The following is a 115,343-nucleotide window of genomic DNA, read 5'->3' as shown; positions in this document are numbered from 1 at the left end:
ACAGACCTGTATTACATGTGGCGTGCAGCTGGCTGTACAGGATTCGGCGAATGCGGATGAGTCGGCAGCTTTCCGCTGCGCGACCAGTTCGTCCACATCCGCAGCAGTTTCTCCACCGGCCCATAGCTATATTTGCGCAAATATAGGGGACTAAATACGAACTGCAGGGCATAAACGAGCACCGCTATCAGCGTGCCCCATGCAACTCCAAGCTGTCCGAACAACCCCAACCCATATCCGTAATAAATAGTCGTGCAAATCACGCTTTGCAGCAAATAGTTGGTCAGCGACAGCTTGCCGACCGCGACAAATCCGTTCATCCACTTGGCTGACTGCCATTTGAGATATAACCATGCAAAAGCAAAAATATAACCAATCGACAGGATCGGGCCGCCGAACAGCAACGAGAAGGTCTCCCAGTCCAGCGCCGGCATGATGAACATCATCAATTTGCTAATCAGACCAATCGGCAGGAAGATCAGCATACCCTTGAGGTAAAAAGCAGACTTGCTCTGTGGATCATCGAACATTCTTGTTTTGGCCATATACATTCCCAGCCAGAATAATGGAATATACAGCATGGACGTCATACCCATCAGTAGAAAAATCAGGATAAAAACGAGCGGGAACTCGATACCGGGCATCGTCATATTGCGCTGTACGAGAATATCGGTGTAGCTGCCTGTGCTATACACATGCAGTGTCTCCAGATGATAACTGCGCTCTGCTGCAGTGATTGCCGTATCAACAGGCACCAGCAGACCCAGTCCGCCAAACAGCAGCATCATGCCGAATCCGATGCTTGTCCATATCATCAGTGTCCGCGGCTGACAGCGGATAAATAGAAGCAGTACAAATCCATATAGTCCATAGTAGGTAAGAATATCGCCTTCCCAGATAAAAAATCCATGCAGCATGCCGATCACCATTAGCAGCAGGAAACGGCGGCTCAAGTAAGGATAAGGGGAGAGCTGCCTGCTTTCCAGACTTTCCTTCATCTTGATAATGCCAAAGCCGAACAGGAAAGCAAATATCGGCATAAAGCTGCCGACCACAAGCACTTCCAGTAGTCCGTTTACTACATGATCTGTCGTGGAGAAACCAGGCTCTTTGAGATCGAATGCTCCCCAGGAACCATACTGAAAAATCAGCATATTGGCGAGAATAATACCGAGCAGCGAAAATCCGCGCATGGCATCGATCATTTTCAATCTTCGAGGGGGTATGTACATCATCGTCCTCCTTGTATTCTATAGTGGGGTAACTCTGCAGCTTGGTCGCCTGATGATCAAAGGTTCTGCTGCGGCTTGCTCTTGATCGGCGACTTTCCTTTCATAGTAGAGACGGATAATGAGAAGGGTTAAAGTACATATACGCGGCGTTCTGCCAGATGTTGCATATTATGGATGTTTTCAAGATTTTGATCCGGTAAAAGAAGCATGGATAAATCGCGGAACAGGTTGTAATCAAGTGCTTTTATTGATAGCATTTACGTATTGGGCCCTTCTGTACGGCATGCCGGAATGATGCAGGCTTATTACATGTGAAGAGGGTATGAGAATGAACTGGATCAAATCCAATTTTAGAAAGTCTGATTTTATTGCATGGTACGTTATTATGGCGATCCTGCTGGTGATTCTGGAGTTTCGGAACAACCCTGATTCGGTTGGTGTGCTGAGTGTAGTGATTACGCTGGTCACTGCCATTATTCCGGCAGCTATTTTCAGTTTTTGCTTCCGTATGATCACCGGCTGGATTGTTAATCTTAATAAATAAAGGAGTCTATGTCCTATGATTAGTCACGCTATCGCCAGAAGAGTCCGCGAATTGGAGCAATATGCGCCTATGCTGACTTCGCCTGTAGATCTGGATGAATTCTGGGAGCAGACGCTGCAGCAGTTCCGTGCCAAACCGCTTTCCGCTTCTATGGAAGAATGTCCGACCCCGATGAAGGCTGTACGCTCCTACCGGGTCACCTACGAAGGCTTTGATGATACGCCGCTGTCCGGCTGGTATATTCGTCCGGCAGATGCAGACGAGAAAGCTTTGCCCTGTATCGTTATTTTCCACGGTTATGCGGGCAGCAAAGGCTATCCGGAAGATTATACCCAGTGGGTGTCCATGGGCTACGCCGTATTCGCGATGGATGTACGTGGACAGGGCGGCGAGACCGGCAGCCGTATGCCATCCGAGTTCGGTATGAGCTCCGGCTGGATGTCGCAGGGCATATTGGACAAGAATACCTTCTACTATCGTGCGATTACGGTGGATGCACTCAAAGCGATCGAATGGGCAGCTGCCCAGCCGGGCGTAGACGCGAGCCGGATTGCTACCTACGGAGGCAGCCAGGGCGGCGGACTCGTGCTGATCACCTCGGCACTGAGTGAGATTCCTGCAATAGCGGTAGCGAATATTCCGAATATGTGCCATATGGACTTTGGTATTCTCAATTCGGAGAGTTCGCTCAAGGAAGCTGCCCAGTTCATCAGCCGCTATCCCGAACATTTCAATCAGGTACTGAAGACGCTGAGCTATTTTGACATGATTAATCTGGCCGACCGGATCAAGATCCCGATTCTCGTCTCCTGTGGACTAAAGGATGTCGTCTGTCTGCCGGAAACGATTTTCGCTGCCTATAACCGGATTCATTCGGAAAAGGACATCGCAGTGTACCCGTTCGACGGCCATTACGTCAGCCCGCATCACAACCGCCGTACGATGGAATTTATCCAGCAGCATTTTGGCTGAGCTTGTGCTATTACGATGGAACATAGAACAGATTTCTCTACAAGCGGTATGCGCTCAGCATACTGCTTTTTTTATTGAAATTGGATATGTACTATGGATCTGATGTGGTAGCTTGCTGGGGTTAGCTGATTGTGCAATGGAGCTGGAGGATAGTGGTGTCTCTCGAAGGTAGCCGCGGAGCAAAGAGATTCTGCCACTCCCTCCGGTTAAGAATGAAGATCCTGAACAACCGCTTGCAGCGGTCGATCTCCATTCTTAAATGTCGGTCGTTGGCAGAATTCTCTTTGCTCCGCTCTGTGCATGGAGTTCCGCTGGCACTTGAACTGCTGACAATAAGCTACAGAATAGTATTGTGCAAAATAACGTAGCCCGGTTCATAATAGCGAAGTCCAGTCCAGTCCAGTCCAGTCCAGTCCAGTCCAGTCCAGTCCAACTCAACTCAGAATAACCTTTGACAGCAAAGAAGTAGATCATACGTATGGCTAAAAAAATGAAGCAACCATCACAGAACGGAGCAAAGAAAATAAGGGCAAAGGACGACTTTGGAGCCTGGGAATCTACATTCTCTCCTATTCCGTAGATTCCTGGGCTCCACCCGAGGACGTGCCCTTATTTCTTTGCGGAGTGGTTGCTGCCCATCCATCTTAGTCACATCCAGCCCAGAGGTATCTAACTGCTACCATGCCAGCTCTAGTCAACCTATTGAGCCATACCTAGCAAAATAACAATCAAAACAAAGCGACAATAAAGAACAAAAAAGATCAAAAAAGGTCAAAACAGCAGAAAACAAAAAATAATTTTACCTAAACGACGCTAAACGGCAATAATCACCTCAAATCAATGCTAATCCGTTTTGAAGATTGGCGTAGCTCAAGCTATAATAAAGTCGTAAGGTCAGTGAAGGTCAAAAGACCTGTTCGCTGATCTACTTCTTCACACGAACAGTGAAGACTTATCAACATTACAATTTAAATGAATAATCACGGAGGAGGATGCTTTATGTTTGATTTGGTTCCTTTTGGTAAACGTCACGAAGAGTCCTGGGGTCAACTGATGAAGTCCTTCAATGATGTGTTTAATGATGACTTTTTTGCACCACTCAAATCGTCGACCCTGTCGTTCAAAACCGATATTCGCGAGACTGAAAATGCTTATCTGGTCGAAGCTGAGCTGCCTGGTTTTACCAAGGAAAATATCGATATCGACTATGCGGCTCCTTATCTGACCATCAAAGCAGTGCATCACGAAGAAAGCACTGCCGAGGATGAAAGCAAAGGTCAGGTTGTACGCAAAGAACGCCGTCATGGCGAATATGTAAGACGCTTTTATGTGGAAGATATTGATGCGGATCATATTCAGGCTTCGCTCAAGGATGGCCTGCTGAAGCTGGATATTCCAAAACGCCAGCGTCCGGAAGGTCGCCGGATCGAGATTCAGTCGGGTGAATAATATCTGTGCATCGCCTGGACAAACCGGATAGACACTGTTTAACCTACTGGTAAATTGGATTAAAAATAGGTAGAATAACAATGATATGTTAACCGATCGACGTACCAAAAATAGATAATGTACAACCTTTGCCGATCCTAAAGGTGCATTGTAGTCCCTGACCGCTATAATGCACCTTTTCTATATTTATAGAGAAAGGAGGGAGAATCCATGCCCCGGGATTATTATCAAAAGCTGGAAGTGGAACCTGGTGCCTCCAAACAGGATATCCGAAAGTCGTATCAGCGGCTGGCCAAAAAGTGGCATCCGGACGTTAACAAAGCACCCGAGGCGGAAGCCCGGTTCAAGGAAATTGCCGAAGCCTATGAAGTGCTCGGAGATGAGAACCGGCGGCAAAAATATGATGATCAGCTCAAATATGAATCAGCGCGCCAGGCTTATCAGTCCAATACGGGCAATACAGGCAGTACGAGTGCCAAATCCGGTCATACATCCCGAGCAGAAGACCGTAAAACAGCTGGCAGTACCAGCTACGAATATCGTACAGGCGGCGGATTGGATGAAGACTTTTTTGATATGTTTTTTGGCGATCGGATGAAAGATTATGATTTTTTCTCTAATACAGCCGGTAATGCCAGTTTCAGCAATAATAACGGGAATGGCGGTATTCCCCTGCGGACGACCCGTGCCAAGCTGGATATTACGCTGGAACAGGCTTATCGCGGCGACCATGTGCCGATCCGTCTGGGAGACAAGCGCATACAGATCAAGATCCCGGAGCGTATCCCGCAGGGCAGCACGATCCGTATTCGCGGCACCGGCAGCAATGGCATCGATGCCGACGAGGAGCTGCTGATCACTCTGCGGATTCTCCCTCATTCGGTCTATGCACTCGATGGCAGCAATCTGCAGGGTGTGCTGGAAGTGGCTCCATGGGAAGTGGTGCTCGGTACGGATGCCCATGTACTGCTGCCCGACCAGTCCAGAGTCCGGGTCAAAGTACCCTCCGGTATTCAATCCGGGCGGATTCTTCGTATTCTCGGTCGTGGTCTGCAGCGAGATGACGGCAGCTATGGTGATGTGCTGCTGGATGTGGAGATTATAGTCCCATCCGATCTCGGCGAGCAGGAACGTGAGCTGTATCGCCAGCTGGCTTCGTCAAGCCGTTATCAAGCGCAGATGAGACGACGCAAATCATAGCTCTCTTTACTTTATAGTTATATACAGCAGTAGGGTCGGTACAGTCCATGTCCGGCTCTGCTTGAAGTTGACAGGATACTATTGTAGAGCTGAAATGGACGTTCTGTGTGCGGGATTTATCTGGAGATACATCGTATGTAGGAAGATAGATAGTAGGAAATTTATTATAGCCAAATATAGATTAATCAGGAGGGAAACGTTTTGGATTACAATCGATTAACACATAAATTACAGGAGGCTGTCGCTACGGCCCAGTCGCTTGCGACATCGATGGGGCATCAGGAGATTGCACCTGTGCATCTGCTCAAGGCACTGCTGGAGCAGCAGGAAGGTCTGCTGCCGCGCCTGTTGCACAAAATGAATCTGCCGGTAGCTGTGATCAGCCAGCAAAATGATGAACTGCTGCGTCGCAGATCCAGTGTCAGCGGTTCGGCAGCTGTCAGCCGTTACGCATCGGCAGGACTGCTGCAGGTACTGAATCAGGCCGAGCAGGAAGCGGCGGAGATGAAGGATGAATTCGTCGCTGTCGAGCATGCGGTACTCGCCCTTATTTCCGTTAATGATCCCGGCAACCGGGAAGTACGCGATCTGTTGCACCGTCACGGACTGAATCGGCAAGCTGTACTGGCCGTATTGTCCGAGATTCGCGGTCATCAGCGGGTGACCAGTCAGGACCCGGAAGCCACCTATGAAGTACTGGAAAAGTACGGCCGCGATCTGGTCGCGGAAGTGCGCTCCGGCAAAGTCGATCCCGTGATCGGACGGGATGACGAGATTCGCCGGGTCATCCGTATTTTATCCCGCAAAACCAAAAACAATCCGGTGCTGATCGGCGAACCGGGTGTCGGCAAAACAGCGATCGTCGAAGGACTCGCCCATCGGATCGTACGCAAGGATGTGCCGGAAGGGCTCAAGGATAAAATAATCTTCTCGCTCGATATGAGCGCACTGGTCGCCGGTGCCAAGTATCGCGGTGAATTCGAAGAACGTCTGCAGGCTGTACTGCGCGAGGTCAGACAGAGCAATGGACAGATTATCCTGTTTATCGATGAGCTGCACACGATCGTCGGCGCCGGCAAAACAGAAGGTTCGATGGACGCAGGCAATATGCTCAAGCCGATGCTGGCACGGGGAGAACTGCACTGTATCGGAGCGACCACATTGGATGAATACCGCAATTATATCGAGAAAGATCCGGCTTTGGAGCGCCGTTTCCAGCAGGTACTGGTGAGCGAGCCGAATGTGGAAGATACGATTGCGATTCTGCGCGGGCTCAAGGAACGTTTTGAAGTGCATCACGGGGTGAAGATTCACGATAACGCTATTGTCGCTGCCGGAGTGCTGTCCGACCGTTATATCTCGGATCGTTTTTTGCCGGACAAGGCGATTGATCTGATCGACGAAGCCTGCGCCATGATCCGTACCGAGATTGACTCCATGCCAAGCGAACTGGACGAAGTTACCCGCCGGATCATGAAAATGGAGATTGAAGAAGCCGCACTCAAAAGGGAAACCGACGAGCTGAGCCAAAATCGTCTGGGTATCCTGCAACGCGAACTGGCTGATCTCAAGGAAAAGCAGCTGGAGATGCGAACCCGCTGGGAGCAGGAAAAAGAAGTCATCGAGCATGTAAATACACTCAAAAAGCAGCTGGAGCAGGCGCGTCTCGATCTGGAGCAGGCCCAGGAAGAATATGATCTCAACAAGTCTGCCGAACTGAGCTATGGCATTATTCCGGGACTGGAACGCGAACTGAAAGCTGCGGAAGAAGCAGCTCATCAGGATCAGGAAGGACGTCTGCTGCGGGAAGCAGTAACCGACGAAGAAATTGCCGATATCGTCTCCCGCTGGACCGGCGTACCGGTCAGCCGTCTGGTCGAAGGTGAACGTGAAAAGCTGCTCCGTCTGGAAGAAGTGCTGCATGAACGTGTGGTAGGTCAGGATGAAGCGGTGCAGCTGGTCGCAGATGCCGTGATCCGTTCACGGGCAGGAATCAAGGACCCCAATCGTCCGATTGGTTCCTTCCTGTTCCTCGGTCCGACCGGTGTCGGCAAGACCGAGCTGGCCAAGGCGATTGCCTCGTCCCTGTTTGACCGGGAAGAGAATATGATCCGCATTGATATGTCCGAGTATATGGAAAAGCACAGCGTGTCCCGTCTGGTCGGCGCTCCACCGGGATATGTGGGCTACGAGGAGGGTGGTCAGCTGACCGAAGCGGTACGCCGCCAGCCCTATTCGGTCATTTTGCTGGATGAAGTAGAAAAGGCTCATCCGGATGTATTTAACCTACTCCTTCAGCTGCTGGATGATGGACGTCTCACTGATTCGCAGGGCCGGATGGTCGATTTTAAAAATACGATCGTTATTATGACCTCCAATATCGGCTCGGTTCATTTGCTAAACGGAATGGAGCAAGAAGGACAGATCAGCGAAGCGGTGCGTTCTACCGTAATGCGAGAATTGAATCTGCATTTCCGTCCGGAGTTCCTGAATCGGGTAGATGATATTGTGATATTCAAACCGCTCCGCCGTACAGAAATTCGCCAGATCGTGTTCAAGCTGGCAGATCATCTGCGTACCCGTCTGGCGGATCGGCAGATCGGACTGGAACTCACGGATGCAGCTGCACAGCTAATCGCAGATGAAGGATACGATCCGGCCTATGGCGCCCGCCCGCTGAAACGTTTTATCCAGCGTGCTCTGGAGACCAGGGTCGCCCGTGCACTGATTGCAGGTGAAGCGGCTCCAGGTTCGGTCGTGCAGGTAGACGCGGATCATGGAGAACTGACTGTAGTTATTGGTGAGGCAGCTGCAGCGACTGCTCTCGAAAAGCCGCTGGCTGCTCATGAAGCGCAGGCATTCTGATTTGCGTATCATCAAAGCAATTGGACGTTGGCGATTTTATAGATAATACGATGCCAGCTGATCTAGAACTCATCTTATAAATAAACATGATAAAAAGGACTGCCAGTAAAGGCAGTCCTTTTTCATTTTCATATTCTCATATTCTCATTTTCACTAGCTGGATTTTATATCTGCCGCCTCTGTAATACCATACTGCGGAAACCTTTTCCGTACAGATCATCTGCATTGTCATATGACAGAAACATGTCCAAATCCATCTCAGCATCGATCTGCAGTTCCATCCCGCATTATAGAATCTGCTGATCTGCCATCTCTGCGGTGAACAGCTCTTTGGCGGTTCGTACAAACAGCTGCACGGCCAGAGAGGCATTACCCAACGAAGGTACAGCAATACCTATCTGGCGCGTGATCTGGGGAGATACTTCTCTGACTGTTAATTCATGCGGGAACATCGACAGAGCCAGCTCGGATACGATACCGATGCCGAGTCCCTGCCGGACCATATTGACCAGCGTACTGATATTATGAGTAGTGAAATTGATGCGCAAATGGCTTTTCTCACGCTGAAAAGCTTCCATGATAGCAACTTCATGCCCGCCTTTGCACAGGATCATATCCTGACCATCCAGATGACGAATCGAAATTGTCTCCTGGGCATGCAGTGGATGGCCATCCGGCAGCAGCACAATCATCTGGTCAGAATAGAGTGGGATAGTATCGACCAGCGGATCGGGCAGCAGAATCAGCCCGGCTTCGATCTGGCGGCTGTGTACCCATTCCCTCACTTCATTGGTTGAACCTTCCTGCAGATCGAAGACCAGATTGGGATAATTCTGACGGATCTGATGAATGATTGGGGGCAGGAAATAGGCGGATGCCGAAGGAAAAGCGCCAATCGTGATCGTGCCGATATCCAGCCCTTTTTCGGCAGCAACCTGCTGCTGTACTTTTTGCATACTTTGCAGAATCGAGCGGAATTCCAGCAGCACCCGCTGACCGACTTCTGTGAGTAGAACTCCTTTTTTGCGATCCCGGAGCAGCAGCTGCACATCCAGTTCATTCTCGATACTGGCAATCGCATGGCTGACTGCGGGCTGTGTCATATGCAATTCCTGGGCGGCTTGTGTAAAGTTAAGCGTCTCGGCAACACGAACAAAAACCATTATCTGCGTAATTGTCATAACAATAAAGTTATCTCCTTTATTCGAAAGATTCATTTTATTTATCATACCAAACGTTATAAGCTAAAAATATAAATATATGAATTTTAACATATGGATAGGGGAGAACGGAGATGAATGAATACTCATCAGGTGGTGGAACAGGCAGTCACTCGTCCGATTCAGGACATGCGCAGCCACTGCACAAAATGATGGTATCCGGCAGCAGTATATTGGTCGGTGCCTATAAGACAGGTAAATCGGGAGGGATAACACCGCGCAAAACATTGCTGCTGCTGTTATTTCTGGTCATGGTATGGGGAATCAACTGGCCGCTGACCAAGCTGGCATTACCGGACGTACCGCCGGTATTATTTTCGGGACTGCGTACGTTGATCGGAGGAGCACTGCTGCTGTTTATCGCTATGCGTCACCGGGAGAAGCTGCAGTGGAAGCGGAACTGGCCGGTGTATACGGTGCTGGCGATCTTTAATATTATTGGTTATTATGGACTGCAGACTGTAGGCATCGGTTATCTGCCGGCAGGATTGTTCTCTACGATTGTATTTCTGCAGCCGGTGCTGCTGAGTTTGTTTGCCTGGCTGTGGCTGGGAGAGAGCATGTCTGTGCTCAAAGTGGTCGGGCTGTTGTTCGGATTTGCCGGTGTGGCTGTGATCAGCTCCGGAGGACTGGAAGGCAATCTGTCGCCGCTGGGGATAGGACTGGCTGTAGCCTCTGCACTATGCTGGGCGATCGGTACGATTTATATGAAAAAGAAAAGTGCCCAGCTGGACTCGCTCTGGACAGTCACTGTACAACTGCTGATCGGCGGAGTGGTGCTGAGTGCGATTGGTTCGGGAACCGAGAGCTGGGGCGATATTCACTGGACGCCTTCGTTTATTGGGATTCTGCTGTTTATCTCCGTATTTGTGATCGCTGCCGGCTGGCTGGTTTATTTTAAATTAATGGACAGCGGCGAAGCCAGTACAGTAGGCTCGTATACATTTGCGATTCCGGTGATAGCGAATATTTTCAGCGTGATTTTATTGGGAGAATCGGTAACCCTGCCGCTGCTGATTGGACTGGTCATGATCGCGGTCGGAATCGGTCTCGTGAATCGCAAACGAACCATTGTCGTACCGGTTAAGCAGGCTTGTGATAACCGTTCCTGATCCAAGTCTGCATAGGAACGCAAATCATATCCAGACGATGTTATTAGGAGTTATACGCTGCAACATAGTACAAACAGAAAATCGATGATTCTATCTTTATACCCAAAGAGCTGATTTTGCATATATGCAAGATCAGCTCTTTTTATAGTTTGTAGTGTATCCTTATATAATAGTCAATGTATTAATCTATACATGATACAAATCGTCTATCCCATATCCACCTATGGAATTTGAATAAGAGTCAGACCATAAACAAGGAGTGTTTCCTGATGATAAGTTCCATATACGACCCAAGTTACTGTATATGATGAGCAGAGCGACAAGATTCTATCGATCAACAAGTATAAATTAAACGGAACCCTGTTAACGATTCCTTATCATGGTAGAAAAGTAGTGTTCAAACTGACTTCTGCTTAGATCATAAAAGGATCATCCTGATAAGCGCCCCGTAGAAAAAGGAAGCCAACAGGGATAGAAGGCAAAGGGTTCCGTTATGGATTTAAAAAGCATCGGCTGCTTTTTAAGCTGTCATTTATGCTTTTTTAAGCTGAATTTATACTTTATCCTTTATAGTAAGAAGGATTTTGCATAGATAGGCATATGCAGTACGATGATGGAGCGATCAGCGGATCGCTCTGTGTATGATCACGTAGGAGGGAATGATAGGATGCTTCAGGTCCAACAAGTCAGCAAGTATTTTGATCAGCGGCGCAGTGTGGACGGGATCGATTTTGAAATGCAGCGCGGGGAGATTGTCGGATTCCTCGGACCCAATGGTGCCGGGAAAACAACGACGATGCGGATGATTACCGGGTATTTGAAGCCTACATCCGGACAGATCTGGATCGATGGTCTGCCGATGCATGAACCGTCCCGCAAGGCCAGAACCAAAATTGGTTATTTACCGGAGACACCGCCTCTCTATCCGGATATGACGGTGAACTCTTATTTGCGCTTTGTCGCTGATCTGCGGGATGTACCGGTCAGACAGCAGAAGCTGCGTATTAGTGAGATGATCGACCGGCTCGGTCTGCAGGGAAGAGAGCGGCAGATTATACGTTCCCTGTCTAAAGGATACAAGCAGCGTCTTGGACTCGCCCAGGCGATTATTCACCAGCCGGATCTGCTAATCCTCGATGAGCCGACATCAGGTCTCGACCCGAACCAGATTCTGGAGATACGGCAGCTAATCCGTGAGCTGGGCGAACAGCATACGGTACTACTTAGCACGCATATTTTGCCGGAAGTGAGTACTCTCTGCAATCGGGTGCTTATTATTAATGACGGCCGGATCGTAATGGATGGCAATGCCCATCAGCTGGATCAATCGCTGAACGAGAAATTCCAGGTTCTGCTGGAAGTAAAGACCCGCCCGGACAAGCTGCACCGGCTGCTGGATAACTGGCAGGGTGTAACTGCAGAATACCTGAGCAGCAGTGAGGAAATGCAGCAGATCCAGTCGATTCAGCTGCGTTTGCAGGGAGCGGATGATACGGATTTCCGCGAGCGGTTATCCTTATTGCTGGCAGATGCGCGTATTCCGATTCTGGAGCTACGCAAAGAACGTCTCAGTCTGGAGGATGTATTCGTCAAACTGACCACGGATAACGATCCGGCTGGAGTTACAGATCCAGTCCAGCCTGTAGATGCAGCCCATTCGGCGGTTGTAACCCAGCCAGATACAATTGATGACCCTACTGCTGCAGAATCGGTATCAGCGCAGTCCACGACTCCAGCGGATACTGACAATAAACAAAAGGCAGAAGATAAAAAATCGTCTACCCTGCATCAAAAGGAGGATAACACCAGATGAGACGAATGTGGGCGATTTGCTCCAAGGAGCTGCAGTCGTACTTTTTCAGTCCTACCTCCTATTTTGCGATAGCAGTCTATGTATTGTTATCCAGTATTATGTTTTATGTCAGCTTTGTAGTATACCAGCCCAGTATTGTGGATTACCGGCTGATTCTGGGCGATACGCTGTTTATGCTGCTCGTGGTAATTCCGCTGCTGACGATGCGGCTGATGTCCGAAGAGCTGCGACAGGGAACCGATGAACTGCTGCTGACCTCGCCGGTCACCGCGACCGAGATTGTGCTCGGCAAGTATCTCGCTTCACTGGGACTGCTCATTGTGCTCGTACTGTGCAATCTGATCTATCCATTGGTAATGTCCTTTTTCGGACCGATGAATATGCCGTTATTGTGGTTATCGGTACTGGGAGTATTTCTGATGGGCGCAGCAATGATGGCGGTGGGATTGTTTGCCTCCTGTCTGTCCCAGCACCAGATGGTATCCGCAGTGATCGGATTTGTACTGTTGCTCGTACTGTGGCTGATGGATTCGTTCCTGTCAGGGGCACCGTCTTCCGGGCTGCAGCAGTGGCTGGCTCCATTTTCCCTATCCGGCCGGATTGTGAATCTGGTCAAAGGAGTGCTGCATGGACCGGATATTCTGTACTATATCACCCTGGCAGCCCTATTCCTTATCCTCAGCATTCAGGTTGTTGAGCGGAAGCGGTGGAGGTAATGAAAATGAGAAACTGGATATATCGCACCAATGCTATTGTTATTTCAGTTGCGGCTATTGGTATTTTTATCGTACTGACCCTATTCCTGAATTCACTGGGTACGTTCCAGGTGGATCTGACCAAGGATCGGCAGAATACGCTGTCCGATCAGACGATGACCACGCTGCACAATATCAAAGACCCGGTGGAAGCCATGGTATTTACCAATCCTGGTGATGCGCAGGTATATACGCGCCAGGTTACCGATCTATTAAATGAATATCACAAAATAAACAGCAAGCTCGAAGTGAAGGAATACGGACTGCTGCAAAATCCGGAGCTGGCCCGCCAGTATGGAGTAACCGGCAGCGCCGTAGTATTCAAGCACGGTGAGCAAACCAAGCTGATCCCGGTAGAAAGTATGTTTGACTTTGGTACAGCCGATGGATCGACCGAGCAGGAAGCGGCTGGTGCTTCGTATACATTCAGCGGCGAGCAGAAGCTTACTTCCGGGCTGCTGGCATTGACATCGTCCAAAACGTACAAAGCCTATCTGCTCAATGGACATAATGAATTCAATACGAGCACGCTCAGTGTACTGGCCGGTGAACTTGGCAGTGAGAATATTACTGTCTCCGAGCTGTCACTGGCGCAGCAGGGGGCTGTACCCAAAGATGCAAGTGTGCTGATGATTGTCGCACCGCAGACAGACCTGAGCGATGCAGAGACCAAGGTGATCCGTCAGTATCTGGATGGTGGAGGCAAGCTGTTCCTGTCGCTCGGCTTTAACGAAAAGGCCAAAACCAGCTGGACCAATCTGGATTCGCTGATGAGTACCTACGGCATTACCGATACTCATGCAGTAGCCGTGGAACCCAAAGATACATCCCTGTATGATCCGCTGACGATTGTACCGGAATATGGTAATCATGAGATAACGAACAAGCTGGCAGCCAGCGATCTGTATACGATCATGTCCCTGTCGATTGCGCTCAAGCAGGAGGGCAAGGCAGGCTGGACCGTCACGCCGCTGCTCACTTCATCATCCAACAGCTATGGCGAGACCGATCTGTCTGGACTGCTGGAATCCCGCACCGAGCGCAGCAGCAATGATCTGTCCGGCCCATTTGATCTTGGTTATGCGGTCAGCAGTGCCAAAGGCGAGCCCAAAGCGGTTATTCTCGGCGGTTCTACCTTTATGATGGATCAATCGATCAGCCAGCAGGGGAATCTGGACTTTGTGCTGAACAGTGTGAATAATCTGGTCGGCAACGAAAGTCAGGTTACGATTCGCCCGCAAGTGGAGGAAAAGTATAAAGAGGTATACCTCACCATGTCGCAGGCACGAACGATCTTTACAGTAACTGTGATCGTCCTGCCGCTGTTGTTGGTGGCGATTGGTGTGTTCCTCTGGTGGAGACGCCGCAGAGGATAAAGGAGGGAAACGAATGATTCGCAAATTGATGCCTTCTATCGTCCTGTTGCTGATTCTGGCAGCTGCTGCAGGGTACGCGTATTCCCAGAACTTTTTCCAAAAAGAAGATACTCCGGCGGCAGATCCCCGATTGCTAACGATGAATGTATCGGATATTGATCGTATCGATATTCAGCCAGTCTCTGCCGGCAATGCTGCTGCTGCGACGAATACATCAGCTTCATCAGCCGATCCGTCCTCGGTACAGCTATATAAAAAAGGACAGACCTGGAGCATGACGGCACCGGCAGCCTATCCGGTCAATCCGTATACGATACAGGACTGGCTGAAGGCTCTCCAATCGGCAACGATACATGGTACGGTCGAAGAGCAGCCAGCAGACACGTCCAAATATGGCATTCATGGGAATACTCCTGTTTTTGCCGTGCAGGGCAGCGGTGGAGACAAGCTGACTCTCGCTATCGGTAGCGAGCTGCCGACCAAAGGGTATTATTATGCACAACTGAATGGCAGCTCTGTTATCCAGCTGTCCCAGCAGACGGTAACGGATCTGCAGGCCGATGCGTTTCAATTTATCGATACAACGCCAATCGGTTGGGATGATAATCAGTTGACACAGCTAAAATGGAACAGCACCCAGCCGGAAGCAAGCTGGACACTGGACCATACGCCCAATATCGCAGATCCGGCACAGGATACATGGACGCTGAACGGCAAGTCGATTGCAGGTGATCAGGGTACAGGTATTACAGACGCCGTCAAAAATATGCCGACCGATCAGCTGCCTGTACCGGCAGCCCAGGTAAAGTCGTACGACAAAGTGCTGACACTCCGCGTCTCCCTGACCACCGATGGCAAAGCGACAACCCAGCACTATGAAGGTTGGCAGAACCCCAAAAACAAAGGTTACATCTGGCTCACCGATCCGCAGAATCAATGGGCATACAGAGTGTCTATGGATAATCTGACTACAGCTGCCCAGTCTGCAAAAAGGGATGCAGCTAAAAGCAACACCTCTTCATAAAGCACCGGATGTGCTGTAGACCGATTGGTGCATATCCCAGATGTATCTAGCGTCTGTAAAGGTAAACTATTTTGAAATAGGCAAAAAGCTCCGCTTATCCTGTCTGAAACAGGGATAAGCGGAGCTTTTTTATGAAGAAAAAGAAAGGAACGGATGACAAAAGCCTATAGGTACTGCCAGGATATCCACTGAACATCCATTCTCAAAAACAGGCATATTCGGCAGCCAAGAGTTCATGTTGGGATCGCTTATTTTAAAGACCGTTTCTTCCCGGTTACTATTAATATCGATATCTATTTTCGGATTTTCGATTAACGCACAAATGTATTTTTTACTCTGCGGGAACGCAGGAAGTATGCTGCCCAACCTGCCAATACCAGCAGATGAATAATTGTGCTGATAATGCTCGCGTTAAGCTGGGACGGGGACATAAAGTAGGTCGCCAGAATAGCAATAGCATCCAGTATACAGAATCCCAGCACCAGCTTGGGTAGGCTATGTTTTCGTCTGTAGAACCATATCAGGATCACAATAAGATAGATCGCTGCGATAGCGGTATAGACCAGCGTGAACATCAGCAGACTTTGATACGTTTCGCCGGGAACCTGCATCGTCTGCGTTAACTGGTCATATACATCGGATTTGGCATAGGATACCGCGATCAGGAGAATTGCGCCAACTGACGCGATCACGGAAGCGAACAGATAATAGTACATACAGATCTGGAACAGCACCAGCCAGCCGCCGATTCCAGTCAGCGGCGGAGGTCCGAAATATCCGCCGTTCATTCCGCCAGCAGGTCCTCCCATTGGCGGGTAAGGGGGCTGTACAGGTGGTTGCACCGGCTCCTGTGGAGGACCCGGAGGTTGATAGTTGCTCATTTACATATTCCTTTCTCGTTGGCTTATTTTGAGGATAGTTGAAGCTTTTTTGGTAGCATGATAACTCTAGTGTACAATATCAGACTATTCGAAGATTGGGAAGATATGTAATTGCTCCTTGCGATAAGTAGATAGCAAGGAGCATATCATTATAATAATGATATTAACGATTTTGGTTCCTGCATTTGTCTTGCCTGATTTATATATAATACTTTTGATGTTTTGAGAAAAGAAATGCGGTTACTGACCTTTGAATTCACGGCCTTTAATAAAGATATGCTGCAAATTCATTTGTTCGTCCAGCATCAGGATATCGGCGCGCTTGCCGGCTTCGAGGCTGCCTGTCTGATCATAGATTCCCAGCTGGCGTGCCGGGTTGCCACTCGCGGCTTCGGAAGCGCGCAGGACAGACAATCCAGCCTGCTCGATCAGGAAACGAAATCCTTCGATCATGGTCAGACGGCTGCCGGCGAGGGTGCCGCTGTCTTCCGGCAGGGTAGCGACGCCGTTGATGACTTTGACCGGCTGGTCGCCGAGCATATAGTCGCCATCGCCCAGACCGGCTGCCGACATGGCATCGGTGATCAGAATCAGATTATGATTCTGCTTGAGCTGCGCAAGCAAGGCAACCGCTGCCGGATGTACATGAATACCATCCGCAATAATCTCGGCGTGAATCGCCGGTGTGCCCATTACTGCCCCGGCAACGCCCGGTTTGCGATGATGCAGCGGGGTCATAGCGTTAAACGTATGCACCGCATGATTCAGACCGGCATCGACTGCATCCATAATCTGTTCATACGTCGCATCGGTATGACCGGCAGCAGCGGTAATCTGATGTTCCCGCAGCCAGCGGATCAGTTCCAATGCACCTTCCCGTTCGGGTGCCAGTGTGAGCTGCTTGATCAGACCGGGATAAGCGGCATGCCACTGTTCCAGCCACTCTACATTAGGCAATACGATATGTCCGGGATTCTGAGCGCCCGGCCACTTCGGACTAATAAAAGGTCCTTCCAGATGAACGCCTTCTACCTGAGCGCCAGGCATTTGGTTAGCCTGCACATAGGCATGCACCTGCTCCAGTACCCGGTCGATATCGTCATGCGGAGCAGTCATGGTCGTAGCGAGAATCGCTGTCGTTCCCTGACTGGCATGAAAATTTGTGATCGTATCCAGTACTTCGGGATTCGAATCCATAAAGTCCTGCCCCATTCCGCCATGGACATGGATATCGATAAATCCCGGTATCACCAGACCACCAGCCGCATCGTAGGTAATCACATCCGGTGTGGAAGTACCCGAATCCTTTTCTATATGATCTGTCTGTTGTGCAGTTCCATCAACCGAAGAGGGAAAAGCCGGCGCTTCCGCCGCTGTTCCGGCATAACGGATCAGGCCATTTTCCACCTGCACCACACCGTTATCGATAATCTGCGTGGGTGTAACGATCCGGCCATTAACAATCTGGTACGTCGCTGATGTTGAACCTGATGTAGGCATAGACATTATCCGAACAACCTCCCGGCTTCTCCATCCATCAGCACCGTCACATTCGGATGCAGCTGCAGCAGGGAAGCTGGGCACAGCGTCGTAATCGGACCGGTCAGCGCACGATGGATAATCTCGGCTTTGTCTGCGCCGCGTACCATCAGCAGAATCTGGCGTGATTTCATAATGGTACCTACGCCCATCGTGATCGCCTGTGCAGGTACTTCATCTACCGACTGGAAATAACGCGCATTCGCTTCGCGCGTCTCTGGCAGCAGGTCGACTACATGGGTACCCGGCATCAGCTGGTCTGCCGGTTCATTAAATCCAATATGACCGTTATGCCCGATGCCCAGTACCTGCAGGTCAATCACCGATTCGGACAGCATGGCATCGTAGCGGCTGCATTCCTGATCCGGATTAGCGGCCTGTCCATTGGGTACATGCGTATTATTCATATCGATATCAATATGATCGAATAGATGCTTGTTCATGAATGCACGATAAGAAGCCGGATGATCTGCAGGCAGTCCTACATATTCATCGAGGTTGAATGTTTTTACTTTGGAGAAGCTGATGACGCCCTGATTGAAAATGTTGATCAGTTCTTTGTACAGGTCGACAGGCGTACCACCGGTAGCGAGTCCAAGCACCGCACGCGGGGAAGTCTGCACGAGACTGGATACGATATATGCTGCAACTTTACCGAAATCTTCTTGCTTGCTTACTTTGACGAGATTAACCATGGATCATAAGCCTCCTGAGTCTTTGCGGTAGCGCCGCACATTTTTATAAGACAGCTCCAGCTTGTTGACAGAGTCATTAAACTGGGCACTAATCATACCGGTAAACAGAATATCGATAATATGAAGCTGGGCAATCCGGGAAGCCATATCGCCACGCCGAACACCTTTTTCCAGCGAAGAAGCGAACAGGGAGATATCTGCCATTGCAGCCAGTGGGTTGGAGCTGTACTGGGTGAGTGACAGGACGGTAGCGCCGTTCTCGCGGGCGCAGGTCAGTGCATCGATCGTCTCCCGCGTCTCGCCGGAATACGAGATCGCCAGCGCCACATCTTCGGAAGACAGGGTGGAGGCGGAAGTGATCTGCATATGAGAGTCCGCAAAGGCGGTACAGTTTTTGCCGATCCGGATCAGCTTCTGGTAAAAGTCCTGCGCCACAATGGAAGAAGTGGCGATGCCGTACAGATCGATTCGCCGCGCCCGGGTCAGATAGCCGATTGCCTGTTCCAGCTTGGGCAGATTCAGCAGCCGTGTCGTATCGTTGATCGAGGTAACATGATTGGATTCAATCGCCTTGACGATCTCGGCCAGCGGATTGCCGGCGATAATATCCTGATACGAGCTGGGTACCGACTGCTGGGCGAGTTCACCGGCCAGCTTCATTTTAAAATCGGGAAAGCCTTCGAAATTGAATGTTTTGCAAAAGCGTGTTACTGTCGCCGGACTGATGCCGCACTGATTCGCCAGCTGGGTGATGCCCAGCCGGATAACAGAGGAAGGCTGCTGCAAAATATAATGCGCGAGCCGCCGTTCCTGTGGAGACAATTTGTCCAGTCCTTGCTCCAGCACATGCAAAATGGGAGACATACGGATTCCTCCTTTCCTGATCTAAAAGCGTATCTATTTAACCGGTAAAGGTTAAAAGAATGTAAAAGCACGTATAGAAGTTTGTGAAAATTATTTTTATATTATAGATAAATATAAGAAAATAATTTTCTTTGAGTCCATCATAGCCGAGTAGCATAGGGAATGCAATACATTTTAGGCAAAAGAATAAGGGGATTTGCCTGCTTCTCGCGAAGCTCTGCTATCTATTAAAAAAGTGTCTGAAAAACGCTTTATCGTACTACACAAAAAGCCATTTTGCTGACCGGTATAACGATCAACAGAATGGCTTTTGGGTATCTGATGTTGTTGTTGAACTGCGTATTCTACATGAATACTGTTAATGAACCAGTTAAGCTTCGATCCGATTGCTTTTTTGGCAGATAGACATCAGGCAGCGGATTGACGATATTTGCGATACTCCGGCAGAATCAGTTTCCACAGCATAAAGAGCAGAACGATCATCTGCGGGATAAAGGTTTCCCACGTCGGATACATGCCGATCCATCCTGCCGAAGGCAATCCGGCAGCATTATGCGCCGGGAATTGTCCGGCTACCTGCAGGGAATGAATACTTTCCCCGAGGAAACGGAAGACCAGATAATAGATCAGCACCGTGGCGGTCAGGAAGAACGGACGCACCGGTAGCTTCACACTGAAGCGGATAATTAGCACCGCAACGATAATCAGAATCACCAGTGCCAGCCCGATCCCGAGCAGCAGCTGGGACAGCTCGATTGCCGGAGCCATACCGATATAGAAAATGGCAGTCTCGGCGCCTTCACGCAGAATAGCCAGTCCGGACACAGCTGCCAGTGACCACAGGCTGCCACGTTGAAGTGCGCCGCTGACCTGACTGGCAATATAGCTGTTCCAGTTTTGCAGATTGGCTTTCTGGTGCAGCCAGTTGCCGACGCTGAGCATCAGCACAACAGCAATCAGTCCGGTAATGCCCTCGATCATCTCGCGGGTACTGCCGCTCGTCGCCATCTGGGCAAAAGCATACACGAAGATGGCTGCCATCACACCGCTGAGAATCAGACCGGACAATGCACCCGACCAGATCCAGCGGCCCGCCTGGCGGCTGCCGCTGCGCTTGGCATAAGCGAGCAGGGCAGCGAGTACGAGGATCGCTTCCAGACCTTCACGCAGCAGGATGATCGCTGCATCCCAAGCGGTATAAGACGTTTTGGAAGTAATCGGTGTCAGTTCGCCCAGCATCGTCGTTAATACGTTGTTGGCTTTGTCCCAGGCAGGCGGACTGGATACCAGATAGCCCTGTACTTCGGACATTTCATTCTCGATCGATGTATAAGTGGTGGAGGAAGAAATCTGTACTTCCCCTTCTACCAGCGGCCACATCGTAATAAATTGTTGCATCCGGTCTGTAGCGGTTGCTGCATCCTGCTGACCAACCGCTGTCTGCACCTGTTGGAGCAGAGCGACCGCATCGGTCAAGCGTACACTGCCGCTGGCAGGAGCGGTGTCGGCGACTTGCCCGGACAGATAGTGATTCAGCAGATCAATCAGCGCCTGCGTCTCGTTCTGAGCCTGTTCCTCTCGCGGCGGATCAGCTTGCAGGGAGACGCGGATCATGCTCATCTTGGTCTCCAGCTGGCTGTAGACTGTAAAATTATCCGTACGAATCGCACTTTCCACATCCGGCCATGCATCGACAATCTGCTTGTAGCTGGTCTGGGCGGCTGTCCAGTCCTGCTGCTTGATATGCCCGATCGTCTGATCGGCGAGCGGCAGGATAATACGAACCGCCTGTGCGCCTTTGGCAGAAGGCCCTTTGCCCGAAGCGGAATCGGCAGTACCGGCATTCCCCACTTCTGCATAGCTGTTCACGGCACGGGCAAGCGTACCGAGTGCAGAGACGGATGCATCAGGATCGGATTTGGCATTTTGCAGGGCTTGCTGGGCAGCCTGGAGAGCGGTGTTCACTTCAGCGGCCTGCTGAGGCGCTGCCGATGTATCCAGCGATGCCCAGCCTGCAGCGAATGTATCCAGTTCCTGTGAAGCATCGGCCCATTTTTGCTGACCGGCATCGACGAGGGCACTGCCAACAACCGGCAGCAGACTATCTGCAGTAGGCGCTTCTTCGGCTGCCGCTACATGCATAACCGGTGCAGCAGTCAGCCAGTTATAGACAAATGGCTGCGAAGCGGCCGGGCTGAGTCCGATCGCGAGCACGAGCAGACCGGTACAGCTGATAAGACGGATAAACCAGGCGGTATTGCGCATAACCGAATTCCTCATTTCCTCGTAAAAATAAAAACTTCTTCTATTACTTTCTATTGCTATTGAATGTACATGTATCTGGGTGGATACGGATTTGCAGACGTATAGATATAACAATGTCTTCGTCCACTCCTGTGAGCGAATGAACGAAGACATAGTTCCATAACACAGCCTTTTATACAGTCGCATACGTTGGCATGGGGCTGGTGGTTGATTTACAGCAGGGTATCGCCGATATATCCGCCCTGGCGAACGCCGGGGAAGCAGGCAAAAGTAGCACTGCCGATATGCTGAATATATTCGTTCAGCGCATCAATCTGGGCGAGCCGCTGCTGCATGGGAATAAACTGCTTCTCTAGACTACGCTGATAGCTGATAAAAAAGAGTCCCGCATCCAGCTGTCCGGTCGTATTATCCATACCGCTCGAATAAGAGTAAGGACGGCGCAGAATCTGCATTTTGCCGTCTCCGCGTGCTACACGCATATGGGAGTTCATCGGAATCACCGGCTTGCCGGAAGCGTCCTTGGCTTCCATATCGCCGCGGTCAAATTCATGCTGCGAGCCGAGCGGCGCACCGCTAACCCGGTAGCGGCCGAATGTATTCTCCTGATCGGACAGGCTGGAGCGATCCCAGACTTCGATCCGCATCCGGATACGTCGAACCGCCATATAGGAGCCGCCAGTCATCCAGCCTGCTCCGTCTTCCGGCTGTACCCAGACCACTTCGTTCATCATGGCCGCATCCTGCACACTCGGATTGGCGGTTCCATCCTTGAAGCCCATCAGATTGCGCGGTGTCGCTTTGTTGGGATCGGACTCGGTTGAGCGCTGGAAGCCTTCCTGGCTCCACCGCAACACCGCCGAACCTCTGGCAATCCGGATCAGGTTGCGCATTCCGTGAAAAGCAACCTGCATATCATCCGCGCAGATCTGCACTCCCAGATCGCCGCCGCACCATTCCGGCATCAGATTATCCCCGTTAAAAGGAGGCAGGTCGCCGAAGCCCGCAGGCTTTTTGCCCGCCAGACCAAAACGATGGTCAAACAGGCTCGGACCGGCGCCAAATGTAATCGTAATCCGCGAAGGCGTGAGTCCTGCCGCTTCGCCTGTATCCGCAGGCGGCAGATTCAGGTTCTCATTTTGTCCGTCCAGCAGCTCGCCAGCCATCAGGGAAGCGGAAGCCCGCGTCCATGCCTGTAGCAGACTTTTCAGTCCGGCTGCATCGCTCACGGTCAGATCAAAGGAAGCAAAACACATAAAATTCTGACTTGGCGTCGTAATCCCGGATTGATGCTGTCCATAAAAGTCGTACCGGTTCGCATCCGGTATGCCGGTCGTTACATTATCGGGGCTGCCCGGCTTGTCGGAAGCCGGCTGCTTGGTCGCACCGGTCGCTGCCATAATGCCAAAAGCACCGGAGCCGCCTAGCAGCAGCCCTACACCGGAAGCGCCAGCAAGCCGCAGCATATCGCGGCGGCTCACAGGCTTGCGGAACAGGGAAGCAGACTCCTGTCCGGCATCAGTTGTTGGATTCAGTTGTTGTTCATCGTTTTTCTTCTTACTCATGTCTTACACTCCCAGGATTGTTCCCATTTGGGATAATGGTTCAGCCAGTGCATCCAGGTTCTGGCTCAGTGTACGTACGTCTTCTTTGCTTAATTTATCGTAAGTTACATAGCCACCGTCTTTGGTTGCAAACGGAGCCAGCTCCTTGTTCAGCGCTTCGAATTTCTCGCCGATCTGTTTCTCCAAAGCAGGGTCTTTGGCTGTCAGATTTGGCTTCAGGATCTCGTAGATCTTCTGTGCACCCTCTACATTGGCTACAAAGTCATACAGATCGGTGTGGGAATAACGTTCTTCTTCACCAGTTACTTTGGAAGAAGAGACTTCGTTCAGCAGTTCTACCGCTCCGGTAACGAGCAGTCCTGCATCAATATCGACCGTCTCGACTTTGGCGCGCAGCAGCTTGGCATCCTGCAGCAGGCGATCTGCATATTCGCTCATGCCGTCGGTTGTTTTCTTTTCCCACAGGCCTTGTTCGATTTTATGGAATCCACGCCAGTCTTTGTCGTCCACGTCTCCCTGGCGGGCATCAATATCCGGGTCCAGATTGCCCAGTGCTTCGGCAATCGGTTCGATACGCTCATAATGCATACGTGCCGGAGCGTACAGCTTTTTCGCTTCATCCATTTTGCCGGCTTTTACCGCTTCCGTAAATTTCTCGGTCTCGGTTACAAAAGCATCAATCTCACTGATTGCATAGGTGCGATATTGCTCGGTAGCATCTTTGAAATCAGCTGCAGAAGCAGCAGGTGCCGCAGCATTGGTCTCGGTAGCCGCCGCTGTAGTTGGGCTTGTCTGTGTATTGTTTGCTGCTGGTTGAGCTTCTTCCTTGTTGCCGCAGGCTGCGAACAGTACAGAGGATAACAGCAGAACCGCAGGCAGGGTATAACGTGCTTTCATAAATTCAAACACTCCTCAATAATGATAATCGTTCTCAATAATGTATATATCATAGTGTGGAAACCCCGTAACGTCAATATTTTTTATGTAAAACAAGACAGAACCTATGATGACCCTGGTATTCATTACCTGTTTGTTTCTATTCACATAATAAGCATAGCTGTAAAAAGCAATTCGCAGTCGGCTATCCATATTCGAATATGCACCTATCCAGCCAGTCTACAAAAAAAACAGCAGACTTTTAATTCTTTCGAATATTACCGATTTACAGCGGTATTCGGACGTTATGTCTTTGCATCATTACATATTTAACAACAGGAAACAGCTTGCTTTTCATCGAATCTGTTTATATTCCATATATCAGTAGGATTCCATCATTCATAATGATCCAACAAGCTGACGAATAGAAAGCGAATCAGAGGAGGAAGCAATTATGACGATCAAAGCTGTAATATTCGATTTGGACGGCGTTATCGTATCAACGGACCAGTACCACTATCAGGCTTGGAAAAAGATGAGCGACGAAGAAGGTATCAAGTTCAATGAGACGATCAACAATCGTCTGCGCGGTGTGAGCCGGATGGAGAGCCTGGAGATTATTCTGGAAAAGGCAGAACGCACCTACACCCCGGAAGAAAAAATCGCGCTGGCTGAACGTAAAAACACATACTACAGAGAATCCCTATCCGAAGTAAAACCGGATGATATGCTGCCGGGAGCCAAGCATACGATTGATGAACTGAAAAAACGCGGTGTCAAAATCGCTATTGGCTCCTCCAGCAAAAATACACCTACGATCCTCAAGCAGATCGGTTTGGCCGATGCATTTGATGCAGTAGCGGACGGCAATGATATTACCCACAGCAAGCCCGATCCGGAGGTATTCCTGCTCGCTGCCGAACGTCTCGGTGTACCGCCGGAAGAATGTCTCGTTGTCGAAGATGCAGAAGCAGGTGTACAGGCAGCGATTGCCGGCGGCATGAATGTAGCAGCTGTCGGTGATGCAGGACTGCACTCCCAGGATGCCGATTACCGTCTGGAACGCGTAGACGAGATTCTGGATCTGATTTAAATGGTAGATCATATAGGAAAGAACAGACAAAAGCATGTGTGAATACTGATCAGGAATACCAAACAGAAACAACACACAGAAACAACACACAGAAACAACACACAGAAACAAAAACCAGACTGTCATCACCGGCAGTCTGGTTTTTGTGATAGGATCGCTGATTATTATTTTCAAGGTTAGGCATTCTTTTTCGATAGATGTAACGGATGATTTTCACATCTGTCTTTTTCGGCCGACTATCTTCTGTGAGCTATACATAGCGGGGGACGCCGATATGCCATAATTCGTCCAGCGTCTGCAAAGGATAAAGATCTTGGCCAACCAGCAGCTTCTCTCTGGCAGGGTCTATCCAGCGGTTCTGCTCTACCGAGAGTAACAAACGGCGAATAAGCTCGTAGCCGGTATTGTATCCAACCAATTCGTACGTATGTAACAGCTCGGGATGATTCCTGATAATATCGGATAAAACAATCTCGTTGCCCATAATGCCTTGATCACCAGCTACCGGATCAATACGGACCAGATTATATATTTGCTCGGCTTCGTCAATATCGGAGCGCTGGAACCACTGCTCTCTGTCCGGGCTTATAAATAGCTCCGGAATAGCGATTTCCTGCCTGTAGCCCGTAGAAACAGGCATTTTGTGTACAGCACATTTTTTGAAAAAATCCTTTAATACCATGCAGACACCCAGTGGAGCAGCCTGCCGGATATCTACAGCATCGCTGAAATCTGCTGATGCACTACGGATATTGAAAAAAGCGGCATATGGCTTGGTCAGCAGCTGTGCCAGAATATACAATTCTCCGGTAAGCTGGACGGAATAGACATCATTTTCTTTCCATACAAAACGTTTTAACATGGCAGACTCCTTTGGTCGGGATCGGCAATCCGGTAATGTAAGCAGGCATCGTATTGGGGTCTATTTTACAGCGTCAGCTACGGGTCAGTCCATGTTTTCCCTTACGTACAAACATGTTATGATAAGGCTAATCTTGATTTCATTTTGGGATAAAGGATGCGCCCGGATGGCATCCTGCTAAATATGGAGCGTGACTATGCGTGGCATCAGACAGCATACACGCCAAAACGGAGGTTTACGGATGGACTATACACAACGTTTTGATCATCCCCCGGAGCGGATCAATACCAACTCGGCCAAATGGGATCAGCTGCAGAAATTATTCGGTACAGAGGATGTACTGCCGCTGTGGGTAGCAGATATGGACTTTGCCGCACCGGAATCGGTACAGCACGCGCTCAAGAAAAGTGCCGAGCACGGAGTTGTTGGTTATTCTTTCCAATCGGAAGCGTATTACCATGCACTCCAGGAGTGGATGAAAAACAGACATGGCTGGGAGATTGAAAAGGATTGGGTCGTATTCACACCGGGTGTAGTAACCGCGCTGAACTTTGCGGTACAGACTTTTACCGAGCACGGTGATCAGGTAGTCATCCAGACACCGGTATATCCTCCATTTTACAGCGTAGTGACCGGTCATGGACGTGAAGTAGTCGAGAATCCGCTTCAACAGCAGGAGAACGGCGACTATGCGATGGATCTGGAACAGCTGGAGCAGGCACTGAGCGGTGAGCGGGTCAAGCTGCTGATTCTCTGCAGTCCGCATAATCCGATTGGGCGTGTATGGAGCCGGGAAGAGCTGGAGCGCGTAGATGCGCTGTGCGAGAAATACAATGTGATTGTAGTATCGGATGAAATCCATGGCGATCTCGTTTTTGAACCGAATCAGCATATTCCATATGCGATGCTGTCCGAGCAGGCCAAAAACCGCAGTATTATCTGTACCGCGCCGAGCAAGACATTTAATATTGCCGGATTGAATACATCCAACGTGATTATTCCGAACCCGGAGCTGCGTGATGCATTTGCATTGAAGATCAACAACTTTGGCGTGGGACATATCAGCCAGTTTGGTGCGGCAGCGACAGAGGCTGCCTATACGGAAGGCCAGGAATGGCTGGAGCAGTGTATGCAGTATATACGCGCCAATATGGAGTATGTACAGCAGTATATTACCGAGCATCTGCCGGAAGTATCGGTGAATATGCCGGAAGCGACCTACCTGATGTGGATGGATTTCCGCAAGCTCGGCATGGAGCAGGCGGATCTGGTATCCTTCCTGCTGCACAAGGCGCGGATCGCGCTGAATGACGGACGTGCTTTTGGTACAGCCGGTGAAGGGTATATGCGTCTCAATGTGGCCTGTTCCCGTCGTCTGCTGGAAGAAGCCATGGAACGTCTTCGTGGCGCGCTGGAACAGTGGCGTACAGAAGGCAGTCCAAAGGCTGCTGAACAGGTGTCCAGCGAAACCAATGCCTGAATTCGGTTTCTGATCTGAACAATTTGACACATTCAGAACCTCCATGGCGCAGACTGCGTTATGGAGGTTTTATATTGCCTATTTTTGATAAAAGTGCTTTGTACAGAATTTTATATATATAGAAGAACTGCATTTTGATATTACAGATAGGTATGGTGAAAATAATATAGTTATACCGCATATGAAGCTGCTTGGTCAGATAATTTATAAATAGCGGTCACATCACTGCCATATTCAATAATGTTTATATCCTGTTCACGATCCAAAGCGTGTCAAAAGCGTAAAAGACAGGTAGTTATATGAAGTAGGGCGATTTACCCGATGCAGTCTAATTTGATGAAAAGAGGCTGATAATTATGCGCTATACGAATGGGAACTATGAAGCTTTTGTACGCAGCAGAAAGCCGGAAGGTGTAGACAGCAAATCTGCCTATATTATAGGTGGAGGATTGGCGGGACTGGCAGCGGCAGCTTTTTTAATTCGCGATGGGTATATGAAAGGGGAACATGTACATATTCTGGAGGAATTGGCCGTTTCAGGCGGATCGCTGGATGGTACGTTAATGCCGCATGATGGATTTGTAACTAGAGGCGGACGCGAAATGGAAGCCCATTTTGAATGTTTGTGGGATTTGTTTCGCTCGATTCCTTCGCTGGAAGAGGAGAATGCTTCGGTACTGGATGAATTCTATTGGCTGAATTATGATGATCCTAATTTCTCGAACTGCCGAATTATCCATCAGCGTGGCGAAAGAACACCGGATGATGGCCAATTTACCTTATCCAAAACTGCACAAAAAGAACTGATCTCCCTGTTCATGACATCTGAAGACCAGCTGGAAAACAAACGGATCGAAGATGTATTTGGAGAAGATTTTTTCGCTTCTAACTTCTGGCTGTATTGGTGCTCGATGTTTGCTTTTGAGAAATGGCATTCAGCTATCGAGATGCGCAGATATGTGATGCGCTTTGTTCACCATATTGAAGGACTACCGGATTTTACGGCGCTCAAATTTACCAGATACAATCAATATGAATCCCTGATCAAGCCACTGCTATCGTATTTGCATAATCATAATGTGGATTTTCAATATAATACCCAGGTGAATAACGTGATAGTAGATATTGCTGGGGAGACCAAAACTGCTCGTAAGCTGCTGCTAACCCGCAGTGGCCAGGCCGAAGAAGTGGCACTGAGCGAGAATGATCTGGTTTTTGTAACCAATGGGTCGATTACGGAAAGCTCTACACAGGGCAATCATCATACGCCTGCACCGATAACACGCGATCTTGGCGGCAGCTGGAACCTATGGAAAAATATATCCAAACAATCCCCGGAATTCGGCAATCCTGCTGTATTTTGTGAAAATCTGCCGGACGAAAGCTGGTATGTATCAGCAACAATCACCTGGGAAAATGAAGATATCGCCCCTTATCTGGAACAGATTACGAAGCGTAAGCTGCACACCGGCAAAATAGTCAGCGGTGGTATCGTGACGATCAAAGACTCCAACTGGTTGATGAGCTTTGCGACTCATCGGCAGCCGCATTTCAAGGAGCAGCAGGATCATCAGACGATTACCTGGGTGTATGGACTACTATCCAACATTCCGGGCAATTACGTACAGAAGCCGATCGAGAATTGTACCGGCGAGGAAATTGTACAGGAGCTGCTGTATCATTTGGGTGTTCCGGAAGAAGATATTCCGCGTATTGCCGGTCAGTCATGTCATAGTGTACCGGTCTATATGCCATTTATCACGTCCTACTTTATGCTGCGTAAAGCAGACGACCGTCCTCTGGTTGTTCCGAATGGTTCGCAAAACCTTGCCTTTATCGGTAATTTTGCAGAGACTGAGCGAGATACGGTATTTACAACCGAATATTCGGTTCGTACAGCAATGGAGGCAGTGTATCAGCTGCTGAAGGTGGAGAGAGGTGTACCTGAAGTATTTGCTTCTGCCTATGATCTGAGAACACTGGCCAAAGCCGTCTATTATTTGGCTGATCAGACTCCGCTGGCAGAAATGGAACTGCCGTTTATTGAACGCAAAATGATGGAAGGTCTAGTTCACAAAACGAAAAACACGTATGTCAGTGATGTGTTGAAGGATGCCCATCTTATCTAACCGATAGGGAATTCACCGCATACACTCGTGATACTTATACACAAATAAAAACACCTCATGATTACATGATCATGAGGTGTTTTGTTATAGCTATCGGAATCTTTCTTATACCTGATTCAGGAACTCGACGATCGTCAGCATGCCTTTATCAAAGTTCTCCAGATTGAAATGCTCGTTCGGTGCATGCAGATTTTCATCCGGCAGACCGAAGCCCATCAGTACAACAGTTGGTGCGATTACGCGGGAGAATTCTTCCACGATCGGGATTGAACCGCCATCTTTGGTGAACAGGGCACGTGTACCGTATACAGCAGCATACGCGTCAGCCGCTTTTTGCAGCAGTTCGCCGGATGGATCAATGTTGAAGGCGCGTGCTTTCTCGCCTGGTGTAATCGTCAGCTTGGCACCATTTGGCTTCACAGCTTCCAGGTGAGTGATGATTTTGTCCAGTACATCCTGCGGATTCTGGTCAGCGACCAGGCGGCAGGTGATTTTGGCATGGGCTTCTTTAGGAATAACGGTCTTGGTGCCTTCACCCTGGAAGCCACCGTATACGCCGTTCAGCTCCAGTGTTGGACGCGCACCTACACGCTCGACAAAGGAATAGCCTTCTTCGCCATGCAGCGCTTCAAGACCCAGGTCGCTCTGCAGCTGCTGCTCGTTGAAGTCCTGCTTCACGAACTCGGCACGCATCTCTTCGGATAGTGGCAGTACATCATCGTAGAATCCATCTACGAGCACTTTGCCATCACGGTCGTGCAGCGTAGCGAGCAGTTCCACCATCGCATGCAGCGCATTGGGAACACCACCGCCAAAGGAACCGGAATGCAGATCGGTATTAGCTGTGTTAATCGCGATTTCCAGCGAGCACAGTCCGCGCAGACCTGTACTGATCGCCGGCTTGCCGCGCTCGAGCAGGGAAGTGTCGGAGATCAGAACGGCATCGGCTGCCAGTGCTTCGCTGTTGGCTTCCAGGAAGCCCGGCAGATTAGCACTGGAGATTTCCTCTTCGCCTTCGATACAGAATTTGATATTAACCGGTAGGGAGCCTTCCTGCTTGAGGATTGCTTCTACGGCTTTGATATGCAGGAATACCTGGCCCTTGTCATCGGTAGCGCCGCGAGCGAACAACTTGTCGCCGCGAATCGTTGGCTCAAATGGAGGCGTCTCCCACAGGTTCAGTGGATCTACCGGTTGCACATCATAGTGTCCATATACGAGAACAGTCGGTTTGCCCGGTGCATGCAGATGATCTGCTGTTACGATCGGATGACCGGCGGTTTCGTTAACTTTTACATTTTCCAGACCGGCACGGGTCAGGGTAGCTGCCAGCCACTCGGCAGCACGCAGCATATCCGGTTTGTGCTCGGACAGGGCGGAGATACTCGGAATAGACAACCACTCTTTTAGTTCAGCCAAATGCTGTTCGCGATTTTCCTGAAAATATGTAGCATAACTCATAAATGAATCGTCCTCCTCGAATGTAGTGTATCGTGTTCATGAACATCCTTACGAATGGATGGAATAAAACGCGTTATGCCTCTTATTGTACTACTTTTGGAGGCGGCAATAAAACTGCAAGTTTATCGAAAGGCAGATTCGGTAAAAAGAACGCTTTTCCCGGCATTATGATGCAATGGCGGGAAAGCGTTCTTTGACCGTATGAGAAGGAATACAGGATCGTTGATCGTTCGAGTGAATACAGCAGGCGCTCTAGCAAAGGATTTGACCGCTCACTTCGGTTAAACCTGGAGATCTTCCTTTTCTCCTTCTATAAAAAGATCTTCAGGCTTAACCGGAGTACATTCCCTTATTCCTTTCTGGAGTGGTTGAGGCACCCATCCACCATTCTGTCCATCTCTTTCCAGTACCCTCTCTACACTCAGATGGGAATGAACAACAGGATCTATAGCAAAAATGAACCAAAAAGACATGGATTGGTTAAATGTAATAATGGAGTTCGTATCGGGGAACAACGGAGTGTTATTTTAATTTTAAATTGCTCTTATCCATAAAGGTTAGCTATTGACAAATAAGTTGCACGAGTGCAAAATATGTTCAGAAGCATATGTATAAATTGCAACCGTACATCTGGCAAGACCAACATAGAGAACCTGCTGAAATCATTCAGGAATCAAGCCGTACCAGGCGTAAGAGAAGTGAGGGAGAGAAAATATGGATACGAATACTGAAATAGAACAGCCTGCAGCCAAACGGAGCTGGCTGCGCAGCAGCTCTTCTATCAGTTTGGAAGAAGTCAATAATACGGTCAGTATCCCGCAAAATGCCGGATTCTGGCGCAAGTTTTTTGCTTTTGCCGGACCGGGTGCGCTGGTCGCAGTCGGTTATATGGACCCGGGGAACTGGGCGACGTCGATCGCTGGCGGTTCGCGGTTCGGATACACACTGCTGTCGGTCGTGCTGCTGTCCAGTCTGGTCGCGATGCTGCTCCAGACGCTGGCTGCCAAGCTAGGGATAGTCACCGGCAAGGATCTGGCACAGGCAACTCGTGACGCGACTGGCAAAAAGATGGCCGTCTTTCTCTGGATTCTGACGGAATTGGCGATTATCGCAACCGATCTGGCCGAGGTGATCGGCTCGGCGATCGCGCTGAATCTGCTGTTCGGTATTCCGCTGCTATGGGGTATTGTTATCACAACGCTGGATGTCCTGCTGCTTCTGCTGCTGCAGAAAAAGGGCTTTCGCATTATCGAGTCGATCGTTATCGTACTGATCGCTACAATCTTCGTTGTATTTATTTTTGAAATGATTGCTGCCCGTCCAGATGTGGCAGCGATCTTCGGCGGATATGTGCCGAAGCTGGAGGTTGTCACCAATTCGGGTATGCTGTTTGTGGCTCTGGGTATTCTCGGTGCCACCGTCATGCCGCATAATCTGTATCTGCATTCTTCTATTATTCAGTCCCGCCAGTACAAGCGGGATGAGGCAGGCCGCCGTGAGGCTGTGCGCTTTGCTCGGTGGGATTCGGTATTCTCGCTGACAATTGCTTTTATTATCAACTCGGCGATTCTGATTCTGGGAGCGGCTGCTTTTTATGGGCATGGTCTGCAGGTATCGGAGATAGAAGGCGCCTACGAGCTGCTCAGTCCGACACTGGGTGTAGGAATCGCCAGTACGCTGTTCGCTGTCGCTTTGCTGGCATCGGGTCAGAATTCGACCATTACGGGTACACTGGCTGGTCAGATTGTTATGGAGGGATTCGTGCAGCTGCGTATTTCACCAGTGCTGCGCCGGATTATTACACGCCTGCTGGCTGTGATCCCTGCCTTTGTGGTGACCTGGTTGTACGGTTCCAGTGGCACCGGAGATTTGCTGCTGTGGAGTCAGGTCGTACTGAGCCTGCAGCTGCCATTTGCTGTAATTCCGCTGGTCAAGTTCACCAGCGACCGTAACAAGATGGGTTCATTTGCCAATGGTGCCGTAGTCAAAAGTATTGCCTGGGTAGCAACAGGACTGATCGTAGTGCTGAATGTGTTCCTGCTTGGCTACATTATAATAACCGGCCATGCATTCGGCTAAGTCTATAGAGCAGCTGAATGCGGTCTATGCTCAATACCAAACCGCAACTCCAAAATGATCAACCCAAAAAGCTGTATTCCCTGCAAAACAGAGGAATACAGCTTTTTTGGTTATATATGTTTCCGGATGAGTGCGGTATATGGCAGTATCGTAATTCAGCTCATTAGGTTCGTTTTACTTTAAATGCCGATCTGCATTCGCTGCAACTTTCAGCGCCAGTTGCGTCAGTGTTTGCATTTCTTCCTGCGTCAGGCATTCGGTCGTCGCTTCTTCCACGCTGCGCCAGACATCGGTGACTTGCTCCTGCAGTGCACGTCCAGCGTCGGTTAGCGATACGAGCGTAACGCGACCGTCTTCTTTGGAGCGAGAGCGGCTGACGAGGCCAGCTTCTTCCAGGCGCTTGACGGACTTGGCGACAGTGGAGTGGTCTAGCCGGAGCGCGCGTCCCAGACTGTTCTGGGATTGGGCGTCTTGATCCCAGAGCTGGAACAGTAAAATTTCCTGACCCGGGAACAAGCCGATTTCGCGCAGCAGCTGTGATGCCAATGCACGATGCGAACGGCCGAGCGCAAAAACAGCAAAGCTAACGGGAAACTGTGCGCTGGCACTGAATTCACGGCTGGGATCAGACCCGGCAGAAGCATCCGGCTCAGTATTTTTTAGAACAGGGTCTGGATCAGCTGCAGAAACTGTTTTGGACGGATCGGAAGCTGCAGAATGCGCCGAATGGCTCGACTGATTGCGTCCGATCGATCCGGATAATGGGAATGGCTCGTGGTTCATTGAATCTCTCCTTCGTTTCGGCACAAAAGTGCGCAAAAGGGAAGCAGGGAGCTTCCCTTTTTTTGCTTATGTTTTTTACTTACAGGGTATACGGTCCTGCTGCTTCTATCATACCGTCTATTCCCGCCTCATTCCAGACTGTTTGCAACAAGAGGCATGTATGGAAATTTACATCTGTGGATCCAGCAGAATCCGTCCTCTTCCTCGGCGGCTTTCGCTGAACCGTTGTGCTTCTGAAGCCTCAGTCAGTGGATAAAGGCGACCCGTTTCGATCTTCAGCGTGCCGTCTGCAATCAGATCAACAATCTGCAGCAGGTCGTCACGGGTAGGAAAAGCAGTGTTGAACTTCGCTGTTACATCGTGAGCAGCAGCCTGCTGTTCGTCAGGGTCGCCGACGAGGGAGACGAGAATCCCGCCTTTTCGCAGTACACCCCATGAACGTTGCTCCGTATCGCCGCCGACCGTATCAACGACAAGATCGACATCCTGAACGAGCTGCCCAAAGTCTTCGCTGCGATAATTGATGATCCGGTCAGCACCGAGAGATTTCACAAATTCAATATTATCTTCCGAAGCAGTCGCAATTACAGTAGCACCTTTCCATTTGGCGAGCTGAACGGCGACCTGACCAACACCGCCTGCAGCGGCATGGACCAGCACGGTTTGTCCGCTTTGCAGATTGCCTTCCGTAAACAATGCTTTCCAAGCCGAGTCTGCACCGGCTTTGATAGCTGCTGCCTGTTCTAGAGGGATCGAATCAGGTAGCTTAACCAGCGACTCTGCTGGAGTGGTCGCATATTGTGCATATGAATCGCGTATATCGCCGAATACCCGGTCACCACGTTGCAGGCCACTTACACTGTCGCCGACCGATTCGATAATTCCCGAAGCATAGAATCCAGGTATATAGGGAAAAGAGACAGGGAAAACTTCTTCCAACCAGCCATTGCGGATTTTCCAATCAAGCGGGATAACAGCAGCGTAGGCAATCCGTACGAGCACTTCGCCTTCTTGCGGATGTGGCTTGGCGACAGAGCGAAGATCGAGAACAGCGGCATCTCCGTATTGCGGGACAAAAACAGCTTGCATGCTAGATGAGTTCATAATAGTAGTCTCCTTTTTTTGGATGAAATGTTGCCGGCAACATAAATATAAACGATATATGTGTGGTTGGCAACATATATTTTCAAAAAAATATTCGATGTGGAAATAAATCTATCAATGGCTATTCATGGATCATCCAAAACGAAGTCATTCTTTGCTGCAGTATTCCCGGGTGACTACAGCTTTCCTATGTCCCTTCATAAATATCCTGAAAGTCGAGCCGTTCTCTGCAAAAAGCTTCCTACAATCAGCAAAACCATTAGATTTTTAGCGAATTAATGCTCTACATTAAGGAGTGGTTTCTAGCTTTTTTACGTCACGTCTATAGATAATAATCCAAGGGTAGGAATAGGAATACGCAGCAGGCCTAGGATTTTTTGCGGAATATAGCTGTTTATGGTAACCCAAATTCCCAATACTGGCGAATAAATAGGTATAGATCCTGGACTGTACGTCCAAAAAGTCTCTTTTTACTGGTAAATTTGTATTAAATTTGATTAAATTAGGGTTTTCGGATTTATTCAATTCTCTCTGGTTAAAAATATAGTAATTACGCAATCCCGGCTGTACCGGAAAATAGTAGGATGTGCATGATCAATTACTATTAAGTATTAAGAACCATTTCCTATTGTAGGATTAGTGGTACTTGAGGCATACTTAGGACAACAACAAAAACGCAAAACGTTAAATAAATTGTCGGAAAAACGCGAATCGAAGGAAAATGCTATAAATAATTTGCAGAATTTACCGATAAACTAATTAACAAGCACAAAGACGCAATGAACGAATCGATACATCCACAACTAACCAAAACCAATGATGAACATAAACTAAGGGGGACTAACCTATGAATTACAATCAACTGACTGACGTGAAAATTATGGAGAAAGCAAAGCCGGTATCCGGAGGTTGGTTCCGTTTCGTAGAAAGCACAGAAACAGCAAAAGGTACCAATGAAGCAGAACAATGGGCAGCAATCTACCACATGGAAAATGACAAATACATCGTTACTAATGATTTCTTCAATGTAGGTCTGAATGATCACGCCGGTAAAGTAAACATTGTTGGCTACGGTGATAGCCTGGACAGCATCATGTTCGTCATCTGGGAACACCAAACAGAACAAGGTAAAGACTACACTATCCTTGATCAAATCCGTGAAATCAAAAACGAAGAGATCGAAAAAGCAAGCCAAAAAATGTGGAACTGGGAAGAAAAAGCAGCAGATACCACTTACTTCAAACACGAAATGTTCAATCCTTGGGAAGAAAGCTATTGAGCAATGGTAGTACGATTACGAGAAAAACCCTTCTGACATTCACCTGATGATTGCATACACAGGTGAGACAGAAGGGTTTTCGTGCATTTAGGGACTTACATAACTGCTTTTGCCGGTCACTATCTATCTAGTAGCGGCTAGCTGGTACGGTTGCAATTTCTAGTGTGCTCTATACAACTATGCTAAGATGAGGATATCTTAGCAGGACATGCTTCTGCATATTTATCCGGATGGAGGCTTGTACCATAATGAAATTACCTGAAATTACCCGGGGAGAACATGAGATCATCCAGGTGAAAATAGCGATGTCCTATCCGCTGCGCTGGGTGAACAGCTATCTGATCGGAGGCAGCAGCGGCTGGAGTATTGTAGATCCGGGTCCGCGTTCGGCGGATAACGAGCAGGCCTGGCAGCATGTACTGGATACACTGGGTATCCCGCTCCCAACCATCCGATCGATTGTACTGACTCATCATCATCCGGATCACTACGGATTATCAGGCTGGTTCCAGCAGCAGTGCGGAATGCCTGTCTGGATCTCCGAACGTGCGCTGGCAGAGGCGAATCGTTCCTGGTCTCGGGGCAATACAGCCGCGTCCGATCTGGTACATCTATTTGCCAGTCACGGAATGCCCGAAGAAATCACCTCCCGGTTGCCCGCTCATCTGGACAGCTTTGTGCCGCAGGTTGTACCGCAGCCAGAAGTGACATTTATCCAGCCGGGACAGATGCTGGAGATCGGTGACCGTCTATGGGAGACGATCGAGACATCCGGTCATGCAGCTGGACATATTTCTTTTTACCAGCCGGAGCAGCGTCTGATGCTGTGCGGAGATGCAGTGCTGCCGCAGATTTCGCCCAATATCAGCCTGGTACCGGGCAGCGATCCATCACCGCTGGAATCATATCTGACCGGACTGCGTCAGCTTGGCCAGTATGAGGTGGATCTGGCTTATCCGGGTCACCGTCGCCCGTTCACTCATTTCCGTGACCGGACAGAGAAGTTGCTGCTGCATCATGAGGAGAGACTGCAGGCGATGGAAGATCGTATCCGTGATCAGCCGCGCACCGGTTATGAGGTATGCAGCGGTCTGTTCAACAATGAGCTAACCCTGCACCAGCTACGGTTCGCCATGTCGGAGACACTGGCTCATCTGGTAGAGCTGGAGCGTCTGGGACGTGCCGTGCGACAGGAGCAGGGTGGAATAATTAGCTTTTCCGCGAAATAGATAAGCTGAATGGTATGGATAGACAAAGCCGATGCTGCACGGTCGGATTACTTAATTACAGCTTATGATACCGTAGTCGTCTGTAATGATAAAGATTGCTGGATTACTGAATTATTGGCTTACAGAACAAAATAATGAATACAACGAAAAGGGCTTCCTGCTTATGAGGAAGCCCTTTTTGGCAATTATAGCTATAATAGAACCGTATTATGGCTATGCGCCTTAAATAGATTTGTATTACGGCGTCTTGGCCGGATAGCGGAATATCGTTCGATTGATCAGTTCCGCTACTGCAATATCCACTACAATCGCCCCGTATACGCCGCAAATATAACTCAGTCTGTATTCCATCCCGAAGAGATGTTGTCCGATTAGGCTAATCCCGTGAATAAACATATTCGTAAAACAAAATACATAGCTGCGCACCATCCAGCGGCGGTGCCGAAGCCAGTTGCCGCGCTTAATTTGCACCAGCGCAGTGATCGTAATCCACAGCCAGGCGATATTAACCAGATTGAACGGAATACTCGTTATTTTGCCGCCTGTCGCATAAGGAGCAAGATACCCGGACGTCAGATCAACCACCAGCACAGCCAGAATATAAAGATAGCCATTGGTCCGGTGCCAGCGGCGGTAGCGGCGCAGTAGATAAGAGGAGAAATTCAGTGCTCCGCTCAGCATGGCAAGACAGGCAGCAATCACATGAATGTACATTATATTCAGCCAGAGCGGAATATGGAGCGGGCGGTTCGGCTCCGTTTTGTGAACCAGAAAGTCTGATGCTCCGGGATCGAGAAACAGATTCAGATACAGTGTATACATCGTATAAATCAAAGCAAAAGCAAGCAGCAGCATATACAGTAGCCGCCGGATCGATATGTTCATCAGCAACCTCGTAGGATCAGTATTTATTGCAAGGCGTTTTAGACACCATCAGTCAGTTTGGACAATGCCCGCCGGGCGTGGCTCAGAAATTGCTCGCTCTGCTCCCGGAGCTGCGGGGATTCTTCGTGATCCAGCTGAATCTCGGTATGACGAATCGTATGCTGGAGACTGTGCAGCATGGCATCGCGCTCGGCATCGTCGAGCAGGGCTTTGAGCTTGTCCGCTACATGAGGCTCATAGGGACGCTGATTGTACTCGGCAGCAGTCATTTTACGGATATCGAGATAATTGTTTTTGACCTCTATGACTACCGTATCCACTTTGCGGGACAGCTTTTCCGTCTCGACAATGACCATTTTGTTGACATGATCGGGATAGACATTAACGATCTTTTGCCTGATATTCAGCAGACCGCTGATTTTACTAAAAGGAATCTTGTGTATCCGGTGAACTTCGTCCGACATGCAGGCCACTCCTATCGTTAAGGTGAATTGGGATCAGTCAGGATATGATGTGTTAGGCATGATTCTCTTGTTAATTACCCGCCGGGAGCCTTTCCTTCTCAGCAGTCTGTGAACGCATCAGCAGGGAGGGGACGACCCGGATATAGATCAGCTCCGCGATCAGTTCGATCATCGTCTGGGTTACGATTACAGCGGCAGCAGTAAGCGCCCATGAGGGAGGCAGCGCAAGGGCCAACGGCAGCACAACCAGCGAATTGCGTGTGCTGGAGCTGAAGATCAGCGCCCGGCCTGCACCAAGATCCAGCCGGAAGATTCGCGCGACCAGACTTGCTATCACAGGCATTAAAAGTGCAAATAGTACATAGATCGGCAGTACGCCGATGACAATCTCCATATCCTCATATACCCGGTGAATCTGTGAAGCGGTAATTACCAATAGTACCAGCCCCATCATGGGAACGGGCAGCCAGGCGGTCAGCTGCTGCCATCGACTGCCGGTGGGCCGCCGCTTCGCCCACAGCTGGGTAATGATCGCCAGCAGCAGCGGAATCAGGATCAGCATAATAAATGTAGAAATAAAAGGCCCGGCCTGCATGATCTTCGCCGCCGATGTACCGACAAAAAGGCGAAGGTAGAATGGCAGCAGAATCAGCTGTACAATAAGGAGCAGTGGTGTCGCTGCCAGCATCAGCTGTTCATTGCCGCGTCCCAGTCCGGTAAATACGATCACATAGTCAATGCAGGGAGTCAGCAGCACGAGGCAGATTCCGATCAGGACCGGTGTTGGCTGCGGGAACAGCAGGATCAATAGCCCTACAACCAGGGGCACGATTACAAAATTAACAAGCAGCAGGGCAGTCATGAATATTGCATTGCCCATGCTTTTTCTGATATGTATAAAAGGGATCTGTACAAACATGCTGTATAACAATATCGCCAGCAAAGGAGACAGGAGTATGTCCAGTGTCGCTCCGCCTGCAGGCGCAAAAGTACCGATAAAGATACCGAGTACAAGCAGCAGTAGATAAATCCAGATTTGTTGACGTTCGAGAGCTTCTCTTGTCATCAAGCGCAGGGGCTCCTTTTGTTTTTGTTCGATTATATCATACAACGTTTTGTCGCCCAGGCAGGATTTAACTGGAATTAATTGCTTTTTCATCATATCTTAAGCTATCTCTTTTACAATAAACACACTATTACAGCCCAGGCTACGAAAGGGGCACACACCATGAACAATGCAGACAGCACGGCAATAGATCTGATTGTACAGGGATTACGCTTATTCGCTTATTTGTCATTGCTGATTGCGGCAATGATCGGTATATTTGGCAGCATGTCGATGCTGTCTGACAACAAACGTTCAAGATGGTATCGCTGGCGTTCTGCACTTGTTTACACCGGTCTTGCTGTAACGGTGGTGCAGGGAGTGACCAGCCTGCTCAATATTGGAATGCGCCAGGGATGGTCAGCAGCTTTTATCCCGTTCACTACATATGGTGGACGGCTGAGTAACGGTTTTGCCCTGATCGCATTATATATTACGCTGGCGTATATTATTCCTACGCTGATTGTCCGCAAGCGCCATGGACAGCAGCTGCCTTCCCGTTTTCTGTCGGTGCTGCTGTTTCCGGTACTGGAACTGCTGCTGCTATCGGGTATGCTGATCCGTAATTATACGGGACTGTTGCCGATGCGTCTGATTTATGTGTTTACTGCGGTGTGTCTGATCTGGCTGCTCGTACTCAAATGGATTGCCAGCGAAGGCAAAGAACGCAAAGAGCGTGAGGAGCAGCGTTATCGCTGGCGCAGCCCGGATATCAAGCTCACCCATCGTGCAGCGGAGGAACCGAAGCATGAGGAAGATCCGCCGCCGCTGCCACGCTAGCCGTCGGCAAGAACGTGTTTACCATGATCATAAATAAAGCCAAAACAAAAACACCTGCTGCTATAGCATGATGATAGCAGCAGGTGTTTTTTTTGCTGAGTATAAGGTTATTTTGTTTTTCCACTGTACTGTACAGCAAACTTCATTCGGTTTTCTCTACCCATACCGTTAGTCAGTCTCAATGTTCGTTGGCTTCATCATCTTCGGGTAATTCTACCTGGGCGGTATCGACAAGATGCTGCTCATCATCCATCTGTCGTCCGTGAGCAATCCGGCTGCTGGCTGCGGCTGCAATCGCACCGACAATATCGTCAAAGAACGTATGGATGGGGCCCAGACTCTTGTCGTTCAACCGTCCCAGTACACCGGGCTTCAGTTTGTCGATATAACCATAGTTGGTGAACCCGATACTGCCATATACATTTACAATCGCAAAGGCCAGAATCTCATCGACTCCGTACAATCCTTCGTCATTCTCGATCATCTCCTGCAGCGGCGAGATCAGCTGCCCTTTTTCTGCGAGAATATCCAGCTGTACTCCTGTCAGCAGCGCATTTTGTACTTCGCGCTTCATTAGTACCTTGTTGACACTCTGCTCGCACTCTTCAATCGTCAGATCCGGATAATAGCTCTGCTGGAGAAAAAGGACCAGCTCCGCAATTTCGCGTATGCTGACTCCGCGCTTGGTCAGCCATTCCCGGGTCGCCTGCTCTACGTTCAGACTGTGCAGACTATAAGGCATTTTGCCGGATTCTTTATTTTCCATGATGGATAGACACCTCTCTCTATATGACTGTAATCGGCTGCATAAACAAACCGTGCATGATCCGCCGATCCGGGCGCAGGAGACGGTCAGTATGCAGCCGTATATATTTTGTATATTAACCTGCGCATACCTGCTGTTAACCAGAAGGCAGGGAAGCGTATTGGCAGGTGATTTGAAAAGTCTGTTTTGGAGCGATTCCGGTCAATTCACGGTTAAGGGTGCTTTTAGGAGAGAGGTTTGTTAGAATAAGGATGCGAAATAAGAAGCAGGAGGCAGACAACCATGAGAATCAATGGACGGCAGCAAAATGAATTGCGCCCTTTGAAAATAACACCCAATGTCAATAAATACGCGGAAGGTTCCGTGTATATCGAAGTAGGAGATACCAAAGTACTGTGCACAGCTTCGGTCGAAGAACGTGTTCCTCATTTTATGAAAGGACAGGGTAGAGGCTGGGTTACCGCCGAGTACTCGATGCTGCCACGCGCAACCCAGACACGCAACCAGCGTGAAGCCGCCAAAGGCAAGCTGGGCGGACGCACTATGGAAATCCAGCGTCTGATCGGACGCGCACTGCGCTCGATCGTAGACTTGCAGGCACTTGGTGAGCGTACCATTACCGTAGACTGTGACGTGATCCAGGCAGATGGCGGTACACGCACTACGTCTATCACCGGATCATTTGTAGCACTGGCAATGGCAATGGACAAACTGGCAGTACAGCACAAGCTGGCACGTTTCCCGATTACCGATTATCTGGCTTCGGTCAGCGTAGGTATCGTAGGCGACCGTGCAGTACTGGATCTGAACTATGAAGAAGATTCCAAAGCCAAAGTCGATATGAACGTCGTTATGACGGGTACCGGTGAATTTGTAGAGCTGCAGGGAACCGGCGAAGATCGTCCATTTACCCGCAAAGAGCTGGATCAGATGCTGGAGCTGGGTGAACAGGGTATTCAGCAGATGATTGAGCTGCAAAAAGAAGTCCTCGGACCGATCGCGCTCAAAATCACGAGCGGACAGGCAGGCGCACAGGTATGAAAAAGGTGAGCGGCAATACCGTTATTGTTGCGACCCGAAATAAAGGCAAAGTGCTCGAATTTACGCATGCCCTGGCTCCGTATGGACTGGAAGTGCGCAGTATGTATGATTATCCGGATCTGCCGGAAGTTGTAGAAGACGGCACAACGTTTGCCGAGAATGCGTTCAAAAAAGCGAAAACGGTCGCTGATGCACTGGGTGTACCGGTACTCGCAGACGATTCCGGTCTTTGTGTCGATCGTCTTGACGGCGCGCCGGGTGTATATTCGGCCCGTTATGCCGGGGAACAGGCAACCGATGCCGACAATAACGCCAAGCTGCTGGATGCGCTGGAGCAGCTGCAGCTGGGTGAAGATACCGAACAGCCGCTGCTTAGTACGGCACGTTTTGTATGCAGCCTGGTATTGTATGATCCGGCAACCGGTGAAAAGCTGACCGCCGAAGGAACCGTGGAAGGCTGGATTACTTCCGAACCGTCAGGCAATAAGGGATTCGGCTATGATCCGCTGTTCTATGTTCCTTCCGAGAACAAGACCATGGCTGATCTGACCATCGAGCAGAAGCAGAGTATCAGCCACCGCGGTGCTGCACTGCGCAGTCTGGTTGCCCAGCTGGAACAATAAATTTATCGATTCTGTCAGTATTGTGTTCGATATGTGCAAGACTCTTGTTTTATTCAGTTATTCAGGCAAATATTCAACTGAAAGCTGTACAGCCCCTGGGGGTTGTGCAGCTTTTTTTGCATGGATTGCTTAAAAGTATACGAGCTGCAGATAGTAGCAGGGCATGTCGGTTAGAAGAGACAGCATACCTATCAGGCAACAGGATAGGGCAGTGAAATAACCGGCTTGATCATGAACAAAATAAATCAACCCAAGCGAGCTGAAGCCTTTGATTTATAGATGTTTACTCATGTAAAATAGTCGTTAGTAGTGCATTACTGGTCTGTCAGTATATGAAACGGAGGAATACATAATGGAAATCAAATTGAGTGTGGATTTTGATGCTTATGAAGATGGCGTCAAACTGGCTCCCCTGATTGAAGAACTGGCACAGGATGCCGAGAAAAGCCAGGCTCTGACCAGTCTGATCATCGGCGACTGGGGCGCTGCCTATGAAGAGTCGGCGCAGGAATTTCTGCCGACGCTGATTGCAGCAAGCAGTCATTTCCCCAATTTGCGCAAACTGTTTATCGGTGATATGAGCTACGAAGAGTGCGAAGTATCCTGGATCAACCAGACCAATCTGGGTCCACTGCTGGCGGCCTATCCGCAGCTGGAATCTTTTATCATCAAAGGCAGTACAGATCTTGCGCTGGAACCGCTGGAACATGCGCGTTTGCAGGAACTGACGATTATCTGTGGCGGATTGCCATCGACAGTGCTGCAATCGATCCTGAAAGCCAAGCTGCCGGAACTGCGCAAGCTGGAACTGTATCTGGGCGTGGACAATTACGGGTTTGATGGGGATCTGGAGCGGGATATTCTGCCTTTCCTGTACGAGAATCCATTTCTCAAACTGACCTCTCTCGGACTCAAGGACAGTGAGCTGCAGGACGAGATTGCGATCGCCGCAGCTAATGCACCGGTACTGCAGCAGCTGGAAGAACTGGATCTGTCCGAAGGCACATTAACGGACAAAGGCGGAGAAGCGCTGCTAAATAGCGAAGCGGTGCGGAGTTTGAAGCATCTTAATCTGAATTATCATTATATGTCGGATAGCCTGGTGCTCAAATGGCGCAGCAGCGGAGTGAATGTTACACTCGACGATCAGCAGGATCTGGATGATGAGTGGCGTTATCCGTCACTGACGGAGTAATGCGTTCTTATACGATTCTGTTTGGTAATCCCGGCAATAAACGAACGACCGGCTGGCAGCAGGCTCTGCAGTATCATGGACAGCCTGCTGCGATGGAGGTTCCCTATATCCGGTTGCTGCAGGCGATTCGTGCAGGCGATCGCCTGATTGATCTATTGGAAAGTCTGATTCGGAGGCAGGATAACAGGCGTCTTATCCAGGCAGGAGCCTCTTTTCCATCCATGAATAAACATAGTGTCGCAGGGAACGAAAAAGCAGCTGAATCGGGACATCCTGTCTCTTTGGAGGATAACGAATGGTCTAATCACAGGATGCACATGGATAATATTGCAGAAAAGCAGGTGTTAACAGCGAATCTGCGATCCGGTCCGCTCACCCTGCGTCTGGATGCACCGGGTGAGAATATAGCAGTAGAGCGTGGATTGATTGCCCTGGGAGCCGACGATGCCGAAGGCTGGACCAATGATGATCTGCTGCCTCTACCTGATCATACACAGGGAAGTTCGATAGCAGCCGCCCTTGCCAGACGGCTGGAACCATATCATGGACGTGTGCTGTATCCGGCCCAGTGGTTCCGTGGCTGGTGCCGATTACTGTCCTGGCTGCGCGCGGAAGTGCAGCGTGACCTGCCCTGTGGCAGATGGATGAATGATCCGGTGGAAGCCGCTCTTATGTTCGACAAACGTCGCTGCTCCAATTGGCTGGATCAGGCAGGGGTAAATGTACCGAATGCACTGGCTCCCTCTGTTGAAGAAATACCGAGCAGCTATGATTCGCTGCGACAGCTGATGGAGCAGCAGAAAATACACCGCGTATTTGTCAAACTGTTCTGCGGTTCCGGTGCTTCGGGTGTGATTGCCTACCAGTATCATCCCCGTACAGGAGCAGAGATTGCTTCGACTACAGTAGGGATCGAGCAGTGGAACGGAGAGACGATCATTTACAATTCCGGCAGACTTCGGCGGTATACCGATCACGGGACGATCCGCCGAATTATAGACTGGGTAGGACAGGAAGGCATGCATGTGGAGCGCTGGATCAGCAAAGACATGCTGGATGGCAAAGCTTACGATATACGCCAGCTCGTCTGCGGCGGACAGGCTGGTCACGCGGTAGTACGGCTCAGCCGGACACCGATAACGAATCTGCATCTGCGCAATGAACGGATGCTGCTGGAGCAAACCGGTCTGTCCGCAGCGATCAGGGAAAATATCCAGGCTACGGCACTGGCTGGTCTTGCTGCATTTCCGGGTTCTTTTTGTGCGGGTATGGATGTGCTTGTGCCTGCCGGCGGAGGTATGCCGCTGATCGCGGATGTGAATCCGTTTGGTGATTTGCTTTATTATGTACAGCATCAGGAGATGGGCGCCTATGAATGGGAGCTCGCCCGCTGGCTGGAAAGGAAATAATAAAACATGATCAATATGAACGAAGTGGTAGGCAGCCATGATATTGTGATGATTACGCTGGATACGCTGCGCTACGATGCTGCCAAACTGGAAGAAGAGAACTGTCCGAATCTATGCCGATCAGGTTCCTGGGAAAAGCGCCATACGCCGGGCAGCTTTACGTATGCGGCGCATCATGCTTTTTTTGGCGGCTTCCTGCCGACACCTGCCAATACGGACAAGGCTTCTCATGTACGTCTGTTCCACGGCAAAAACAGCGGACTGCGCACAAATCCGAATACATGGCTGTTTGACGCGCCGGATATCGTGTCCGGACTCGCCGGGGAAGGCTACCGGACGATCTGTATCGGTGGCGTGATCTTTTTTACTAAAAAAAATAAATTATCCAAAGTGCTGCCCGGTTATTTCCAGGAAAGCTACTGGCGGATGAATTTTGGTGTGACCAATCCGCGTTCGACTGAAAATCAGGTAAACCACGCGCTTAAACTGCTGGATGGCGCGGACGAGCAGCAAAAATTGTTTTTGTTTATGAATGTGTCTGCGATCCATGGACCCAATCATTATTTTATTCCTGGTACCCACTATGATTCGGTAGACAGCCAGCGGGCTGCTCTGCGTTATGTGGATGGCGAGCTAGGACGACTGTTCGAAGCGCTGCGCAAACGGCAGCGTCCGGTCTTCTGTCTGGTCTTCTCCGATCATGGCACCGCCTATGGCGAAGATGGATATGAAGGTCACCGGCTCGCGCATGAAGTAGTATGGAATGTGCCCTATCGTGAATTTTTCCTGTAACAGGCACAGCAGTGAGTCAGAATGTACAAAAAGGAGTGTTACACCATGAACCAGGAGCCTATGCAATTACCGCTCCATGCCCTAACCCCTCTGGAATGGACACCTGAACTGCAGGAATGGAACCGCCAGATTACCGAAGCCCCTTATCGCTCGTATCTGTATTCCTACCCGCACAAGACGGCATATCGTGAACTGGACCCTCCTTATCCTCTTCAGCAATTATGGTCAAAAGAACAGCTGGACAGCTATTTTCTGTATATGCATATTCCGTTCTGCGCGGCGCGCTGCGGATTCTGCAATCTGTTTACATTGCCGGACAAGCGGGCAGATGTACATAAAGAGTATGTGGATGCACTGGAACGCCAGGCCAAGCAATGGGCGCCGATCTTGTCGGCACGGCCGTTTTCCCGCTTTGCTATCGGTGGCGGTACACCGACGCTGCTGGCACCGGAGCAGCTGGAGCGGCTGTTTGATATCGCCGAGCATATTATGGGATTGAATCCGGCGCAGGTGTCGATTTCGGTAGAGACATCACCGGATACGGTAACCCCGGAACGGCTGGATATTCTGAAGCGCCGTGGAACCGACCGGGTGAGCATGGGTATTCAGAGCTTTATCGAAGCCGAGAGTGCGGCTATTTATCGCCCACAAAAGCCGGCTCTGGTACGCCAGGCGCTGGATATGCTGACCGAATATAATTTTCCGCTGCTAAACGTGGATCTGATTTATGGATTGCCCGGTCAGACTGTAGAGTCCTGGCTGTATTCAGTAGAGCAGGCATTATCCTATAAGCCGGGAGAGATTTTTATTTATCCGCTGTATGTCCGGGAAAATACGATCCTCAAGCCGGGCCAGACCGGTCTGGAACAGGATATCCGGCTGCAGCTGTATCGGGCTGCAGTAGATCGACTCGAAGCGGCAGGCTACACCCAATATTCGATGCGTCGATTCGCCAGGGATTTTCATTCATCCAAAGAACTGCTGCCTTACAGCTGTCAGGAAGAAGGCATGGCCGGATTGGGCTGCGGAGCACGATCCTATACCCAGGATGTGCATTATGCTTCACGCTATGGAGTGAGTACAGCGGCGACTCGCAGTATTATTGCCGATTATGTGGCTGCAGAGCGTTATGACACGGCTGATTACGGATTTGTACTGAATGAACAGGAGCGCAAGCGTCGTTTTGTTCTCAAAGCTATTTTGCATCGCGAAGGCCTGGAGCTGTCTGCTTACCGTCAGCGATTTGGTACGTCGCCGCTGGACGATCTGCCGGAGCTGCGCAATCTAATCTGGACCGGACTCGCCGAAATTGAAGGCTCTGCCTTTTCGGTAGAGGGAAATGATGCAGCGAGTACGTATGCAGCTGGCGATCTGGCCGGAGTACTGCGATTGACCCGTGAAGGACTGGCTTATTCGGACAGCATCGGAGACTGGCTGATCTCGCCGGAGGTCTATGGATTAATGGAAAGTTATGTTGGCCGATAAAGCTTCTGGCAAAGTGGGCAGTTTGTTGAAACGATTCTGTCATAGGTGAACCGATCCAGCTTTCGGAACTGTGTATAGATAAGGAGGAAAGATATGGAGCAGTATACTTCGGCTATGCCTCATGGAAGTGAAATTAGCCGCACAGCCGAGCAGCATAGAGAGCAGCTGATTGTAGAACAGCATGGGCAAAACTCAAATGCACAACAGCAGGAGCTGTCATTTTCCCTCTATTACCGGGGAAGTCTGTCTTCGTGCAATTATGCCTGTCCATACTGCCCATTCAGCAAGACGGTAGACAGCCGGGAGACGCTGCAGAGGGATCGTGAGCAGCTGGAACGCTTTGTGCAGTGGGTTCACGAGCAGGAAAGGGAACAGCATCGACTGTCCATCTTTTTCAATCCGTACGGAGAAGGACTGGTACACGGTTGGTACCGCCGGGCGATGGTAGAGCTGTCGCATCTGCCGCATGTGGACAAAGTGGCGATCCAGACCAATCTGTCGGTCAAACTGGACTGGACGGCTGAACTGAACCGTGACAAAGCGGCTTTTTGGGCGACATATCATCCGGGACAGACAAGCGAGGATTTTTTTGTGCGTCAAGGAATGCAGCTGCATGAGCAGGGCCTTGCTTTCAGTGCAGGAGTTGTCGGTCTGCGCGAAGCCTTTCCGGCGATCCGTTCGCTGCGGGCGCGTCTGCCGGAGGATGTATATGTATGGATCAATGCGTTCAAAGACCGCCCGGCGTATTATCGTCCGGAAGAAGTAGCCGAGCTGCAGCAGATTGATCCATATTTTGAATATAATCTGCGCGATTATGACAGCCTGGGACAATCCTGTCTGGCCGGGCAGAATGTTTTTTATATACAGGGCAATGGTATGGTAAAGCGCTGCTATCAGGACAAGCGGGTGATCGGCAATATCTACCGGCGCAGTCTAAGGGATATTGCTGTCGTGCGTCCCTGCGCAATGAAGCAGTGCGGCTGCTATATCGGCTACATTCATATGCCGGATCAGCCGTTCGCGAAACTTTATGGTAAACGTATATTGGAGCGGATTCCGGCTGGCTATGTATAATGCTTCAGCCTACAAGACCAGACAGAGCCTGGTCGAGCAGGATTAGCCTTCTGATTCAAAGTAATCATATTCTTTATAGTGTGCAAAGGCACTTCTTGCGATACGCAGCTGTTCAGGTTTATCCCTGGCATCGCTGCTGGCAGGAAGTGCCTTTTTATTTACATATCCTGATTTACTTAGGAAAAAAAGTATGATAGCTTAGTGATAATGATTATCATTTTCAGGTTATTATAAAATCGGTGTCGCTTACAATAATGTGCGACTGTCCTGCATAATGAATCGTCCCCATGAAGAAAGGAGAGTTCAACACATGACCAAGACTACAGTACACAGCACCCGCTCCCGTTCTCTGCAAGGAGGTACATCCAAAAGGACGCTGACAGAAATCCGTTCCTTTATGGAGCAGCATTATAACGAGCCAATCTCGATCCAGCAGCTCGCCGATATGGCGAATCTCAGTCCCAAGTACTTCGTCGATCTGTTCAAAAAAACATTCCAGCAAAGTGCGATGGACTATCTAACTGATATACGTATCGCTCATGCCAAGCGTTGTCTGACCGAGACCGGTAAAAGGCTGAGGGATATCGCGATCAGTATAGGTTACAGTGACGAATTTTATTTCAGCCGCAAATTCAAAAAGGAAGTCGGTGTGTCACCGTCCGAATATGCCAAAAATACACGTAAAGTCGTAGCAGCCTGCTGCGCGCCGATTACCGGCTATCTGCTGGCTCTACATATTATTCCGGCTGCCGCTCCGCTCGATCCCAAATGGACAGCCTACTACTATAATGCGTATCGCAGTGGTATCCGTACTCCGCTCAAGCTTTGCGATCCGTATACCTCGCTATCTTTTGAAGCTAATGTAGAGCGATTGATCCGTACAAGGCCCGATATGATCATCGGTACAGACCGGATGGATCCGGCAGATCAGCAAAGGCTGCAGGCTATTGCTCCATCCCTGTTCGTAGCTGCCGGTGAAATGAACTGGCAGGAGCAGCTGCGTATAATCGGCAGCTTTGTTGGTCGGGAAGAACAGGCGGAGAGCTGGATTAGCCGCTATCAACAGCGGGTACAGCTGGCGCGTGAACGAATTCATCCGGCTGTAGGCAGTGACCGTCTGCTTGTGCTGCGCATTTATGGAGAGCAGATGTACAGATACAGCAACCGAGGACTGGATGAAGTGCTTTACGAGGATCTTCAGCTCCGTCCGGCTTGTCCAGAGACTGGCCATCGGCATCTGCCGGTAACCCTGCGCGAACTGGAAGAGATGAATCCGGAGCGGATTCTGGTTACTGTCTGTCCGGAATCCGGCTCACGGGCCAGCTGGCTGGCACTGCAGTATTCCGAAGGCTGGAAACGACTGCATGCAGTACGCAATCTGCAGGTATCCTCTATCTCTTCCGATCCATGGTGCGAATATTCGGCGCTGGCGATCATGCGGATGCTGGATGAAGCGGAACTGCTATTTACCGGAAATTGTCCAAACTCCCTGCAGGATACTGTCCATGGTCACTGGCAGGTAAAGTAACTATACTTTTTTAAATGAGAACTATTATCAGAGGAGTGGATATCCATTATGAATAGGCACCATCAAGCCGCCCATCCAAAATCAAATCGCCGGCAGCGTCTTTATTCCATGGCAATACTTGTTCTGATCGGTTGCATCCTGCTGATGGCAGGATGCGGATCGCCAGCAGCCCATTCCGGATCAGCAGCAGGATCAGAGAAAGAAGCCGCCGCTCAGGCACCACCCGCTTCAGCCGGTGAACAGACCGTTACAGACGAGCAGGGACATCAGCTTACGATTCCGGCTGCGCCCCAGCGCGTATTTGCACCATATCTGGAAGATTCCCTACTGACACTGGGCGTAACGCCTGTTGCCCAATGGTCGGCTGGTCAGGAAGGGCAACCCTATCTCGCCGATCAGCTCAAAGATGTGCCGAAGCTGGACTTTTCCTCCGGTCTACCGTCACCTGAAGTGGTTATGAACTACAAGCCGGATCTGATCATTTTACATACCTCTCATTATGCAGAAAAAGGCGTCTACGAGAGTTATTCCAAAATTGCACCGGTGTATGTGTTCAATAATGCTTCCGGCAATCCGGAAAAATCTCTGCAGACTATCGCTGGTTTGCTCGGCAAGCAAGAGCAAGCCAAGCAGGCGATCCAGCAGTATGAAGCCAAGCTGGCCGCTGCCAAAGCCCAATTGAAGTCCGTAACCGATGCCGGACGCAAAGCGGCCATTATCCGCTTTGCTCCGCGTGGTGTTACCTTGATGAGTCCGGATTATTTTAGCGGCTATGTGGTATACAAGCAGCTGGGACTTGGTGAGCCGGCATTGGTACAGCAAGACAGCAAGGCGATGATTGCAACCGAATCGCTGGCAGATATCGATGCGGATTACATTTTCACGGTAGATGTATCCAGCCAGGGTACGAACAGTATACAGGAAATGACATCCAGTGAAGTATGGAAGTCCATGCCGGCTGTCCAAGCAGGTCATGTGTATAAAGCGGATGCTTCTTACTGGCTGGGCAGTGGATTGATTGCATTCGGCAAAGTGGTGGACGATGTGGTAGCAGCGATTGGTCAGTAAGCTGGAATGTATTGTAGTCATCTACAATAATACGATTTGCTTATAACCGAAGGTGTTGGATTTCGGCTGATTTATAACAATCAACTGCTTATAATATGGAAAAATATGTAAATAAACTCCCGTGGTATTATCCTGTTTTACGATTATCAGTAAGTCATTCAATCCCCTACGGATCTATACAGACTCTGGTCAAATCCAAGTGTTGTAAGAGCTGAAGGGGATTTTTCTATGCCCATTATTCTTATCCAAATCTGGATATATGACAAAGAAATTCTGGATTTGGTCCATGGCGATCATGGAGGGGTTCGATATAATTGGTAATGATAATCAGTATCAATTAATAAACAAGAAAGAAGGAACGGTATGACCCTCGACAATATGGAACAGCCGATTACCGAAGCTGTCAGTCAAAGGATTGAAGTTCCACAATCCAGACAGTGGCAGATGAAATCGGCAGTCGGTGATTGTATATATCAAATTATGGTCTATACGCCCACCGGTGCTCCACCAGCGGCAGGCTACCCGGTCATTTATCTACTGGATGGCAATTCGGTATTCGCTACAGTAGTGGATGCAATGCGGATGCAGACACGCCGACCGGATAAAACAGGCGTCATACCGGCTGTTATCGTCGGTATCGGATACGAGACGAGTGAGCCTTTTTCGGCCAGTCGCTATTACGATTATACGCCCCGTGCAACGAGTGAATACCGGCAGCGTCCAGATGGTACGCCTATTCCCGAGCAGGGAGGAGCCGATCAGTTTCTGACATTTCTGGAACAGGAGCTGAAGCCGGCTATCGAAGCCGAGCTGCCGATCAACCGTCGTCGGCAGGCAGTATTCGGGCATTCGCTTGGCGGGCTGTTTGTTCTGCATACGCTGTTTACCCAGCCGGAGGCTTTTCAATATTATATCGCTGGCAGTCCGTCGATTCATTGGAATCATCAGCTGCTGGATGAAGAGGAGCAGCGTTTTGTTGCCCATTGTCAAAGCGGCAAAGTGACAGCCGAACATCTCGCGCTGCTGATCGGGATGGGCGAGCTGGAGCGAACACATACGGCTCGCAATAACGAACGCTCCGAACAGCTTATCGAGCGGCTGTCCGTACTGAAAACGATCGGTATGCAAATGGAGTATCGCGAGTACAGGGACGAGAATCATCTGTCGGTCGTACCGATCCTGATTAGCCGTGCGCTGCGATTTGCCCTGCATCCGTAGATATAAAGCTTTATATAGCCCATCGATAACGGCATAGACTTTGGATCATAAACAATACATCAAGAAATAATCATACCAATACTATTTATGAACCGGCGAATGCTAGTTCATCATCATACAGTCAAGGAGCATAACAATGACATTTACAGGAATAGAAGGCAAAGTGGCACTTGTCACCGGCGCCGCCCAAGGGATTGGAGAAGCGGTCGTACGCTCTCTGCTCCAGCATGGCGCTATCGTGGCAGCTGCCGACCGCAATGCCGCGGGTGTACAGGCACTTGCGGATGAATACGGAGATGCGCAGCGAATCCGAGCGTATGCACTGGATGTAAGTAACCGCGAAGAGGCAGAACATGTTGTACAGGCTGCCGAACAGCAGCTGGGGCCTATCGATATTCTCGTCAATGTCGCCGGTATCCTGCGGATGGGAACAGTAGAATCCCTGAGCGATGAAGACTGGCAGGCGACATTTGCTGTTAACACTTCCGGTGTATTTCATATGTGCCGGGCGGTGATCGGCTCCATGGCAGCGAGGGAATCCGGCTGTATTATTACGGTCAGCTCCAATGCTGCTGGTGTGCCGCGTACCCGAATGTCAGCTTATGCAGCTTCCAAGGCGGCAGCTACCATGTTCACCAAATGTCTGGGATTGGAATATGCGAGAAAGCATATCCGCTGCAATGTAGTAGCTCCTGGCTCAACCGATACGGAGATGCAGCGGATGATGTGGACTCAGGGCAGTAATATCGATACGGTCATCCAGGGCTCGCCGGATACTTTTCGACTGGGTATTCCGCTTGGCAAAATCGCCGTTGCACAGGATGCAGCGAATGCGGTCCTGTTTCTGGCTTCTGATCAGGCAGGGCATATTACAATGCAGGAATTATATGTAGATGGCGGAGCGACAATGGGTGTGTAGCCCAATACGATATATCTTCTGGCATCAGACATCATTTCAGGAATAGAACGCGTGACTTGGCAACAGCATAGCCCATATCCATACAACCTATACAGCAAGAAGGAAAGGATGAACATCATGGTTACTACCAAGCAAGACACAACAGTCCCGGCTCATCAGCTGCTGGAACAATATACGGATCAGCATTGCTTTTTCTGGTCTTCTCCCTGGCATACATTGCTGGCAGAGGGAAGTTATCTTTGTTTGCCCGAGGTGGAGCAGGAGGAGCTGTCGTCCCTTTCCCATCGCGTGACTGCATTGCTACAGCAGGCTTATGATTCGGGACAGGCGCAGCCGGTGCTGGTAGGAGCGATTCCGTTTGATCCGGAGCTGTCTCCCGCCCGTCTGGTTATTCCGCAGCAGGTACAGTGGGCTGCTCCACGAACTGTCGGAGAATGGACCGGTTCTGTGCGCTCCATACTGTCTGATTATGAACTTCAGGAAGTACCGGCTGCAGAACTGTACAAGCAGGGCGTAGAGGAGGCGCTGGTTCATCTGCGTCAGGGAGATCTGGAGAAAGTCGTTTTGTCCAGATCCCTGGAGTTAACGAGTAGCGCCCCTATTCCTGTCGCTGCACTGCTGCATAATCTGGCTGCAGCGAATACACATGGGTATACCTTTGCTGTTCATATACCGCTGGAGCATGAACGACAGCTTGACTCCAATGATAGAGCTGAGGAATATCCGGTCTGGATCGGAGCAAGTCCTGAACTGCTGATTCGCAAGGAAGGAAGACGCTTCACGGCCAATCCACTAGCAGGGTCGGCCGCGCGAAGTGCAGACCCGCAGGAAGATCGCCGCCGTGCGGAAGCTTTGCTCGTCTCGGCCAAGGATCGTCATGAGCATGCCGTGGTTATCGACGCGGTTGTCGCTGCGCTGCGCCCTTATTGCGGCCAGCTGGAAGTACCGAATCAACCGTCTCTCGTACAGACAGAGACCATGTGGCATTTATCGACCGAAATCTCCGGGGTCCTGGATGATCCGTCGATTACTTCACTGGAACTGGCTGCGGCTTTGCATCCGACGCCGGCAATTTGCGGTACACCGACTGAAGCAGCGCGTGATCTGATTCGTCAGGTAGAGCCTTTTGACCGGGGAATGTTTACCGGCATGGTAGGTTGGTGCAACAAGGATGGAGATGGAGAATGGGCAGTAACGATCCGCTGCGCCGAAGTCTGTGGCCCGCGATTGCGTCTGTATGCCGGAGCTGGCATAGTCGCAGCTTCTACCGCTGAAGCGGAACTGGCCGAGACCAGTGCCAAGCTGCGCACTATGCTACGCGCGATGCGTATCGATGAAGCTTCTGCACAACCGGCAGGGAGGGAGCGGGAATGATATTACCCGGATTTACCCCTTGGCCTGAAAAGGTGGCCCAATATTATCGCGAGACCGGCTGCTGGAGTGGCGAGACCTTTGGTCAGCTGCTGCGCAGGCAGGCCCAATCGTATGGAGAACAAGTTGTGCTGGTCAGCGGAGAGCAGCGTATCACCTACGCACAGCTCGATCAGCGAGTAGATCGTCTTGCTACCGGATTGAACCGGCTGGGGATTGCTGCCGGGGACCGGGTTATTGTACAGCTGCCGAATATACCGGCATTTTTTGAAGTGATTTTTGCGCTGTTTCGTATAGGGGCGTTGCCTGTTTTTTCACTACCGCTGCATCGGCGTCAGGAAGTGATTTATTTTGCCAATTATAGCGAAGCGAAAGCTTATATTATTCCCGATATCGAGGCAGGCTATGATTATCGTACACTGGCGGCTGAAGTGAAAGCTGAAGCACCGGGATTACGGCATATTATTGTAGCGGGTGAGCCGGGAGAATATATGGCTCTGGAGGATCTGTACGAGGATTTGGTAGAGCTTCCGCAGGAACCGGTGGCGAGCGATGTGGCCTTTTTGCAGCTGTCCGGCGGCAGTACAGGACTATCCAAGCTGATTCCTCGTACCCATGATGATTATATGTATAGTCTGCGAGCCAGCGTGGAAGTATGCCAGCTGGATGAGCACAGTGTATATCTGGCGGTTCTGCCGGTAGCCCATAATTATCCGCTTAGTTCTCCCGGTGTGCTCGGGACGATCTATGCGGGCGGACAGATCGTTCTGGCACGAAGCGGCAGCCCGGATGAAGCTTTTGCCCTGATCGACAAGGAAAAGGTCACTATTACAGCGCTTGTTCCTCCGTTAGCACTGGTATGGCTGGAAGCAGCGGTATCGCGGAATGTACATCTGGACTCGCTGCAGGTACTGCAGGTCGGCGGAGCCAAACTGGGTGCCGAAGCGGCTCGTCGGGTGAAGCCGGTACTGGGCTGCCAGCTGCAGCAGGTATTCGGGATGGCCGAAGGTCTGGTGAACTATACACGTCTGGATGATCCCGAAGAGATCATTGTCGAGACACAGGGCAAGCCAATGTCAGTGTATGACGAGATCCGTATCGTTGATGAGGAAGACAATGAGGTAGAGCCGGGTACAGCCGGTCATCTGCTGGCACGGGGACCTTATACCATCCGCGGCTACTACAAGGCTGACGAGCATAATGCCCGTTCCTTTACCTCTGATGGCTTTTATCGTACAGGCGATCTGGCGCGGCTGAATCCAGCCGGTTATCTGATTGTCGAAGGTCGTGCCAAAGATCAGATCAACCGCGGCGGAGACAAGGTGGCTGCCGAAGAAGTAGAGAATCATCTGCTTGCCCATCCGGCTGTGTTTGATGCCGCGCTCGTCTCTATGCCGGATATGTATTTGGGTGAGCGCTCCTGTGCCTTTATTATTGTAAGATCCGATAGGACAGAGAATGGAGCAGCTGCTGCACCTTCTGCAATGGAACTCAAAACATTTTTGCGTGAGCGTGGACTCGCTGCCTACAAAATTCCGGATCGTATTGAATTTGTAGATCATTTTCCCCAGACCGGTGTCGGCAAAGTCAGTAAAAAAGCGCTGCGTGAGCGTATTGCACAGCAGTCAGCTGTTCGATAAGCTACATCTGCGACGAAGCGATTAGAGCAGGGACGATGTAGCAGGATTGGCTTCTTCCTTTATCCCTTATCCATAACGGTCAATAACCAACCGATCGACCATCCAACTACCTATAGATCAATCTGACATGAAAGAGAGTGATAGATAATGGCTCTTCCGAAAATAGAATCTTATCCAATGCCTGGTGAAGCAGAATTTCCTGTAAACAAAGTAAACTGGACTGCCGATCCGCAGCGAGCAGTGCTGCTGATTCATGATATGCAAAACTATTTTGTAAATGCTTTTGCGGCTCGTGATCAATCGCCGATATCTGAACTGCTGGAACATACCCGTCAACTACGCGACTATTGCCACGAGCAGAGCATTCCTGTCGTATACTCCGCTCAGCCTGGCGGACAGACACCAGAGCAGCGCGGGCTGCAGCTGGACTTCTGGGGCAACGGTATCGACGGCGGACCGGATCAAAAGCGGATTGTACCCGAGCTGGAACCGGATGAGCAGGATATTCTGATGACCAAATGGCGCTACAGCGCTTTTCAGAAAACGGATCTGGCGGAGATGATGAGCCGTCAGGGACGGGATCAGCTGATGATCTGCGGAATCTACGCCCATATCGGCTGCCTGATGACTTCATGCGAAGCCTTTATGCAGGATATCCAGGCATTTCTGATTGGTGATGCAGTAGCGGATTTCTCGCAGCAAAAGCACCGGATGGCGCTGGAATATGCAGCAGAACGCTGCGCAGTTACGATAACGACAGACTGTCTGCTAAAGCAGCTGGGAGCCACTGAAGCTGTAGATGGCGTTCGAGTAGGTATGCAGACGGAATCTGCTCAGCCTCTGACAGAGGTAACGCATTCCGGGGACAATACGATGGGCACAGATTATTCTGCACCCTCATCAGGTGCATCGGAAGCTGCTGCTGTGTCGGAACAACCGGAATACACTGTGCAGCTGAACCGGATTCGTACTCAGGTTGCTGCCATGCTGGGTGAACAGCCAGAGCATATTACGGATACTGATGATCTGGTACAGCAGTGGGGGCTTGATTCCATACGCATTATGACATTGTCCGAACAATGGCGCAGAGAAGGCAGCGAAGTCAGCTTTATGGAGCTGGCGGAGCAGCCTGTACTATCGGTATGGGCCAGACTGCTGTATTCACGCAGCGAGCAGGTACTGCCTAATGGAGACTACTTGTGAAATTGATAAAAGGAGGCCATACCGTGATAACCGAAACTGTACGTACAGAGCAGCGCTGGCCTCTCTCTTCCGCGCAATCCGGGATCTGGTTCGCCCAGCAGCTGGACCCGGCCAATCCCATTTTCAATACCGGCGAGTATATAGAGATTCGCGGCTCGATAGATCCTAACTTATTCGAGCAGGCTATACAGCAGATGGTCACCGAAGCAGAGACACTGCATATGCGATTTGGCGAAGACCGGGAAGGAGTCTGGCAAATTTCCGGTCCGGTGCCGCAGCAGATTCTGCAGCGGGTAGATGTACGGACTGAGGCTAATCCTCACCAGACAGCACTGAATTGGATGAAAGCTGATATGAACCGGCCGGTAAATCTGACACAAGATCCACTATTTACCCAGGCACTGCTTCATGTAGATCATAATCATTTTTACTGGTATCAGCGTATTCATCATCTGGTGATAGATGGATATGGATTCTCTCTGCTGGCAGGCTGTGCGGCGCAACTGTATACCGCTCTGGCTGCGGGCAGGGTTCCGGGTGAATCTTCTTTTGGTCGTCTGCAGGATGTTTTGGAGGAGGACAGGGCTTACCAGCAGTCGAAACAGCGGATCAAGGATCAGAAATTCTGGCAGCAGCGCTGGCAGGATCGTCTGGATGTGGTCAGCCTGGGGAGCCGGGCACAGCGTACATCATCGTCTTTCCTGCGTTCGTCTGCCGTATGGACACCGGAACAAATGGAATCGCTGCAGCATTATGCCGATCGTCTGAATTGTAGCTGGCCCGATGTCATCATGGCTATGGTTGCTGCCTATACAAGCCGTATGACCGGGACTGCCGATGTTGTACTCGGTATGCCGGTAATGTGCCGTCTGGGTACATCCTCTCTGCGTGTGCCAGGAATGGTCATGAATCTGCTGCCACTGCGCTGTTATGCCGAGCCACAAATGAGTATACAGGAACTGACCCGGCAGATCAGCAAAGAAAGCCAGCAGATTCGCCGTCATCAGCATTATCGTCATCAGGATCTGCGCCGGGATCTTCAGCTGCTGGGTGAAAATGATCGTCTATTCGGACCGATGGTCAATATCAAGCCATTTGCCGATACATTGAACTTTGGAGGTTATCCGGGGATTGTTCACAATCTGGGGACTGGGCCGGTCGATGATTTGTCGATTCATCTGTATCGTCGTATCGATGGAGGGCTCACACTGGATCTGGATGCCAATCCGGCGATCTACAGCCCATTGGAACTGGATACCCACAGGCAGCGAATGATGCATATGCTGAATGGAATCCTACAGTCAGAATCGGAGCAGTCGATTGCGCGGCTGAATTTGTTGCTGCCTGAGGAGGAGACGCTGATACGTGAACAGTGGAATAAGCCTTCTAGCCAGAAATCTTCCCTGCCGGTAGCTGTTCAATTTGAGCAGCAGGCAGCACGCACACCCCACCAGATTGCAGTCCGCTGCGAAGAAGAGAGTATCACTTATCAGGAGATGAATCGACTGGCGAACCAGCTGGCCAGGCTGTTGATGCAATACGGTGCCTGTCCTGATCGGATTATAGCAGTGGCTTTGCCGAGAAAGGTGGCTATGGTTGCCGGTATTCTGGCTGTACACAAAACAGGAGCAGCCTACGTACCGCTGGATGCCGATTATCCTGCCGATCGTCTGAGCTATATGCTGGAGGATGCCAATCCGGTCTGCCTGTTGACTACCACAGAATTAAGATCGCGTATTCCTGCCCATTCCGGACTGCCGGTTATTGTGTTGGATGATCCAGCATTGAGAGTACAGTGGTCGGCGTTATCCAGTGATAATATACAGCCGCAAGAATATGCAGAACCTTGTTCTCCGCTGCATCCGGCTTATATTTTGTATACATCCGGCTCCACAGGCAGACCCAAAGGTGTAGCAGTTACCCGCGGCGGCTTGGAGAATCTGCTGACCGGTATGCAGGAGCGATTCCGGCTGGACAGTCATGACCGGCTGCTGGCAGTAACGACGATTGCTTTTGATATTTCCGTACTGGAAATATATCTACCGATTACGACGGGGGCGATCATGGATATTGCACGCCGGGAGACGATTCTGAATCCGGAAGCATTGCTGCGGCGCATCCATGAGCAGGATATTACGATCATGCAGGCTACACCTACACTGTGGCAGTCGATCGTATCAACAAACCCGCCGCGCGATTCTCTGCGTGGACTGCGCATTATTACCGGCGGAGAGGCATTGCCACTGCGTCTGAAGCTTGCTCTGCAGCAGCTGGGCTGTGAAGTTCATAATCAGTATGGGCCGACAGAGACGACGATTTATTCTACGGCTGCGCAGCTGGATGATTCGGATATACATAAGCCGCTGATCGGTGGTCCGGTTCGGGGAACACAACTGTATATTCTGGATGCCTCTCTGCAGCTGGTACCACCGGGAACCGCCGGAGAATTATATATTGCCGGCGATGGGCTGGCACGTGGCTATCTGGGCCGACCGGATCTGACAGCAGAACGATTCGTAGCCAATCCATATGGCGCACCGGGCAGCCGTATGTATCGCACAGGCGATCTGGCAAAATGGACGCGAAGTGGTGAAGTGGATTATCTTGGTCGCGCCGATCACCAGATCAAGATTCGCGGATTCCGCATGGAACTGGGCGAGATTGAACATGTACTGTCCAGTTATCCCGGTATTGACCAGGTAACTGTAATGGTCCGGGAAGACCAGCCCGGTATGCAGCAGCTGGTCGCTTACGCAGTTATGGATAAAACAGCTGACTCGCTGAATATAGAGCAGCTGCGTGATGATATCGCCGAGGAACTGCCGGAATATATGGTACCTGCCTTTTTTGTGCAGCTGGCGGAGATGCCGCTGACGCCCAATAAAAAGATAGACCGCCGTGCACTGCCTGCTCCGGCTATGGAGCTGACTAGTACTGTGCGTGAACCACGGACACCGCAGGAGGAGCTGTTATGTACTTTGTTTGCCGAGATTTTGCAGCTGCCTCATGCAGGCATTGACAGCGACTTTTTCCGGCTGGGTGGACATTCCCTGCTGGCAGGCCGCCTAATGATCCGTATTCGTGAAGTGTTTGGTGTAGATATGAATATCTCCAGCCTGTTCCAATCACCTACTGTTGCAGGGCTGGCTCGGCAGCTCGACTCGGCGCACGCCGCAAGACCGGCTATGTGCGCCGAGTCGAGACCGGATCGTCTGCCGCTGTCTTTTGCCCAGCAGCGACTTTGGTTCCAATACTGTCTGGATGGACCGAATCCAACATATAATATCCCGCTGGTCGCTCATCTGGAAGGGACACTTGATATAGAAGCGCTGAATAAAGCTGTACAGGATGTAGTTCGGCGGCATGAGACTCTGCGTACTATTTTTCCGCAGACAGATGGTACTTCGTATCAGCAGATTCTGGAAGATCCGCCCGCCAGTACCTTGTTGACGGTACAGGATGTTCTGCCCGGACAGCTGCCGGAATATTTATCGGAGGCTGTACGTTATAGCTTCCGGCTATCGGAGGAGCCTTCGCTGCGTGTTCAGCTTTTCCGTACCGGAGAGGATCGGTATACACTGCTACTGCTGCTTCATCATATCGCTGGAGACGGCTGGTCGCTGCATCCGCTTGCCCGTGATTTATCTGCTGCCTATACGGCTCGCTGTCAGCAGCAGGAACCTGCCTGGAAGCCGCTGTCTGTGCAGTATGCGGATTATGCCGTCTGGCAAAGTCGTTTGCTGGGTAGCGAGCAGGAGCCTGACAGTCTGCTGCATCAGCAGCTGGATTACTGGACCCGTACCCTGCGTCATTTGCCGGAGCAGCTGGAGATTCCGATGGATTATGCCAGACCTTCCGTATCCAGCTACAAAGGAGACAGCGTAGCCTTTCAATTGACAGCAGAGCTGCATCAAGAACTGCTGCAGTTGGCACGTATGCACGGAACGAGTCTGTTTATGGTATTGCAGGCGGCTCTGGCAGCCATGCTCACCCGTCTGGGTGCGGGAACAGATATACCGATCGGCAGCCCGATAGCCGGTCGCAATGATGATGCCGTCGGAAATCTGGTCGGCATGTTTATCAACACATTGGTGCTGCGAACAGATACTTCAGGCAATCCGAGCTTTGCCGAACTGCTGACACGGGTACGAGAGCGCAATCTGGAAGCCTATGAGCATCAGGATATGCCGTTTGAACGACTGGTAGAAGTATTGAACCCGGTTCGCTCGCGGTCCAGACATCCACTGTTCCAGATCATGCTGGTGCTGCAAAATACACCGGATATTCATCTGGAGCTGCCAGGATTGCAGGCACAAATGGAAATTCGCGGAGCCGGTACTTCCAAATTTGATATGACGTTTGAACTGACGGAACGTTACGGAATGGACGGTCGTGCGCTAGGGATAGATGCGATTATTGAATACAGCTGTGATTTGTTCCGCCGTGATACAGCCGAGCGGATGGCGCAGCGTTTCCGGAAAGTACTGGCTTCTGCCGTTCAGACGCCAGATTGCCCGGTAGGGCAACTGGATATTTTGCTGGATGAAGAGCGGTATGATCAAGTACATCCGTCTCTGTCTACATCCACGTCTGCTGCAGATCAATCGTCTCCTGCCATAGATCTGATGGGTCTGTTCGAACAGCAGTGCAGCCGCTATCCGCAAAACACAGCTGTCAGCTATGGAGAGGAACGCTGGACTTATACGGAACTGAATGCGCGTGCCGATCAGCTGGCACAGCTGTTGGTGAAGCATGGAGCCGGTCCGGAGCAGTTTGTCGCTCTGGCTTTGCCGCGTTCGGTCGAACTGGTCGTTGGTATTCTGGCTGTTCTCAAATCCGGTGCTGCCTATCTGCCGCTTGATCCGGCTTATCCGGCAGAGCGTCTGGCCTATATGCTGGAAGATGCTAATCCCGGCATTATCGTAACGAATGAGAATACATGCGACAAGCTTGCGCTGTCCGGTTCGCAGATCTGTATCCTACTTGATCAGGTAGATACTGTGGCACTTTTATCTGCACAGGATGTATCGCAGCATAGCCATATCAGGATCAGGTCTGATGCAGCGATGGATGCAGACCGGTCAGCCTATATGATCTATACATCGGGTTCAACCGGACGGCCCAAAGGCGTCGTTATTCCCCATCGGAATGTTATTCGGCTGTTCACAGCTACCGAAGACTGGTATGAATTCGGTCCGGAAGATACATGGACATTATTCCACTCCTATGCCTTTGATTTTTCAGTATGGGAACTGTGGGGAGCATTGCTGTATGGAGGTCATCTGGTTATCGTTCCTCATGACATTAGCCGCTCACCGGATCGGTTTTTACAGCTGTTGGTAGAAGAACAGGTGACTGTATTGAACCAGCCCCCTCTGCTTTTTACCAGTTAATGCAGGCAGATCGTGAAAAGGAAGCGCTGGGCAGGCAGCTTGCGCTTCGATATGTCATTTTCGGTGGTGAAGCGCTGGAGCTTGGACGGCTGTCGGACTGGTATGAGCGTCATGATGAAGATGCGCCGCGTCTGATCAATATGTACGGGATTACGGAGACGACGGTTCATGTCAGTTATAACGAGCTTAACCGCGAGTCGGCCGCAGCAGGAGGCAGCAGTCTGATCGGTGTACCTATTCCGGATCTGCATGTCTATGTACTGGATGAATACCTGCAACATACGCCGGCAGGAGTCGCAGGTGAAATGTATGTGGCAGGTGCCGGACTGGCACGCGGTTATTGGCAGCGTCCTGAACTGACAGCCGAGCGATTTGTCGCTGATCCATTCGGAGCGGCAGGCAGCCGGATGTACCGTACCGGTGATCTGGCTCGCCGTCTGGCTGATGGTTCACTGGATTATCTGGGTCGCGCTGATCAGCAGGTGAAAATTCGCGGGTTCCGCATTGAGCTGGGCGAGATTGAAGCTGCTCTGTCGCATCACCCGGATATTGCTCAGGTAGCTGTTATTGTGAGAGAAGATCAGCCGGGAGACCAGCGTCTGACCGCCTATATCGTTCCTGCAACTGCAGCGGAACCGGAGGTCGCCCAGTGGCGACAGCATGCAGCTGTATTTTTACCGGACTATATGGTTCCGGCAGCGTTCATCGTGCTCGCAGAGCTGCCGTTAACACCCAATGGCAAGCTGGATCGCAGGGCGCTTCCGGCGCCGGACACTTCGGCATCTGCTAGCGGTCAAGGGCCGCGTAATCCACAGGAAGAGATGCTGTGCAGTTTGTTTGCCGAGGTACTGGGACTGGAACGTGTCGGTATTGAAGACAGCTTTTTCGAGCTGGGTGGTCATTCACTGCTGGCCGTGCGGCTAATGAGCCGGATCAAGGAGGCCATGGGCTACGAACCGGGAATCGGTATTTTGTTCGAGGCACCTACGGTATCCCAGCTGGCTGCACGCCTGGATAAGGACACAGGAACCAATGCGCTGCAGGTACTACTGCCGCTTCGTCCCAATGGCAGCAAAGCGCCGCTATTCTGTATCCATCCGGCTGGCGGTCTGAGCTGGTGCTATGCAGGTCTGATGAAACATCTGGAGCCGGAGCGTCCGATTTATGGACTGCAGGCAAGAGGGATTGGCGAGACCGAGAATCTGCCAGCCAGCCTGGAAGAGATGACAGCAGACTATATTCAGCATCTTCGCATAGTACAGCCACATGGGCCTTATCATCTGCTCGGCTGGTCTCTGGGAGGCAATGTAGCGCAGGCAATGGCGGTACAGCTGCAGCGAGAAGGGCAGGAGGTAGCGCTGCTTGCTGTACTGGATGCGTACCCAAGTCATTATTTGCCAATCCGTGAAGAACAGGATGAAGAAGAGGCACTGACAGCGCTGCTCGCTCTGGGTGGTTATGATCCAGACAGCATAGGGGATGGTCCGCTGGATATGGCGCGAGCGATGGAGATTCTACGCAGTGATACCAGTGCGCTTGCGAGTCTGGATGAAGAGACAATCATGAAGCTGCGTACGACCTATGAGAATTCGGTAAGGCTGCTCAGCCAGTATGTACCGGAACTATTTGAAGGACGTATGCTGTTTTTCCGATCGACGATTATTCCGGACTGGTTTGATCCGATAGAACCGGAAATGTGGGAGCCTTATGTGGCTCATGGTCTGGAGCGGCACGATATTGCCTGTCGTCACAAGGATTTGTGCCAACCCGGTCCACTGGAAATAATCAGCGAGGTGCTGTCCGGTCGTCTGGATCGATCACACCAACAGACCATAGTACTGAATAGAGGGAGGGAACAGAATGAATAATCCATTTGAGCAGATCGATGGGCAGTATATTGTACTAATCAATGAAGAACACCAGTATTCGCTCTGGCCGGCAGCCATGGATATACCGGCAGGTTGGTCGGTCTCCTTGTCGGTTGCAGATCGGCAGACCTGCATGGATTATATTGCCGAGAACTGGCAGGATTTGAGACCGCGCAGTATCCGTCAGCAGACGGCTGTTCGTTAATATGCCAATGTCAGAGCCGATATACTACACCTCATATAGGTCGATATACTAGGCTTTTATATAGTATGTAGGGATTTTTCAGGGTATATCGAGCAAGTATATAAATGACTAATTTATGATCTACTTTTGCAAGTGTATAGTTGACGGTCTAATCAACTTTTATAAAATATGATAAAATTTAATTCCAGTAATGTCCAAGTCATAGTCATGTCGAAATAACAGAAACAGGCTAATCCCGGTCGTTTTCCCGACTTGGGATTAGCCTGTTTCTGTATGGGCAGCTGATAAGTACATATAATCTTCCTTATTATACGGTTGAAGAATGGATAGGAGCATGAATCTGCATATATTCTGCATCAAACAGCTGATCATGCATCATATCAATCACATTCCAGCGATGCTGATCGACGATAATATAACCGTTGTACAATTTTTTGATATAGACATGCTGTTTGGCCTGCAGGACGCAGCGGGCATTGGCATCACTGCCGACTATACCTGCGATAATACGTTCTTCCGCTTCCAGGCGGGAGCCGCGGCATACCGACTGCTCTTTGATAAAAGCAATACTGCCGGCAGAGTAGAGGTTGCTCTGCAGTACGCCTTCACGGGTGACAATAATATCTCCGTTGGATTTGATCTCGCTGGATTGGCAGCGGGAAAGCTCAATATTGACCTGAATCTCCTGCATACTGGATACGCTGGCGTACAGACGATCCAGATAGCCGCGCATGCTCCGAATACTCTGTTCGTCCACCTTTTCCAGAATACTGGCAGAGCTCATCAGATCGGCTAGCATTAGCTTGAGCTGTTCAGTATCCTTGGTCTGGATATATTGGATACTGGAAAAGACCTGCAGCAGCTCTCTGCCCAATTCGGGAATAGTGCGGAATTTGCGCTCGATCAGCAGCATGACCATCTGGCTGTACCGGATCGGCTGATTACGAGTACGCAGCTCGTCAGCGAGTACCTGAGCAGCCATATCGAGCTGGCGCATTTCATGACTGAGCTGTTTGGAAGCTGCGTACATCCGGTTGAACATCACGCCAAAATACCCCGAATAGACCCGACCGCCGATAACTGTACCCTGAATAGAAATACTGCCTGTTGCTGTAATTGTGGAATTGTATACATTGCCGTGAATATACACATTTCCGAGTGATTCAATAATCATATGGTCGGTGACATTGCCATGCACGATCACGTCTCCGGCAAATACAATATTGCCTGTACGCAGATCGACGTCTCCATTCACCACAAAAGCACTGGAGATATCCACCTGCCGCCGATTACCGCGTCCCGTCATCCGCGGACGTCCCGGACGAAGCGCTACAATTTCGCCTGCTGCATTCATTTCGGTAAATTCTCCAGGAGTCACTTCCAGATCATGCGCCGGTCTTGGGGAGAGTTCATTGCCGAATACATCATAACCAGGTAATCCAGTTACCGGTGCATGCTTGGTAGCAATCACTTCGCCTTCATGTACCGAAGGAATACGGCGATAACTACGATGATCGATCACACCGCCTGCTTCATGAAACACCGATTCAATCTGCTCCGGGAAAAATAATTCCAGCCGTGCATCGGTTCCCGGTATAGATGCTTGTCCACGCGCCACTACAACCGGTTTGCCGGACGGGAGGTCCAGCTCCTGCAAAATAGCTGCTTTATCGATATTTTTGATAATATGACGGCTCTCCAGCGCATCCATGATATGAGTGAACTCCAGCGTCTCGATGATACGCTCGCGGTTGGGTGCCGCCTGTACCGTAAGCTGCGTCGAGGCCGGAGTATCCACCAGATTCCATTCATACCGTACCTTTTCATGCAGAATCAGATACGCTTCCATCTGATCCGGAGAGACTTTGATCTCGAACAACGGTTCATGCTGAAGCTCCCAGGTCACAATATCTTCTTCGTCGATGGGAGCAGTACCGGCAATAATATTTTTGTTCACAATCAGCGAGACCGGAGCAGCCCCTCGGATCGAAGCTGGACGGCCTCCCTGGCGTGGAGGAAAGACATGGATGCGGTTATCTTTGATTTTGACCCATCCATGTTTTCCGCCGTCCGGGATATCGTCATCCCATACCGAAGAAATAGCTGTTTCAACGGGTTTATTCTGCGAGTTTTGCATGGGATGCCCTGACTCCTGGCCGGATAGGGATGTAGACATTATGGATACCTCCATTTCAGTTCAATGACATATCAGCCGATATGATAACGATTGCAATATATAGTGATTCGATAACGTTCTCATATTAGTTAAATAGTTGTAGGTATATTATAATACACATTTTCCCAATTAAAACTTATTTTTGGATAATTAGAACTATTATTTTTAACGAAATCCAGAAAGGATTATTTTGGTGGGATAACCACCTGTTTAGCCAGTATATACCAGATCACCGATACTGACTAACCGCTATTAAAAATTATATTTGAAAAAATACTGAATTACGGTATAATATCATTTGTCGTCGATTTATACATATTATGTGTCCCAGTAGCTCAGCTGGATAGAGCAACGGCCTTCTAAGCCGTCGGTCGGGGGTTCGAATCCCTCCTGGGACGTCCAAAAAGCGCTCTTCATTTATATAATGAAGAGCGCTTTTTTTGCACCTATTTGCAGAGTCCAATTGATCAGATCAAGAGTATCAGCCAGCTACTGGATCAGGTATTGGTCACCATATAGACTACATTGCATACATTACCGCTGCCGCCAATCACTTGAACAGTATATGCAGGAGAACTGGATTGGGCAGAGAATCCATCCGAACCTACATATGGATCGTCAAAATAAAGGTAAATAATATAATTCCATAAAGAGAGTTAATAACTCCATAGATATAATAAATAGGGATAACAAGCACTTATTGCAGCCGCTAAGAGCAAATTGTATACTCAATTCATCTACCAGCGTCCAGTAGATTTAGACGCACAGCCTGTTCATATAACAAAACAGATCCATAGACGGGAGGAAACAATTATGAAAAACTGGATGCGTCATGTGCACCAAATTCCGGCCATTTTGCAAGCCGTACTCAATATCACCCTCGGTCTGGTGGCTTTTACATTATGCTTTTTCCTGTTAAAAGAAACCTGGTATATTTTCAGTTTTATCTTTATCAGTGGAGATACAGGGACGACAGCGTATGAATTCATGGACCAGCTGCTGGTGTTCTTTTTATACTTTGAGTTTATCGCCCTAATCGTCAAATATTTCAAAAGCGGATTCCATTTCCCACTGCGTTACTTCATCTATATTGGGATTACTGCGATTATCCGGCTGATTATTGTAGATTACGATAATGCGATGAATACATTATTGTGGTCTTTGGCGATTCTGGCATTGCTCGGTGCTCTGCTGCTCGCCAATACGCGTCCGATCCGCCGTGACAACTGATACAAGCATGCGTTATAAGGAGTATGATACGATAGAGGTGCAGCCGTTAACCGGCTACATGTAGTGTTTATCGCGTATGCGCATATTAATGAAACAATGGAGGACGGATCCATGACAGAACAAGTGAGAATATCCCAACGCAGCGCGATCATTATCGAACGTCTGCGCTCGGAAGGTATTGCAGAAGATATACTGATTCAGGCACTGAGTGAACAAGCAGATGCCCCGCTGCGTGCTGTTAGCAGTGTGGATATCGATTTTGCCGAATGGATGAATTATGCGAATGAACATGGTGAACAACTGGTACAGGCAGTTCGCGATGGATATCGTATGACGTTTACCACCGTACCGGGCATGAAAAACTGGCTCAAGTATGCACTGTCCATGGAGGCCTCACGTGATTATATCGAAGCGGAAGAAGGACGGATGGATGGTCTGCAGCTGACGCTTGAGCAGGCACAGCAGCTCAAGGATACGATTGCAGTCAACTGGGTACTGCTGGAGCATGAAGATGGGAGTGCTTCCCTGCTGCTGCGTGCGCTGCTAACATCTGCCGAAGCTCCGCAGCTGTAAAATGAACATTTGACGATTGCTAAGCTGATGCAGTTGTGAAGCTGATCGTGATTGTTGATGTTATGGCTGTTATTGATTTTAGGCAGGTTTTGATCTTCAGCAGTTGTTGATCTTATAAGATTCATCAATGAGCATTCATTAACGAGTAGTCATTGTTCTTTTAGCGATCTTTGGTCTTATACCAATTGTTAATCATATAACCAAAGAGTGCTTATTGCTGGGCAGTCAAGTTGGATCGCTTGCCTGCTGCTATCCGGTATTCTCGCGGACTGACCTGGCACATCTGCTTGAATATTTTGCCAAAGTGGGAAAAGTTATTAAATCCAGCCGCTTCCGCAATATCAATAATTTTGAGATCGCTCTCTCTTAACAGCTGCTGGGCCGTCTGGATACGAATCGTATTCATATATTCGGTCAGATGGAAACCAGTAGTACGTTTGAACATCCGGCTCAGATGAGATGGGCTCAGATGAAATTGATTGGCAATCGTCTGTAGGGACAACGCTTGCTGATGGTGCTGCTTGATATATTGGGCAATATCGGACATCTGCTGCTGGATAGCAGTCCGGCTGGCTGGCGATTCAGCAGAAGCTGCAGACTGGCTGCGGGCACAGTGGATGAGCAGCTCCATTACCAGATGATGGACAAGCAGCTGGTATCCTTCGTTCTGAATCGTCAGCTCACGCACCAGCTGCTGAATAATCGGCTGCAGCCACCCCTGATCCCGGTTAGTCGTATGGAACACCGGATAACCGCGATAAAAAGGCTGAAGCAGCCACTGCTTTTCTTCGCCAAAATGCTGTTCTACAAATCGATCATTAAAATAAAGCACAATGCGTTTATGCTCCGGCAGCTCACCGGGCAATGTTCGGTGCAGCTCATTTTTGCCTATAAATACAATATCCCCGGTATGTACTTCGTATAACTGACCCCGATAAAATAGGTTCGTTCACCCGACAGCAAAATATAGATCTCATAATGAGGATGTACATGCTCAGTCGTCATCGCAAAGTAATCACTGCGTACGATATACTCAGCGACCAGTGCATGCGGACTGGCCAGATTACTATGAAGATCGGGATTCATGCTATCTCCTCCCTTTTATGTAAGCGTTATCTATTTTGGAGTATATCATAACAAAATAAGCGGCATTAGTGAAATAAAGCATCATTTGCGGAGAATAGCTCCGCTTTTTTTGCTAATCTGTTCTCAGACAGACTGATTATGTTCTGGGGAGGAACGATGATAATGAAGCCGAAAACATATGCACTTGTAGGCACAGGTGGACGAGCTGAATTTTTTTATGGAGCGATTGCACGCGATTTTCGTGAAACTGCCGAATTGATTGCCTTTTGTGATATCAATCAGACAAGAGCCCGGTATGCGAATACACTGCTGGAACAAAAATATGATTATCACCCGGTCGATTTGTATACCGCCGATCAATTTGAGCAGATGATTGATGAAAAGAAACCGGATATCGTTATCGTAACAAGCGTGGATCGTACCCATCATCGTTATATTATTCGTGCGATGGAGCTAGGCTGTGATGTGATTACCGAGAAACCCATGACAGTAGATGAACATAAATGCCAGGAAATTATAGATGCGGTATCTCGAACCGGCCGCAATGCGCGAGTGACCTTCAATTATCGCTACGCCCCTCACCATACCCGAGCACGCGAACTGATTCGCGATGGAGCGATCGGTGAGGTGACGTCGGTTCATTTTGAATGGCTGCTGAATACCCAGCACGGTGCTGATTATTTCCGCCGCTGGCACCGGGACAAGCGCAATAGCGGCGGACTGCTTGTGCACAAGTCCACCCATCATTTTGATCTGGTCAACTTCTGGATCGGTTCTCAGCCGGATACGGTATTTGCGTTTGGAGATCTACTGTTTTACGGCAGGGAAAATGCAGAGCAGCGCGGCGTGACTTCCTTTTATAACCGGGCAACCGGCAGCCCGGCAGCCCAGGATGATCCTTTTGCGCTTAGGCTTGACGATAATCCCAATCTCAAAGCGATGTATCTGGATGCCGAACATGAAGATGGTTACCAGCGGGACCAAAGTGTATTTGGTGACGGGATCAGTATCGAGGATACGATGAGCGTTATGGTTCGCTACAAGAACAAAGCGATGCTGACCTACTCCCTGAATGCTTATATGCCCTGGGAAGGCTACCGGATCGCCTTTAATGGTACGCACGGTCGGATTGAAATGCAGGTGATTGAAAAGTCCTATGTGAATGCCGGTGGAGACAAAGCCGACGAAGGGGCACTGGAAGGCAAGCAGATCCGTGTCTTCCCAATGTTCGCCGAACCGTATGAGGTGGAAGTGGAAGAGAAAGCCGGCGGGCATGGGGGCGGTGATCCGGAGCTGCTGAATGACCTGTTTGGTCATCCGGCCGAAGATCCTTTTCACCGCGCAGCCAATCATATCGATGGAGCCCGCTCGATCCTGACAGGGATTGCCGCCAATCAGTCGATCCGTACCGGGCTGCCTGTTCAGGTAGATAGCCTTGTTCAGATTCCGTCGTCGAGTCACAGATAGTAGTGGAATAATATATTAATAGTAGAGATGCACAGCGGTAGTAACAAAATATAACGCTGTATATAGAACTGTATACGTATAGAACACTATAGCTACAGCTAGCTTTATTAATGAACAGTTATAGGTTTTCGGGGACGGTACGCCTATCATGAACATGGCGGCCGTCTTTTTTTGCATGCTGGTAAACGACCTTTGCAAAAGGGTAATGATACATAAGACTGAAGCAACAGACAGGAGGCAAGTGTATGACGACTTTGAATTGGGCGATTGTCGGTACAGGAGAAATTGCGCATGATTTTGCAGATGCGATTCGTCAGGTAAATGGCCGTGTCTTTGCTGTTTGTTCACGCCAAATGGATCGCTCCAGACAATTTGCATCTGAATGCGGCGCCGAGCATGCCTATGATAATATAGATGAAATGCTGCGTAATCCTGCAATTGATATTGTATATATAGCTACACCGCACAGTAATCATCGCAGTTATGTCATAAAATGTCTTCATGCGGACAAACATGTTTTTTGTGAAAAGGCGATTACTGTCAACAGCGAAGAACTGCAGGAAATCCAAGCACTGGCCAAAGAAAAAAATCGTATTCTGGCGGAAGCCATGACTATTTATCATATGCCGCTTTATCAAAAGCTGCATACGATCTTGGACAGCGGCCGATTGGGCGCACTTCAGATGATCAATGTCTCGATGGGTGACCCCAAGGAATACGATCCGGAGAACCGCTTCTATAATCCTGAACTGGCAGGAGGAGCACTTCTGGATATGGGCGTATATGCCCTTTCTTTTGTACGCTGCTTTTTGTCCGGTCCGCTGGACCAGATACTGACCAGTGTGCACAAGGCAGCTACCGGTGTAGATGAGCAGTCTGCAACTATTCTGCAAACCCGCCGCAATGAGATGGCGAATGTATCCCTATCATTGAATACATCGATTCCCCGCACCGGCATCATAGGCTGTGAAAAGGGATATATCGAGATTAGAGAATTTTCTCGTGCGGATCAGGCTGTTATTCATTACACAGATGGACAGACCGAGACGATTCAGGCAGGTTCAACAGATCAGGCACTGGCATATGAAGTAGAGTATATGAATCGCTGCGTTCAAGGAGAACAGCCAGAACACACCATGGACCTGACTACAGATGTAATGGAACTGATGACCCGCATCCGTGAAAAGTGGAAGATGCATTATCCTTTTGAAAAGATCACTTCTTCCAAACCGGAAGAAAGCATATAATTCGGAAACGAAAAAAGCCTCTCACCCCTTAAAAGGATGAAAGGCTTTTTCATTGTTGTAACGTCCCAGGAGGGATTCGAACCCCCGACCGACGGCTTAGAAGGCCGTTGCTCTATCCTGCTGAGCTACTGGGACAAATATTCAATATTTCAAGCGCAACAAAAATATAATATCATGAACCAAGTCGGAAGGCAAGCAAATTTTAATGGGTTGCTATTGGCCAAAGCCGAATCCAACTCCAATTCAATGTTCCGCAAAGTGAAAAAACCAGCTTCCAATAGGCATTACCCCTTTGTAGTCATATAAGAATTACGCTTTGGTCTGGTATCCTGGGTTGATATGGTTTATATACAATATAAGAGACAGTCTATGTTTTTAAGCAGCAAGGAAGCTGTGCTATAATCATGAAATCACAGAATAATGTGATGAATGTAGGAGGTGCCGTTATCACTGATTCAACGAATTCACATACAGACAACAATCGGAATGTAGTCCTGTTTCCCAAGACACTTGACTATTATCAGGTTGAATTAACCAATATGCTTGAGACAGAGCGTTATCATGAAGCCATGGGGTTGCTGGAGTTTTTGCTGCAATGCCAGGGACAGGATCAGCGCCAGCTGGAAGAATGGGAGTCGCTGCTCGGATGGCTGCGCACGACGTTCCCGGAGTCTTCGCATGGCCATTTTGAGGATTCGGATTCCGCCGAGGATGAAGAACCTGCTGCGAATAATGAACAGATCATGCGCGAGCGTATCCGGCTCAAGCAGTCCGAAGACCGGTTATATGAAGAAAAGCTACTTAAGACGGCAATGGAGCGTCCGGTATCGGAACGTACGCTGTTGGCGCTTGAACAGCTCTCTTATCTGGACCAGCCGGATATAGAGCAGCGCCTGATCGATTGGCTGCAGGAAGATCACCAGATCCATCCGCTGATTCAGTTCCGGATTCTGCAGACGCTTCGCCGGCGTGGCTATCGTGGGACAGTCTCTTTTATGCATCAGCATGAGCGGGTAGATATTGAAGTCGAGACTGTGCCACTTGATCCGACCGAGTTCCCGCTGACCATTATCCAGATCCTGGAGCGTGTATCCGACAAAGCCGAGATCAGCGCACCCAATCTGTTTTACTTTGCCCAGGAGCTGTGGACGCAGTTCATTATGAGCATCTATGGTACCCAGAACTATATCTGGATCACACGCGGGGATGATGCGGAGATTGATATCTGGGCGGCTGCCCTGCACCATACGGTAGCAGAGACGCTCGAAGGCAGCAGCAACGAAGAAGAGACGCGTATCATGTACGGAGTGACAGACAGTATTCGCTTCCGTTACGAGCAGGCTTGCCGCGCTATCCAGCAGTTTGTATCCAGCCAGATGCCCCGCTAACCGGGGATGCAGGATACCTCAGGATAGAGTGCAGAAACAAACTTGATAAAACATGAATTGTTGTATATACTATAGTGGTTATTCTGCACGTGAAATGTATACAATTTCAATAATCAATTCATGTTAATATTTTTTGGAGGGGAATTCTTGAAATGACAGCAAAATGGGAAAAAACAGAAAAGAACCTTGGCGTTCTTGAAGTAGAAGTATCTGCTGAGCGTGTAAGCGCAGCAATCGATAAAGCTTTTAATAAAGTAGGTAAAACAGTAAGCGTACCAGGTTTCCGTAAAGGTAAAGTACCACGGTCTATCTTCGAAGCGCGTTTTGGCGTAGAGAGCCTGTACAATGATGCAATCGACATCCTGCTGCCGGAAGCATACTCCGAAGCAATCGATGAGACTGATATCTTCCCGGTTGACCGTCCTGAAATCGAAATCGAACAGTTCGAAAAAGGCCAACCTTTTAAATTCAAAGCAAAAGTAACTGTAAAACCAGAAGTAAAACTGGGCGACTACAAAGGACTGGAAGTTCCAGTATCCAAAGTAGAAGTAACAGACGAAGACATCAACAGCGAGCTGGAGCGTCTGCAACAGCGTCACGCTGAACTGTCTGTTGTTGAAGAAGGCGCTGCTGAGAATGGCGACACCGTATCCATCGATTTCGAAGGATCTGTTGACGGTACTCCATTCGAAGGCGGACAAGCTGAGCGTTACTCCCTGGAGCTGGGTTCCAACTCCTTTATCCCGGGCTTTGAAGATCAAGTAGTTGGTATGGCTACTGGCGACTTCAAAGATGTAACAGTTACTTTCCCGGAAGATTACCATGCAACTGAACTGGCTGGCAAAGAGGCTGTGTTCAAAGTAAAACTGCATGAAATCAAACGCAAAAACCTGCCTGAGCTGGATGATGAGTTTGCCAAAGACGTTAGCGAATTCGATACACTGGACGAATTCAAAGCGGACCTGAAAGAGCAAATCGCTTCCCGCAAAGAAAACGAAGTAAAAGCAGCCAAAGAAGCAGCAGTTGTAGAAAAAGCAGCTGAAAACGCTGAAATCGAAATCCCGGATGCTATGGTTAGCTCCGAGACTGACAACATGGTTCGCGACTTCGACAACCGTCTTCGTCAACAAGGCATGAACCTGGACATGTACTCCAGCTTCTCCGGCCAGACAACAGACGACCTGAAAGAGCAAATGAAAGAAGAAGCTTCCAAGCGTGTTCGTAACAATCTTGTTCTGGAGCAAATCGCAAAAGAAGAGAACATCGAAGTTTCCGAAGACGAAGTAACAGCTGAGCTGGAGAAAATGGCTTCCCAATTCCAACGCAGCGCAGAAGAAGTTCGCAGCATCCTGTCCGCGAACGGTTCTCTTGCAAGCCTGTCCGAAGAAATCAAACTGCGCAAAACAATCGAACTGCTGGTAGACAGCAGCAAAGAAGTAGAAGCAGCAGCTGAACAGGCGTAATTTTACAATTTCATAACCGCGTTGCAATTCTGCAACCTTTTCCAATAAGGCACGTATTAATGACGTGCCTTATTTTCCTTATCCAAGCGTTTGGCACTATAAACGCGACTAGGTCCTAGTCCAATAAAAAAGTGATTTTTGCGCAGCAAAATATCTTACCTTAAGCGTTTGGCACCATAAACTTGGGTACTATTATATGATGAATGTTTTCCAAATATTCATCTTTGAAAAAATGACATGACGCAGTGTACATGTTAAAATAGAATCTGTATTCGTATTTTCGTACTAATATATATATCTGTCGTCATATTCCCCGAAAAGAAAGAGGTTGGTTCTATGAGTCTGGTACCTATGGTTGTTGAACAAACCAGTAGAGGCGAAAGATCTTATGATATCTATTCAAGATTGCTCAAGGACCGTATCATATTTTTAAATACGGCGATTGATGACCATGTAGCCAATCTTGTTATTGCACAATTATTATTCCTTGCTGCGGAAGATCCGGAAAAAGATATCCATTTGTATATCAATTCTCCCGGTGGTTCTGTGACAGCGGGGATGGGTATATACGATACAATGCAATTCGTTAAGCCTGATGTGTCCACAATCTGTATGGGTATGGCTGCAAGCATGGGCTCTTTGCTGCTTACAGCAGGTGCACCCGGCAAACGCTATGCACTGCCGAACAGTGAAGTTATGATTCACCAGCCACTTGGTGGAATCAGCGGACAGGCATCGGACATGAAAATTCACGCGGAATGGATCATCAAGACGCGTCAGAAGTTAAATCAGATTTATGTAGAACGCACCGGCCAGTCGCTGGATAAAATTGAGCGTGATACGGACCGTGACTATTTCCTGGATGCTGAGGATGCGAAGGCATACGGATTGATTGATCAGGTTATTACTCGTCCGCTCACAAGCTAAGAAGGGGTGTAGACATGTTTAAATTCAATGATGAAAAAGGACAGCTCAAATGTTCTTTTTGCGGCAAATCACAGGATCAGGTCCGCAAGCTCGTAGCGGGTCCCGGTGTATATATATGTGATGAATGTATTGAACTGTGCACGGAGATTGTTGAGGAAGAGCTCGGTCACGAAGAAGAGCTGGATCTCAAGGATATCCCAAAACCACAGGAAATCCGTTCTATTCTTGACCAGTATGTAATCGGTCAGGATCAAGCGAAAAAATCTCTGTCTGTAGCGGTATATAACCACTACAAACGTGTGAATTCGCAAAGCAAGATTGAAGATGTTGAGCTTCAAAAAAGTAACATTATGCTCGTAGGACCGACAGGTTCCGGTAAAACATTGCTGGCGCAAACCATGGCCCGCATTTTGAACGTGCCGTTTGCGATTGCAGATGCGACTTCCCTGACCGAAGCAGGTTATGTCGGTGAAGACGTTGAGAACATTCTGCTCAAGCTGATCCAGGCTGCCGACTATGATGTGGAAAAAGCGGAACGCGGCATTATCTATATCGATGAAATCGATAAAGTAGCCCGTAAATCCGAGAATCCATCTATCACTCGTGACGTATCTGGTGAAGGTGTACAGCAAGCATTGCTCAAAATCCTGGAAGGTACAGTAGCTTCTGTTCCACCACAAGGCGGACGCAAGCATCCTCATCAGGAATTTATCCAAATCGATACAACCAATATCCTGTTTATCGTTGGTGGTGCATTTGATGGTCTGGAACAATACATCAAACGCCGGATCGGTAAAAAAGTAATTGGCTTCAATTCCGAAAACCAGGGTCAAAAAGAGCTGAAAGCTGGCGAATACCTGCGTATGGTACTGCCTGAAGATCTGCTCAAATTCGGTCTGATTCCGGAATTTGTAGGACGTCTGCCGGTTATCTCTGCTCTGGAACCTCTGGACGAAGAGACACTGGTACGTATCCTGTCCGAACCTAAAAATGCATTGACTAAACAGTATTCCAAAATGCTGGAAATGGATAATGTAGAACTGGTATTCGAACCGGAAGCATTGCAAGCCATTGCCCGTGAAGCGATCAAACGCAATACCGGTGCGCGTGGTCTGCGTGCAATCATCGAAGGCATTATGCTGGACGTGATGTACGAAGTGCCGTCCCGTGACGATGTAACCAAATGTGTAATTACAGAACAGGTTGTGGAGAGCAAGGTTGTACCTGAACTCCAGACCGGTAAAGATAAAAAGCAGGAAGAAAGCGCGTAATCAAAAAGTATGGATGACATTGGTAACTGTCTAATGTTATCCTGCTTGCTGACTTCCATGATGTATAAATCATATCGCGCCGGCCTTTTTCCTTTTTGCAGGATAAAGGCTGGTTTGCGGTTAAGCCCAAATGCAAGGGAGAAGAAACCATGTTTTTGAGAGAAAACACAAGACCTGTCAAAGTTGGCGATCTGACTATTGGAGGCAACAATGAAGTTCTGATCCAGAGTATGTGCACGACCAAAACAGCAGATGTAGAAGCTACTGTTGCTGAGATTCTGCGCCTGGAAGAAGCCGGCTGTCAGCTGGTACGTGTAACGGTTAACAACGAAGAAGCGGCTGCTGCGATTAAAGAGATCAAAAAGCGCATCCATATTCCACTTGTTGCCGATATTCATTTTAATCACAAGCTTGCTCTGCTCGCGATCGAGAACGGCATCGACAAAGTGCGTATTAACCCGGGTAATATCGGTAAGCGTGAAAAAGTCGAAGCGGTTGTTCGTGCCTGCAAAGAAAAAAATATTCCTATCCGTATCGGTGTAAACGCCGGTTCACTGGAAAACCATCTACTTGAGAAATACGGTTATCCAACACCGGAAGCCATGGTAGAGAGTGCATTGTTCCATATCGGTATCCTGGAAGAACTGGATTTCCACGATATTATCGTATCCCTCAAAGCATCCGACGTACCAATGGCGATTGCCGCCTACAGCAAAGCGGCTGAAGTTATTCCTTATCCACTTCACCTGGGTATTACCGAAGCAGGTACACTGCATTCGGGTACAATCAAAAGCTCTGCAGGTATCGGTGCTCTGCTGGCTATGGGTATTGGTTCGACGGTACGTATTTCTTTGAGTGCGGATCCGGTAGAGGAAGTCAAAGTAGCTCGCGAGCTGCTCAAAACATTCGGTCTTATTTCCAATGCGGCAACACTCGTATCCTGCCCGACCTGCGGTCGTCTGGATATCGATCTGTTCTCTATTGCGAACGAAGTAGAAGAATACATCTCCAAGCTCAAAGTACCGATCAAAGTATCCGTACTGGGTTGTGCCGTTAATGGTCCCGGCGAAGCCAAAGAAGCGGATATCGGTATTGCAGGTGCCCGTGGTGAAGGATTGCTGTTCCGTTATGGCAAAATGATCCGCAAAGTACCAGAGGCAGATATGGTTGTAGAACTCAAAAAGGAAATTGATGCTATTGTGGAAGCTTTTGAAGCGACCGGCAAAATTCCTGGACGTGAAGAGCGCCATGCCCCTGTCGTACAGCCTTAAGGTATTCGGCAGTTCGATTGGATCGAGCAGCCTTGACATGTGATATAAGGTCTACAAGACGGTATATTACTGAAAAGGATGTTCAAAAATATCAATTATCTACAATTTTAAATGTTAGACATAAAATGATACAGGCGTCAGGCAGACGTATAGTAAGTCTGTCGGTGCAGATCAAGATACTGATAGAAGAGAGTTGCTTCTGTCAGTATCTTTTTTTCAGTTCAGATTCCCGTTCATTGGTGTTTCGATGTGATATTTGTTAAACTAGGAATGATATAGGCAGTATAATACGCACGAATTACAGGAGGTACGAAAGCGATGGGACCACATAAAAACAAGGCGCGTCGTTTTCCTTTGCTGCCTTTAAGAGGACTGCTCGTGTATCCAAGCATGGTACTCCATCTGGATGTTGGGCGGGATAAATCCGTGAAGGCCTTAGAAAAGGCGATGGTCGATGATAACCTGATTCTTCTCTGCTCCCAGTCGGAGGTTAATATTGAAGAGCCGAGTCCGGATGAGATTTTTAAAATAGGTACAATTGCCAAAGTACGTCAGATGCTCAAGCTACCCAATGGTACGATTAGGGTATTGGTGGAAGGTCTGGAACGCGCCGAAGTGATTGAATATATGGACAATGAAGAGTACTACGAAGTACAAGCCAGAGAACTGCCTGAGGAAGAAAACAATGATCCTGAGGTTCATGCTCTGATGCGTACGGTACTGACCGAATTTGAGCATTATATCAATTTGTCCAAAAAAGTGACCCCGGAGACGATGGCTGCGGTATCCGATATTGAAGAGCCGGGCCGACTGGCGGATGTAATTACCAGCCATCTGGTGATCAAAATCAAGGACAAGCAGCATATTCTGGAAGCTGTAGATATACGTATGCGTCTGGAGCGTCTGCTGGATATTTTGCACAGTGAACGTGAAGTGCTGGAGCTGGAACGCAAAATCAGCCAGCGCGTCAAAAAGCAAATGGAAAAAACGCAGCGTGAATACTATCTGCGCGAGCAGATGAAAGCGATCCAGAAAGAACTGGGCGAAAAGGAAGGCAGAGCCGGAGAAGCCGAGGAGCTGCGTCAGCAGCTGGCTGAACTGACAGTACCGGAGAAAGTCCAAGAAAAAATCGAAAAAGAAATCGATCGTCTGGAGAAAACGCCTGCCAATTCGGCTGAGGGCGGCATTATCCGTAACTATCTGGACTGGTTGCTCAGCCTGCCATGGGATAAACGTACAACCGATGATCTGGATCTGCATCATGCCGAACAGATTTTGAATGAAGATCATTACGGCCTGGACAAGCCCAAAGAACGCGTGCTCGAATACCTCGCTGTGCAAAAGCTGGTCAAAAAGCTCAAAGGACCGATCCTGTGTCTTGTTGGTCCACCAGGGGTAGGTAAAACTTCACTGGCTCGCTCGATCGCCAAGTCGCTGGGACGCGAGTTTGTTCGTATTTCACTGGGTGGCGTACGCGATGAAGCCGAAATCCGTGGTCATCGCCGTACGTATGTCGGTGCTATGCCAGGACGTATTATTCAGGGGATGCGTAATGCCGGTAGTATGAATCCGGTATTCTTGCTGGATGAGATCGACAAAATGGCTTCCGATTTCCGTGGTGATCCATCTGCGGCTCTACTGGAAGTGCTTGATCCCGAGCAAAACAATACGTTTAGTGACCATTTTGTAGAAGTACCGTTCGATCTGTCGAATGTGATGTTCGTGACGACAGCCAACAGTGTACAGAGTATTCCGCGTCCGCTGCTGGACCGGATGGAAATGCTGTATATTCCGGGGTATACCGAGCTGGAGAAATTGCAGATTGGCAGACAATATTTGCTGCCCAAGCAGACCGAAGAGCATGGTCTGACAACAGAACAGCTGGAAGTCGGCGAAGATACCCTGCTCAAAGTTGTACGCGAATATACCCGTGAATCCGGTGTGCGTAATCTGGAACAGCAGATTGCTGCCTTATGCCGTAAGGCTGCACGCGCAATCGTCTCCGATGAACTGGAAAAAGTAATCATTACTCCGGATGATATCAAGGATTATCTCGGAGTACCGAAATTCCGCTATGGCTTGGTAGAAAAAGAAAACCAGATCGGCAGTGTGACCGGACTGGCATGGACCGAAGTTGGCGGCGAGACGCTGACGATTGAAGTCACTGTAGTCCCTGGCAGCGGCAAGCTGATGCTGACCGGTAAACTCGGTGATGTCATGAAAGAATCCGCTCAGGCAGCATTCAGCTATACCCGCTCCAAAGCAGGTGAGCTGGATATTCCGACAGACTTTTATGAAAAGAATGATATTCATATCCATATTCCCGAAGGGGCGATTCCCAAGGATGGTCCTTCAGCAGGGATTACGATTGCTACGGCTCTGATCTCGGCGCTGACGGGACGTTATGTCTCCAAAGAAGTCGCGATGACCGGCGAGATTACCCTGCGCGGCCGAGTATTGCCGATTGGCGGACTCAAAGAAAAGACACTGGCAGCACACCGTGCGGGCTACAAGAAAATTCTGCTGCCGCAGGATAACGAACGCGATCTCAAAGATATCCCGGATAGCATCAAGGAAGAATTAACCTTTGTTCCGGTAGCCACGATGGATCAGGTGCTGGAGCACGCTCTGGTGCATGAAGCTACCCTGCATTAATAGCTGATGCTAATGCTGGTGGAGTACAACCGAATAAGCGGGGCTAACCAGCATCTATCGTCCAGCCTATAACAAATATGTGTCTTACCAGCAAGATGACTCCGATCATCCAATATAGCGGCATCGCTCACCAGATAGCGGCGGGCGATGCCGCTTTTTGTATTGGAATCTGGTCCATCCTGCTGGTCGGCGTGAACAGCATCTATTGATAGCGTGTATAGCATCTATTGAAGTGAGCCGACATAAGCTTGTTTTTATATAATCGATCGGCAGCAACAGATTCAGTAAGAAGGCCTGCAAACGTACAAAAGATGATATACTAGGCTAGAAGCGAATAAGTTCGGTAGGCAAGCTGCAAAATACGAAGGTAACGGGCACATTGGTGATACGGCCGTCAGCGCACGCTAACAGAGCTTCATCACACGTCGTTCATTTTATTTTATATACGAAAGGGATTTCTAACCTATGAAAGTAAACAATGCAGAATTTATTATCAGTGCTGTACGTCCGGATCAATATCCGGAAGATGGTTTGCCGGAGATCGCTCTGGCCGGACGCTCGAATGTAGGCAAGTCCTCGATGACCAACCGTCTGATTAACCGTAAAAATCTGGCACGCACGAGTGCGACTCCCGGCAAAACGCAGCATCTGAACTACTATCTGATCAATGAAATGCTGTATTTCGTCGATTTCCCCGGCTATGGCTACGCTAAAGTATCCAAAAGCCAGCGCGAAGCATGGGGTAAAATGATCGAAAGATATCTGTTGGAGCGCGAGCCGCTGAAGCTGGTCATCCTGGTGATCGATCTGCGTCATGCTCCGTCCAAAGACGATATTATGATGTATGACTGGCTCAAATACTATGACTGCAACATCTGCGTCGTAGCGACCAAAGCCGATAAAATCCCTCGCAGCAAGTGGGACAAACACATCAAAGTCGTCAAAACAGATCTGGGCTTTGTACCGGAAGATGATTTCGTATTGTTTTCATCCGAGACTGGGCTGGGTAAGGATGAATTATGGTCCATCATCGAACGTCATGCCTTTGCCCCCGATGAAGATGAGTTGGAAGAGGAAGAAATGGAATCCTTGTCTGCGAACGAACAGGATAGTGACAACCACCACGAACGTGAAGAAGATGATATTCCTTCCCAGTAAGCCATAAACTCATAGATTAACCCGTAAAACAAGGTATTTAGCGAGGAAAATGGAGCATCAAGGGCGTTCTCCCGTTCTTTACAGCGATTAATCCGTTTTTCTCTGAAATATGATGAAAATTGTTGACTCGGGTGGCAGGCAATACCGTTCATGATTGATGTATAATAATGAATATATTGGAATGCCAATAGAATTGAGGAGATTTTTATGGCTCAGCGGTTAGCCACAGAGTATATCAAAGCCAGTTTACAGTTGTCGAAAGATCAAATGTCCCAGTTTATCCACTATGCCGAAGACCCCCATGTCCATCACCGGGTAAAAGTACTCGATAATGGCTGTCAGGAAATTGTATTCGGTACACGAAATGGTGAGGAAGTTCATTTACCTTTTGACCTCAAAGAAGGAAGCTATGTCTGTGAGTTGTCTTTCCGCTTGGTAAACCCGCATCTGACAAATATGATTCGTAAATTGTTTGTTGCCTTTAAAGGCTCAGGCGTTGTGAACCGCATCTACAAAGGATTCACAATGATATATGATTATGAACAGGGTGTTGTGCAGAGGATCACCGAGCATACGGCAGAAGGCGAGAAATTGATCTACCGGCAGAAGAATGCTTCGCTGGAGCTCAAAACCCGCCTGCAGTCCACATCCATTGAGACAGATATTGAACTGGTCCGCCGTATAGTGGATCAGCTGCTGGATCAACGCAATGCTTCCGCAGGTCCTTACGAGGAGATTGACCAGGAACTGCAGCTTCAGGCGAGACGGCTGTTTAGCCTGGAAGCCTGAATAGGACCCACATATGCTAGTATGCATATCGACCATTCATCGTATCGATGGATGGTCTTTTGTTATATTTATACATAAAAATGTATAAGAAATCAGCAATGGTTGGGCTGCTGTCATATTGGGTAAAATCGCATAAAGCCGGGCTTTTTCATGGACTTACTCATCCCACAAAAATATTCGAAAAAAGCTTGCAATTCGTGTCGATAGATGTTATTTTTAATCTCGTTGAAAATAACATAGGAACCAGGATTCACTCAGGACATGGTAATGTTGCGAGAGATTATTCCCTCGGGAAGTGAATGACGTAGGTCCTAGCGGATGAAATTTCCAAACATTTTATTCCTAGGAAGGGGGAACCGGAAGATGGAATACTCAACTTTCGGAAGACACGTTGCTGTTGATACTTGGGGTGTAGATTTTGATTTGCTGAACAGTGCAGAATATTTGCAGGCTCAGATGGTTGAAGCAGCTGAGGCTTGCGGTGCAACCGTAATGTCTGTTCAATCCAAACAATTTGAACCACAAGGGGCGACAGTGCTTGTTTTGTTGTCGGAGAGTCACCTCTCGATTCATACGTATCCTGAGAGAGGATTCGCGGCTATTGACTGTTATACCTGCGGAGAGACCGTAGATCCACAATTGGCGATCGACTACCTGGTGTCCGTTCTGAAGCCTGAAAAAACGTATGCCAAAAAACTGGTTCGTGGTCTTGGAGAACTGCAAGTAGAGACTCCAGTGATGCAATCCAGCGAACTGATTAATCGATAATAAGGCTTTGCTTTAAACGGGCAAAGAATGAAAATGAATACCGCTCAAAAGAAAGGCATCTGGTACTGTGTATCGGATGCCTTTTTATATGCATATGTTCATAGCTTTATTTGGGTATATCGGATGATACAGAATTGGTTAAAGAAATAGAAGAATAACGCCGAAATAATACAGTAGGTAAAATATTGAACCGTTTTATAGCGGTGAAACAACAAATTTAATTAAATAATGCATGAAGATATGTCGGGATTTCATAAACATTTCATAAAGACGGCGAAATTGCCCTTTTTGCTGTGATATAATTAACGTATTGTGAAGAACGAAAAGTGATAAGTTACAACTTTTAGACTAGGTGGGTGAACTTGCAATGCACATTATTGTTGTCGGACTCAACTACCGCACAGCACCGGTTGAAGTAAGAGAACGGTTTGCCATTGCGGATGAAGAATTACCGGAAGCTCTCCGGCAGCTTAAGGATACCAAAAGTGTATTGGAAGGCACCATTGTAGCAACTTGCAACCGTACGGAAATCTATGTTGTACTGGACCGTCTGCATATGTGCGGACATTTTATCCGCGGCTTCATGGAGCAGTGGTTTGGTATTTCCCGTCAAGAATTTACGCAGCATTTATATATATATGAAGATGAGCAGGCGATTGATCATCTGTTCCGGGTTACCTGTGGACTGGATTCCATGGTACTTGGCGAGACCCAGATTCTGGGACAGGTCAAACGGTCTTTCCAGCTGGCTCAGGAAAACAAAGCGACGGGCACATGGTTTAATATGTTGTTTAAGCAAGCTGTTACGCTCGGTAAACGTGCGCATGCAGAGACTATGATCGGTGAAAGTGCCGTATCGGTCAGCTATGCCGCAGTAGAGCTGGGTAAACGTATTTTTGGTGCTTTCCATAACAAAGTTATTATGATTCTGGGCGCAGGCAAAATGAGCGAATTGACAGTCAAGCATCTGTACGCGAACGGAGCGGCAGAAGTGATTGTAGCGAACCGTACACTGGGGCGGGCTCAGGAGCTGGCTCACAAATTTAACGGTACACCATGCACGATGGAAGAAGCGGTCCATCGTCTGCATGAAGTGGATATTCTGATCAGCTCGACAGGCGCACAGGGCTACGTACTGGATCCGGGTATGATCAGAGAAAGCATGAAGCAGCGCAAATCGCGTCCGCTCTTTATGATTGATATCGCGGTTCCGCGTGATCTGGACCCGGCTATTGGCGAAATCAGCAATGTATTCCTGTATGATATTGATGATCTGGAAGGCATTGTAGAGAGCAATATGGCGATGCGCCGTGCCGAAGCGATCAAGATCGAACGCATGATCCGCGAAGAAATGGAAGTGTTCCAGCAATGGCTGAAAACACTCGGTGTCAGACCGGTCATCCGCGCCCTTCAGGAGCGTGGTGCCCGTATTCATGAAGAGACACTGGAAAGCCTGTTTAACAAGCTGCCAGAGCTGGATGAAAGACAGCGTAAAGTGATTAGCCGTCTGACCAAAAGTATTGTCAATCAAATGAATCATGAGCCGATTAATCGGGTCAAGGAAATGGCTGCCGAGAAAAACGGCGCAGAGACCGTAGAATTATTCACGCGTCTGTTCGCACTGGAAGAACAGACACAGTCTTTGACCGAATCAGCCAATGTAAGCAAGCCTGCTTCCGAGCGGACTTCCATGCCATCCCATTCACCGGTTGCTGAAGGAAACATGGCATCCTTTGCTCCCGCAATTTTATAGGCAGGTGATTTGCTTTGACGCTGTTTAACCTGTTATACGATATTATTATTTATTTATACGCCCTGAGCCTACTGTTTTATTTCTCGGATTGCATACGTCGCAATCCGAGGGCGAAGCGGACGGGCACAGGGTTTCTTATTTTGGTATTTATTATCCAGTTGGCGAGTATTACCATTCGCACGGTGGAAGAGAAGACACTGCCGCTGTTTTCAACGTATGACTTTTTCTTTTTCCTTACTTTTATTTTAATATTGATTTCCTTTTTTATCGAAAGGGTACTCAAGACTGATTATGCCGTATTGCTATTAAATGTAATCGGCTTTTGTGCTATGGTTCAGAATCGTCTGCATTCTCCTGGTGAAGGGGCACTGCCCTCGGGCTGGGATACCGTACATGGGCTGCTGATTCTGCATGTGGCACTGGCCAATCTGAGTTTTGCCTTTTATACGGTAGCTGCTGTTTTTGCGGCCATGTATTTGTTTTTGCACCGTAAGCTCAAGCAAAAGAAATGGGATAACACCGTACGCCGGCTGCCAAGCCTGGAGAGTATGGAGCGGTATACATACACTTCCATGCTTATCGGTACGCCACTGCTGATCGTATCATTGATTGTGGCATTGATGTCTATTTTTGCAGAAGGACGCTTTGTACTGCTGCTGGATCTCAAAGTCGTATTTACACTACTGGCACTGTGTGTATATATTGCCTATTTTGCTACGCGGCATATGCGTAATTATTCGGCGGTAATTATGGCTCGATGGGCAATAGCAGGCTATATCGTATTTATTCTTAATTTTGTAGCCAATACCTGGTCGGCGTTTCACCAATGGGTAGGCGTATGAGTGATATTATTCCATACGTTCCTGTAATGCTGGATTGTAGAAATCAGCACTGCCTGATTGTAGGCGGCGGTAAGGTAGCCGAGCGTAAAGCGCGAAACTTGCTGCGCGGCGGTGCGATCATTACGGTGATCAGCCCTAAACTGTCTTCGGAATTGCAGGAGCTGGCCCGATTGGACCGGATTCACTGGATTGCACGTCATTATGAGTCTGGTGATGTCTTAGGCTCGACAGGCGCGGAGCGTAGCGGAGTTAAGCGTTATTTTCTCGTGCATGCGGCCACGATACATGCAGACGTAAACCGTCAGGTAGCGGATGAAGCACGGTGTGCAGGTATTCCTGTCAACGTGGCTGATCATCATGAGTCCAGTAGCTTTATCAATCCGATGGTAATCCGCCGGGGGCGATTAATCGCCTCTATTACGACTTCGGGAGCAGGACCGGTCGTGGGACGACGGTTGGCGGGTGAACTGGAGCAGCATTTTGGTCAGGAGTATGAGACTTATATTGAATTTCTTTATTATTTGCGCCACCGGATCAAGCAAGTGGTTCAAGATCCGGCAGAACGCAGGCGATTGCTGGAACGAGCTTCAGAGCTGGATATACTGGAGGAAATTCGGCAGGAACGGTTTTGCTGGTGGGAAGAGCCTCGGATTGAAGAGTGGATCGCACAACATCGGGGAGAGATAACCTAATGCGCAAAATAATCGTAGGAAGCCGGCAAAGTGCGCTGGCACTGACCCAGACAGGACATGTTATAGATGCTTTGACAGAGCTGGGCAGACAGAACGGAATAGAAGTGGAATTTGAAATCAAAAAGATTGTTACCAAAGGCGATCAGATTCTGGATGTAACTCTCTCCAAAGTAGGCGGTAAAGGGCTATTCGTTAAGGAAATCGAGCAGGCACTGCTGAATGGTGAGATTGATATAGCTGTTCATAGTATGAAGGATATGCCTTCTGTACTGCCGGATGGTCTGGTAAATGGAGCGATTCCCAAACGTGTCGATCCGCGTGACTGTCTGATTACCCGTAATGGTGGCGGGCTGGACGAACTCCCTGTTGGAGCCAAGCTGGGAACTAGCAGCCTACGCCGTGCAAGTCAGCTTAAAGCCTATCGCCCCGATCTTCAAATTGAATCTATTCGCGGAAATATCGATTCACGACTGCGCAAGCTGGAGAGTGAAGGATTCGATGCGATTATGCTGGCAGCAGCCGGACTGGACCGTATGGGATGGTCGGATCGGATCAGCGCCTATCTTCCTGCGGACATCTGTCTGCCTGCTGTAGGGCAGGGTGCTCTGGGAGTGGAATGCCGTGCCAATGATGAGCATATGCTGCAGCTGCTGTCTTTATATAATGATGATCTGACCGCGCTCACCGTAACGGCAGAGCGAACGTTCCTGGCCAAGCTGAATGGTGGTTGTCAGGTGCCGATTGGCGCGTATGCCGTACGCTTGCTCACACCGGATTCTCAAGCCGATCAAAACGTTATACAATTAACGGGAATGGTTGCTTCACCGGATGGCAGTACCATACTGAAAGAAACGCTGCAGGGCACCCATCCTGTAGAACTTGGGCTTGCCGTAGCGGATCAGTTAATTCTTCGTGGAGCGGATCAGATTCTGGCAGAAGTTAGGGGATGAAGGAATGACCGGCAAAGTGTATCTGGTGGGCGCAGGGCCCGGAGCTTTGAAGCTGATTACGCTTCGTGGTTGGGAATGTATCGGACTCGCCGATGCGATCGTATACGATCGTCTGGCAAGTCCACGGCTTCTTAAGCAGGCCAAACCGGGAGCGGAAAAAATCTACGTGGGCAAGCTGCCTGACCGTCATACGATGAAGCAGGAAGAAATCAATCAGTTGCTCGTCGATCTGGCTCTAGAAGGCAAAACCGTTGTTCGTCTAAAAGGCGGCGATCCGACGATCTTCGGCAGAGTAGCCGAAGAAGCAGATCTTCTGCGTCAGCATGGAATAGAGTACGAGATTGTGCCGGGAATCAGTTCCTCTATCGCTGTACCGGCTTATGCAGGAATTCCGGTCACTCACCGAGACCATGCTTCTTCCGTATCGATCATTACCGGACACGAGAGTCCGGATAAGCTGGATGAGAGTATTCACTGGGATAAGGTGACTAACGCTACTGGAACACTCGTCTTTATGATGGGCGTAGCCAAAATTGGCTATATCAGTGAACAGCTCATTCGTCACGGCCGACCGGCAAATACACCGGTTGCTCTGGTTCGCTGGGGAACACGGGCCGAGCAGGATACCCTGGTAGGTACCCTTCAGGATATCGCCGCCAAAGTAGCTGCTGCCAATTTTAAACCGCCGGCTGTTATTGTAGTCGGAGAAGTGGTTAATCAACGGGAGCATCTGCAATGGGCTGAACGATTGCCTTTGTTCGGCAAACGCATTCTGGTGACCCGCGCACGCAGCCAGGCAAGCGAACTGGTGGATCGTATCGATGAACTGGGCGGAGAACCATATGAGTACCCGGTAATCGAGACTGTGATGCCTTCCAGTGAGTCTGCCAGACAGCAGATCACCCAGGCGTTCTCCCAGCTGGAAACATATGACTGGGTGTTTTTCACCAGTGTAAATGGTGTGGATTACTTTTTCCGTCATCTGGAAGAGCAGGGGCAGGATATACGCTCCCTGCATCGCGCCCGTCTGGTTGCTGTGGGTCCGGCTACTCTGGCGGCTCTGCGCAACTGTGGTCTGACCGCGGTAGCTTTGCCTGAGAAGTTCCATGCCGAAGGCATGCTGGAGAGCCTGGAGGGTCAGCTGGAGGCAGGACAATGTGTTCTGCTGCCGCGTGGTGACCTGGCACGCTCCTGGCTGCCGGATACGCTGAGACAAATGCAGCTGGACGTGACAGAGGTCGATACGTATGAGACAGTTATGGTGGATGAGGACGATATCGAACTGCGCAAGCTGTTTGAAGAAAAAGCAATCCATGCCGTTACCTTTACGAGCTCATCTACAGTCACAAATCTGCTGGCTGCAATGCGTAAAATGGGCTTTGAGCATCCGGCGGATACACTTCGCCACTCGGTAATTGCCTGCATCGGACCGCAGACCGCTCTTACGGCTGAACAGGCAGGATTGCAGGTAGGGCTGCTGGCCGAGCAGTCCACCCTGGATGGATTAATAGATATTTTATGCCGCTGGAATGCGGGGAGTGTCTCGCTCCAGTCCCAATAATGAATGATCGACATATCGCATGCCGACCACCGCTTGAGCAGGTCGGCTTTATTTTATAAACAGAGAGGAAGTATTATTATGAGTCAAGCATTTACACGTCATCGTCGTCTGCGCAAAACTGCTGCTATCCGCAGCATGGTTCGTGAAACCCGTCTGCACAGAACGGATTTTATCCAGCCGGTGTTTGTTACCTACGGAACGAATGTAAAACAGGAAATCTCCTCTATGCCGGGTGTATATAATTTCTCAATGGACCGAATTGGTGAAGAGATTCAAGAGATTGTAGATCTGGGCATTCCGGCTGTTATGGTATTCGGTGTACCGGAGACCAAGGACAGTGTCGGTAGCGGAGCCTATTCAGAACAAGGTATTGTGCAGCAGGCGATTCGTTATATCAAAGAACATTATCCACAGCTTGTGGTAATTGCAGATACCTGCCTGTGTGAATTTACCGATCATGGACATTGCGGCGTTGTTCATGCTCATGAGATCGATGGTCATATCCATGCGGACGTGGATAACGATGAATCGCTGGAGCTGCTCGCTCAGACAGCGGTATCCCAGGCACAGGCCGGAGCGGATATTATCGCTCCTTCCAATATGATGGACGGATTCGTTTATGCGATTCGTGCAGCACTGGATGATGCAGGATTCCAGGATATTCCGATCATGTCCTATGCGGTGAAATATGCGTCTGCATTCTACGGTCCATTCCGTGAAGCGGCTCAATCGGCTCCGCAATTCGGTGATCGCAAATCTTATCAAATGGACCCAGCGAATGTACGTGAAGCGCTGCGTGAAGCAGAAAGCGATGTACAGGAAGGCGCCGATATGCTGATGGTCAAACCGTCACTTGCTTATATGGATGTACTGCGCGCGGTGCGCGAGAATTTTGATCTGCCACTGGTTGCCTATAATGTTAGTGGTGAATATGCGATGGTCAAAGCGGCTGCGCAGCAGGGCTGGATTGACGAGCGTGGTATCGTAACCGAGATGATGCTGGGCTTCAAACGTGCCGGAGCAGACATGATTATTACGTATTTCTCCAAAGACGTAGCACGCTGGTTGCGTGAGGAATAAGATAACTCCCGATTATTCGTTCGGGATTGCGAATGAGCCGAACGGGTAAATATACGGGACAGGGAAAATGAATACAGCTAGCGGTGAACAGGTCTGCCTGTTCATCGCTCATCTGTTTCATTGGATACCATTATGGAGGTGCTTGATCAATGAACAATATGAATTCCGTACGTCGTGACGAACACTCGCGTACAGCTTTTGAAGAAGCCAAACAATATATTCCGGGCGGTGTCAACAGTCCGGTACGCGCTTTTAAAACGGTAGGTCTGACTCCTGTGTACGTGGATCGCGGAGAAGGTTCCCGTCTGTATGATATCGATGGCAATGTATTTATCGATTATGTCGGTTCCTGGGGACCGCTCATTATGGGACATGCCCATCCGGACGTTGTGCGTGCTCTGCAGGAAGCTACAGTAAAAGGTACCAGCTTTGGCGCACCGACCGAAATTGAGACGCGTATGGCCAAACTGGTCGCTGAACGGGTGCCTTCTATCGATATTGTACGTATGGTAAGCTCCGGTACAGAAGCGACCATGAGTGCAATTCGTCTGGCACGCGGCTATACCAAGCGTGATAAAATTCTCAAATTTGAAGGTTCTTACCATGGTCATGGCGACAGTCTGCTGATCAAGGCCGGTTCCGGTGTAGCCACACTGGGATTGCCGGACAGCCCGGGTGTACCGGAATCGATTGCATCCAATACGGTAACGGTTCCTTATAACGACCTGGACTCTGTACGTCTGGCATTCGAGCGTTTTGGCGAAGATATCGCCTGTATTATCGTAGAGCCTGTAGCCGGCAATATGGGCGTTGTTCCTCCAGCAGCAGGATTTCTGGAAGGACTGCGTGAAGTAACTTCCCAATATGGCAGCTTGCTGATTTTTGATGAAGTGATGACCGGGTTCCGCGTAGACATCAACTGCGCACAGGGACGCTTTGGCGTAACACCGGATCTGACCTGTCTGGGTAAAGTGATCGGCGGCGGTCTTCCGGTAGGCGCATACGGTGGCAAACGCGAGATTATGGAACAGATTGCTCCAACAGGTCCTATTTATCAGGCAGGTACCCTTAGTGGTAATCCGCTGGCGATGACAGCCGGCTATACTACACTGAGTCTGCTGACACCGGAAGTCTATGCTCGTCTGGAACAAATCTCTGCTCGTCTGCAGGAAGGTTTTGAAGCCAATGCGCGTGAAGCGGGTATCCCGCTGACTATCAACCGCGTCGGTTCTATGGTATGTCCTTTCCTGACCGAAGGACCGGTAACCAATTACGATACAGCCAAAGCGAGCGATATGGATATGTTCAAGCGCTATTTCGGCGCGATGCTGGATCGCGGAATCAGTGTGGCTCCTTCTCCATTTGAAGGCATGTTCGTATCGGGCGTGCATAGTGATGAAGATATAGAGCAGACGATTGCGATTCATCGTGATGTCATGAAGTCACTGTAACCATGACATCTTCTATGGATCAATCCAACAGTCACAATAGTCACGCTAATTCGTCTCTGTCCAACCGTCCCGCTGCTGAACGCCGCGGTGAATGGCTGGAGATTATGCCTGGTCGCGAGCTGGATCTGCAGCAGACCGAGCAGCGTCATACCCGGATGATGCAATGGCTGGAAAGTCGTTCTTTTCCCGCCAAACTGCTGGGCAGACTGCATTCAAAAGGTGAAATCAAAATCAACGGAGACCGTATCAGACTGCGCCTTTTCCCGGCTGTAGAATATGGCTTTGAACCGCGCTATGATCATCCGGCAGAGATTTTGTATGAAGATGATTACGTACTGGTCGCTCACAAGCCGGCAGGTATGGCGGTACATCCTTCCGATCCGCAGGACACGCGAATTACACTCGCTCATGCGATTGCTGCACATTATGAAAGTACAGGCCAGGACTGCGCTGTCCGCCATGTACATCGTCTGGATGAAGATACGACAGGACCAGTATTATACGCCAAAAATGAATTTGCCCTTTCCCTGCTGGATGAGCAGATGAGAGACAAGCATATTGGCAGACGGTATATTGCGCTTGTGCAGGGTAATGTGAATGAACAGCTTACGGTGATCGACGAACCGATTGGCAAGGATCGTCATCACAAGCAGCGCCGCCGTGTATCACCGGGTGGTCAATCGGCTGTTACGTATATAGAAAAGGTAGCAGGAACCAAAGCCGCTAGCCTCGTCCGGTTGAAATTGGAGACAGGGCGTACCCATCAGATTCGTGTTCATATGAGCTATATGGGACATCCACTGATCGGGGATTCACTGTACGGCGGTCGCAGTGATCTGCTGAGTCGTCAGGCACTGCACGGCGAGCAGCTTGTTTTTATCCATCCATGGACAGCAGAAGATATCATTATAAATGATCCATGGCCTGCCGATATACAGAAGCTGGCAATAGACCTCAAGTTGATTGAAAAGGAATAATTGTGTTCTATTTAGAGTAGATATAGCTTCTTTTGGACGAATAGACAAACAAGCTGACATTCTGCAGACCTTCTGCCGGATGTCAGCTTTTTTATTGACTTTACCACGTTCACAAGTTATGATGTTGAGTGAAAATTATTTCAAAAACTGTGAACGGAAATAGTAGACATGATCGGCCTTAAGAGAGCAGAACTGCTGCGCTGAGAGGTTCTGTAGGATGCGATACGTCGAAGTCGTCCGGGAGTTGTTTATTTGAGACCAGACTTGTCTGATAATGATGATCAGGAGCTGGTATAGAATAAACCGGTAGCAGCCGTTATCTGTCTTAGAGTGTCGTTGTCCGGCCATTATGCTATACGGATAACGAAACAAAGGTGGTACCACGAGAGCCAGGCCTTTCGTCCTTTGAGACGAAGGGCTTTTTTTGTTGACCTGGCCTTACTGGAGAATAACTGCCCAACCCCATCATACACAGTTTATACGCAGGCACGATCAGCCGCATCAGGCGGCTCCGTCCATGCAGAAAGTGTACACATTTACTTATATGATAATTATGGAGGGAATTGTATGACAGAACCAAACACGAATCCGGCAGGAACATCCATGCCGACAACGTATGATCCCAAATCAGCCGAACGCAAATGGTACGATTACTGGATGGAGAATGACTTCTTCCGTGCAGGTCAGCGTCCGGATGCACAGCCGTACACAATAGTAATTCCGCCGCCTAACGTAACCGGTATGCTGCATATCGGTCATGCGCTGGACTTTACCCTGCAGGATATTATGATCCGTACCAAGCGGATGCAGGGATATGATGCTCTCTGGCTGCCGGGATCCGATCACGCGGGTATCGCTACCCAGACCAAGGTAGAGCAGAATCTGCGCGCCGAAGGTATCACCCGTCACGATCTGGGACGCGAGAAATTCGTCGAGAAAGTATGGGAATGGAAAGATAAATATGCACAGACGATCCATGAGCAATGGGCTAAAATGGGCTTTTCCCTGGATTACTCCCGCGAACGTTTTACACTCGATGAAGGTCTGTCCAAAGCAGTACGCCAGGTATTCGTAAAACTGTATGAAAAAGACCTGATTTATCGCGGCAAACGGATTATCAACTGGGACCCTCAGGCCCGCACAGCGCTGTCCGATATCGAGGTTGAATATAAAGAAGTAAACGGTCATCTGTACCATCTGGAGTATCCGCTCAAAGATGGCAGCGGCTCGATCACTGTAGCTACAACCCGTCCGGAAACCATGCTGGGCGATACAGCAGTAGCGGTTCATCCCAAAGACGAGCGCTACAAAGACATGATCGGCAAAATGCTGGTACTGCCAATCATCGGCCGCGAAATTCCGGTGATTGCCGATGATTATGTAGACCGCGAGTTCGGTAGCGGTGCAGTGAAGATTACACCTGCACATGATCCGAACGACTTTGAAATGGGTCAGCGTCACGATCTGCCACAAATCGTAGTAATGGACGAAGGCGGCATCATGAATGAGAATGCCGATAAATATCAAGGTATGGACCGCAGTGATGCACGCAAGCAAATCGTCAAGGATCTGCAGGATGCAGGCGTACTGATCCGTATCGAGGATCATGTTCATCAGGTAGGCCACAGCGAGCGCTCCGGTGCGGTAGTTGAGCCGTATTTGTCTACGCAATGGTTCGTAAAAATGAAGCCGCTGGCAGACGCTGCTATTGAAGCACAACGCAACGGCAAAGGTACGAACTTTGTACCGGATCGTTTTGAAAAGACCTATCTGAACTGGATCGAAAATGTACGCGACTGGTGTATTTCCCGTCAGCTGTGGTGGGGACATCGTATTCCGGCATGGTACTGTGAAGAAACAGGCGAGATTATCGTATCCGCTGAAGATCCAAGCACAATGCCTGAGCATGCCGGCAAAACGCTGCGTCAGGATGATGATGTACTGGATACCTGGTTCAGCTCGGCACTATGGCCGTTCTCCACACTCGGCTGGCCGGATGAGACAGCTGATCTCAAGCGCTACTATCCGACCGATTTGCTCGTAACCGGATATGACATTATCTATTTCTGGGTAGCTCGTATGATCTTCACGGCTATCGAGTTTACCGATCAGATCCCGTTCAAGGATGTGCTGATGCATGGTCTGGTACGTGCTTCGGATGGCCAGAAAATGTCCAAATCGCTCGGTAACGGCGTCGATCCGCTGGAAGTTATCGAACAGTATGGTGCAGATGCCATGCGTTATATGATCTCGACCGGCAGTACGCCTGGACAGGACTTGCGTTTCCGCTGGGAACGTGTAGAGCAGTCCCGTAACTTTGCCAACAAAATCTGGAATGCTTCCCGTTTTGCACTGATGAATATGGAAGGATTCACTTTTGAAGATATCGATCTGACTGGCAATTTGAGTACGGCAGACCGCTGGATTCTGCATCGTATGAATGAAACGGCACGCGATATTACACGCCTGATCGATTCTTATGAATTCGGTGAGACCGGACGCTTGCTGTACAACTTTATCTGGGACGATCTATGTGACTGGTATATCGAGATTGCCAAGCTGTCCCTGTACGGAGAAGATGCAGCCGCGAAGAAAACGACCCAGTCCGTACTGGCTTATGTACTGGATCGCACGATGCGGATGATTCATCCGTTTATGCCGTTTATTTCCGAAGAAATCTGGCAGCATCTGCCGCATGAAGGCCAGACAATTACACTGGCAGCCTGGCCGGAATTCGATCCTGCACTGGAAAATAAAGCGGCAGAAGAAGAAATGAGTCTGCTGATCGATATGATCCGTTCTGTACGTAATATCCGGGCGGAAGTAAATGTACCAATGAGCAAAAAAATCGAGCTGCTGGTAAAAGCAAATGACCAAAAGTCACTCGATATTATCGAGTCCAATGCTCATTATATCCAGCGTTTCTGTAATACATCCGAATATCAGGCAGGTCTGGATCTGAGTGCGCCAGACAAGGCAATGTCTTCTGTCGTTACCGGTGCAGAACTGTATCTGCCACTGGCAGGACTGCTGGATATCGGTCAGGAAATTGCTCGTCTCGAAAAAGAAGTGGCTACACTCAACTCCGAAGTAGAACGCGTGGAGAAAAAGCTGTCCAACCAGGGCTTTGTATCCAAAGCGCCAGCGAAAGTGATCGAGGAAGAGCGTGCCAAGCAGGCTGATTATTCCGACAAGCGCGACAAGGTTCTTGCCCGTATTGCCGAACTGAAAGGTTAAGGTGAACGTGATGGAATATGAAACTGCGGAGGGGCAAAATGCCCCTCTACATACCTACGAACAAGCGGTGGAATGGATTAATAATCTGATTCCTTTTGGCATTCGTCCGGGATTGGAGCGGATCGAGCAGCTAATGCAGCTGCTCGGCAATCCGCATCGCAGACTGAAATTTATTCATGTAGCAGGCACCAACGGCAAAGGCAGTACCTGCGCTTTTCTCACCCGGGTACTGATTGAATCCGGCTATGATGTGGGTACATTTACTTCGCCTTATATTACCAAGTTTACTAACCGGTTTCAGTACAATGGTCAGGATATTCCCGAAGAGACGCTGCTTCGCGCAGCCAATCGTCTGTATCCGCTCGTCCAGGAAATGGCAGCGACCGAGCTGGGTTCTCCGACCATGTTCGAAGTATCTACGGCGCTGGCTATTATATATTATGCCGAAGAGTGTTACCCGGATGTCGTCGTCTGGGAGACCGGCCTGGGTGGACGCATGGATGTGACCAATATTGTGAATCCCATCGTATCGGTCATTACGAATGTGGGCTATGATCATACCGATATTCTTGGTGATACGCTGGAGCTGATTGCCGGGGAAAAAGCAGGCATTATCAAGCCGGGTGTCCCGGTCGTAACCAGTGTGGATCAGCCGGAAGTTATCGAAGTGCTTGCCCGCAAAGCGGAGCAGTGCCGCACAACGATGTATCTGGCAGGACGTGATTATACGGCAGAGCGGCTGCATGGTGATGCGGACAGTCAGTCTTTCCATTTCCATGGGCCATTCCGTGAAATGGATATCGAGATCGGCATGCAGGGCGAGCATCAGTGCGCCAATGCAGGTCTCGCGATGATGACGCTGGAAGTGCTGCGTCAGTATATGGCTTTTGTGCTGGATGATGAGCCGTTGCTGTCGGGATTCCGCCATACATTCTGGGCCGGTCGTCTGGAAAAGGTATCCGATGAACCGCCGATCGTACTGGATGGAGCGCATAATCCCGAGGGAGCTGCTTCACTCGTGAAAAGTATTCCCCAGACGTATACGTACAACAAGCTGCATATGCTGGCAGGCATGCTGGAGAACAAACAGCATGAACCGGTATTTCGTCATCTGCTGTCCATTGCGGACACGCTGATTCTGACCGAACCGGATTTCAGACGCAAAATGGATGCGGACAGACTCTACGAACTGGTCCGTCAAATACAGCAGGACATGAACAAAACGGAAGTTGAGATTATAGTGGAAAGTGACTGGAAGCAGGCACTTGAGCTGCTGAAGACACGCACAGAACGGGAAGATCTTGGGGTCGTTACCGGAACACTGTATTTAATTTCAGATGTAAGAGCGACTCTTTTGCATCAATCCGATTCTGAAAAGGGCTGGTGAGACATAATGAATAAGACAGAACATATACATTTTATAGGCATCGGCGGTTATGGCATGAGCGCGATTGCCAAAGTATTGCTTGAGATGGGATACAAAGTAACCGGTTCGGACGTAGCCATGAGCGCGCTGGCAGCCAAGCTGGACAAGCAGGGTGCGCAAATCCATATCGGACACGATGCACAGAAAGTACACGGTGCCGATCTGCTCGTGTATTCTTCGGCGGTTGCGGATGACGATGTGGAACTGGTAGAAGCAAGACGCCTGAATATTCCCGTACTTCATCGCTCCGAGATGCTGGCGCGTCTGCTCAACGAACGCAAAGGGGTAGCGGTAGCGGGAGCACATGGCAAAACAACCACATCGTCCATGATCGCACTGGTGATGGAAGAGTGCGATGCGGACCCGACATATATTATCGGCGGAGAGATCGTAAACCTTGGTACCAATGCCAAAGCAGGCAAAGGCGACTATGTCGTTGCCGAAGCGGATGAAAGTGACGGCACTTTCCTGCAGTACCATCCGACGATTGCTGTTGTAACCAATATCGAAGCCGATCATCTGGAAAATTACGACGGCGATTTTGCCAATATCAAAGCGGCTTATGTCCAGTTCCTCAGTCAGTTGCGTCCGGGCGGCAAAGCGATTGTGAATGCAGACGATGAAAATATCCGTGAGCTGCTGCCGAATATCCAGGGAGAGACCGTTACTTTTGGTATCCATGAAAAGGCGGATTATACAGCCGAAGATATTCAGCCGGATGACCGTAAAATTTCATTCCTTATGAAATATCAGGGAGAGACGCTCGGTACCGTACAGCTGTCCGTACCGGGTATCCATAACGTATACAATGCCATGGCAACGATCATTTCCTGTCTGGAAGCAGGACTTTCCTTTACTGCTGTAGCGGCAGCGATTGTCCGTTTCCAGGGAGCTAAGCGCCGTTTCCAGGTGATTGGCGAAGTAAATGATGTGCTGGTCGTGGACGATTATGCGCATCATCCAACCGAGATCGAAGCGACACTTCAGGCTGCACGGGCGACTGGCAAAAAAATTATTGCGATTTTCCAGCCGCAGCGCTATTCCCGTACATTCTTCCTGCTGGATGAATTCAGCCGTGCTTTCAGTGAAGCGGATGAAGTGATCATTACGGATATTTATGCGCCGGCTGGCGAGAAGCAGATCGAAGGGGTTCATTCCTCTCGTCTGGTAGATCTGATCCGTGAAAACAGTAACAGCAATGCTCACTATATTGCGGACAAGGAAGAAGTAATTATGACACTGGCATCCCGTATGGAACCAGGAACCCTGATCATTACCATGGGTGCCGGAGATATCTGGAAAGTGTCAAAAGCACTCGCAGAACAGCTCGAATCGGCACATAACGCCAACTGATTTTCCTGCTGAAGGGCAACAGGCAGGGATGATTTTAGCAAAAGACTGTCTTCGGACAGTCTTTTTTGACGGGATTTTCAGCAAAATACAACTCTTTTCTTTTTTGTTTGTATTGCTGTAAGAATCAACGTATAATAATGTGGTGTCAAATTAAAGGCAGGGGAAAGACGGCATGAAAAAAAACGCAGGAGTATTAATCTTGTTTTTGCTGCTGGGCTGGCTGATTGGCGAATGGATCGCCACACTGCTGGAGCCTGTAGCCATTTTATCTTTTTTGACCAAGTCAACAACCATTGAATGGTCTCCCAGTGCCAATTTGAACATAATACGCTACAACATTGAGCTTCATCTCAAATTGAGCCTGCTCAGTCTGCTCGGGGTAGTAGCCGCGATATGGCTGTACCGCAGACTCTGAATCATTTAAAGATGACATGTAAAAGGAGAGGGCCTTTCTTATGAGTAGAGAATCTCAGCGTCGTATCATACTGGCGTCCGCTTCTCCGCGGAGAAAGGAATTGATGGCCTCTTTACAGCTGAAATTTGAAATTATGCCCAGTGATGCCGATGAATCCGTACCTGGAGATTGGTCTCCGGAACGTATCGTTACTGAACTGGCACTTCGCAAGGCAAACGCTGTGCGTGAACAGTATCCTGCACAGGTAGCCGATGCGGTTATTGTTGGCAGCGACACCATTGTGGTGCTGGATGATCGCATATTTGGCAAGCCGGAGAATGAGGAAGAGGCCGCAGCCATGCTGCAGTCTTTACAGGGACGCAGCCATTACGTATATACCGGAATCGCCTGTACCGATACGACAACAGGCCGCACGAGTACTGGTTATCGGCACACGCTTGTACATATGAAACCTCTCGCACCAGAGCGGATTCAAGCTTACGTACGCAGCGGTGAACCGGCCGACAAGGCTGGCGCCTACGCGATCCAGGGACTGGGCTCCACATTGGTGGATCGTATTGAAGGTTGTTATTTTACGGTAGTGGGTCTGCCTGTTTCGCTGCTCAGCGATATGCTGGAGGAATTTGATATATCCGTTCTTGGTTCTTAATTTTGCGATAGAGAAGAGGAATACCTGATGGAGGCGCCACAATATCGTTTGCGTGATATTCCTCTCGAAGACCGTCCGCGTGAGCGGATGATCAGTTATGGAGCCGAGGCGCTTAGCTATGCAGAACTGCTGGCTATTTTGCTGCGCACCGGTACAAGAGACGAGTCGGCCATTCATCTGGCGACGCGAATTTTGCAGCAGGTGGGTACAATCCGTCAGCTGGTAGACCTTACTATCGAGGAATTGACCGAGATCAAAGGGATTGGAACAGCCAAGGCGATTCAGATCAAAGCTGGAATCGAACTCGGCAGACGCATCAGCCGAACCGGCAAAGAAGATGCGCTGGTGATACGCAGTCCGCGTGATGCTGCCGATTTACTTATTGAACAAATGCGTTATTTGCAAAAAGAACATTTTGTATGTTTGTTCCTGAACACCAAGAATCATATTATTTCCCAGGAAACGTTGTCGATGGGCAGCCTCAATGCCTCTATTGTTCATCCGCGTGAAGTATTCCGTGCAGCGATTAAATGCAGCAGTGCATCTGTAATCTGTGCGCATAACCATCCCAGCGGTGATCCTACACCCAGTCCGGAGGATGTATCATTGACCCGAAGACTGGTGGAAGCAGGGCAAATCATCGGAATTGAAGTACTGGATCATCTGGTCATTGGAGATATGAAATTCGTAAGTTTGAAGGAACAGGGCTTCATGTAATATAATAGTCGAGATTCAGAGGAAAGGGAGTTAAAAGTTATGTTTGGTGGTTTTACGAAAGATTTGGGGATTGACCTTGGGACAGCAAATACACTGGTATATGTAAGAGGTAAAGGAATTGCAGTTAGAGAACCTTCCGTAGTCGCGATCCGTACGGATACGAATACGATCGAGGCTGTTGGCGAATCCGCCAAAAAAATGATCGGCCGTACACCTGGTAATATCCGTGCCATTCGTCCAATGAAAGATGGCGTTATTGCTGATTTTGATACAACGGCTACAATGATCAAGTATTTTATCCGCCAGGCACAAAAACAACGTTCGATGTTCCCGCAGCATCCGAATGTAATGGTATGTGTACCTTCCGGTATTACAGCTGTCGAGCAGCGTGCCGTAGAAGATGCAACCAAACAGGCTGGAGCGCGTGAAGCCTATACGATCGAAGAGCCTTTTGCAGCAGCAATTGGTGCTGATCTGCCAGTATGGGAACCTACAGGTAGTATGGTCGTTGATATCGGCGGCGGTACAACGGAAGTTGCTGTCATTTCTCTCGGCGGTATCGTAACCAGCCGTTCGGTTCGTGTAGCCGGTGACGAAATGGACGAAGCAATCATCCAGTACATCAAACGTCAGTACAATCTGATGATTGGTGAGCGCACATCCGAGCAGCTCAAAATGGATATCGGTTCCGCGATTCCTTTTGAAAAAGTAGAAACGATGGAAATTCGTGGTCGCGACCTCGTAACAGGTCTGCCAAAAACCCTGACAATCACTTCCGATGAAATCTCTGAAGCATTGTCTGATACGGTCGCTGCTATTGTAGAAGCGGTTAAAGTTACGCTGGAGAAATGTCCACCGGAACTGGCTGCTGATATTATGGACCGTGGTATCGTTCTGACAGGCGGCGGCGCACTGCTTCGCAACCTGGACAAACTGCTCGCTGGCGAGACAGGCATGCCTGTAATCGTAGCAGAGAACCCGCTGGACTGTGTAGCAATCGGAACAGGCAAAGCTCTGGAAAATATCCATCTGTTCAAATCACGCAGCAGCTCGGCCGTCCGTTCGAAGCGTTAATTTACGGCCATCTATGGTCAACCCCTATCAGGGAAGAATAACCGTTAATTAAGAGGGTGTTGAAACTGTTTAAGCTGCTGGGTAACAAGAAACTGTTTATCCTGCTGGTAGGACTGATTTTATTCATCGCATTAATGGGATATACATTGACCAACCGTACTTCGTTATCCTGGCCTGAAAAAGTGGCCCGGGATACGGTCGGTTTTGTGCAAGGTGTATTTTACAAGCCCGCTTCTTACATAGCGGGCTTCTTTGAAGATATCAGTAACCTCGGTGAATTGCATGAGGAGAATCAGGAACTGAAAATAACTGCTGCGCAGTATCTGATGCAGCAGGCAAGCTATAATGATTTGGTACAGCAAAACAAGCTGCTCCAAAAAGAGCTTAAATTTACAACCAATCAATTGGCCCAGAATCAGTTTGATCTGCATGTGGCCAATGTAACAAGCGTCGATAACGATGAAGACACAGGCACCATCGTTGTTGATCTGGGAAGCAAGGATGGCGTACGCAAAGACATGCCGGTGATTTCCCTCGATGGTATGGTCGGAATTGTCAGCCAGACGAGCAATTATCATTCTACAGTGAAGCTGCTCACCACACTGGATCCGCTGGATCCAAACTCCAAAGCGATTGCCGCAACGGCAGTCGGCAAGGAAAACCAGTCCTTTGGTATGGTAGAGAGCTATGACAAGGCAACCGGTATGCTTACCATGACCCAGATCAAAGAAGATGATCCGCTGAAAAAAGACGATATAATCGTATCTTCCGGTAGCGGTGGTCTGTTCCCGAAAGGCATGATTATCGGTAAAGTAATCAGTCGTCAAGTAGGTGACTTCGGTCTTACCAATACGGCGACTATCGATCCGTCCGCCGACTTCAAGAACTGGAAAGAAGTATTTGTGGTATATACCAAGGAGACGCAGGAATAATGGCGCGTCGGGTGATTTTGCTGCTGCTGTTATTTCTGGTCTTTATATGGGAAGGAACGATTATTCCCTGGTTAATACCCGACTTTCTGGATACACGACTTGTGCCTCATCTGGCCTATATTCTGATCCTGTTTGTCTCTATTTATTATCATCGTCATACAGCGCTTGCACTTGGTCTGATTTTCGGGCTGCTGCATGATGTGGTCTTTTATGGGGATATGATTGGTGCTTATGCCTTTGCCATGGGATTGTCGGCCTATGTGCTGGGGCTGCTGTTCCAGTCGCCTCGTGCACCATACCCGCTAATGATGACAGTGGTATTGATCGGCAGTCTGCTGCTGGATCATCTGCTGTACGGAATTTATCTGGTATTTGGTCTGACACGCGAACCTTATGCATGGGCACTCGGACATTATATGTTCCCGAATCTGCTGCTGCATTTTATCTTTGCATTGATCATATTCGTGCCGGTACGCCAGCAGCTGGAGAAGGTTGCCAAACTGCGCAGACGTGCAGCGGAGGAAGAATAAGGTCAATGTATGATGCCATGGAAAATGCTGCTTAATTTGCGGTTCAGGCAGGAATTCCCGCCACCGGCGCGAACTGATAGTAAGGTGGGGGTGACCGAAGAATGGCTGTAAGAGCCTCAAGATTTGTAACAATCAAAGGAATCAAAGACGGATTAACTTTCCAGTTTGATGATAAATGTGATTTTGAAGAGCTTGTTAATGATTTGCGTTTTAAGCTGGAACATACCCATCAGAACATTCTGACCGGTCCGCTGGTACATGTGGATATCCGGACAGGTGAGCGCGAAATGACGGAGGAGCAAAAAGATACCCTGCTGGACATATTGAGCCAGAAGGGTAATCTGCTCGTCCGCTCTTTTGAAGAACCGCCTCCACCGGAGCCGGAAGTACCGGACCGCAATGCTGTGAAAATTCTCACGGGTATGATCCGTTCGGGACAGGTGCTGCATCATGAAGGACCCCTGCTGTTTTTGGGAGATGTTAATGCTGGCGGTACGGTAATCAGTACAGATGATATCTATATACTGGGTGCGCTGCGCGGAATGGCGCATGCAGGTGTTGATGGCAACGAAGATGCTGTTATTGCCGCCTCCTTTTTTTCTCCGACGCAGCTCAGGATTGCGGATCGGATCAGTCGTCCGCCTGATGAAGGGGAGAATCGGGAATCCCATATGGAATTCGCCTATCTGCAGGATGGAATCATGAAGATCGACAAAATGGCAAATATGGCCCGGCTTGGCCGGGATTTTAACGTGTTTAAAGGGGTGTAGTACATGGGAGAGGCTATTGTCATCACTTCAGGCAAAGGCGGAGTAGGAAAGACAACCACTTCCGCAAATATTGGTACCGCGCTCGCGCTCCTCGGCAAAAAAGTCTGTCTGGTCGATACGGATATCGGTCTGCGTAATCTGGATGTCGTGATGGGACTGGAAAACCGGATTATTTATGATCTGTGTGATGTAGCCGATGGTCGTTGCCGTCTGAACCAGGCGCTGGTCAAAGATAAACGTTTTGATGAGCTGTATATGCTGCCTGCCGCACAGACCAAAGACAAAAACGCGGTTTCACCGGAACAGGTAAAAGAAATCATTGAGGAACTGAAAAAGGATTTTGAATACGTCCTGATTGATTGCCCTGCCGGAATAGAGCAGGGATTCAAAAATGCGATTGCCGGAGCGGATCAGGCCATAGTGATGACTACACCTGAAAATGCTTCTGTTCGTGACGCTGATCGTGTCATCGGTCTGTTGGAAAGCTCGCATATTACTGCGCCCAAGCTGATCGTAAACCGGATTCGCCACAGTATGGTGAAGTCGGGGGATATGCTGGACATTGATGAAGTGCTGCAAGTATTGAATATTGATCTTCTGGGCGTTGTACCGGATGATGAGCTGGTCATCAAGGCAGCTAATTCCGGAGAGCCTACCGTAATGAATCCTGATTCCAAAGCTGCTATTGCCTATCGTAATATTGCCCGCCGAATTCTGGGGGATACGGTACCGCTAATGCAGATGGATCAGAAAAAAAGTGCATTTTCTCGCTTTAAGAAGTTTTTTGGAATGGGTTGATGGATTTTGCTTAACAAGTTCAAAAAGCTGGACTGGGGAATTATTACCCTGCTCGGTGTATTTATGGTGTTCAGTACATTGCTCGTGCGTAGTGCGATTGCCCCGGATCCCAAATTCCATGGCTATGATATCCGTACATTAATATTTTACGGACTTGGATTTTTGGTAATGTTTGCAGTCAGTATTTTCGATTATCGGATTTTGCTGCGCAAGCACTGGTATTTGTATGGAATAGGTATCGTATCTTTGCTGCTGCTGTATCCTTTTGGTTCCGAGATTAATGGTGCCAAAAGCTGGTACAATCTGCCGGGATTCCAGTTCCAGCCTGCAGAGATGGTCAAAATCGTTGTTGTTTTGACAACCGCTTATCTGCTTGGCAAACGCGATGGTGATCCGCTTCGATTTCGTTCGGATTTGCTGCCGACGGCATTAATCGTTTGTATTCCGTTTTTTATTGTTTTAATTCAGCCCGATCTGGGAAATGCAATTATTTACTTGATCATTCTGGTAGGTATGCTCTGGATTGGTAACACCAAATATACGCATGTTATTATGGGACTTACTGTTGTTATTGGTGGGCTAATACTGGTAGTTGTATTATTCACGACCTTTAACCAGCAGATTCATGATTATTTATATCAGAACAACAAGGCTCACTGGTATGAACGGATTAATACGTTTGTTGATCCGACAAATGCCTCGGATGATGCAAAACATCAGTCCAGTTATGCCAAGATCGCAGTCGGTTCAGGCGGACTGTTTGGCGACGGGTATATGCAGGGCCAGCTGAAAAACAATAAATTTGTTCCTTATCCGTATTCGGATTCGATCTTTGTCGTGATTGGCGAAGAATTTGGATTCGTCGGATCGTCCATTCTGCTCGTTATTTATTTCCTACTGATCTATCGAATGATACTCATCGCCTTGCAGTGTTATGACAGGCGGGGTTCCTATATTATTGTTGGTATTGTCAGTATGTTCGTATTCCAGATCTTTGAGAATGTGGGCATGATGATTGGTCTGATGCCAATAACGGGGATTACACTTCCATTTATCAGTTATGGAGGAACTTCTCTTATACTGAATATGTTCAGTATTGGACTTGTACTCAGCATCAAGATTTATCAGGAAAAATACGATATGGATTAACCGGTACCCAGGTACCGGTTTTTTGTTTGTCCAAATGTGGAACACAAGGAAAATCGCAAAAATAAATGCCAGCTGGATGGACTATGTTACTGGTGGAGGAACTGAAACCTTTTATTATCACCTGTCGTCTAGAAAAAGAAGATAAATAACCACATACAGCGACAGCTTGTTCAGAAAACAGAGGTGGAACCCCATAATGAAGCAGATGATAGTAAGTGGTACATCCAAAGAAATACAGATGGCACTCCTGGATCAGGGCCAGCTGGTTGAATTTGCTTCAGAACATTCATCTGGTAAAGGGATTGCCGGTAATTTTTATAAAGGAAAGGTCATGAACGTGCTGCCCGGCATACAGGCTGCATTCGTGGATATCGGTCAGAAAAAGAACGGATTTTTGTATATAGACGATGTGCTGCATCCCCATATGGACAAACAGCCGCAAATCAAGCCGAGTATCGCCGATCTGATTAGTCCTGGACAGGAGATTATTGTCCAGGTAACCAAAGAACCTGCCGGTACCAAAGGAGCAAAACTGACTACCCACTATTCACTGCCGGGTCGCTGGATCGTCTATATGCCTGAAGCAGATTATATTGCAGTGTCCAAAAAGATCAGTACCGACGAGGAACGCCAGCGGCTAAAAAAGCTTGGTGAAGAAATGCGTCAGGGAGAAGAAGGATTGATTCTGCGTACTGTATCCGAAGGCGCGCCTCCTGAAGCTATTGCAGCCGATATCCGGCAGCTGCGAGAGACATGGAATCGTATTGTCAGCCGGGCCGGTAAATGCGTACCACCAACAGAGCTGCATCTTGATCTGGGAATTGTAGAACGCATGATCCGGGATGTGTTTGATCCGCTGGAGGACCGCTTTATTACCGATCAGGCCGAATGTGCCGACCGGGCTTCGGAATTTATCCGGACACTGGTTACACCGGATGCTGTGATTCCTGTAGAGACCTACCGTGGACAGGAACCGCTTTTTCAGCATATGGGAGTGCAGGAGCATCTGCACCGCGATTTTCAGCGCAAGATCTGGCTGGACAATGGCAGTCATATTATATGGGACCAGACGGAAGCACTGACTGTAATTGATGTGAATACCGGCAAATTCACAAGCGGTGCCACCCTGGAAGAAACAGTGACTCATACGAATATCCAGGCAGGAGAGAAGATTGCCAGACTGCTGCGATTGCGTGATACCGGAGGAATTATTATTGTCGACTTTATCGATATGGACAGCGAAAACGGACGCCATGCGGTAATAGAGGCGATGGAAAAGATCCTTTATCAGGATCGTACCAAGACACATATTGTCGGCTGGACCCGGCTGGGCATGCTCGAAATGACCCGCAAAAAAGCACGGGAAGAAACAAGCAGCATGATGTACAAAACATGCAGTACTTGCCATGGAACCGGCAAAATTGCATCCCGGATAAAAGATTGATTTATTGATTTGGCTGTGCTACAATAATTTGGTATGTGTCGGGTATTACTCCTTTCACATGCTGCAACCGCTCCGATCGGGTATAAGTTCATGGGTATTCCCTGTGGCACCTGGATCAGGCGAGTCTGAGACATGAGGAGGTGCAAGGAGAATGTACGCAATTATCGAAACAGGTGGTAAGCAATACAAAGTGCAAGAGGGCGATGTATTGTTCATCGAGAAGCTGGACGCTACTGATGGCGACAGCGTAACTTTTGACCGCGTTCTGGCTGTATCCAAAGAAGACGGTCTGGTAACTGGTTTGCCGCTGGTAGAAGGCGCTAGCGTGACAGCGAAAGTTGAAAAACACGTTAAAGGCCAAAAGGTTGTAGTTTACAAATACAAACCTAAAAAGAACTACCACGTAAAACAAGGTCATCGTCAACCATATACTAAAGTGACTATCGAGAAAATCCAAGCATAAGAAGGTGCGGTAATTGATTATCGTACGTATTGAGCGTCACGAAGATGGTACAATTGATGGTTTTTCATCACGTGGCCATGCAGGATATGCCGGTCATGGAGAAGATATTGTATGTGCAGCTGTTTCTGCCATTACGGTAGGTACAGTGAACTCTGTTGAAGCTCTGACCGGTGTAGAAATGAAGGCCAAGATGAAGGATGGTTTTCTGAGTGCACGTTTGCCGGATCTTCCGGAAAACAGCCCCAAGGAACAGGTTCAGTTGCTGCTGGAATCGATGCAGATTATGCTGGCTAGTATTGAAGAGTCTTACGGAGAGTATATCAAGATAAAGCAAGTCACATTAACGTAAAAAAGGAGGTAGACAACATGTTGAAGCTTAATTTGCAATTGTTCGCTTCCAAGAAGGGTGTAGGTTCCACAAAGAACGGACGTGATTCCCACTCCAAACGTCTTGGTGCAAAACGTGCAGATGGTCAGTTCGTAACTGGTGGTAACATTTTGTTCCGTCAACGCGGTACTAAAATTCACCCAGGAACAAACGTGGGCATCGGTAAAGACGATACACTGTTTGCAAAAGTTGACGGCGTCGTGAAATTCGAACGTTGGGGCCGTGACCGCAAAAAAGTGAGCGTCTACCCGGTTGACGTTGCTCCAGTAGCAGCAGCAATCGAACAATAATCCTGTCTAACGACTAGGATCAATAAGCCTCCGGTACATGTTGGTGCCGGAGGCTTATTATATTTATTTACCGTTGAAGAATGCAGCAAAATTTAAGTATAATACGGTTATACACAATTTTTTCCAGATAAGGTTTGAGTTTTGGAGAATGGTTTCCGGACAATTGTGATATACTTGTTCTTGGTTAAAAAGCCATCGGAAGATTGGAGAGAAACCATGAATCATTTTAGCCGTGTTCCTGCTGTACTGGCTGGAACAATCATCATACCTTTGATCGTAGCCTACCGTTTTCATTCGGTGGCCGCTTATATTGTTCTGGCAATTTGGATAGGTGCAGCTTATTGGCTGGGCATCCGCAGTATTCAAAGCAGAATACAGGAACAGTATAGTCATCAGACCCAAGAATTACAGCAGCAAATGACCCAAATGCTGGAACAGAATAAGCAATTGAAGCAGCAGTCACTAGATCATAAACAGGAATATACACGATTGCAGCAGCAAAGCGAGACGATTCATGCCACAGCGATTGAGGCATTTAGTCATCATCGTCATGATTGGATGAATGATCTTCAACTGCTATATGGCTATATTCAGCTCGGTAATAGAGATAGGCTCATTGAAAATATCGAGCGAATCAAAGAGCAAATGATGACGGACAGCCGGGTATCCAAGCTGGGTATTCCTCCCCTTATATTTTATTTGCAATCCTTCAAGGCGTTAAACCGTGATATTCAGTTAGAAGTAGAGATAGAAGATGGGATCACACTTGCCGACCGGCTTGGAACGGAACAGAGTGAGGAATTGACCCGAGTCATTCAAGAGACGATCTCTGCTTATCAGACAAGCGGAGGATCGTCCTGGGGTGAGTGCCCCACCTTATCAATAATTATCCGGAATGATGACCAAGAAGTTCAATTTATATTTGAACCCGAAGAAGTCTATCCCGGGCCGGATCAGATCTGGGCAGCGGTCAATCAGCTGATTGAAGGAACGAATATTACCGCTACCCGCCCGGAAGATGATCCTGCTTCTATTTCACTGCATATCTATCCGATTCAGACAGGCACATCCGTATAAGAGCGGATATACTCATGAAATAATCATGAGTCAGAGTACTATAAAAGTTGAGGTGCAATCCATGTTTGTAGATAAAGCGAAGATTTTTGTAAAAGGCGGCGATGGTGGTAATGGTACCATTTCATTCCGTCGTGAGAAATATGTACCTAATGGCGGACCTGCGGGCGGTGATGGCGGACGTGGTGGAGACGTTATTTTCCGTGTAGATGAAGGTTTGCGTACATTGATGGACTTTCGTTATCAGCGTCACTTCAAAGGCCAGCGCGGCGAAAAAGGCCGTACCAAAAACCAGCATGGAGCAGGTGCGGAGGATACCATTGTACGTATTCCGCCAGGTACCGTTATTATTGATGAAGACAACGGAGAGATCCTTGCAGATTTGACCCGTCATAATCAGGAGATTGTAGTAGCTAAAGGCGGACGCGGCGGACGTGGTAATACACGTTTCTCCACCCCGAACAATCCGGCTCCTTATCTGGCTGAAAATGGTGAAGAAGGTCAGGAACGCAATATTGTACTGGAATTGAAAGTGATGGCGGATGTTGGTCTGGTTGGTTTCCCGAGTGTCGGAAAATCTACACTGTTGTCTGTAGTTTCTGCAGCAGAGCCGAAGATCGGCGCGTATCACTTTACGACGATCACGCCTAACTTGGGCGTTGTTGCTGTGGGCGACGATCGCAGTTTTGTTATGGCAGATTTGCCGGGACTGATTGAAGGCGCGCATGAAGGAATCGGACTGGGTCATGAGTTCCTTCGTCACGTTGAACGTACACGTGTTATTATTCATGTCGTTGATGTATCTGGCTCCGAAGGACGCGATCCTTTTGAAGACTGGCAAAAGATCAATGAAGAGCTGAAGCTTTACAATATCGAATTGGAGAGCCGTCCTCAGATTGTAGCAGCCAACAAAATGGATATGGCTGAAGCACAGGAAAACCTGGAGGAATTCACCAAGCGCATTCGCGAAGTGAACCCCGAGATTCAGATCGTGCCGATCTCTTCTTTGACACGTCAGGGTATACAGGAGCTTCTGTACAAAGCAGCCGATATGCTGGATCAGATGCCTGAAATCGTTACGGTAGAAGAAGTCGAGCAGGTAGCCGAACGTAAAGTCTACAAGCTGGAGAAAAAAGAAGACGAAGGCTTCACCGTGCACCGCGAGAACGATATGTTTGTCGTGGAGAGCAAAAAGATCGAGAATCTCATGAAGCGTATGCAGCTGACTTCGGAAGACGCGATTATGAAGCTGGGACGTACGATGAGACATATGGGTGTCGATGCAGAACTGCGTAAACGTGGTGCCAAAGACGGTACAATTGTACGTATTGGCGAATTCGAATTTGAATTTGTTGAAGGCAGCAGCTATTTCTAAGCGGCCGATCTATCATTTTTATTTGTACAGCATTAACGAAGATAAATACAGTATCAGCCGGAAGCCTTCAGGGTTTCCGGCTTTTTTGTATATAAAAAAGGATTTTGTAACGCTGCATATTCAGTTATAGGTATACATTACTGGAAGAAAAGGTTGCCTGACCGGTAGAGTTACTTTATAATGTCCACTATACGAATACATGGGTCTTTGAGGAGAGGACGTTCTTGAAAGAAAAATATTATTTGGTACGGGAAGACATACTACCTGATGCCGTACTCAAAACAATGCGTGTCAAAGAACTGCTGGCTGCCGGTGAGAGCCGCACAATTAACGAAGCGGTCGAGAAAGTCGGCCTTAGTCGTAGCGCCTTTTACAAATACAAAGATGGCATACACCCGCTGAACAGACTGGAAAGAGACAAAATTATTACCGTATCTTTTGATCTGGATCATCGCTCCGGCATTTTGTCCCATGTGCTTGGTCTAATGGCGGAATACGGCGGTAACGTGCTGACGATTCATCAGAGTATTCCGCTGCAGGGAAGAGCCAATGTTGTACTGTCTGTGGAGACATCGCGTCTGACACAGGATCTGGATACGATGGTAGAAGCCATGCAGAATGTGACCGGTGTTCGCCACATCCATATTATTGGACAGGGATAATTTCACAATTATTGCTTTTTACAATGCTTTACAGATAACAGTTAATCCGTACAATGAATAGCAATAGTTATAGCAACCTAAATCAGCCCAGGAGGGGAAGCAGCATATGAAACCGGTAAAAGTAGGATTATTGGGACTAGGAACTGTAGGTACAGGGGTAGTAAGAATTGTCGAAGGAAACCAGCAGGATCTGAACAGTCAGGTCGGTTCACCGATTGTTATTGAGAAGATTGCTGTACGCAGCACCGATAAGGTGCGTAGTGTAGAAATTGATGCTGCCAAGCTGACGATTGACCCGTGGGAAGTTATCCGTGATCCGGAGATTGATGTCATTGTTGAAGTTATGGGTGGTATTGATCAGACCAAGGAATATATTCTGGAAGCTTTAGAGCGCGGCAAACATGTAGTTACAGCCAACAAGGATCTTATGGCACTGCACGGTTCCGAGCTTCTGGCCAAGGCGCAGGAAAAACAGTGCGATGTTTTTTATGAAGCCAGTGTTGCCGGCGGGATCCCGATTATTCGTACATTGATCGAAGGATTTTCTTCTGATCGAATTGTGAAAATTATGGGAATCGTAAATGGCACAACCAATTACATACTGACCAAGATGAGCCAGGAAGGTGCTTCTTATGAAGATGTCCTCAAAGAAGCCCAGGACCTGGGCTATGCAGAGTCCGATCCAACCAGCGATGTGGAAGGCCTGGATGCAGCCCGTAAAATGGCAATTCTCGGTACGCTTGGATTCCGCACCAACGTCGAATTAGACGATGTTACCGTACAGGGAATTTCCTCGGTGACCAAGGAAGACATTACCTACGCCCGTAAACTTGGTTATGAAATGAAACTGTTGGGGATTGCTACCAGTTCCAATGAACATATTACGATTAGTGTACAGCCGACCATGATCAAACAAAATCATCCACTGGCATCCGTTAATGGTGTATTCAATGCGGTCTACGTTCATGGCGAAGCAGTAGGCGAGACCATGTTCTATGGAGCAGGCGCCGGTGAAATGCCAACAGCAACTTCAATTGTTGCTGACCTGGTAGCTGTTGTCAAAAACCTGAAGCTGGGCGTAAACGGACTCAAGGCAATCGTACCTTACAAAACCAAAAAGCTGCAAAGTACTGATCAGGTATTTTACAAAAACTTTATTCTCCTGCATGTAGATGACAAAGCAGGCGTACTCGCCCAGATTACCCAGGTATTTGCCGAATACGATGTCAGCCTGGCTTCAGTAGTACAGCAGCCCAATGAGCATAATCCGGATGCAGAGATTGTTATTATCACTCACCGTGCCAGCAAAGCAAACTTTGACAAAGTGCTGCAGCATTTTGAACAGCTGGATGTTATTCAGCGGATCAAGAGTGTGTACCGGGTAGAAGATATTTAAAGGAGCCATGCAATGATGAGTAATCTGGGATCAGAAAAAGTATACAGTCGCAGAAAATCTGTGCGCGTTGCAGTACCTGCGAGCACAGCCAATCTGGGGCCGGGCTTTGACACACTGGGTATGGCTTTGAGTCTGTATTCCTGGCTGGAACTAAAAGAAGCAGAGAAGACTTCTATTACTCTGCTCGGTGATCAGCTGTATGGAATACCTACAGACAAGACCAATCTGATTTATAAAGTAGCACAATCGGTTTTCGAAAAGACGGGCGTGTCGATACCCGAACTGGAAATTACCATGTACTCGGATATTCCGTTGACAAGAGGGTTGGGCAGTAGTGCTTCTGCTCTGATCGGTGCATTGGCAGCGGCGAATGCACTCACAGGCCATCTTTTGTCAGATGAGGAACTGCTCCATATGGCAACAGCATTCGAGAAGCATCCGGATAATGTGGGAGCTTCCTTGTATGGGGGGATTGTAACAGCTACTTGGGATGGAGAGCAGGCCAGATGTATTGGTATACAGCCTCCAGAAGCTTTACAGGCTCTCGTAGTTATACCCGAATTCCAGTTATCGACAGCCAAAGCTCGCGATGTGCTGCCTTCGCAACTGTCGATGGCAGACGCCGTGTATAATATCAGCCGCAGCTCT

Annotated in this window: 94 protein-coding genes, 2 tRNA genes, 1 pseudogene and 2 other annotated features (1 of these 99 cut by a window edge); of the genes and pseudogenes, 76 read left to right on the top strand and 21 right to left on the bottom strand. The window is 49.1% G+C overall.

Annotated features, from left to right (window positions below; all coding sequences use genetic code 11):
• Positions 1–11: 11 nt before the first annotated feature.
• A complete protein-coding gene (locus tag AR543_RS20505) occupies positions 12–1,235 on the bottom strand; it encodes a DUF418 domain-containing protein (protein ID WP_082472297.1) in 1,224 nt (407 codons plus the stop codon).
• A 325-nt stretch (positions 1,236–1,560) separates the two neighbouring features.
• Between AR543_RS20505 and AR543_RS20500 the strand changes: the two genes are divergently transcribed.
• The 5 genes from AR543_RS20500 (at position 1,561) to clpB (ending at position 8,262) form a co-directional block, all read left to right on the top strand.
• Positions 1,561–1,776: a hypothetical protein gene (locus AR543_RS20500; RefSeq protein WP_060536206.1), complete on the top strand. Its 216-nt coding sequence runs from the start codon at positions 1,561–1,563 to the stop codon at positions 1,774–1,776.
• A gap of 15 nt (positions 1,777–1,791) precedes the next feature.
• Complete coding sequence (locus tag AR543_RS20495; protein WP_060536205.1) at positions 1,792–2,748, top strand: acetylxylan esterase; 957 nt, start codon at positions 1,792–1,794, stop codon at positions 2,746–2,748.
• Positions 2,749–3,747: 999 nt separating this feature from the next.
• Positions 3,748–4,197, top strand: a complete 450-nt coding sequence (locus AR543_RS20490) for an Hsp20/alpha crystallin family protein (RefSeq protein WP_060536204.1) — start codon at positions 3,748–3,750, stop codon at positions 4,195–4,197.
• Positions 4,198–4,407: 210 nt separating this feature from the next.
• On the top strand, positions 4,408–5,397 hold the full coding sequence (locus AR543_RS20485) for a DnaJ C-terminal domain-containing protein (RefSeq protein WP_060536203.1): 990 nt from the start codon (positions 4,408–4,410) through the stop codon (positions 5,395–5,397).
• 201 nt (positions 5,398–5,598) lie between these two features.
• Complete coding sequence (clpB, locus tag AR543_RS20480) at positions 5,599–8,262, top strand: ATP-dependent chaperone ClpB (protein WP_060536202.1); 2,664 nt, start codon at positions 5,599–5,601, stop codon at positions 8,260–8,262.
• 287 nt (positions 8,263–8,549) lie between these two features.
• Here the strand turns inward: clpB and AR543_RS20475 are convergent, their stop codons facing one another.
• Positions 8,550–9,443 carry a LysR family transcriptional regulator gene (locus AR543_RS20475; protein WP_060536201.1) on the bottom strand — a complete coding sequence of 298 codons (894 nt, stop codon included), beginning with the start codon at positions 9,441–9,443 and terminating at the stop codon, positions 8,550–8,552.
• 191 nt (positions 9,444–9,634) lie between these two features.
• Between AR543_RS20475 and AR543_RS20470 the strand changes: the two genes are divergently transcribed.
• The 5 genes from AR543_RS20470 to AR543_RS20450 all read left to right on the top strand — a co-directional run bounded on the left by AR543_RS20470 (position 9,635) and on the right by AR543_RS20450 (position 15,562).
• Positions 9,635–10,594 (top strand): DMT family transporter, encoded by a 960-nt coding sequence (locus AR543_RS20470; RefSeq protein WP_227871910.1) that lies wholly within the window; start codon positions 9,635–9,637, stop codon positions 10,592–10,594.
• 667 nt (positions 10,595–11,261) lie between these two features.
• Positions 11,262–12,407: an ABC transporter ATP-binding protein gene (locus AR543_RS20465; protein WP_060536200.1), complete on the top strand. Its 1,146-nt coding sequence runs from the start codon at positions 11,262–11,264 to the stop codon at positions 12,405–12,407.
• Positions 12,404–13,123: an ABC transporter permease gene (locus AR543_RS20460; RefSeq protein WP_060536199.1), complete on the top strand. Its 720-nt coding sequence runs from the start codon at positions 12,404–12,406 to the stop codon at positions 13,121–13,123. The genes AR543_RS20465 and AR543_RS20460 overlap by 4 nt, the downstream gene beginning before the upstream one ends.
• A gap of 5 nt (positions 13,124–13,128) precedes the next feature.
• Positions 13,129–14,538, top strand: a complete 1,410-nt coding sequence (locus AR543_RS20455) for a GldG family protein (protein ID WP_060536198.1) — start codon at positions 13,129–13,131, stop codon at positions 14,536–14,538.
• Between the two features lie 13 nt (positions 14,539–14,551).
• Positions 14,552–15,562 carry a DUF4340 domain-containing protein gene (locus AR543_RS20450; RefSeq protein ID WP_060536197.1) on the top strand — a complete coding sequence of 337 codons (1,011 nt, stop codon included), beginning with the start codon at positions 14,552–14,554 and terminating at the stop codon, positions 15,560–15,562.
• 311 nt (positions 15,563–15,873) lie between these two features.
• On the opposite strand, the gene AR543_RS20445 is transcribed toward AR543_RS20450, so the two are convergent.
• The 7 genes from AR543_RS20445 to efeO all read right to left on the bottom strand — a co-directional run bounded on the left by AR543_RS20445 (position 15,874) and on the right by efeO (position 24,268).
• A complete protein-coding gene (locus AR543_RS20445; protein WP_060536196.1) occupies positions 15,874–16,443 on the bottom strand; it encodes a DUF2569 family protein in 570 nt (189 codons plus the stop codon).
• Positions 16,444–16,683: 240 nt separating this feature from the next.
• Positions 16,684–17,949 (bottom strand): N-acetylglucosamine-6-phosphate deacetylase, encoded by a 1,266-nt coding sequence (nagA, locus tag AR543_RS20440; protein WP_082472295.1) that lies wholly within the window; start codon positions 17,947–17,949, stop codon positions 16,684–16,686.
• On the bottom strand, positions 17,949–18,677 hold the full coding sequence (nagB, locus tag AR543_RS20435; protein WP_060536195.1) for a glucosamine-6-phosphate deaminase: 729 nt from the start codon (positions 18,675–18,677) through the stop codon (positions 17,949–17,951). The genes nagA and nagB overlap by 1 nt, the downstream gene beginning before the upstream one ends.
• Positions 18,678–18,680: 3 nt before the next feature.
• Positions 18,681–19,541: a MurR/RpiR family transcriptional regulator gene (locus AR543_RS20430; RefSeq protein WP_017814146.1), complete on the bottom strand. Its 861-nt coding sequence runs from the start codon at positions 19,539–19,541 to the stop codon at positions 18,681–18,683.
• 408 nt (positions 19,542–19,949) lie between these two features.
• The gene (locus AR543_RS20425) at positions 19,950–21,806 is read right to left on the bottom strand and encodes an FTR1 family iron permease (RefSeq protein WP_060536194.1); all 1,857 of its coding nucleotides are present in this window, start codon (positions 21,804–21,806) and stop codon (positions 19,950–19,952) included.
• A gap of 212 nt (positions 21,807–22,018) precedes the next feature.
• Positions 22,019–23,371: an iron uptake transporter deferrochelatase/peroxidase subunit gene (efeB, locus tag AR543_RS20420; protein WP_174703757.1), complete on the bottom strand. Its 1,353-nt coding sequence runs from the start codon at positions 23,369–23,371 to the stop codon at positions 22,019–22,021.
• Between the two features lie 3 nt (positions 23,372–23,374).
• Positions 23,375–24,268, bottom strand: a complete 894-nt coding sequence (efeO, locus tag AR543_RS20415) for an iron uptake system protein EfeO (RefSeq protein ID WP_060536193.1) — start codon at positions 24,266–24,268, stop codon at positions 23,375–23,377.
• A gap of 433 nt (positions 24,269–24,701) precedes the next feature.
• Here efeO and pgmB point away from each other — a divergent pair, with 433 nt between their 5' ends.
• A complete protein-coding gene (pgmB, locus tag AR543_RS20410) occupies positions 24,702–25,340 on the top strand; it encodes a beta-phosphoglucomutase (protein WP_060536192.1) in 639 nt (212 codons plus the stop codon).
• Positions 25,341–25,590: 250 nt separating this feature from the next.
• On the opposite strand, the gene AR543_RS20405 is transcribed toward pgmB, so the two are convergent.
• Entirely contained in the window at positions 25,591–26,202 is a 612-nt protein-coding gene (locus tag AR543_RS20405) for a hypothetical protein (protein WP_060536191.1), read from the bottom strand.
• A gap of 241 nt (positions 26,203–26,443) precedes the next feature.
• Between AR543_RS20405 and AR543_RS20400 the strand changes: the two genes are divergently transcribed.
• A complete protein-coding gene (locus AR543_RS20400) occupies positions 26,444–27,682 on the top strand; it encodes a MalY/PatB family protein (protein WP_060536190.1) in 1,239 nt (412 codons plus the stop codon).
• 356 nt (positions 27,683–28,038) lie between these two features.
• Complete coding sequence (locus tag AR543_RS20395) at positions 28,039–29,811, top strand: oleate hydratase (protein WP_060536189.1); 1,773 nt, start codon at positions 28,039–28,041, stop codon at positions 29,809–29,811.
• Positions 29,812–29,916: 105 nt separating this feature from the next.
• Here AR543_RS20395 and AR543_RS20390 read toward each other — a convergent pair whose 3' ends face one another.
• On the bottom strand, positions 29,917–31,272 hold the full coding sequence (locus AR543_RS20390; protein ID WP_060536188.1) for a dipeptidase: 1,356 nt from the start codon (positions 31,270–31,272) through the stop codon (positions 29,917–29,919).
• A 714-nt stretch (positions 31,273–31,986) separates the two neighbouring features.
• Here AR543_RS20390 and AR543_RS20385 point away from each other — a divergent pair.
• Positions 31,987–33,351, top strand: a complete 1,365-nt coding sequence (locus AR543_RS20385; RefSeq protein WP_060536187.1) for an Nramp family divalent metal transporter — start codon at positions 31,987–31,989, stop codon at positions 33,349–33,351.
• A gap of 174 nt (positions 33,352–33,525) precedes the next feature.
• On the opposite strand, the gene AR543_RS20380 is transcribed toward AR543_RS20385, so the two are convergent.
• Both AR543_RS20380 and AR543_RS20375 read right to left on the bottom strand, forming a co-directional pair.
• A complete protein-coding gene (locus AR543_RS20380) occupies positions 33,526–34,134 on the bottom strand; it encodes a MarR family winged helix-turn-helix transcriptional regulator (RefSeq protein ID WP_082472294.1) in 609 nt (202 codons plus the stop codon).
• 168 nt (positions 34,135–34,302) lie between these two features.
• Entirely contained in the window at positions 34,303–35,238 is a 936-nt protein-coding gene (locus AR543_RS20375; protein ID WP_060536186.1) for an NADP-dependent oxidoreductase, read from the bottom strand.
• An 847-nt stretch (positions 35,239–36,085) separates the two neighbouring features.
• On the opposite strand from AR543_RS20375, the gene AR543_RS20370 reads away from it, so the two are divergent.
• Positions 36,086–36,517: a hypothetical protein gene (locus tag AR543_RS20370; protein WP_060536185.1), complete on the top strand. Its 432-nt coding sequence runs from the start codon at positions 36,086–36,088 to the stop codon at positions 36,515–36,517.
• Positions 36,518–36,765: 248 nt separating this feature from the next.
• Complete coding sequence (locus tag AR543_RS20365; RefSeq protein ID WP_060536184.1) at positions 36,766–37,746, top strand: MBL fold metallo-hydrolase; 981 nt, start codon at positions 36,766–36,768, stop codon at positions 37,744–37,746.
• A gap of 237 nt (positions 37,747–37,983) precedes the next feature.
• On the opposite strand, the gene AR543_RS20360 is transcribed toward AR543_RS20365, so the two are convergent.
• From AR543_RS20360 to AR543_RS20350, 3 genes are all read right to left on the bottom strand, one after another.
• Entirely contained in the window at positions 37,984–38,631 is a 648-nt protein-coding gene (locus AR543_RS20360) for a DUF2306 domain-containing protein (RefSeq protein ID WP_060536183.1), read from the bottom strand.
• 38 nt (positions 38,632–38,669) lie between these two features.
• Positions 38,670–39,095, bottom strand: coding sequence for a hypothetical protein (locus AR543_RS20355; protein WP_060536182.1), 426 nt, complete (start codon positions 39,093–39,095; stop codon positions 38,670–38,672).
• A 70-nt stretch (positions 39,096–39,165) separates the two neighbouring features.
• On the bottom strand, positions 39,166–40,161 hold the full coding sequence (locus tag AR543_RS20350) for an arsenic resistance protein (protein ID WP_174703773.1): 996 nt from the start codon (positions 40,159–40,161) through the stop codon (positions 39,166–39,168).
• A gap of 162 nt (positions 40,162–40,323) precedes the next feature.
• On the opposite strand from AR543_RS20350, the gene AR543_RS20345 reads away from it, so the two are divergent.
• Positions 40,324–40,980 carry a hypothetical protein gene (locus tag AR543_RS20345; protein WP_060536180.1) on the top strand — a complete coding sequence of 219 codons (657 nt, stop codon included), beginning with the start codon at positions 40,324–40,326 and terminating at the stop codon, positions 40,978–40,980.
• Positions 40,981–41,158: 178 nt separating this feature from the next.
• Here the strand turns inward: AR543_RS20345 and AR543_RS20340 are convergent, their stop codons facing one another.
• Complete coding sequence (locus tag AR543_RS20340) at positions 41,159–41,746, bottom strand: phosphatidylglycerophosphatase A family protein (protein WP_060536179.1); 588 nt, start codon at positions 41,744–41,746, stop codon at positions 41,159–41,161.
• Between the two features lie 282 nt (positions 41,747–42,028).
• Here AR543_RS20340 and rph point away from each other — a divergent pair, with 282 nt between their 5' ends.
• The 16 genes and pseudogenes from rph to AR543_RS20260 all read left to right on the top strand — a co-directional run bounded on the left by rph (position 42,029) and on the right by AR543_RS20260 (position 65,778).
• Positions 42,029–42,787 (top strand): ribonuclease PH, encoded by a 759-nt coding sequence (rph, locus tag AR543_RS20335; RefSeq protein ID WP_060536178.1) that lies wholly within the window; start codon positions 42,029–42,031, stop codon positions 42,785–42,787.
• Positions 42,784–43,410: an XTP/dITP diphosphatase gene (locus tag AR543_RS20330; RefSeq protein ID WP_060536177.1), complete on the top strand. Its 627-nt coding sequence runs from the start codon at positions 42,784–42,786 to the stop codon at positions 43,408–43,410. Before rph ends, AR543_RS20330 begins: the two co-directional genes overlap by 4 nt.
• 352 nt (positions 43,411–43,762) lie before the next feature.
• Positions 43,763–44,605: an STM4015 family protein gene (locus AR543_RS20325; RefSeq protein WP_082472293.1), complete on the top strand. Its 843-nt coding sequence runs from the start codon at positions 43,763–43,765 to the stop codon at positions 44,603–44,605.
• On the top strand, positions 44,578–46,014 hold the full coding sequence (locus AR543_RS20320; protein WP_145953937.1) for an STM4014 family protein: 1,437 nt from the start codon (positions 44,578–44,580) through the stop codon (positions 46,012–46,014). The genes AR543_RS20325 and AR543_RS20320 overlap by 28 nt, the downstream gene beginning before the upstream one ends.
• Before the next feature lie 6 nt (positions 46,015–46,020).
• The gene (locus tag AR543_RS20315; protein ID WP_060536174.1) at positions 46,021–46,806 is read left to right on the top strand and encodes an STM4013/SEN3800 family hydrolase; all 786 of its coding nucleotides are present in this window, start codon (positions 46,021–46,023) and stop codon (positions 46,804–46,806) included.
• A 60-nt stretch (positions 46,807–46,866) separates the two neighbouring features.
• Entirely contained in the window at positions 46,867–48,291 is a 1,425-nt protein-coding gene (locus AR543_RS20310; RefSeq protein WP_060536863.1) for an STM4012 family radical SAM protein, read from the top strand.
• A gap of 213 nt (positions 48,292–48,504) precedes the next feature.
• Entirely contained in the window at positions 48,505–49,365 is an 861-nt protein-coding gene (locus AR543_RS20305; RefSeq protein WP_060536862.1) for an STM4011 family radical SAM protein, read from the top strand.
• Positions 49,366–49,675: 310 nt separating this feature from the next.
• A complete protein-coding gene (locus tag AR543_RS20300; RefSeq protein ID WP_060536173.1) occupies positions 49,676–50,893 on the top strand; it encodes an ABC transporter substrate-binding protein in 1,218 nt (405 codons plus the stop codon).
• Between the two features lie 108 nt (positions 50,894–51,001).
• The gene (locus tag AR543_RS20295) at positions 51,002–51,961 is read left to right on the top strand and encodes an ABC transporter substrate-binding protein (RefSeq protein WP_227871791.1); all 960 of its coding nucleotides are present in this window, start codon (positions 51,002–51,004) and stop codon (positions 51,959–51,961) included.
• Positions 51,962–52,324: 363 nt separating this feature from the next.
• Positions 52,325–53,179: an alpha/beta hydrolase gene (locus AR543_RS20290; RefSeq protein WP_060536171.1), complete on the top strand. Its 855-nt coding sequence runs from the start codon at positions 52,325–52,327 to the stop codon at positions 53,177–53,179.
• Between the two features lie 136 nt (positions 53,180–53,315).
• Complete coding sequence (locus tag AR543_RS20285; RefSeq protein ID WP_060536170.1) at positions 53,316–54,098, top strand: 2,3-dihydro-2,3-dihydroxybenzoate dehydrogenase; 783 nt, start codon at positions 53,316–53,318, stop codon at positions 54,096–54,098.
• A 117-nt stretch (positions 54,099–54,215) separates the two neighbouring features.
• Positions 54,216–55,472: an isochorismate synthase DhbC gene (dhbC, locus tag AR543_RS20280; protein WP_060536169.1), complete on the top strand. Its 1,257-nt coding sequence runs from the start codon at positions 54,216–54,218 to the stop codon at positions 55,470–55,472.
• Complete coding sequence (locus tag AR543_RS20275) at positions 55,472–57,109, top strand: (2,3-dihydroxybenzoyl)adenylate synthase (RefSeq protein WP_060536861.1); 1,638 nt, start codon at positions 55,472–55,474, stop codon at positions 57,107–57,109. Before dhbC ends, AR543_RS20275 begins: the two co-directional genes overlap by 1 nt.
• A gap of 147 nt (positions 57,110–57,256) precedes the next feature.
• Positions 57,257–58,312, top strand: coding sequence for an isochorismatase family protein (locus AR543_RS20270; protein ID WP_060536168.1), 1,056 nt, complete (start codon positions 57,257–57,259; stop codon positions 58,310–58,312).
• Between the two features lie 26 nt (positions 58,313–58,338).
• Positions 58,339–65,573 (top strand): annotated as a pseudogene (locus AR543_RS20265) (amino acid adenylation domain-containing protein).
• Positions 65,566–65,778 (top strand): MbtH family protein, encoded by a 213-nt coding sequence (locus AR543_RS20260; protein ID WP_060536167.1) that lies wholly within the window; start codon positions 65,566–65,568, stop codon positions 65,776–65,778. Before AR543_RS20265 ends, AR543_RS20260 begins: the two are co-directional and overlap by 8 nt.
• Positions 65,779–66,085: 307 nt before the next feature.
• Here the strand turns inward: AR543_RS20260 and AR543_RS20255 are convergent, their stop codons facing one another.
• Positions 66,086–67,954, bottom strand: coding sequence for a flagellar assembly protein A (locus tag AR543_RS20255; RefSeq protein WP_158523997.1), 1,869 nt, complete (start codon positions 67,952–67,954; stop codon positions 66,086–66,088).
• 324 nt (positions 67,955–68,278) lie between these two features.
• Between AR543_RS20255 and AR543_RS20250 the strand changes: the two genes are divergently transcribed.
• From AR543_RS20250 to AR543_RS20240, 3 genes are all read left to right on the top strand, one after another.
• Positions 68,279–68,352: transfer RNA gene (locus tag AR543_RS20250), tRNA-Arg, on the top strand.
• A gap of 415 nt (positions 68,353–68,767) precedes the next feature.
• On the top strand, positions 68,768–69,184 hold the full coding sequence (psiE, locus tag AR543_RS20245) for a phosphate-starvation-inducible protein PsiE (RefSeq protein ID WP_060536165.1): 417 nt from the start codon (positions 68,768–68,770) through the stop codon (positions 69,182–69,184).
• Between the two features lie 111 nt (positions 69,185–69,295).
• Positions 69,296–69,757: a hypothetical protein gene (locus tag AR543_RS20240; protein ID WP_060536164.1), complete on the top strand. Its 462-nt coding sequence runs from the start codon at positions 69,296–69,298 to the stop codon at positions 69,755–69,757.
• 211 nt (positions 69,758–69,968) lie between these two features.
• Here the strand turns inward: AR543_RS20240 and AR543_RS20235 are convergent, their stop codons facing one another.
• A complete protein-coding gene (locus AR543_RS20235; protein ID WP_145953935.1) occupies positions 69,969–70,589 on the bottom strand; it encodes a helix-turn-helix transcriptional regulator in 621 nt (206 codons plus the stop codon).
• Positions 70,590–70,645: 56 nt separating this feature from the next.
• A complete protein-coding gene (locus AR543_RS20230; protein ID WP_060536162.1) occupies positions 70,646–70,843 on the bottom strand; it encodes a hypothetical protein in 198 nt (65 codons plus the stop codon).
• A 162-nt stretch (positions 70,844–71,005) separates the two neighbouring features.
• Here AR543_RS20230 and AR543_RS20225 point away from each other — a divergent pair, with 162 nt between their 5' ends.
• Positions 71,006–72,310 carry a Gfo/Idh/MocA family oxidoreductase gene (locus AR543_RS20225; protein ID WP_060536161.1) on the top strand — a complete coding sequence of 435 codons (1,305 nt, stop codon included), beginning with the start codon at positions 71,006–71,008 and terminating at the stop codon, positions 72,308–72,310.
• Positions 72,311–72,555: 245 nt separating this feature from the next.
• The gene (locus AR543_RS20220; protein ID WP_060536160.1) at positions 72,556–73,557 is read left to right on the top strand and encodes a Gfo/Idh/MocA family protein; all 1,002 of its coding nucleotides are present in this window, start codon (positions 72,556–72,558) and stop codon (positions 73,555–73,557) included.
• Positions 73,558–73,618: 61 nt separating this feature from the next.
• Here the strand turns inward: AR543_RS20220 and AR543_RS20215 are convergent.
• A tRNA-Arg gene (locus AR543_RS20215) sits at positions 73,619–73,692 on the bottom strand.
• Positions 73,693–73,982: 290 nt separating this feature from the next.
• Between AR543_RS20215 and AR543_RS20210 the strand changes: the two genes are divergently transcribed.
• The 38 genes from AR543_RS20210 to thrB all read left to right on the top strand — a co-directional run.
• A complete protein-coding gene (locus tag AR543_RS20210; protein ID WP_060536860.1) occupies positions 73,983–74,945 on the top strand; it encodes a hypothetical protein in 963 nt (320 codons plus the stop codon).
• 152 nt (positions 74,946–75,097) lie between these two features.
• Positions 75,098–76,408, top strand: a complete 1,311-nt coding sequence (gene tig, locus AR543_RS20205; protein WP_060536159.1) for a trigger factor — start codon at positions 75,098–75,100, stop codon at positions 76,406–76,408.
• A 336-nt stretch (positions 76,409–76,744) separates the two neighbouring features.
• Positions 76,745–77,335 carry an ATP-dependent Clp endopeptidase proteolytic subunit ClpP gene (gene clpP, locus AR543_RS20200; protein WP_060536158.1) on the top strand — a complete coding sequence of 197 codons (591 nt, stop codon included), beginning with the start codon at positions 76,745–76,747 and terminating at the stop codon, positions 77,333–77,335.
• Positions 77,336–77,349: 14 nt separating this feature from the next.
• Positions 77,350–78,606 (top strand): ATP-dependent protease ATP-binding subunit ClpX, encoded by a 1,257-nt coding sequence (gene clpX / locus AR543_RS20195; protein WP_060536157.1) that lies wholly within the window; start codon positions 77,350–77,352, stop codon positions 78,604–78,606.
• Between the two features lie 149 nt (positions 78,607–78,755).
• The gene (gene ispG / locus AR543_RS20190; protein WP_060536156.1) at positions 78,756–79,877 is read left to right on the top strand and encodes a flavodoxin-dependent (E)-4-hydroxy-3-methylbut-2-enyl-diphosphate synthase; all 1,122 of its coding nucleotides are present in this window, start codon (positions 78,756–78,758) and stop codon (positions 79,875–79,877) included.
• A 318-nt stretch (positions 79,878–80,195) separates the two neighbouring features.
• Positions 80,196–82,532: an endopeptidase La gene (lon, locus tag AR543_RS20185; RefSeq protein WP_060536155.1), complete on the top strand. Its 2,337-nt coding sequence runs from the start codon at positions 80,196–80,198 to the stop codon at positions 82,530–82,532.
• Positions 82,533–82,997: 465 nt separating this feature from the next.
• Positions 82,998–83,690, top strand: a complete 693-nt coding sequence (yihA, locus tag AR543_RS20180; RefSeq protein WP_060536154.1) for a ribosome biogenesis GTP-binding protein YihA/YsxC — start codon at positions 82,998–83,000, stop codon at positions 83,688–83,690.
• A gap of 207 nt (positions 83,691–83,897) precedes the next feature.
• Positions 83,898–84,479: a hypothetical protein gene (locus AR543_RS20175; RefSeq protein ID WP_060536153.1), complete on the top strand. Its 582-nt coding sequence runs from the start codon at positions 83,898–83,900 to the stop codon at positions 84,477–84,479.
• Positions 84,480–84,842: 363 nt separating this feature from the next.
• Positions 84,843–85,247: an adenosylmethionine decarboxylase gene (gene speD, locus AR543_RS20170; protein ID WP_017814088.1), complete on the top strand. Its 405-nt coding sequence runs from the start codon at positions 84,843–84,845 to the stop codon at positions 85,245–85,247.
• Between the two features lie 367 nt (positions 85,248–85,614).
• A complete protein-coding gene (hemA, locus tag AR543_RS20165; RefSeq protein WP_060536152.1) occupies positions 85,615–87,000 on the top strand; it encodes a glutamyl-tRNA reductase in 1,386 nt (461 codons plus the stop codon).
• A gap of 14 nt (positions 87,001–87,014) precedes the next feature.
• Positions 87,015–87,842: a cytochrome C assembly family protein gene (locus tag AR543_RS20160; protein ID WP_060536151.1), complete on the top strand. Its 828-nt coding sequence runs from the start codon at positions 87,015–87,017 to the stop codon at positions 87,840–87,842.
• On the top strand, positions 87,839–88,534 hold the full coding sequence (locus AR543_RS20155; protein WP_060536150.1) for a precorrin-2 dehydrogenase/sirohydrochlorin ferrochelatase family protein: 696 nt from the start codon (positions 87,839–87,841) through the stop codon (positions 88,532–88,534). Before AR543_RS20160 ends, AR543_RS20155 begins: the two co-directional genes overlap by 4 nt.
• Positions 88,534–89,484 carry a hydroxymethylbilane synthase gene (gene hemC, locus AR543_RS20150; RefSeq protein ID WP_060536149.1) on the top strand — a complete coding sequence of 317 codons (951 nt, stop codon included), beginning with the start codon at positions 88,534–88,536 and terminating at the stop codon, positions 89,482–89,484. Before AR543_RS20155 ends, hemC begins: the two co-directional genes overlap by 1 nt.
• 4 nt (positions 89,485–89,488) lie before the next feature.
• A complete protein-coding gene (cobA, locus tag AR543_RS20145) occupies positions 89,489–91,045 on the top strand; it encodes a uroporphyrinogen-III C-methyltransferase (protein WP_060536148.1) in 1,557 nt (518 codons plus the stop codon).
• A gap of 78 nt (positions 91,046–91,123) precedes the next feature.
• The gene (gene hemB / locus AR543_RS20140) at positions 91,124–92,125 is read left to right on the top strand and encodes a porphobilinogen synthase (protein WP_060536147.1); all 1,002 of its coding nucleotides are present in this window, start codon (positions 91,124–91,126) and stop codon (positions 92,123–92,125) included.
• Between the two features lie 149 nt (positions 92,126–92,274).
• Positions 92,275–93,576 (top strand): glutamate-1-semialdehyde 2,1-aminomutase, encoded by a 1,302-nt coding sequence (gene hemL / locus AR543_RS20135; RefSeq protein ID WP_060536146.1) that lies wholly within the window; start codon positions 92,275–92,277, stop codon positions 93,574–93,576.
• A 2-nt stretch (positions 93,577–93,578) separates the two neighbouring features.
• Positions 93,579–94,553 (top strand): RluA family pseudouridine synthase, encoded by a 975-nt coding sequence (locus tag AR543_RS20130; protein ID WP_418304204.1) that lies wholly within the window; start codon positions 93,579–93,581, stop codon positions 94,551–94,553.
• Positions 94,554–94,693: 140 nt separating this feature from the next.
• Positions 94,694–94,962, top strand: a binding site (T-box leader).
• Positions 94,963–95,120: 158 nt separating this feature from the next.
• On the top strand, positions 95,121–97,790 hold the full coding sequence (locus AR543_RS20125; RefSeq protein ID WP_060536145.1) for a valine--tRNA ligase: 2,670 nt from the start codon (positions 95,121–95,123) through the stop codon (positions 97,788–97,790).
• A 10-nt stretch (positions 97,791–97,800) separates the two neighbouring features.
• The gene (locus tag AR543_RS20120) at positions 97,801–99,177 is read left to right on the top strand and encodes a bifunctional folylpolyglutamate synthase/dihydrofolate synthase (protein WP_060536144.1); all 1,377 of its coding nucleotides are present in this window, start codon (positions 97,801–97,803) and stop codon (positions 99,175–99,177) included.
• A 6-nt stretch (positions 99,178–99,183) separates the two neighbouring features.
• Positions 99,184–100,569 carry a UDP-N-acetylmuramate--L-alanine ligase gene (murC, locus tag AR543_RS20115; RefSeq protein WP_060536143.1) on the top strand — a complete coding sequence of 462 codons (1,386 nt, stop codon included), beginning with the start codon at positions 99,184–99,186 and terminating at the stop codon, positions 100,567–100,569.
• Positions 100,570–100,741: 172 nt separating this feature from the next.
• A complete protein-coding gene (locus AR543_RS20110) occupies positions 100,742–100,984 on the top strand; it encodes a DUF4321 domain-containing protein (protein ID WP_060536142.1) in 243 nt (80 codons plus the stop codon).
• Positions 100,985–101,024: 40 nt separating this feature from the next.
• A complete protein-coding gene (locus AR543_RS20105) occupies positions 101,025–101,633 on the top strand; it encodes a Maf family protein (RefSeq protein WP_060536141.1) in 609 nt (202 codons plus the stop codon).
• Positions 101,634–101,660: 27 nt separating this feature from the next.
• Positions 101,661–102,350, top strand: coding sequence for a RadC family protein (radC, locus tag AR543_RS20100; protein WP_060536140.1), 690 nt, complete (start codon positions 101,661–101,663; stop codon positions 102,348–102,350).
• Between the two features lie 39 nt (positions 102,351–102,389).
• Positions 102,390–103,424 carry a rod shape-determining protein gene (locus AR543_RS20095; RefSeq protein ID WP_017814073.1) on the top strand — a complete coding sequence of 345 codons (1,035 nt, stop codon included), beginning with the start codon at positions 102,390–102,392 and terminating at the stop codon, positions 103,422–103,424.
• Positions 103,425–103,483: 59 nt separating this feature from the next.
• Positions 103,484–104,356, top strand: coding sequence for a rod shape-determining protein MreC (gene mreC, locus AR543_RS20090; protein ID WP_174703756.1), 873 nt, complete (start codon positions 103,484–103,486; stop codon positions 104,354–104,356).
• Positions 104,356–104,886, top strand: a complete 531-nt coding sequence (gene mreD / locus AR543_RS20085) for a rod shape-determining protein MreD (protein WP_060536138.1) — start codon at positions 104,356–104,358, stop codon at positions 104,884–104,886. Before mreC ends, mreD begins: the two co-directional genes overlap by 1 nt.
• A 101-nt stretch (positions 104,887–104,987) precedes the next feature.
• Complete coding sequence (locus AR543_RS20080) at positions 104,988–105,656, top strand: septum site-determining protein MinC (protein WP_060536137.1); 669 nt, start codon at positions 104,988–104,990, stop codon at positions 105,654–105,656.
• 3 nt (positions 105,657–105,659) lie between these two features.
• Complete coding sequence (gene minD, locus AR543_RS20075) at positions 105,660–106,454, top strand: septum site-determining protein MinD (RefSeq protein ID WP_060536136.1); 795 nt, start codon at positions 105,660–105,662, stop codon at positions 106,452–106,454.
• A 6-nt stretch (positions 106,455–106,460) separates the two neighbouring features.
• The gene (locus AR543_RS20070) at positions 106,461–107,603 is read left to right on the top strand and encodes an FtsW/RodA/SpoVE family cell cycle protein (RefSeq protein WP_060536135.1); all 1,143 of its coding nucleotides are present in this window, start codon (positions 106,461–106,463) and stop codon (positions 107,601–107,603) included.
• Between the two features lie 196 nt (positions 107,604–107,799).
• The gene (locus AR543_RS20065) at positions 107,800–109,047 is read left to right on the top strand and encodes an Rne/Rng family ribonuclease (RefSeq protein ID WP_060536134.1); all 1,248 of its coding nucleotides are present in this window, start codon (positions 107,800–107,802) and stop codon (positions 109,045–109,047) included.
• A gap of 55 nt (positions 109,048–109,102) precedes the next feature.
• Positions 109,103–109,184 (top strand) — a sequence feature (ribosomal protein L21 leader region).
• A 14-nt stretch (positions 109,185–109,198) separates the two neighbouring features.
• Positions 109,199–109,510: a 50S ribosomal protein L21 gene (rplU, locus tag AR543_RS20060; RefSeq protein ID WP_017814066.1), complete on the top strand. Its 312-nt coding sequence runs from the start codon at positions 109,199–109,201 to the stop codon at positions 109,508–109,510.
• A gap of 13 nt (positions 109,511–109,523) precedes the next feature.
• Complete coding sequence (locus AR543_RS20055; RefSeq protein ID WP_060536133.1) at positions 109,524–109,859, top strand: ribosomal-processing cysteine protease Prp; 336 nt, start codon at positions 109,524–109,526, stop codon at positions 109,857–109,859.
• Positions 109,860–109,876: 17 nt separating this feature from the next.
• The gene (gene rpmA, locus AR543_RS20050; protein ID WP_017814064.1) at positions 109,877–110,188 is read left to right on the top strand and encodes a 50S ribosomal protein L27; all 312 of its coding nucleotides are present in this window, start codon (positions 109,877–109,879) and stop codon (positions 110,186–110,188) included.
• Between the two features lie 216 nt (positions 110,189–110,404).
• Complete coding sequence (locus AR543_RS20045; RefSeq protein ID WP_060536132.1) at positions 110,405–111,265, top strand: Spo0B domain-containing protein; 861 nt, start codon at positions 110,405–110,407, stop codon at positions 111,263–111,265.
• Positions 111,266–111,326: 61 nt separating this feature from the next.
• Positions 111,327–112,637 carry a GTPase ObgE gene (obgE, locus tag AR543_RS20040; RefSeq protein ID WP_060536131.1) on the top strand — a complete coding sequence of 437 codons (1,311 nt, stop codon included), beginning with the start codon at positions 111,327–111,329 and terminating at the stop codon, positions 112,635–112,637.
• Positions 112,638–112,861: 224 nt separating this feature from the next.
• Entirely contained in the window at positions 112,862–113,299 is a 438-nt protein-coding gene (locus AR543_RS20035; RefSeq protein WP_017814061.1) for an ACT domain-containing protein, read from the top strand.
• Positions 113,300–113,405: 106 nt separating this feature from the next.
• A complete protein-coding gene (locus tag AR543_RS20030; RefSeq protein WP_060536130.1) occupies positions 113,406–114,695 on the top strand; it encodes a homoserine dehydrogenase in 1,290 nt (429 codons plus the stop codon).
• Between the two features lie 12 nt (positions 114,696–114,707).
• Positions 114,708–115,343 carry the 5' portion of a homoserine kinase gene (thrB, locus tag AR543_RS20025; protein WP_060536129.1) on the top strand. The gene runs 363 nt beyond the window's last position, so 636 of the gene's 999 nt are visible here — the first part of the coding sequence; its start codon is at positions 114,708–114,710; its stop codon lies off the right edge, out of view.

Source organism: Paenibacillus bovis (assembly GCF_001421015.2).
GTDB lineage: Bacteria > Bacillota > Bacilli > Paenibacillales > Paenibacillaceae > Saccharibacillus > Saccharibacillus bovis.
This window is presented reverse-complemented; position numbering and strand designations above follow the sequence as displayed.

Bases quoted from the DNA above. Each gene is read 5' to 3' on its own strand.
- AR543_RS20505 (WP_082472297.1), bottom strand. From the start codon at position 1,235: ATGATGTACATACCCCCTCGAAGATTGAAAATGATCGATGCCATGCGC.
- AR543_RS20500 (WP_060536206.1), top strand. From the start codon at position 1,561: ATGAACTGGATCAAATCCAATTTTAGAAAGTCTGATTTTATTGCATGG.
- AR543_RS20495 (WP_060536205.1), top strand. From the start codon at position 1,792: ATGATTAGTCACGCTATCGCCAGAAGAGTCCGCGAATTGGAGCAATAT.
- AR543_RS20490 (WP_060536204.1), top strand. From the start codon at position 3,748: ATGTTTGATTTGGTTCCTTTTGGTAAACGTCACGAAGAGTCCTGGGGT.
- AR543_RS20485 (WP_060536203.1), top strand. From the start codon at position 4,408: ATGCCCCGGGATTATTATCAAAAGCTGGAAGTGGAACCTGGTGCCTCC.
- AR543_RS20475 (WP_060536201.1), bottom strand. From the start codon at position 9,443: ATGACAATTACGCAGATAATGGTTTTTGTTCGTGTTGCCGAGACGCTT.
- AR543_RS20470 (WP_227871910.1), top strand. From the start codon at position 9,635: ATGGTATCCGGCAGCAGTATATTGGTCGGTGCCTATAAGACAGGTAAA.
- AR543_RS20465 (WP_060536200.1), top strand. From the start codon at position 11,262: ATGCTTCAGGTCCAACAAGTCAGCAAGTATTTTGATCAGCGGCGCAGT.
- AR543_RS20460 (WP_060536199.1), top strand. From the start codon at position 12,404: ATGAGACGAATGTGGGCGATTTGCTCCAAGGAGCTGCAGTCGTACTTT.
- AR543_RS20455 (WP_060536198.1), top strand. From the start codon at position 13,129: ATGAGAAACTGGATATATCGCACCAATGCTATTGTTATTTCAGTTGCG.
- AR543_RS20450 (WP_060536197.1), top strand. From the start codon at position 14,552: ATGATTCGCAAATTGATGCCTTCTATCGTCCTGTTGCTGATTCTGGCA.
- AR543_RS20445 (WP_060536196.1), bottom strand. From the start codon at position 16,443: ATGAGCAACTATCAACCTCCGGGTCCTCCACAGGAGCCGGTGCAACCA.
- nagA (WP_082472295.1), bottom strand. From the start codon at position 17,949: ATGTCTATGCCTACATCAGGTTCAACATCAGCGACGTACCAGATTGTT.
- nagB (WP_060536195.1), bottom strand. From the start codon at position 18,677: ATGGTTAATCTCGTCAAAGTAAGCAAGCAAGAAGATTTCGGTAAAGTT.
- AR543_RS20430 (WP_017814146.1), bottom strand. From the start codon at position 19,541: ATGTCTCCCATTTTGCATGTGCTGGAGCAAGGACTGGACAAATTGTCT.
- AR543_RS20425 (WP_060536194.1), bottom strand. From the start codon at position 21,806: ATGCGCAATACCGCCTGGTTTATCCGTCTTATCAGCTGTACCGGTCTG.
- efeB (WP_174703757.1), bottom strand. From the start codon at position 23,371: ATGAGTAAGAAGAAAAACGATGAACAACAACTGAATCCAACAACTGAT.
- efeO (WP_060536193.1), bottom strand. From the start codon at position 24,268: ATGAAAGCACGTTATACCCTGCCTGCGGTTCTGCTGTTATCCTCTGTA.
- pgmB (WP_060536192.1), top strand. From the start codon at position 24,702: ATGACGATCAAAGCTGTAATATTCGATTTGGACGGCGTTATCGTATCA.
- AR543_RS20405 (WP_060536191.1), bottom strand. From the start codon at position 26,202: ATGTTAAAACGTTTTGTATGGAAAGAAAATGATGTCTATTCCGTCCAG.
- AR543_RS20400 (WP_060536190.1), top strand. From the start codon at position 26,444: ATGGACTATACACAACGTTTTGATCATCCCCCGGAGCGGATCAATACC.
- AR543_RS20395 (WP_060536189.1), top strand. From the start codon at position 28,039: ATGCGCTATACGAATGGGAACTATGAAGCTTTTGTACGCAGCAGAAAG.
- AR543_RS20390 (WP_060536188.1), bottom strand. From the start codon at position 31,272: ATGAGTTATGCTACATATTTTCAGGAAAATCGCGAACAGCATTTGGCT.
- AR543_RS20385 (WP_060536187.1), top strand. From the start codon at position 31,987: ATGGATACGAATACTGAAATAGAACAGCCTGCAGCCAAACGGAGCTGG.
- AR543_RS20380 (WP_082472294.1), bottom strand. From the start codon at position 34,134: ATGAACCACGAGCCATTCCCATTATCCGGATCGATCGGACGCAATCAG.
- AR543_RS20375 (WP_060536186.1), bottom strand. From the start codon at position 35,238: ATGAACTCATCTAGCATGCAAGCTGTTTTTGTCCCGCAATACGGAGAT.
- AR543_RS20370 (WP_060536185.1), top strand. From the start codon at position 36,086: ATGAATTACAATCAACTGACTGACGTGAAAATTATGGAGAAAGCAAAG.
- AR543_RS20365 (WP_060536184.1), top strand. From the start codon at position 36,766: ATGAAATTACCTGAAATTACCCGGGGAGAACATGAGATCATCCAGGTG.
- AR543_RS20360 (WP_060536183.1), bottom strand. From the start codon at position 38,631: ATGAACATATCGATCCGGCGGCTACTGTATATGCTGCTGCTTGCTTTT.
- AR543_RS20355 (WP_060536182.1), bottom strand. From the start codon at position 39,095: ATGTCGGACGAAGTTCACCGGATACACAAGATTCCTTTTAGTAAAATC.
- AR543_RS20350 (WP_174703773.1), bottom strand. From the start codon at position 40,161: ATGACAAGAGAAGCTCTCGAACGTCAACAAATCTGGATTTATCTACTG.
- AR543_RS20345 (WP_060536180.1), top strand. From the start codon at position 40,324: ATGAACAATGCAGACAGCACGGCAATAGATCTGATTGTACAGGGATTA.
- AR543_RS20340 (WP_060536179.1), bottom strand. From the start codon at position 41,746: ATGGAAAATAAAGAATCCGGCAAAATGCCTTATAGTCTGCACAGTCTG.
- rph (WP_060536178.1), top strand. From the start codon at position 42,029: ATGAGAATCAATGGACGGCAGCAAAATGAATTGCGCCCTTTGAAAATA.
- AR543_RS20330 (WP_060536177.1), top strand. From the start codon at position 42,784: ATGAAAAAGGTGAGCGGCAATACCGTTATTGTTGCGACCCGAAATAAA.
- AR543_RS20325 (WP_082472293.1), top strand. From the start codon at position 43,763: ATGGAAATCAAATTGAGTGTGGATTTTGATGCTTATGAAGATGGCGTC.
- AR543_RS20315 (WP_060536174.1), top strand. From the start codon at position 46,021: ATGATCAATATGAACGAAGTGGTAGGCAGCCATGATATTGTGATGATT.
- AR543_RS20310 (WP_060536863.1), top strand. From the start codon at position 46,867: ATGCAATTACCGCTCCATGCCCTAACCCCTCTGGAATGGACACCTGAA.
- AR543_RS20300 (WP_060536173.1), top strand. From the start codon at position 49,676: ATGACCAAGACTACAGTACACAGCACCCGCTCCCGTTCTCTGCAAGGA.
- AR543_RS20295 (WP_227871791.1), top strand. From the start codon at position 51,002: ATGGCAATACTTGTTCTGATCGGTTGCATCCTGCTGATGGCAGGATGC.
- AR543_RS20290 (WP_060536171.1), top strand. From the start codon at position 52,325: ATGACCCTCGACAATATGGAACAGCCGATTACCGAAGCTGTCAGTCAA.
- AR543_RS20285 (WP_060536170.1), top strand. From the start codon at position 53,316: ATGACATTTACAGGAATAGAAGGCAAAGTGGCACTTGTCACCGGCGCC.
- dhbC (WP_060536169.1), top strand. From the start codon at position 54,216: ATGGTTACTACCAAGCAAGACACAACAGTCCCGGCTCATCAGCTGCTG.
- AR543_RS20270 (WP_060536168.1), top strand. From the start codon at position 57,257: ATGGCTCTTCCGAAAATAGAATCTTATCCAATGCCTGGTGAAGCAGAA.
- AR543_RS20260 (WP_060536167.1), top strand. From the start codon at position 65,566: ATGAATAATCCATTTGAGCAGATCGATGGGCAGTATATTGTACTAATC.
- AR543_RS20255 (WP_158523997.1), bottom strand. From the start codon at position 67,954: ATGTCTACATCCCTATCCGGCCAGGAGTCAGGGCATCCCATGCAAAAC.
- psiE (WP_060536165.1), top strand. From the start codon at position 68,768: ATGAAAAACTGGATGCGTCATGTGCACCAAATTCCGGCCATTTTGCAA.
- AR543_RS20240 (WP_060536164.1), top strand. From the start codon at position 69,296: ATGACAGAACAAGTGAGAATATCCCAACGCAGCGCGATCATTATCGAA.
- AR543_RS20230 (WP_060536162.1), bottom strand. From the start codon at position 70,843: ATGAATCCCGATCTTCATAGTAATCTGGCCAGTCCGCATGCACTGGTC.
- AR543_RS20225 (WP_060536161.1), top strand. From the start codon at position 71,006: ATGAAGCCGAAAACATATGCACTTGTAGGCACAGGTGGACGAGCTGAA.
- AR543_RS20220 (WP_060536160.1), top strand. From the start codon at position 72,556: ATGACGACTTTGAATTGGGCGATTGTCGGTACAGGAGAAATTGCGCAT.
- AR543_RS20210 (WP_060536860.1), top strand. From the start codon at position 73,983: ATGAATGTAGGAGGTGCCGTTATCACTGATTCAACGAATTCACATACA.
- tig (WP_060536159.1), top strand. From the start codon at position 75,098: ATGACAGCAAAATGGGAAAAAACAGAAAAGAACCTTGGCGTTCTTGAA.
- clpP (WP_060536158.1), top strand. From the start codon at position 76,745: ATGAGTCTGGTACCTATGGTTGTTGAACAAACCAGTAGAGGCGAAAGA.
- clpX (WP_060536157.1), top strand. From the start codon at position 77,350: ATGTTTAAATTCAATGATGAAAAAGGACAGCTCAAATGTTCTTTTTGC.
- ispG (WP_060536156.1), top strand. From the start codon at position 78,756: ATGTTTTTGAGAGAAAACACAAGACCTGTCAAAGTTGGCGATCTGACT.
- lon (WP_060536155.1), top strand. From the start codon at position 80,196: ATGGGACCACATAAAAACAAGGCGCGTCGTTTTCCTTTGCTGCCTTTA.
- yihA (WP_060536154.1), top strand. From the start codon at position 82,998: ATGAAAGTAAACAATGCAGAATTTATTATCAGTGCTGTACGTCCGGAT.
- AR543_RS20175 (WP_060536153.1), top strand. From the start codon at position 83,898: ATGGCTCAGCGGTTAGCCACAGAGTATATCAAAGCCAGTTTACAGTTG.
- speD (WP_017814088.1), top strand. From the start codon at position 84,843: ATGGAATACTCAACTTTCGGAAGACACGTTGCTGTTGATACTTGGGGT.
- hemA (WP_060536152.1), top strand. From the start codon at position 85,615: ATGCACATTATTGTTGTCGGACTCAACTACCGCACAGCACCGGTTGAA.
- AR543_RS20155 (WP_060536150.1), top strand. From the start codon at position 87,839: ATGAGTGATATTATTCCATACGTTCCTGTAATGCTGGATTGTAGAAAT.
- hemC (WP_060536149.1), top strand. From the start codon at position 88,534: ATGCGCAAAATAATCGTAGGAAGCCGGCAAAGTGCGCTGGCACTGACC.
- cobA (WP_060536148.1), top strand. From the start codon at position 89,489: ATGACCGGCAAAGTGTATCTGGTGGGCGCAGGGCCCGGAGCTTTGAAG.
- hemB (WP_060536147.1), top strand. From the start codon at position 91,124: ATGAGTCAAGCATTTACACGTCATCGTCGTCTGCGCAAAACTGCTGCT.
- hemL (WP_060536146.1), top strand. From the start codon at position 92,275: ATGAACAATATGAATTCCGTACGTCGTGACGAACACTCGCGTACAGCT.
- AR543_RS20130 (WP_418304204.1), top strand. From the start codon at position 93,579: ATGACATCTTCTATGGATCAATCCAACAGTCACAATAGTCACGCTAAT.
- AR543_RS20125 (WP_060536145.1), top strand. From the start codon at position 95,121: ATGACAGAACCAAACACGAATCCGGCAGGAACATCCATGCCGACAACG.
- AR543_RS20120 (WP_060536144.1), top strand. From the start codon at position 97,801: ATGGAATATGAAACTGCGGAGGGGCAAAATGCCCCTCTACATACCTAC.
- murC (WP_060536143.1), top strand. From the start codon at position 99,184: ATGAATAAGACAGAACATATACATTTTATAGGCATCGGCGGTTATGGC.
- AR543_RS20110 (WP_060536142.1), top strand. From the start codon at position 100,742: ATGAAAAAAAACGCAGGAGTATTAATCTTGTTTTTGCTGCTGGGCTGG.
- AR543_RS20105 (WP_060536141.1), top strand. From the start codon at position 101,025: ATGAGTAGAGAATCTCAGCGTCGTATCATACTGGCGTCCGCTTCTCCG.
- radC (WP_060536140.1), top strand. From the start codon at position 101,661: ATGGAGGCGCCACAATATCGTTTGCGTGATATTCCTCTCGAAGACCGT.
- AR543_RS20095 (WP_017814073.1), top strand. From the start codon at position 102,390: ATGTTTGGTGGTTTTACGAAAGATTTGGGGATTGACCTTGGGACAGCA.
- mreD (WP_060536138.1), top strand. From the start codon at position 104,356: ATGGCGCGTCGGGTGATTTTGCTGCTGCTGTTATTTCTGGTCTTTATA.
- AR543_RS20080 (WP_060536137.1), top strand. From the start codon at position 104,988: ATGGCTGTAAGAGCCTCAAGATTTGTAACAATCAAAGGAATCAAAGAC.
- minD (WP_060536136.1), top strand. From the start codon at position 105,660: ATGGGAGAGGCTATTGTCATCACTTCAGGCAAAGGCGGAGTAGGAAAG.
- AR543_RS20065 (WP_060536134.1), top strand. From the start codon at position 107,800: ATGAAGCAGATGATAGTAAGTGGTACATCCAAAGAAATACAGATGGCA.
- rplU (WP_017814066.1), top strand. From the start codon at position 109,199: ATGTACGCAATTATCGAAACAGGTGGTAAGCAATACAAAGTGCAAGAG.
- rpmA (WP_017814064.1), top strand. From the start codon at position 109,877: ATGTTGAAGCTTAATTTGCAATTGTTCGCTTCCAAGAAGGGTGTAGGT.
- AR543_RS20045 (WP_060536132.1), top strand. From the start codon at position 110,405: ATGAATCATTTTAGCCGTGTTCCTGCTGTACTGGCTGGAACAATCATC.
- obgE (WP_060536131.1), top strand. From the start codon at position 111,327: ATGTTTGTAGATAAAGCGAAGATTTTTGTAAAAGGCGGCGATGGTGGT.
- AR543_RS20030 (WP_060536130.1), top strand. From the start codon at position 113,406: ATGAAACCGGTAAAAGTAGGATTATTGGGACTAGGAACTGTAGGTACA.